The organism is Pseudomonas sp. GW822-FHT02G04, from assembly GCF_058802085.1.
Genome location: NZ_JBXANU010000009.1, coordinates 112,409 through 206,270, shown reverse-complemented (window position 1 = coordinate 206,270; position 93,862 = coordinate 112,409). Strand labels below are relative to the sequence as shown.

Below are 93,862 nucleotides of genomic sequence, written 5' to 3'. Positions count from 1 at the left end.
GGTGGGTGATGACGGGATCGAACCGCCGACATTCTGCTTGTAAGGCAGACGCTCTCCCAGCTGAGCTAATCACCCTTTGCATCTCTGAGGCCGCGAAATTTACGCAGGTACCGAAGCTAAGTCAATACCCCACTTGAAGTTTTTCTGAAAAAGACAAAATCGTGTCATACGCAGCCGGACCGCTTTCGTCGGATCGCCGCCCGGAGCAAGCCCGTTCCCACGCTGGGTTACTCGCTGTAAATCATCTTCTTGGTCATGCCACCATCGACCACAAACTCCTGGCCCGTGACGAAACCAGCGTTCTTCGACAGCAACCAGGCCACCATCGCCGCCACGTCTTCGACCGTCCCTACCCTGCCCGCCGGATGCTGCGCATGATCGGCGTCGGTCAGCGGATCGGCGCGCCGTGCCGCTGGATCCCGCGCATCGATCCAGCCGGGGCTGACCGCGTTGACGCGAATCTCTGGCCCAAGACTGATAGCCAGGGCGTGAGTCAGGGCCAACAGACCGCCCTTGCTCGCCGCATAAGCCTCTGTGTCGGGCTCCGACTGCGCAGCACGGGTCGAGGCCAGGTTGACGATGGCGCCGCTGTGAGCACGCAGGTACGGCGCACAGTGCTTGGCCAACAGCATCGGCCCACTGAGGTTCACCGCCAGCACTCGGTTCCAGTAGGCCAGGTCGAGACTTTCCAGCGTAATGTTGTGCGGATCGGCCACTGCCGCATTGCACACCAGCGCATCCAGACGCCCGAACTGCCCCAGCACCTCGGCCACACCCAGCGCCACCTGTGCTTCATTCGCGACGTCCATGGCGATGAACCAGGCGTTTTCGCCGAGCACCTTCGCCACTTTCGAACCACGCTCTCGATCCAGATCGGTCAGCACCACCTGCCAGCCTTCGCTGATCAGCCAGGCCGCAATACCCAGGCCAATGCCGCGCGCGGCACCGGTGACCAGCGCGACGCGGCCATGGGTGCCCGTGGTCGGCGTCGACAACTCGATCACAAGGCAGCCAACCCGCGCGCCAGATCGGCTTGCAGGTCTGCCACGTCTTCCAGACCGACCGCAATGCGGATCAGGCTGTCACGGATCCCCGCGGCTTCACGCTCTTGCGGCGCCAGACGGCCGTGAGAGGTAGTGCTCGGGTGCGTGATGGTGGTTTTGCTGTCGCCCAGGTTGGCGGTGATGGAAATCAGGCGAGTCGCATCGATAAAGCGCCAGGCGCCCTCTTTGCCGCCCTTGACCTCGAAACTCACGACCGCACCGAAGCCCTTCTGCTGACGCTGGGCCAGTTCGTGCTGCGGGTGGCTCTTGAGACCGGCGTAATGGACTTTCTCAATGCCGTCCTGCTGCTCCAGCCACTCGGCCAGTTGCTGGGCATTGGCGCAATGCGCCTTCATGCGCAGGCTCAGCGTTTCCAGACCCTTGAGGAAGATCCAGGCGTTGAACGGGCTCAGGGTCGGCCCGGCAGTGCGAAGGAAACCGACGACTTCTTTCATCTGCTCGCTGCGACCCGCCACGACACCACCCATGCAGCGACCCTGGCCGTCGATGAACTTGGTCGCCGAGTGCACGACAATGTCCGCGCCCAGCTTCAGTGGCTGCTGCAGCGCAGGCGTGCAGAAGCAGTTGTCGACCACCAGCATCGCGCCCTTGGCGTGAGCAATTTCCGACAGCGCGGTGATATCCACCAATTCAGCCAGTGGGTTGGACGGCGATTCTACGAAGAGCAATTTGGTGTTGGCCTTGATCGCTGCATCCCAGCCGGACAAGTCTGCCAGCGGTATGTAATCGACTTCGATGCCGAAGCGCTTGAAGTATTTCTCGAACAGGCTGATGGTCGAGCCGAACACGCTGCGCGAGACCAGCACGTGATCGCCGGCGCTGCACAGGCTCATCACCACCGCCATGATCGCGGCCATGCCAGTCGCCGTGGCCACCGCTTGCTCGGCGCTTTCCAGGGCGGCAATGCGCTCTTCGAACGCGCGCACGGTCGGATTGGTGTAGCGCGAGTAAACGTTGCCCGGCACTTCACCGGCAAAACGTGCGGCCGCGTCGGCGGCGGTACGGAATACGTAGCTGGAAGTGAAGAACATCGGATCACCGTGTTCGCCTTCCGGCGTGCGGTGCTGACCGGCGCGTACGGCCAGGGTATCGAACGCTACGCCTTCGAGGTCGCTGTCCAGCCGACCGGCATCCCAATCCTGACTCATGCTGTCACTCCTTTCCCTATTCTCGTAAATTAAAAGCCAGATACAAAACCGGCCCCTCAGGGCCGGTAGTTACTCAGTTGTTGTACAGATCAATGATCGCACTGACTGCCTGGGTCTTGACCTTGGAGGCATCGTTACGTGCCTGCTCGATCTTGTTCAGGTAAGCCTCGTCGACGTCGCCGGTGACGTACTGGCCGTCGAACACCGCGCAATCGAACTTGTCGATCTTGATCTTGCCGCCACCGACCGCTTCGATCAAGTCAGGCAGGTCCTGATAGATCAACCAGTCAGCGCCGATCAGGTCAGCCACGTCCTGAGTCGAACGGTTGTGGGCGATCAGCTCGTGAGCGCTCGGCATGTCGATGCCGTAGACGTTCGGGTAACGCACGGCCGGTGCCGCCGAGCAGAAATAGACGTTCTTGGCGCCGGCTTCGCGAGCCATCTGGATGATCTGCTTGCAGGTGGTGCCGCGAACGATCGAGTCGTCCACCAGCATCACGTTCTTGCCGCGGAACTCCAGTTCGATGGCGTTGAGCTTCTGGCGTACGGATTTTTTCCGCGCAGCCTGACCCGGCATGATGAAGGTCCGACCGATGTAGCGGTTCTTCACGAAGCCTTCGCGGAACTTGACGCCCAGGTGATTCGCCAGCTCCAGGGCCGCGGTGCGGCTGGTGTCCGGAATCGGGATGACCACGTCGATGTCGTGGTCCGGACGCTCGCGCAGGATCTTCTCGGCGAGCTTCTCACCCATGCGCAGACGGGCCTTGTAAACCGAAACGCCGTCGATGATCGAGTCCGGACGTGCCAGGTAGACGTGTTCGAAGATGCACGGGGTCAGCGACGGGTTGGTCGCGCACTGACGGGTGTGCAGCTTGCCGTCTTCAGTGATGTAGACCGCTTCGCCCGGTGCCAGGTCGCGAATCAGGGTGAAACCGAGCACGTCCAGCGAAACGCTTTCGGAGGCGATCATGTACTCGACGCCTTCGTCGGTGTGACGCTGACCGAAGACGATCGGGCGGATGCCGTGTGGATCGCGGAAACCGACGATGCCGTAACCGGTCACCATCGCCACGACCGCGTAACCACCGACGCAACGGTTGTGCACGTCGGTGACGGCCGCGAACACGTCTTCTTCAGTCGGCTGCAACTTGCCACGCTGGGCCAGCTCGTGTGCGAACACGTTGAGCAGTACTTCCGAATCGGAGTTGGTGTTGACGTGGCGCAGGTCAGATTCGTAAATCTCCTTGGCCAGTTGTTCAACGTTGGTCAGGTTACCGTTGTGCGCCAGGGTGATGCCGTACGGCGAGTTGACGTAAAACGGTTGAGCTTCGGCCGAGGTCGAGCTGCCCGCGGTCGGATAACGCACATGGCCAATGCCCATGTGGCCAACCAGGCGCTGCATGTGACGCTGATGGAACACGTCACGCACCAGGCCATTGTCCTTGCGCAGGAATAACCGGCCATCGTGGCTGGTCACAATACCGGCAGCGTCCTGGCCGCGGTGCTGGAGGACGGTTAGCGCGTCATACAGCGCCTGATTGACGTTCGACTTACCGACGATACCGACGATGCCACACATGCGACGCAACCCCTACTTAATGGATCTGAACTGAACACAACTCACTGAGGCGTTTTGGCCGTCGGCAAGAGGTGCTCCTTGAACGGAATATCAGCGGGTACGCTGATTCCGCTGGCAAGCCACTGACTGCTCCACCTGAGAATCAGGTTTTTGGACCAGTCTGCGACCAATAGAAATTTTGGCACGAGCTGTGACTCTTGCCACCACCCGTCCTGCTGTACCGGCCCCAGGCTCAACAGCCCGACCGCCACGACCACCAGCAACACGCCACGCGCCCCGCCGAAAGCCATGCCGAGGAATCGATCGGTCCCGGATAGCCCGGTGACGCGAACCAACTCGCCGATAAGATAATTGATCATTGCGCCTACGATTAAAGTGGCGACAAACATGATGGCACAGCCCGTGATCACACGAGCCGACGGTGTTGCAATGTAACCGCCCAGGTACTCGGACAATGAACCACCGAACATCCAGGCAACGACTCCTGCGATGATCCAGGTCAGCAGCGAGAGTGCTTCCTTGACGAAGCCGCGGCTCAGACTGATCAAAGCGGAGATGGCGATGATTGCAACGATCGCCCAGTCAACCCAGGTAAATGGCACAGTGCAGCCTACAGACAGATGAGGCGGCGCATTTTAGCAGAGCCCATGGCTGTCGGTAAGCTGAGATTGTCAGTGCTTTTCAAATCAGGGCGATAGATTTAGCCGCGCTCAGGCTGGAAACGCACCACAAAACCCTTGAGGTTCTGCTGGCGACTCAACAAGTCACGCAGACGATCGGCTTCCGCACGCTCGATCAGCGGCCCGACGAACACCCGATTCTTGCCATCGGAGGAACGGATATAGGCGTTATAGCCTTGGCTGCGCAGGGTTTTCTGCAGGCTTTCAGCGCTCTCGCGGCTCGACAGGCTGGCCAGTTGCACCGACCAGCTGACCGACAGGCCATTGGCATCGACGCGACTTGGGGTAGCGACCGGTTTGGCCGGTGCGACCGCGATTGGCTGGGCAGGTGCCGGCACAGGCTTGGCGACTGGCGCTGCTGGCGGCGTGACCGGTTTGGCAGCTGGCGGCGCTGGCGCCACGGGAGCCGTTGGCGCAATCGCCGTCGACGGCGCTTGCTGCTCGGCAATTTCGTCGTCGCTTGGCACAGGCTCTTGCGGCAATGCCTGCGGTTCAGGCACCGCCACCGGCTCGATCTGCACTTGCGGCACTGCGGGGGCATGCGGCGCAGCAGGCGCGTCGACCCTTACCTGGCGCTGTTCGTCCTGACGGGAAAACAGCATCGGCAGGAAAATCACCGCCAGCGCCACCAGCACCAGGGCGCCGACCATGCGCTGCTTGTACGCCTTATCCAGCAAAGCCATTTGCCGCTTCCTCCGTGGAGTGCCGGGCCAGCCATTCAAGGGCCTCGGCGACACAATAAAATGATCCGAACAACAGAATCTCGTCGTCACTCGTCGCCTGCGCGCACTGCCCTTCCAGGGCCGCGGCCACGCTGTCATAGGACGTAACCGAGGCGCCAAGGTTCTGCAACGCCGCGTGCAACTGAGCAACCGGCCGTGCCCGTGGCGAATCCAGCGGCGCGACGGCCCAATGCTGGACACTAGCATTCAATTCACCGACAACACCATCCAGGTCCTTGTCCGCCAACAACCCGAACACCGCCAGACGCTTGCCGGCCGGCGGTCGACTGGCCAGACGCCGAGCCAGATATTCTGCCGCGTGAGGGTTATGCCCCACGTCCAGCAGCAAATTCAGACGCTTGCCCTGCCAGTCGATCTGACGACGATCAAGACGACCGACGACCCGCGTCGCCTTCAGCGCTTCAATAATCTGCGCATCCGCCCAAGGCAAACCGAGCAGCAGGTAAGCCTGCAACGCCAGCGCGGCGTTTTCCATCGGCAGATCGAGCAATGGCAGATCGTGCAATTCGACCGCACGCCCTTGGGCATCAACGCCGCGCCATTGCCAGTTGTGATCGGTGATACCGAGGTCGAAATCGCGCCCACGCAGGAAAAACGGGCAATTGAGCTCGCGCGCCTTATCCAGCAGAGGTTGAGGAGGATTCAGATCGCCGCACAGTGCAGGCGCGCCCTGGCGGAAGATCCCGGCCTTTTCGAAGGCCACGGACTCGCGGGTATCACCCAGGTAATCCGCATGGTCGACACCAATGCTGGTGACCAGCGCGACATCGGCATTCACCACGTTGACCGTGTCCAGACGCCCGCCCAGGCCGACTTCCAGCACCACCGCATCGAGACCGGCCTGTTGAAACAGCCAGAACGCCGCCAAGGTGCCCATTTCGAAGTAAGTCAGGGATGTTTCGCCGCGACCCGCCTCGACCGCGGCAAAGGCTTCGCACAGCTGCGCGTCAGTGGCTTCGACGCCATTGACCTGCACCCGCTCGTTGTAACGCAGCAGGTGCGGAGAATTGTAGACACCCACGTTCAGGCCCTGCGCCCGCAGCAATGAAGCCACGAACGCGCAGGTAGACCCTTTGCCGTTGGTGCCGGTGACCGTGATCACCCGAGGCGCCGGCTTGCCCAGTCCCATGCGGGACGCTACCTGTTGCGAACGCTCCAGCCCCATGTCGATGGCCGAAGGATGCAACTGTTCAAGGTAGGCGAGCCACTCGCCAAGGGTGCGCTCGATCATAGGTTCGCAGGTACCGGTGGGACCACGATTGGCTCGACAGGCGCGGCGACGAATTTAGGCGTCGGCAGGCCCATCATTTGTGCCAGCAGGTTGCCCAGGCGTGGACGCAGTTCCTGACGAGGGATGATCATGTCGATCGCGCCGTGCTCCAGCAGGAACTCGCTGCGCTGGAAGCCTTCCGGCAGTTTTTCGCGAACGGTTTGCTCGATCACGCGCGGACCGGCGAAACCGATCAGGGCTTTCGGCTCACCGACGATCACGTCGCCGAGCATCGCCAGACTGGCGGAAACACCACCGTAGACCGGGTCGGTCAGTACCGAGATGAACGGAATGCCTTCTTCGCGCAGACGTGCCAGCACCGCGGAGGTCTTGGCCATTTGCATCAGGGAGATCAGCGCTTCCTGCATCCGTGCACCACCGGATGCGGAGAAGCAGATCATCGGGCAACGGTTTTCCAGGGCGTAGTTGGCGGCGCGCACAAAGCGCTCACCGACGATGGCGCCCATCGAGCCACCCATGAAGGAGAATTCGAAGGCCGACACCACGACCGGCATGCCCAGCAAGGTGCCGCTCATGGAGATCAGTGCATCTTTTTCGCCGGTCTGCTTTTGCGCAGCGGTCAGGCGATCCTTGTACTTCTTGCCGTCGCGGAATTTCAGACGGTCAACCGGCTCCAGGTCCGCGCCCAGTTCGGCACGACCTTCAGCGTCGAGGAAGATATCGATACGGGCGCGGGCGCCGATACGCATGTGGTGGTTGCACTTGGGGCAAACGTCCAGGGTCTTTTCCAGCTCCGGACGATACAGCACCGCCTCGCAAGACGGGCATTTGTGCCACAGACCTTCAGGCACCGAGCTCTTCTTGACCTCGGAACGCATGATCGAAGGGATCAGTTTGTCTACTAACCAGTTGCTCATGCTTTCTTTCTCCAGTACCGGCGGCCCGAACGCTCTGGTTCGCAGCCCCGCGTATGCCCTTGAGCTAAATTCATATGTGTAGCGATGATCGATGGATTGCCGGGTCAGCGAGACGCTGACCTGCGTACAACCCAAAAATTCTCAGCCATGCCTGCTTTGTGCAGGTGCACCTCTTTTGTACAGAGCAGTGGACGGCGGCAGTCTGCCAGCCGTCACATCAACGACGTGCTACCGCGTACCGCTTTGATGAATGCCTGAATCTTTGCGTGATCCTTGATGCCCTTGCTCGCCTCTACCCCTCCGCTGACGTCCACCGCGTAAGGCCGAACCCGGGTAATCGCCTCGGCGACGTTGTCTGGCGTCAAGCCACCCGCCAGGATGATCGGCTTGCTCAAGCCTTGCGGTATCAGTGACCAGTCAAAGGCTTCACCGGTTCCACCGGGAACACCTTCGACATAAGCGTCGAGCAAAATACCGCTGGCGCTTGGGTATGCATCACAAGCTGCCGCGATGTCATCACCGGCCTTGACCCGCAATGCCTTGATGTACGGCCGGTGCCAGCCTTCGCAATCAGCGGCGGTTTCGTCGCCATGGAACTGCAACAGGTCCAGCGGCACTGCGTCGAGGATTTCCCCCAACTCGCAACGGCTGGCGTTGACGAACAAACCCACGGTGGTCACGAACGGCGGCAAGGCCTCGATGATCGCCCTCGCCTGCTGGAACGTCACGGCCCGCGGGCTTTTGGCGTAGAACACAAATCCGATGGCATCGGCCCCGGCCTCAACCGCCGCCAACGCATCCTCTATGCGGGTAATCCCACAAATTTTGCTGCGAACGGCCGACATGTCGATAGAACCTCAGGGCAATTCCGGGAAAGTCCCGGATGGTATCAAAAGCGTTCGAAGGCGTCAGCCGTCAAGTTCCGAGAAGCCGGTGAGGAAGTGTGGGCCGATGTAACGCTCGGGCAATTCGAATTCATCGCGATACTCGACTTGCACCAAATACAGGCCAAACGGATGGGCCGTCACCCCGCCGGAACGACGAACGCGACTCTCCAGCACCTCTTTCATCCACTCCACGGGACGCTCGCCAGCACCGATGGTCATCAAGACGCCTGCGATGTTGCGCACCATGTGGTGCAGGAACGCGCTGGCACGGATATCCAGCACGATCATTTTGCCATGGCGGGTAACGCGCAGGTGATGCAGCTCCTTGATCGGCGACTTGGCCTGGCACTGGCCAGCGCGGAAAGCGCTGAAGTCGTGGGTGCCGACCAGGTACTGAGCGGCCTCGGACATACGCTCGACGTCCAGCGGGCGATGGTTCCAGGTGATTTCTTCGTTCAGGTGCGCCGGGCGGATCTGATCGTTGTAGATCACGTAGCGATAGCGCCGGGCGATGGCTTTGAACCGCGCATGGAAATGCGCCGGCATGACCTTGGCCCAGCTGACGCTGATGTCGTGCGGCAAGTTGATGTTGGCACCCATGACCCAGGCCTTCATCGAGCGCTCTACCTGAGTGTCGAAATGCACCACTTGGCCGCAAGCATGCACACCGGCGTCGGTGCGCCCGGCGCAATGCAGCGACACGGGTGAGTCGGCGACTCTGGACAAGGCCTTTTCAAGAAGCTCCTGCACCGTGTCCACACCGGAGGCCTGACGTTGCCAGCCGCGATAACGCGAACCTTTGTACTCAACGCCCAACGCGATCCGGAAAAAGCCGTCGGCCGCCATTTCGGCGGCCGGATTATCTATATTTGCCAAGGGGTGACAGCCTGCTGATCTACGCAAAGGCAGGCATTATAAGGCCGCTGGACCGGGATGCCAGTGTAACTGTGACACAGCGTTGAATGTACTACCCCCATCGCATCCCCCAAACAAAAACGGCAGCCTCGATGGGCCGCCGTTCTGTTTACGCCTTACCGACAACTCACGCCAGACGCGAGAGCATTTCCTTGGCTTCGCTCTTCTGACCGGCATCGCCCTCGGTCACCACCTCATTGAGGATGTCCCGAGCGCCGTCGTTGTCGCCCATGTCGATATAGGCCTGGGCCAGATCGAGTTTAGTGGCGACTTCATCGGTACCAGAGAGGAAATCGAGCTCATCGTCCGCAGAGGCAAAAGCGTCTTCTTCGGTGAAGCTCGGCTCGCCGAGGCTCTGAGACAGACGATCCAGCTCAGCGTTGACGTCGTTGAGTTCATTTTCAAAAGCGTCAGGCTGATCCGGGGTAGCGTCCATTTCATCGGCCAGCGACAGATCGAAGTCAGCCGGCAACTCCAGGTCGTCGAGCGGCGCCTCAGTCGCGACCGGCGCTTCAGTGACAGTCGGCACTTCAGCGGCAGGCAAGTCCTTGAGGTCGTCATCCAGACTCAGCAGGAAGTCGTCTTCAGCCAGGGTTTCTGGCGAAGCATCGCCACCCAGGTCCATGTCCAGGTCGAAGTCCGACAGATCGTCGAGGCTTTCCTTGATTTCAGTCTGTTGTTGCAACACCGACTCAAAGCTCAGATCGTCGTCCAGCGGAAACTCGTCCAGCTCAGCCAGAGACTCTGGTTCTGGCTCAGGCTGTGGTTGCGGTGCTGGCTCGACTGCAACCGCAGGCGTGATCGGAGTAGCCGCTTCCAGATCGTCGAGACTCAGATCGAAAGCGCTGTCAAAGTCAGCCAATGCCGGTTCCGGGGCTTGCGGCTCGTCCAGCAGCAGGTCCTTGACGTACTGTGCATCCAGCTCGGCGGCGACAGCCGCGGCGGCCAGACCACCCACCGCCGCGACCACCATGGCCGGAAAGCGGCTTTTCAGCTGTTCGACCCGGGCGAAGTTGTCGCCGTTGGCCACCAGTTGACGCTCCTGAGCGACGAACGCATCGCGATCGCCCTGCTGACCGTAGACTTCCATCAGCTTCAGGCGCAGATCACTGCGTTGCGGCTCTTGCTTGATAGCATCTTCCAGCAACGCGGCAGCCTGATTCAGGCGACCGGCCGCGACGTGCGACTGTGCCTGGGCCAAGACGTCGTCAGAGCGTTCGGCGGCAGGCGCAACCAACGGTGCAGCGATCGGCGGCGTCACTACAACCGGGGCAATTACCGGGGCAGGTGCAGGTGCAGGCGTTGGTGCGGTCGCGAGCTTCACGCTTGGCGGCGGAACTTCCAGACCTTCGAAGCTGCTTTCCGGCAGGTCGAGGTCGGTGGAGAACTCTTGCTCCTCAGCCAAGGCACGGGCCATGCGCAGATGTTTTTCTGCTTCTTGCTGAGCTTTGCGGCGACGGGCCAGCAACAACAGCAAGAGCAGCAGAACCACCGCACCGCCACCCACCAGACCCAGCAGGATCGGGTTGGTCAGCAGCTCGTTGAATTTCTGCTCGTCGGACGCCACTGGCGTCGGCTCGACGACAGGCGCCGGAACGGCTTCCGGTGCAGCAGCCTCTGGTGCAGGAGCCGTCGGAACCACTTCCGCAGGCGTTGCCGCAGGATTGGCCGCAAGTTCCGCCGACATCGCCGGAGCGGTCGTAGCCGCCGGTGCGCCCGCGCCGCCTTCGGCTTGCAGCTTGGCCAACTGATTATTCTTCAGTTCGATCAGGCGCTGCAGCTTGTCCAGCTGACTTTGCAGGTCGTTCATGCGGCTTTTCAGTTCAGCGTTGTCACGGCGAGTCGTGTCGAGGCTTTCCTGAGTCACGGCCAGCTTGTTGCTCAAGGCTTTCGCATCACCGGCGACACCTTTGCCACGTCCCTTGCCGGTGTCGGCAGACACCAGGCTCAGCTTGTCCGTGGCGGCTTGCGACGAAGCGCCTTCACCGCGAGCACGCTTGGTGGCATCGAGTTGCTGCTGCCCGCTTCCGGGTTTCGCTACATAGCGACGGCCGTGGCGCCATGCACTGTTCTGCGCGGCGACTTCGGCGATGGCCTTGGGTTGCGGCAGACTGGCGCTCTGCACTTGATCGGGCAGACGTAGCACCTGACCGGCTTTCAGTCGGTTGATGTTGCCGTCGATGAACGCATCCGGGTTCAACGCCTGGATGGCCAGCATGGTTTGCTGGATCGATCCACCGTTACGCGCCTTCGCGGCGATTTCCCATAGGGTATCGCGCGGCGTGGTGGTGTATTGCGTCGATTTGGTCGCGCCGGTAACTGGCGCGGTCACCGCTTGGGCTGGCGCCGGTTGCGCGGCGGCCTCGGCGGTTTGCGGCGAGAATTTGGACGGATCGAGCAGCACGCTGTAATCGCGCAGCAGACGACCGTTTGGCCACATCACCTGAACCAGGAATTTCACCATCGGTTCGGACAGCGGTTTGCTGGAAGTGATGCGCAGGATGCTTTTGCCGCTGGCGTTAAGCACCGGCGTGAAAGTCAGGTCGTTGAGGAACGCCTGACGGTCGACACCGGCCTTGGCGAAATCTTCGGGCGAAGCCAGGCTCGGCACCACTTCGGCCGCCGTGAGATCCTTGACGTCGAGCAACTCGATTTCTGCTACCAGAGGCTGGTTCAGCGTCGACTTCAGGGTCAATTCCCCAAGCCCGAGAGCATGCGCCATACCGGAGGACAGCGCCGAGGCGGCCGCTATTGCTAACACCAGTTTGCGAACTTGAACCATAGCCTCATCCTTTGTTTGAACATTCCTCGGCCAGCGAGAAGGTGTTGATTGCCGCTGCCGTAAGGCGTTGCGCGCGACGGCGAAGGGTCGTCGCGCGCGATCGTTTCATTCATGCGACGAAAGCCCTGCGGGATGGCTCGCCTCAAGCATTCCGGCCAAACATAGCGCTCGGCTGGAACCACTAGAAAAAATTGTTGCCAAGTATCTTTTACAGCAGGTCTTTTATCAACAATTCAGCCACCTGCACAGCATTGAGCGCGGCACCTTTGCGTACGTTATCTGACGTCAGCCACACGTTAAGTTCCGCCGGGTCGTCGATCCCGCTGCGAACCCGACCAACGTAAACCACGTCCTGCCCTACCGCATCGCCTACCGGCGTCGGGTAATCGCCCGCCTCAACCAGCTCGATACCGGGCGCCGCTTCCAGTGCCGCGTTGACTTTCGCCAGGTCGACAGCGCTCGATGACTGCAAGGTCACGCTATAGCTATCGCCAAAAAACACCGGGGCTTGAATGCAAGTGACGGAAATCTTTAATAAAGGCAGCGACAAGACCTGACGCAGCTCGCGCACCAGACGCTTTTCCAGCAACGTGTGGCCCTGAGCATCGGGCGCACCGACTTGCGCCAACAGGTTAAAAGCCATCTGCCGATCGAAGAAAGCCGGCTCCAGCGGACGCACGTTGAGCAGCTCGGCGGTTTGCCGGGCCAACTCGCTGACGGCTTCGCGGCCCTGGGCCGATACTGCCAGGCACGCCGTCAGGCTGATGCGTTGCAGGTCGAGCAAGTCAAGCAGCGGCGCCAGCACCACCGCCAGCGCTGTCGCCGAAGGGCTTGGGCTACTGACCTGGAAGGGCTTTTTCAAGCCAGCAAGAATTGCAGCATTGGCCTCGGGCACCACTTGCGGCGCCTGATCGGCCGGCAATGCGCCGGACAAGTCGATCAGCGAGCAGCCGGCAGCCGTGGCGCGCGGGGCAAAACTGAGGGTCACCGCCGGACCGGCGGCGAAGAACACCAACTGGACTTTGCTGAAGTCGAACTCATCAACTTCCCGCACCCGCACGTTCTTACCGCGAAACGGCACCGAGTGTCCGGCCGATTCACTGCTCGCCAGCAGGTGCAGATTGCCGACAGGAAAGTCGCGCTCTTCGAGAATCTGGACGAGTGTTTCGCCGACAGTACCGGTGGCGCCGATCACGGCAATATCGAAGGACTGGCTCATGGTTCTACCTCTGGCGAAACGGGGGGAGCGGCACTTTACCGGGTGGTTGGCGTGCAGGCAATTCACGCCCACCCTGATCATTCCCACGCTCTGCGTGGGAATGCCGCCATGGACGCTCTGCGTCCGCTGTTAAGGCAGTGACGCGGAGCGTCACAGGATGCATTCCCACGCAGAGCGTGGGAATGATCGGACGATCTGCGGGAATAAAAAAACCCGCACCTCTTTCAAGGCGCGGGTTCTTTCATTGCATCAATCGATCAACGCTCAAGCAGGATCCGCAGCATGCGACGCAGCGGCTCGGCCGCGCCCCACAGCAGTTGGTCGCCGACGGTGAAGGCTCCGACGAATTGCGAACCCATGTTCAGCTTGCGCAGACGACCGACCGGCACGTTCAGGGTGCCGGTGACTTTCGTCGGGCTCAGCTCCTGCATGCTGATCTCACGGTTGTTCGGCACCAGCTTGACCCAAGGGTTGTGCTGGCTGATCAGCCCTTCGATGTCGGCGATCGGCACGTCTTTGTTCAGCTTGATGGTCAGCGCCTGGCTGTGGCAACGCATGGCGCCGATGCGCACGCAGATGCCGTCCACCGGGATCGGGCTCTTGAAGCGACCGAGGATCTTGTTGGTCTCGGCCTGGGCCTTCCACTCCTCACGGCTCTGACCGTTCGGCAGTTCCTTGTCGATCCACGGGATCAGGCTGCCGGCCAGCGGTACGCCGAAGTTTTCGGTCGGGTACGCGTCGCTGCGCATGGCTTCGGCGACACGGCGGTCGATGTCGAGGATCGCGCTGGCCGGATCGGCCAGTTGATCGGCGACAGCGCCGTGGGTCACACCCATTTGCTTGATCAGTTCACGCATGTGCTGCGCGCCGCCACCGGAGGCCGCCTGATAGGTCATGGCGCTCATCCACTCCACCAGACCGGCTTCGAACAGACCGCCCAGGCCCATCAGCATCAGGCTGACGGTGCAGTTGCCGCCGATGTAGTTCTTGGTGCCCGCGTCGAGCTGCTGGTCGATGACCTTGCGGTTGACCGGGTCCAGCACGATCACCGCGTCATCCTGCATGCGCAGGCTGGAAGCGGCGTCGATCCAGTAACCCTGCCAGCCGGCTTCGCGCAGCTTCGGGAACACTTCGCTGGTGTAGTCGCCACCCTGGCAGGTCAGAATCACGTCGAGGGTTTTCAGCTCTTCAATGCTGTAAGCGTCCTTGAGCGGAGCAATGTCCTTGCCCACGGACGGGCCTTGGCCACCGACATTGGAAGTGGTGAAAAACACCGGCTCGATAAGATCGAAATCCTGCTCTTCCAGCATCCGCTGCATGAGCACGGAACCGACCATGCCGCGCCAACCGATCAGACCTACACGTTTCATCGCAACTACACCTTCTTGAAAAAGTGGGCCGCTGCTTTCAAGGTTGAAAATTGCAGCGGGCCAGAGAGATTACAGATTCCGCAGCGCGGCGACTACTGCGTCACCCATTTCCTGCGTACCGACCTTGGTGCAACCAGCCGACCAGATGTCGCCCGTGCGCAGCCCCTGATCCAAAACCAGGCTCACGGCCTTCTCGATGGCATCGGCCACATCCTGCAGATTAAAGCTGTAACGCAGCATCATCGACACCGACAAAATGGTCGCCAACGGGTTGGCAATGCCCTTGCCAGCGATGTCCGGCGCCGAACCGTGGCACGGCTCGTACATGCCTTTGTTGTTGGCATCCAGCGACGCCGACGGCAGCATGCCGATGGAACCGGTGAGCATCGACGCTTCGTCGGAAAGAATGTCGCCGAACAGGTTGTCGGTGACGATCACGTCGAACTGCTTCGGTGCACGCACCAGTTGCATGGCGGCGTTGTCGACGTACATGTGGCTCAGTTCGACATCCGGGTAGTCCTTGGCCACTTGCTCGACGATTTCACGCCACAGTTGGCTGGAGGCCAGCACGTTGGCCTTGTCCACCGAGCACAGCTTCTTGCCGCGCACGCGCGCCATGTCGAAACCGACACGGGCGATACGGCGGATTTCAGTTTCGCTGTACGGCAGCGTGTCGTAGGCCTGGCGCTCGCCGTTTTCCAGCTCGCGTACGCCACGTGGCGCGCCGAAATAGATACCGCCGGTCAGTTCACGGACGATCAGGATGTCCAGGCCGGCAACGATTTCTGCCTTCAGGCTGGAAGCCTCGGCCAGTTGCGGGTACAGGATCGCCGGACGCAGGTTGCCGAACAGGCCCAATTGCGCACGGATTTTCAGCAGACCACGCTCAGGGCGAATGTCACGCTCGATGGTGTCCCATTTCGGGCCGCCCACGGCGCCCAGCAGCACAGCATCGGCTGCGCGTGCACGGGCCAGGGTTTCGTCGGCCAGCGGCACGCCGTGCTTGTCGATGGCGGCGCCACCGATCACGTCATGGCTCAGCTCGAAGCCCAGGCTGTACTTGTCGTTCGCCAGCTCCAGCACCTTGACCGCTTCGGCCATGATTTCCGGGCCAATACCGTCGCCTGGGAGAATCAGAATCTGCTTGCTCATGCTTTCCTCATGTCATCAGTCGGCGCGCCCTGGGGCGCGCCCGGAAAAATTCTATCGTTCAGCCATCAGCACCAACACATCGGTACTGAACGAACCATCGGCCTCAATCTCAAAATATTCGCGCACTTCGTTGCCCATCGATTGCTGCAACTCGAGGATCGCCGCGCGCATCACCTGCGGCGTGCGCATGCGCTCGACCCAGGAGGTGTACTCCAGGCGCAACCGTTGGCGCGTGGTGCTGCGGGTATGCAACCCCGCTTCGCTGACCTGACGCAACCACTCGCCCGCAGAATAATCGCGCACGTGGCTGGTGTCGCGCAGCACTTCGACGCTTTGCAGGTAAGTGTCGAACAACGGGCTGCCCGGCGACAACACATCGATGAACGCCGCCACCCCGCCCGGCTTCAGCACCCGGCGAACTTCGCGCAGGGCCACACCGAGGTCGCTCCAATGGTGCGCCGAATAGCGGCTGAAGACGAAATCGAACTCGCCATCGGCGAACGGCAGACGCTCGGCGGCGCCGTTGACCGTGGTCACATTGCTCAAACCCCGGTCGATCGCGGCGGCGGCGACCACATCGAGCATCTGCTGGGACAGGTCGTAAGCGACTACTTCCTTGACCAGCGAGGCCACGTGAAAACTCACATGACCGGCGCCGCAGCCCAGGTCCAGCACCCGGGCATCGCCCTGCCCCGCCAGTTCAGCCTGTAGCAGTGCGAACTCGGTGCCTTGAGCGTGTACGGCGCTGCTCAGGTAAGCAGAGGCCTGCTCACCGAATTGCTTTTGGACTACCTGACTGTGTTGGGCGGTGCTGGTCATCGGGACTTCCTTTTGGGTTGCTGGTTTTCAAGATCAAAAGATCGCAGCCTTCGGCAGCCCCTACATGGAATGGCCTGCACCTGTAGGAGCTGCCGAAGGCTGCGATCTTTTCAACGGTCACCTCAAAACATCACGCGTCGCGAAACAACCACGGCTGGCTCGCGCGGTGTTTGGCTTCAAACGCGGCAATCGCCTCGCCGTCCTGCAAGGTCAGGCCGATATCGTCCAGACCATTCAACAGGCAGTGTTTGCGGAAGGCATCGATCTCGAAGCTCAGCACTTTGCCGTCCGGACGGGTCACGGTCTGGGCCTGCAGATCGATCTGCAACTGGTAGCCCGGGTTCGCCTCAACCTGCTTGAACAGCTCATCGACTTCAGCGTCGCTCAAGATGATCGGCAGCAAGCCGTTCTTGAAGCTGTTGTTGAAGAAGATGTCGGCGTAGCTCGGCGCGATGATGCTGCGGAAACCGTACTCTTCCAGTGCCCACGGCGCGTGCTCGCGGCTGGAACCGCAACCGAAGTTCTCGCGAGCCAGCAACACGCTGGCGCCTTGATAACGCTCGGCGTTGAGGACGAAGTCCTTGTTCAACGGGCGCTTGGAGTTGTCCTGATACGGCTGGCCAACGTCCAGATAACGCCATTCATCGAACAGGTTCGGACCGAAACCGGTGCGTTTGATCGACTTCAAGAACTGCTTCGGGATGATCTGGTCGGTGTCGACGTTGGCACGATCCAAAGGCGCGACAAGACCAGTGTGCTGGGTAAAAGCTTTCATGCTGCGCTCCTTTAGATCAATTCACGGACGTCGACGAAACGACCGTTCACAGCGGCGGCGGCGGCCATGGCCGGGCTGACGAGGTGCGTACGGCCACCGGCGCCCTGACGGCCTTCGAAGTTACGGTTAGAGGTCGACGCGCAATGCTCGCCCGACTCCAAGCGGTCCGGATTCATCGCCAGGCACATCGAGCAGCCTGGCTCACGCCATTCAAAACCGGCCTCGATAAAAATCTTGTCCAGGCCTTCGGATTCGGCCTGAGCCTTCACCAGCCCCGAACCCGGCACCACGATGGCCTGCTTGATGGTCGAAGCCACTTTGCGGCCTTTGGCGATCACGGCGGCGGCGCGCAGGTCTTCGATCCGCGAGTTGGTGCAGGAACCGATGAATACGCGGTCCAGCTGAATGTCGGTGATCGCCTGATTGGCGGTCAAACCCATGTATTTCAAGGCGCGTTCGATGGAGTCGCGCTTGACCAAGTCCATTTCCTTGGCCGGATCCGGTACGTTCTGATCCACGGCCAACACCATCTCAGGCGAGGTGCCCCAGCTGACTTGCGGCTTGATCTGAGCGGCATCGAGCTCGACGATGGTGTCGAACTTGGCGTCTTTATCGGAGACCAGGTCTTTCCAGGCCTCGACGGCCAAATCCCATTCCGCGCCCTTCGGAGCAAATGGACGGCCCTTGACGTAAGCCACGGTTTTTTCGTCGGCGGCCACCAGGCCAACGCGAGCGCCGGCTTCGATGGACATGTTGCAAATGGTCATGCGGCCTTCAACGGACAAGTCGCGAATCGCGCTACCGGCGAATTCGATGGCGTGGCCATTACCACCAGCGGTGCCGATCTTGCCGATCACGGCGAGGACGATGTCCTTGGCAGTCACGCCGAACGGCAATTTGCCCTCGACCGACACCAGCATGTTCTTCATTTTCTTGGCGACCAGGCACTGAGTGGCGAGCACGTGCTCGACTTCGGAAGTGCCAATACCGTGAGCCAGGGCACCGAATGCGCCGTGGGTCGAGGTGTGGGAATCGCCGCAGACCACGGTCATCCCCGGCAAGGTGGCGCCCTGCTCCGGGCCGATGACGTGGACGATGCCTTGGCGGACGTCATTCATCTTGAATTCGACGATGCCGTATTCGTCACAGTTATCGTCAAGGGTCTGAACCTGCAAACGCGAGACCTGGTCAACGATCGCTTCGATGCCGCCCTTGCGCTCCGGGGTGGTCGGTACGTTGTGGTCCGGGGTCGCGATGTTGGCATCGATGCGCCAAGGCTTGCGCCCGGCCAGACGCAGGCCTTCGAAGGCTTGCGGCGAGGTCACTTCGTGGATGATGTGACGATCGATGTAGATCAGCGCAGAGCCATCGTCGCGCTGCTTGACCAAATGCGAATCCCAGAGCTTGTCGTAGAGCGTTTTGCCGGCCATCAGACGGTTTCCTCATCAGCTTGTTTCTATGCCCTGGGTCTTGAGTGATTTCAATAACCCCTTGGCTTGTGAGGTCGATCCTAGGGGGTTACATTAAATAACTCAAATTCATATTTTTTATGCTTTGCATAACCAACTGGAATGCCACTGAGACCTCATCATGGACCTCGCCAACCTCAATGCTTTTATCGCGATTGCAGAGACCGGAAGCTTCTCCGGCGCAGGTGAACGGCTGCACCTGACGCAACCCGCCATCAGCAAGCGCATCGCCGGGCTGGAGCAGCAATTGAAGGTGCGGCTGTTCGATCGATTGGGCCGGGAAGTTGGCCTGACCGAAGCCGGCCGCGCCCTGCTGCCACGGGCTTATCAGATCCTCAATGTACTGGATGACACCCGCCGCGCCCTGACCAACCTGACCGGTGAAGTCACCGGCCGTCTGACATTGGCCACCAGCCATCACATCGGCCTGCACCGTTTGCCACCCTTATTAAGAGAGTTCACCCGACGTTACCCGCAGGTGGCACTGGACATTCAGTTCCTCGATTCGGAAGTGGCTTACGAAGAAATCCTCCATGGCCGCGCTGAACTGGCGGTCATCACCCTTGCACCGGAACCTCACACATTGGTCAAGGCCACGCCCGTGTGGGACGACCCGCTGGATTTCGTGGCCGCCCCGGAGCATCCGCTGATCAGCAACGGCGCGGTCAGCCTGGCGGATATTGCCCTGCACCCCGCGGTTTTCCCCGGTGGCAACACCTTTACCCACCATATCGTGCAGCGCCTGTTCGAGGCCCAGGGCCTGACGCCGAATATCGCCATGAGCACGAATTATCTGGAAACCATCAAGATGATGGTTTCGATCGGCCTGGCCTGGAGCGTTTTGCCGCGCACCATGCTGGATGATCAAGTGGCGCGCATACCTTTGCCGGGCATACAACTCACTCGCCAGCTAGGCTATATCCTGCACACCGAACGGACGCTGTCGAACGCGGCAAAGGCCTTCATGGCTTTGCTGGATGCACAAATCGATCAGCCAGGGACTCGCGGCTAAGCTGTGCTTCTTCTTTTGTGCTACGCCTATAGAGCCCCAAAACCCTGTGCCTAACGCCCAACTCAGCCCAAGGCCTGTTATCCATGCCCAAATCTGTTGAACGTATGCCGCCAATGCCGCGAATTCAGGCAATTGACCCAAAACGGTCCGAGCAGAGCTGGGAAAGCGCCCCACAGTTGCTCGCGGCCCTCAATGGTGCCCGGCTGGGCGCCTGGTATTGGGACATCGAGCGCGGGCAGATCAGCTGGTCACGGGGCACTCAGGCGTTGTTCGGCTTCGATCCCCGGCAACCGCTGCCCGAGGATCTGGAATACCTCGACCTGCTGCCCCAGGAGGATCGGGCGAAAGCCATCCGCGCCTTCAATGCAGTGATCGCCGGTGCTCCGCTGGAGCAAGCCATGCACCACCGCATCCGTTGGCCTGACGGCAGCCTGCACTGGCTGGAAATCAACGGCAGCCTGCTACCGGACAAAAACGGCCGGCCACGAATGATCGGGGTCATCCGTGAAATCACTCACCAGCGCCAGCGTGAACAGGCGCTGAGCAGCTCGGAAAAACGCTTCGCCACGCTGTTTCACCTGTGCCCGAACATGGTGCTGCTGACCCGTCAGGAAGACGGCCTGATCAGCGAAGCGAACCAGTATTTCGAAAGTCTGTTCGGCTGGCCGGTGCAGGACGCTATAGGCCGAACCACGCTGGAACTGGGCCTTTGGGTCAACCCGGAGCAACGGGCGGAACTGGTCAAGGCTACCAAGGCCAAAGGTGAGCTGATCAACATGGAGGTGCAATTTCGCGCCAGCAACGGGCAGGTTCACGACGGCATTCTCAGCGCGCAAAAGGTCGAGCTCGAAGGCCAGCCTTACCTGCTGAGCACGTTCCTTGACACCACCGAACGCAAAATTGCCGAGCACGCCCTCAAAGATAGCCAGGAACGCCTCGACCTGGCCCTGGATTCGGCGCAACTCGGCACCTGGGACTGGCACATCCCCAGCGGCATGCTGTACGGCTCGGCGCGAGCCGCCCAGCTGCATGGGCTGGAGCCCAAACCCTTCCATGAATCATTCGATGCGTTTTTTGAAGGCGTGCCTGACGAAGAGCGCGACACCATGCGCGACGCCTACCGCAGCTTGCGCGAAGGCCCGGCCGGCAATTATCAGGTGACGTACCGCGTGCAGCTGTCGGACGGCAGTTCGCGCTACCTGGAAAGCCGCGCCAGACTCTACCGCGATGATAGCGGCAACCCGCTGCGCATGGCTGGCACACTGCTGGACATCACCGATCAGGTGGAGCGCGAACAGCAACTGGTGGCGTCGGAAGAAAAATTCGCCACCTTGTTCCAGGTCAGCCCGGACCCGATCTGCGTCACACGCCAGGACACCGGCCATTTCATCGAGATCAACTCCAGCTTCACCCAGACGTTCGGCTGGAGCACCGCCGACGTCATCGGCCGCAGCGCTGACGAAATCGGCCTGTGGGACGCTTCGGCGAAAAGCCTGCAACGGATCGAACGGGTTATCCGTGAACAGGGCCTGAACAATGTGGCGATCATCGTTCAGCACAAGGACGGACAGTCCCTGACCTGCGTGATCTCCAGCCGTCAGATCAGCGTCGGCGACCAGCCGTGCATCGTCACCACCCTGCGCGACATCACCCAACAGCAACGCTCGGAAGCAGCGCTCAAGGCCAGCGAGGAGAAGTTTGCCAAGGCCTTTCACTCAAGCCCCGACGCCATCACCATCACCGAGCGCGACACCGGACGCTACCTGGAGGTTAACGACGGTTTCTGTCGCCTGACCGGTTACCGTGCCGATGAAGTGATCGGCCGCACGGTGTATCAGGTCGGCATCTGGGCCGAGGAGAAACAACGCTCGGCGTTGCTGGCGGAGCTACAGATCAAGGGCCGGGTTCATCACCTGGAAATGCTCGGGCGCAACAAACGCGGCGAGTTGCTGACCGTCGAAGTCTCGGTGGAGCCGATCACCCTCAACGAAACCGCCTGCCTGCTGCTGACCGCCCGGGACGTCAGCCTGCTGAAAAATGCTGAAGCGCAGATCCGTCACCTGGCCTACCACGACCCGCTGACCAACCTGCCGAACCGCGCGCTGTTGATGGACCGCCTGAGCCAGCAGATCGCCCTGCTCAAGCGCCACAACCTGCGCGGCGCCCTGATGTTCCTCGATCTGGACCACTTCAAGCACATCAACGACTCCCTCGGCCACCCGGTGGGCGATACGGTGCTGAAAATCATCACCGCGCGCCTCGAAGCCAGCGTGCGCATGGAAGACACCGTCGCACGCCTGGGCGGCGATGAGTTCGTGGTGCTGCTCAGCGGCCTGGAAGGTTCGCGCAGCGAAGTCAGTGCTCAGGTCCGGGAACTGGCGGACACCTTGCGTGAATTGCTGTCCGAACCGATGTTCCTCGATGGTCAGCGCCTGCAAGTGACGCCGAGCATCGGCATCGCGCTGATCCCCGACCACGGCTCGACCCCGACCGACCTGCTAAAACGCGCAGATATCGCCCTCTATCGCGCCAAGGACTCAGGCCGCAACACCACGCAGATGTATCACAACACCATGCAGAAGGCCGCCAGCGAACGCCTGCGCATGGAAACCGACCTGCGCCTGGCCCTTTCCCGAGGTGAATTCAGCGTGCAATACCAGCCTCAGGTGGACGCCCGCAACAACCGCATTACCGGCGCCGAAGCCCTGGTGCGCTGGCACCATCCGCAACTGGGCGCGCAATCGCCGACCGAGTTCATCAAGGTGCTGGAAGACAGCGGGCTGATTCTGGAAGTCGGCACGTGGATCCTCGACGAAGCCTGCGCGGCCTTCAAACGCCTGATCGCCAAAGGTCTGATCGACCCGCTCAATTTCAGCCTGTGCGTGAACATCAGCCCACGGCAATTCCGTCAGAACGATTTCGTCGAACGCATCGAGCACAGCCTCGGCAGCCACGGCCTGCCCTTCTCGTTGCTGAAACTGGAAATCACCGAAGGCATCGTCATCCAGAACCTGGACGACACCATCAGCAAAATGCGACGCCTGAAAAAACTCGGCGTGAGCTTTGCCATGGACGATTTCGGTACCGGTTATTCCTCGCTGACCTACCTCAAGCGCCTGCCGGTAGACACCCTGAAAATCGACCAGTCGTTCATCCGCGACGCCACCACCGACCCCAACGACGCCGAAATCATTCGCGCCATCGTCGCCATGGCCCGCAGCCTGGAGCTGGAAGTGATTGCCGAAGGGGTCGAAACCCTGGAGCAGCTGGAGTTCTTGCAGGGGCTGGGCTGCCATTTGTATCAGGGGTATCTGCACAGCCGGCCGTTGCCGGTGGAGGACTTCCAGAAGCTCCTCAAATAATCCCGTCAGCTCTGCATCCGGCTGTAGCAGCTGTCGAGCTTGCGAGGCTGCGTTCGGCTGCGAAGCAGTCGCAAAAACCTGCTTGCAAGGTCTGATTGAAGTACCGCGCCACCTGGATTCACGACTGCTTCGCAGCCGAACGCAGCCTCGCAAGCTCGGCAGCTGCTACAAATAGGTGTAAACCTTATTCAGGACGGGACAACGGACAAAAAAAGGGCGCCAGTGGATGGCGCCCTTCTCATTTGCTCTGACCGATTAGTGTTGCAGAGCCGGTTTTTCCGTCCCGTTGATCGGGATGCGTTTGGCTTTCGCTTCTCCCGGGATCACACGCAGCAGGTCGATACTCAACAAACCGCTGCGCTTTCCAAGAGATTATTTTCAGATTTTTTCAGGCGGCTTCAGACACCTGTAACCCCAGTAAACGCGAGACTTGATCCAGCTCGGTTTCACGACGCAGGACAGTGAACAACTCGACCGCTTCTGGATAATTGCGGGTCAGCATCGCCAGCCATTGTTTCAGGCGACCCGGCGATTGGCGTGGCGTCATCTGGGCCTTGGCTTGCAGCCAGAAGTCCTGAATCAGCGGCAGCAGCTCGGCCCAGGTCATCTCGACGACCTCCTCGCCGGCCCGCGCCGCGGCGATTTGCCGGGCCAGGTCCGGACGCGACACCAGGCCACGACCGAGCATGATGTCTTCGACGCCGCTGATCTCGCGGCAACGGCGCCAGTCCTCGACGCTCCAGATGTCACCGTTGGCGAACACTGGCACCTTGACTACGTCCTGCACCCGCGGGATCCATTCCCAGTGGGCTGGAGGCTTGTAGCCGTCCGTTTTGGTCCGTGCGTGAACCACGATGTGCGCCGCGCCGCCTTCGGCCAGGGCTGTGGCGCAAACCAGCGAGCCATCGGGGCTGTCGAAGCCCAGGCGCATTTTGGCGGTGACTGGAATGTGTGCTGGCACCGCGCGACGGACATGTTCGACGATTTCGTTGAGCAGCTCGGGTTCTTTGAGCAGGACAGCGCCACCGCGCGACTTATTGACGGTCTTGGCCGGACAGCCGAAGTTCAGGTCAATGACTTCGGAACCCAACTCGCAGGCCAGTGCGGCGTTTTCCGCCAGGCACACCGGATCGGAGCCGAGCAACTGCACCCGCAGCGGTACTCCGGAAGCGGTACGGGCGCCGGTCAGCAGTTCCGGGCCGAACTTATGGTAGTAGGCAGGCGTTAGCAACTGATCGTTGATCCGAATGAACTCGGTTACACACCAATCGATACCACCCACACGGGTCAGCACGTCCCGCAGGATATTGTCGACCAACCCCTCCATGGGCGCCAAAGCAATTTGCATGAAAAACACACTCAACGAAAAACGTGCGGCAGTTTACTGGTTTCGGCGTGCAGAAGGTATTTCGTCAGACCGGGCGGTGGCGAATGTGCGGACCGTGTCAGCCTGGAACTTGCAACGCCGGGCCGTAGCCCTCGATGAACTCCGCCGGCATGCGCTTGGGCTTGCCGGTCGACAGTTCGATACACACGAACGTGGTCTGCGCCCGCAGCAACGTCGAGTTGTCACTGGGGCGGATCAGCTGGAAGTGTCGGGTCATTTTCAAGCGCTGGTCCCAATCGACGATCCAGGTCGCCAGTTGCAGCTCATCGCCTTCGTAGGCCGCCGCCAGGTAATCGATCTCGTGCCGCACCACCGCCATTGCCCGGTCCAGACGCCGATACTCGACCAGGTCCAGGCCCAACCGTTGCGAATGGCGCCAGGCACAGCGCTCGAGCCAGGTTACATACACCGCGTTGTTCGCGTGGCCCAGCCCGTCGATGTCTTCGGCGCCCACTTCCAGATCAATGATAAACGGTGTTGCCCGATCCCAGCCCATGCCCCACTCCCGGTCAGATTATTTCAACCGGGGCAGTGTAACGGATGCTCAGGCCGATTGGCGCGATTGCAGGCTGCGACCGGCCAGCAGCGAGAGCACACCGTCGATCACTCGAGGATCGGCCAGCACTCGCTGATGACCGCCCTCTTCCAGGCGCAACAAGCGACTGTCGAACCAGGCTTCGTGGATCAATTGGGACTCCTTGACCGAGACAAAGTTGTCGTCTTCGGCATGGACAATCAGGCCGGGCATGTCGAGCTGATAGTGCGCGACATCCAGCGCAGCGGCGCGCATGCCAACGTCTTTTTCGACCTGACGAATGAACGCCGAACGGGCCTTGGGCGGCAGGCGCACATAACGCGCAAAACCGCGCAGCACCCCAAGGATTCGCGCTGGAGCGGCGATCGAGACCAGGGTTTCGGTGCGCAGACCCAACTGCACCGCGAGCATGGCGCTGGCGCCTCCCATGGAGTGACCGATTACTGCTTGCAGCGGCGGTAACTCAGCGGCCGCTTCAAGCATCGCCCGGGCGAACAGCACCACATTGGCTTCACGTCCAGGTGAGCGACCGTGAGCCGGGCCGTCCAGGGCGACCACGGTGTAACCGGCATCGACCAGCGCCGTGATCAGCGCGGCAAACTGCGTTGGCCGGCCTTCCCAGCCGTGCATCAACAACACCGCCGGGCCCTGCCCCCAACGCAGCGCCGAGAGGCCGAAGCGCAAGGTGATCCGCTCGGACTTCGCCAGCAACGGCAATTCCCAATCACGCGGCGGCAATTCCCGCGGGGTCATGAATGCCAGACGCATCTTGCTCGCCACCAGCTTCGGTGCGAACCAGCCCAAGGTGCCATTAACGCCACGAACCCAGCTCAACGTGTTCATCGCTCATCTCCTCAGGCTGGATGCCTTTAGGTCACAGCACCGCCGATTTGGCGGCGCGCAGCAATCGATCGGACAACTCTCCTGGCCCCAGCGCCCGCGCCAGCGCCAAACCACCCACCATCAAGGCGATGTCGGCCAAGACCTTGTCGGTGTCTTCCGGACTGGCCGCCAACTGCGCGACCATCAATTCAACATGTTCATTCAATGCCACGCGGAATTCGTCCGGCAGACGACCCAACTCACCGATCGACGCTGGAATCGGGCATGCCTGCTCGGTGGAATCACGATGTTTGCGCGACAGGTAGAACGCTGCGACCAACGCGCGACGCTCTTCGCCGGTCAACTCGGCATCCATGTCGGCGATCAAGTCACGACGATGGCTGAGCAGCTGCTTGAACGCCTCCAACATCAACGCGTCCTTGCTTTCGAAGTGCGCGTAGAAGCCGCCGACCGTCAGGCCGGCCGCGCCCATCACTTCGCCCACGCTCGGCTCGGCCGGGCCGCGCTGGATCAGCGCTGCGCTGGCAGCCTTGAGGATGCGCTCGCGGGTTTGAGCTTTTTTATCGTTCATCGTTGCCTCCGAATATTACGACTAGAATATTATTCTCATAATAATTTTCCGCAAGTCGTGGATGTGACCGCTGGTCTGAAGAACAGTTTTGAGGGAAAAGGAGATTTGGCCAAACGCCAGACAAACAAAAGGGCCATTCAATAATTGAATGACCCTTAAAAATCCCGCAAAGCGGGTAATCGTGGCGTCCCCTAGGGGACTCGAACCCCTGTTACCGCCGTGAAAGGGCGGTGTCCTAGGCCACTAGACGAAGGGGACACAAACCCTTCTATACAACTGATCAGTGCTGAGAGCTGATCGATTCAAGGCCGGTGTGGCCAGACCTTGAACTGTAAAATATTGGTGGAGCTAGACGGGATCGAACCGTCGACCTCTTGCATGCCATGCAAGCGCTCTCCCAGCTGAGCTATAGCCCCGGATTTTTCGCCTCGCGGCGGAGCGACATCTTGCAACATCGCCTCTGTAAAACTGGCGTCCCCTAGGGGACTCGAACCCCTGTTACCGCCGTGAAAGGGCGGTGTCCTAGGCCACTAGACGAAGGGGACGCAAACCCTTCTATACAACTGATCAACGCTGAGTGTTGATCGCTTCAAGGCCGGTGTGGCCAGACCTTGAAGTGTAAATTGGTGGAGCTAGACGGGATCGAACCGTCGACCTCTTGCATGCCATGCAAGCGCTCTCCCAGCTGAGCTATAGCCCCTCATCGCTGAGGACGGGGCGAATCTTAATGGCGCATCGGAAAGCTGTCAAACTTATTTTTCAAAAAATTTAAAATTTTTTGCCGACATAACAATCACTTACCGCCCTCCCCCCGTAAATTCGGGGGAAGCGCCGAAGGGCAAGATCAAAAGATCGCAGCCTTCGGCAGCTCCTACACAAGGTTAAACACCCTTACGCGATAGCGCCCAAGAGTTTTTCCCACTCCTTGTTTTCTTTCTTCGACACGCCGCCCAGCAGGTCAATGGCCTGGCGCAGACGGAAACGGGTCAGGTCCGGACCGAGGATTTCCATCGCATCGAGCACCGATACCGAACTGGCCTGCCCGGTGATCGCGGCAAACATCAGCGGCATGGCGTCACGCAGCTTCAGCTCCAGGGATTCAACCACCGCCTGAATCGTTGCGGTGATGCTGTCCTTCTCCCACTGACGCAGGCTTTCCAGCTTCCACAGGATCAATTGCATCAACTGACGAACCTGATCGCCCGAGAGCTTCTTGGATTCGAACAGTTTAGCGTCCGGATTCACGCCACCAGCGAAGAAGAAGCCAGCCAGCGGTGCGACCTGGCTGAAGGTTTCAACCCGGCCCTGCACGTGTGGCGCGATCTTCATCATGTATTCAGGGTTCAACGCCCACTTCTGCACGCGAGCGGCGAACTCTTCCACTGGCAGGTCACGCAACCACTGGCCGTTGAGCCACGACAGTTTCTCGATGTCGAAGATCGGCCCGCCAAGCGAGACGCGGCTCAGGTCGAAATTGTCGACCATTTCCTGCAGCGAAAACTTCTCGCGCTCGTCCGGCATCGACCAGCCCATGCGGCCCAGGTAGTTGAGCATCGCTTCCGGCATGAAGCCCATGCGCTCGTAGAACGTCACCGAGGTCGGGTTCTTGCGCTTGGACAGCTTGCTCTTGTCCGGGTTACGCAGCAGCGGCATGTAGCACAGCTGCGGCTGTTCCCAGCCGAAGTATTCGTACAGCAGGATCAGTTTCGGTGCCGACGGCAGCCATTCTTCACCCCGCAGTACGTGAGTGATGCCCATCAAGTGGTCATCGACCACGTTGGCCAGGAAGTACGTCGGCAGGCCGTCGGTCTTCATCAGCACTTGCATGTCCATGCGATCCCACGGGATCTCGACGTCGCCACGCAGCATGTCCGGCACCACGCACACGCCTTCGCTCGGCACTTTCATGCGGATCACGTGCGGCTCACCAGCGGCCAGGCGGCGCGCGACTTCTTCCTTGGACAGCAACAGCGCACGGCCGTCGTAACGCGGGGTCTCACCGCGGGCCATTTGCTCGGCGCGCATCTGGTCCAGTTCTTCGGCAGTGCAGAAGCACGGGAAGGCATGGCCCATGTCGACCAGTTGCTGGCAGTACTTCTGGTAGATATCGCCGCGCTCACTCTGACGGTAAGGACCGTGCGGGCCGCCGACATCCGGGCCTTCGCTCCAGTCGATACCCAACCAGCGCAGGGCGTCGAAAATCTGCTGTTCGGACTCGCGGGTCGAACGCAATTGGTCGGTGTCTTCGATCCGCAGGATGAACTCACCGCCATGCTGCTTGGCAAAGCAGTAGTTGAACAAAGCGATATAGGCGGTACCTACGTGGGGGTCCCCGGTAGGCGATGGCGCGATGCGAGTGCGGACGGTGGTCATGGCATGTCTCGAAATGAATAAAAAGCGAAAATCAAACAAGAGGCGAATGGTAACAGGCGATAGCGACCCGGCTCCAGTGAGTGGGGTATTTAAGAGGATGCAGATCAGGACCGTGGTGCGCCTTTCGCGGGCAAGCCTCGCTCCTACGGATCTATGTCGTGCGACTGGCACAGATCCGTAGGAGCGAGGCTTGCCCGCGAAGAGGCCGGAACAGACAGCACAAAACTCAAACAGTTATCAACCGCTCCCGCAGTTTGCCGATTTCGTCGCGCAGTTGCGCCGCGGCTTCGAATTCCAGGTCGCGGGCGAGCTGGTACATCTTCTCTTCCAGCTGACGAATGCGCTTGGTGATCTCGCTTGGCGAGCGCAATTCGGCTTCGTATTTGGCGCTTTCCTCGGCGGCCTTGGCCATGCCTTTGCGCTTCTTGCTGCGCGAACCCGGCACAGTCGCGCCTTCCATGATGTCGGCGACGTCCTTGAACACACCTTTGGGCGTAATGCCGTTGGCCAGGTTGAAAGCGATCTGCTTGTCGCGACGACGCTCGGTTTCGCCGATCGCCCGCTCCATGGAACCGGTAATCCGATCCGCATACAGAATTGCCCGCCCATTGAGGTTCCGCGCCGCCCGGCCAATGGTCTGGATCAGCGAGCGCTCGGAGCGCAGGAAACCCTCCTTGTCGGCGTCGAGAATCGCCACCAACGAGACTTCCGGCATGTCCAGACCTTCACGCAGCAGGTTGATCCCCACCAACACATCGAAGGTACCGAGGCGCAAATCACGGATGATCTCGACCCGCTCCACGGTATCGATGTCCGAGTGCAGATAACGCACACGCACGCCGTGATCGGCCAGGTAATCGGTCAAATCCTCGGACATGCGCTTGGTCAGCGTGGTCACCAGCACCCGCTCTTCCAGGGCCACACGCTTGGTGATTTCCGAGAGCAAGTCGTCGACCTGAGTCAGCGCCGGACGGATTTCGATTTGCGGGTCCACCAGGCCGGTCGGGCGCACCACTTGCTCGACCACACGCCCCGCATGTTCCGCCTCGTAATTGCCCGGCGTGGCCGAGACAAATATTGTCTGCGGGCTGATGCCTTCGAATTCGTCGAAACGCATTGGCCGGTTATCCAGCGCCGATGGCAGGCGGAAGCCGTATTCCACCAGCGTTTCCTTACGGGACCGGTCGCCCTTATACATGGCACCGACCTGCGGCACGCTGACGTGGGATTCGTCGATCACCAGCAAGGCGTCGGCCGGCAGGTAGTCAAACAAGGTAGGCGGCGCCTCGCCGGATGCCCGGCCCGACAGGTAGCGCGAATAGTTTTCGATGCCGTTGCAGTAACCCAGCTCGAGAATCATCTCCAGGTCGAAACGGGTGCGCTGCTCCAGGCGCTGGGCTTCCACCAGTTTGTTGTTGGAACGCAGGTATTCCAGGCGCTCCTGCAACTCGACCTTGATCCCCTCGACGGCGTCGAGCAGGGTTTCGCGCGGCGTCACGTAGTGGCTCTTCGGATAGAAGGTAAACCGCGGCAGCTTGCGGATGACTTCGCCCGTCAGCGGATCGAAAGCGGACAGGCTCTCTACTTCGTCATCGAACAGCTCGATGCGGATCGCCTCAAAATCGGATTCCGCCGGGTGAATATCAATCACATCGCCGCGCACCCGGAAAGTCGCCCGGGCGAAGTCCATGTCGTTGCGGGTGTATTGCAGGTCGGCCAGGCGACGCAGCAGCGCACGCTGGTCGAGCTTGTCGCCGCGATCCACGTGCAACACCATCTTCAAATAGGTTTCCGGGCTGCCCAGACCGTAGATGCACGACACCGTGGTGACGATGATCGCGTCTTTGCGCTCCAGCAGCGCTTTGGTCGCGGACAGGCGCATCTGCTCGATGTGGTCGTTAATCGAAGCGTCCTTCTCGATGAAGGTGTCGGACGACGGCACATAGGCTTCGGGTTGGTAGTAATCGTAATAGGAGACGAAGTATTCAACGGCATTGTTCGGGAAGAACGCCTTGAACTCGCCGTACAACTGCGCAGCCAGAGTCTTGTTCGGCGCCAGCACCAGCGTCGGGCGCTGCACCTGGGCGATCACGTTGGCGATGCTGAAGGTCTTGCCCGAGCCGGTCACACCGAGCAACGTCTGGTGCGCCAGCCCGGCCTCGATGCCTTCAACCATCAGACGGATGGCTTCCGGCTGATCGCCGGCGGGCTCGAAACGGGTGACTAGCTGGAATTCAGACATACATACCTCTGGTTCACTCTTGCCCGGTTACACCGGACAGGAACGAGAAAGACCGCAAACGACCGATGTCGCCCGAGGAAAAAACTGGATTGTGCTCAATGTGGAGCCGATTGCCAGCCCTTTCAAGGCAAACGTCCTACATCGGGTAAAACCTTTGACGATGTCACTCGACCAACGATCGAAAAATAATTGGAAAAACTTACCGTAAAAGCCGAATCGCCTGTCGCCATCAATCGCTGATGGCCTCTATACTAGCTCCCCGTTTGTGCACCGCTCTAGTGCATTCGGCTGGAGCGCGACACGTCCCTCCACACTCCATTCAGAGCCGCCGTAATAATGAGCCTGTTCTCCGCTGTCGAAATGGCACCACGCGATCCAATCCTGGGCCTCAACGAAGCATTCAATGCCGATACCCGTACCAACAAGGTCAACCTGGGGGTCGGTGTTTACTGCGACGAGCAAGGACGAATTCCTCTCCTGCGCGCCGTTGTCGAAGCCGAGACGATTCGCGCCGCTCAACACGTTTCCCGTGGCTACTTGCCGATCGACGGCATCGCCGCCTACGACCAGGCCGTGCAGAAACTGCTGTTCGGCAATGATTCGCCGCTGATCGCTGCTGGCCGGGTCATCACCACCCAGGCCGTCGGCGGTACCGGCGCACTGAAAATCGGTGCCGACTTCCTCAAGCAACTGCTGCCGAACGCCGTCGTAGCGATCAGCGACCCTAGCTGGGAAAACCACCGCGCGCTGTTCGAAACCGCCGGCTTCCCGGTGCAGAACTATCGCTACTACGACGCCGCCACCCACGACGTTAACCGCGCTGGCCTGCTGGAAGACCTGAACGCCCTGCCGTCCGGCTCCATCGTTGTGCTACACGCTTGCTGCCACAACCCGACCGGCGTCGACCTGAGCCCGGCGGACTGGAAAAACGTGCTGGACGTGGTGAAAGCCAAAGGTCACGTACCGTTCCTCGACATGGCCTACCAGGGTTTTGGCGACGGTATCGATGAAGACGCTGCTGCCGTGCGTCTGTTCGCCGAATCGGACCTGACCTTCTTCGTCTCCAGCTCGTTCTCCAAATCCTTCTCGCTGTACGGCGAGCGCGTTGGCGCCCTGTCGATCGTCAGTGAATCGAAAGAAGAAAGCGCGCGCGTGCTGTCGCAAGTCAAACGCGTGATCCGCACCAACTACTCCAACCCGCCGACCCACGGTGCAAGCATCGTCGCCGCTGTGCTGAACAGCCCGGTATTGCGCGCCCAGTGGGAAGAAGAACTGGCAGAAATGCGCCTGCGGATTCGCGGCATGCGCACTCAGATGGTCGACCTGCTGGCGAAAAACGCTCCACAGCGCGATTTCAGCTTCGTCGGTCGCCAGCGCGGCATGTTCTCCTACTCCGGCCTGACGGTTGAGCAAGTGACCCGTCTGCGCACCGAGTTCGGCATCTACGCCCTGGACACCGGCCGCATCTGCGTTGCCGCGCTGAACCAGAGCAACATCGACGCTGTGACCAAGGCCATCGTTCAGGTGATCTGAATCGTCGCGCGACATGAAAACGGGAAGCCGAAATGGCTTCCCGTTTTTTATTGGCCTCAGATAAATCTCAAAGCAGCCGCCGCGCCCTTTAAACTCCCACAAGGTTTTGTGTACACCCGAGAATTCTTGCGAGAACCCACATGAAAAACGATGACCTACGCGCCGACCGCGACGAGCTGGACCACTTCGTGCCCCGCTCCTCGGCTAAACGCGGTAAAAACCTGGTGCTGCAAGTGGCCGCGGGTGTGTTCCTTGGCGGCCTGGCGTTGTGGCTGGTGCAACTGGCCGCCACGATGCTGTATGCCAAGCTGATGCTCGGCACCATCACTTTTGGCGGTTAGGCCAATTCGCTCGCACGCTGGCTGGCCGCGTCGTCATAGGCGACATAAAGCGACTCGGCCACCTGGCTTTTGATCGCCTTGGTGCTTTCCAGGCCCAGGACAAAACCTTCGGCCTTGCCGCCTGCGCGGTTCAGCTCGTCAGCGGTGCCGGCCTGAGTGATTGCGTCGAACAGTTTCTCGGCGTGCGGGCCGACCCCTTTGGGCAGGCTGATCTGAGCGATGCTCATGCGAACACCTCGCTATTGTGAGGTGTGAAGGCTGGGTGATTCATGGCGCGTACCTATTCGGCTGAGGGCCGGCAGCGCGCGTCACCACTTCCGGGCGGCCATGGTAGACCTCTGCCGCGCTTCTGGTAACCGCCGATGGCCGATAAACCTCCCTCTGATCCGATGAAAACATCAAATTGCCAACAGAGGCTTGACTTCTCTTTTTGAATCAGTAACATAGACGCCATTCCGCGATAGCTCAGTTGGTAGAGCAAGTGACTGTTAATCACTGGGTCCCTGGTTCGAGTCCAGGTCGTGGAGCCAGACAAGGTTCCAGAGAAGGCTTTCAAAATCTCTGAAACCCCCGAAAAAACCCGCCTTCTGGCGGGTTTTTTCGTTTTGGCGTTCTGTCGGATTCCGGTGGGTACCAGCCATTTTAAGGGTAGAGTTTGGGATAAAGGTCAGTTCGATAAAAGGGAGTACCCTTATGTCGCGCACTACTGCTCCACTCTCCGACGCCACTTGCCGTTCGGCCAAGCCCACCGACCGCGCCTACAAGCTTTTCGACGGCGACGGCCTTTACCTTTTGGTCCAACCCAATGGCCGCAAAGGCTGGCGTCTCAGATACGTCAAACCTGATGGCCGGGAAGGACTGACCTCATTCGGCAACTACCCCATCGTTGGCCTCGCGGATGCGCGCCGCAAGCGCTTGGAGGTCAAGCGAATGCTGGCGGATGGCATTGACCCTATAGGAGCCAAGAACCAGGCCAAGACGGACGCTCTGATCAAAGGCCGCACCTTTGAAAGCGTTGCCCTCGGCTGGCACACGGAAATGTCAGCCAAGTGGGCACCGGACTATTCCAAGACAGTGATGAGTCGCCTCAAAACTCACCTCTTCCCGCTGATCGGCGCCCGCGCCATTGTCGACCTTGATACCCACGACCTTATGCGGCCCCTGGACGCGATCAAGAAGCGCGGAACGATAGACATTGCTTTAAGGGTACAAAACTACCTGCAGAGCATCATGCGCGAGGCAAAGCGCCTCCGGCTTATCACCGTAAACCCTGCTTACGACCTCGTAGGTTCGATCAAAGCCTCGCGGGTCGTCCACCGCCCCGCCTTATCCTTATCGCGCTTGCCTGAATTGCAGGAACGGATCGACACCTATAGAGGCCGCGCACTTACCCGGCTGACGGTCTTGCTGTCGCTGCACGTGTTTGTACGCTCCAGCGAGCTGCGCTTCGCCCGCTGGAGCGAGTTCGACCTCAAACATGGCGTCTGGGAAATACCCGACACGCGACCAGCGTTGGAAGGCGTACCCTTTTCCACAAGGGGTACGAAGATGGCAGGCGATATCCATCTTGTACCCTTATCGCCGCAAGCGATCGCCCTGCTCGAGCAGATCCACGCAATCACAGGCAAATTTGACTTGGTGTTCGCAGGCGATACCAAATCTTGGAAACCAATGTCCGAAAACACTGTGAACAGCGCGCTTCGGAAGATGGGGTACGACACCAAATCAGAGATCTGTGGGCATGGGTTTCGTTCGATGGCCTGCAGCGCACTGATCGAGTCCGGTTTGTGGACGGACACAGCCATCGAGCGGCAGATGAGCCACAAGGAACGCAACAACGTCCGAGCGGCCTACATCCACAAGGCCGAGTTCATCGAGGAGCGGAGGCTGATCATGAACTGGTGGAGTCGCTACCTCGAGGCTAATCAGCAGGAGCATGTCAGCCCACGCGAATTCGCCAATCAGACCGGTGCGAACGTCTCTCGCCTAAAAGCAAAACGTGGCGCAACTGAGTAAGCGCTCGATCCTCATATCTCAGTGATCCGCTTGTCCACGCGGGTCCATCCAAGCAGGGCTGCAAAGCCGCCCTGTTTGGATGGACCTTACTTAAAAAATCTAAGGCCCCCGCAATTATCGGTGGAAAACCACTGATTTCCATTAGTGGATAATTTCATCCACAGCCGCAGAACTTCCGAAAAACCGAGCCTTGACCCGAATTCTCCACAGGCGTAGAAAAGGTCGGGCAAAGCGCTGTCGTTGACAGCAGCCCAGGTAGCCAGAACCTTTAAGGCTACGCCACACCGTGGTGGTTTACCCAAAGTGCGATTAGCGTCCGGCGGCTCGCACGGTCACTCACCGAGTGATGGATGCCCACTTCAGATCATTGCCATTGCGGCAAATACATCCCCCTACCTAGCTGCCCTGCAGCAACCTATCTGCTTGGCCATTTCACTGCGCCAACCTGCGCCCGTCTCTTTCTTCTGGAAAGAGACGGGCGCTCCTACCGCTGCTGCGGTCCAACTCATACAAGGCTTTGCGGCATTCCCCCTCGTGACAATCGGCGTGACAAACACCGAAAAGTCACCAGCAACAGCGATGCAGATGATGGTGCCGCAGCCTACGGAATGGACTGCACCTGACTGACAGTCAGGCGTGCCCCGATCATCGCATCACTGCCTTCACCCGACTCAGGATCTCGCGGCGTTGGTCTCGTCAGCCAGTGCAGCCTCCACCCGCCCACCGGTATCGGTGTTCAGGAGGCTAGATCATGAGATACCCAGGCTCCCGGTTGTAAAGAGCCGCCAGTCCCGCGTTAGAGGACAACCCTCACAGGTCGCAGGGGCCTTGATCCCTGATAACACTCAACATTCGTGGCGGGATGACGTGGGGGAAGGCTTCCAGGCTATGCTTGCTGTATCGATACCGCTTGATCCACACGGCTGTCAGGCACGACTCGGTCGTAGTCAATGATGAGGAAACGGATTCGACGGGTTCAACCAGGCAGCTTGAATTAGAGGAGAAAACCTGCAGTCAGAACTGCAGGGCGAGCAGGTTTTTAGCCTCGACTTGGGACCGGCTAATGGGAGTCCCCTTTTTTGCTCCAAAATACGAGGCGCCGGTCGGCATCAATAGTGAACATGGGGTTTACCGATATACAGGATGACAACGGCACAGCGCCACCACCTGTTCGCGCACATGATGCGCAACCTGCTCGCTGCCGCCGGATTCCAGTGCGTCCAGCACGTCACAGAGCCAGCCTGCCAGTTGCTCGCACTCCGGCACTCCGAACCCGCGGGTGGTCACGGCCGGGGTGCCGATGCGCAGTCCTGAGGTCACGAACGGCGAACGTGGATCGTTTGGCACCGAGTTTTTGTTGGCAGTGATGTAGGCATTACTCAGAGCTGCATCGGCGTCCTTGCCGGTGTAAGGCTTGTCGGACAGGTCGATCAGCATCATATGGTTGTCAGTCCCCCCGGAGACAATCTTGTAACCACGCTGCTGCAGCACGGCGGCCATGGCCCGAGCGTTGATCACAATCTGCTTCTGATAGGTCTTGAACCCGGGCGCCAGAGCTTCCTTGAAGGCAACGGCCTTGGCGGCGATCAGGTGCATCAGCGGACCGCCCTGGATACCAGGGAACACCGCCGAGTCGAGCTTCTTGTAAAACGTATCGTCCTGTCCCTTGGACAGGATCAAACCGCCCCGTGGGCCGCGCAGGGTCTTGTGGGTGGTACTGGTTACCACATGGGCGTGCGGCAACGGATTCGGATACTCACCAGCAGCCACCAGACCGGCTACGTGGGCCATGTCGACCCAGAAAATCGCCCCGACCTTGTCGGCGATGGCCCGCATGCGCGCCCAGTCCTTGTACCGGGAGTAGGCGGAAAAACCACCAATCAGCATCTTAGGTCGGGTTTCCAGGGCGATGCGCTCCATCTCGTCGTAGTTGATCAACCCTGTCTGCGGGTCGAGACCGTAGGGAACGATCCTGTAATGGCGGCCGGAGAAATTGGAGGGGTTGCCGTGGGTCAGATGACCACCCTGGGCCAGGTTCATACCCATCACGGTGTCGCCAGGGCTGATCAGCGCCAGGAACACCGCGGCGTTAGCCTGGGCACCGGCATGAGGCTGGACGTTGGCGTAATCGCAATCGAACAGCGTCTTGACCCGTTCGATGGCCAGACGTTCAGCCACATCGACATACTCGCAGCCGCTGTAGTAGCGCCTGCCCGGGTAACCTTCGGCGTACTTGTTAGTGAACACCGAGTTCTGAATCGCCATCACCAATGGGCTGGCATAGTTCTCGGAAGCTATCAGCTCGACGTGGTCTTCCTGGCGGCGTTCTTCGTTATGAATAGCCTCACACAGATCGGCGTCGAACTCTGCAAGGGTCAGGGATGAGTCGTACATGAAGACAGGATCCTGTGGGTTGGGAAAATGAGCCGGTTGCAGTGCCTGCTACGACAAAAGCCGAGCGACACGGTCTGCAATGTCGTCGATCTGCGCTTCATCGCAGATCAGCGGCGGCAGCAGTCGGATGGTGGTGCCGCGGGTAACTGTGATGATCAGGTGCTGTTCGTCCCGTGCCCGACCAACTAGCTCGGCGCAGTTACGATCCAGCTCGATTCCGACCATCAGACCCAAGCCGCGGATGGAAACGACATAGGGGTGGTTGTTCAGCGCCTCACGCAGGGCTGCCAGCAGCCGGTGGCCCAAGGTGGCGGCTCGCTGAGGGATGTGCTCGCGCTCCATGATGTCGAGCACAGTGCAACCCACACGACAGGCCAGTGGGTTACCACCGAAGGTGGAGGCATGATGGCCGGGAGAAAACAGCTCGGCTGCGGCGTCCCGCGCCAGGCAGGCCCCGATCGGAAAGCCATTGCCTAGCGCCTTGGCCAGCGTGATAACGTCAGGCACTATCCCCGCGTGCTGGAAGCCGAACCAGCTACCGGTGCGGCCCATACCGGTTTGCACTTCATCGACCATCATCAGCCAGTCGTGTTCGTCGCACAGCTGCCGCAGGGCCTGCAGATAGCCGGCGGATGCCGCATGCACACCGCCCTCCCCCTGCACCGGCTCGACCAGCACCGCGACGATGTCGGGTGATTGCGCCGCTTCCTGACGGACCGCCTCGATGTTGTTGTAAGGCACCCGTAAAAAGCCCGGCATCAATGGCCCGAAGCCGAGCTGCACGGCAGGGTTCCCAGTCGCCGCCAGGGTTGCCAGAGTACGGCCGTGGAAACTGTTCTCCATGACCAGCACCTGCGGCTGTGCCACCTGCCTGGCGTTGGCGTGCAGCCGGGCCAGCTTGAGCGCCGCTTCGTTGGCTTCGGCCCCCGAGTTGCAGAAGAACGCGCGCTGCATGCCCGACAAGGCGCACAAGCGCTCACCGAGTTGCTCCTGCCATTCAATGCGGAACATGTTGGTGGTGTGCAGCAGTTGGCCGGCCTGCTCGGCGATAACAGCGGCAATTTCGGGGTTGGCATGACCGAGGCTGGTAACGGCCACACCGGCAATCGCATCCAGGTACTCGACCCCTTGCGTGTCCCACAGGCGCGCACCCAGGCCTCGGCTGAACGAGACAGGCTGGCGTGCGTATGTCTGCATGAGGTACGAGGGTGAAGAGGTCATGGCATTTCTTCCAGTAGGTCGCGGGTCAAAAGGGGGTCGGGGGTTGAGGGTTCGCGCTAGTCATTACCGCCGGGCCTGGCATCCGCCGCAGGCCAGTAATAGGCGTCCGGCATCGCGCGTGCACCGAAGATGGCCTGACCGACACGCACCACGGTCGCACCTTCTTCGATGGCGATTTCGAAATCACCGGACATGCCCATGGACAGCTCCTCCAGCCCGACACCGGCCGGTGCGCCCTGGCGCAGGCGCTCGCGCAGTTCGCGCAGCAGTACGAAACAAGGGCGGACACGGGCGACGTCGGCAGAGAACAGTGCCAGCGTCATCAGGCCTCGCACGCGTAACGCAGAGAACGCAGGTAGCGCACGCAAAAAGTCGGCGACCTCTTCGGGCGTCAGGCCGTACTTGCTGACCTCACTGGAGGTATTGACCTGGACGAACACATCCAGCTGCCGACCTTCGATTTGCAGGCGACGGTCCAGTGCCTCCGCCACACGCAGGCTGTCCAGCGCCTGGAACTCGCAGGCAAAACGAGCCACCTGATTGACTTTATTGGTCTGCAGGTGGCCGATGACCGACCATTGCAGGTCGGTCAGGTCATCCATGGCTTTCCATTTACGTTGCGCTTCTTGCACCTTGTTCTCGCCCAGTAGCCGGCAACCTGCGGCGTAGACCAGGCGCAGGTGTGCTTCGTCAAAGGTTTTGCTCACCGGCAGCAGACGCACGCTCGCCGAGTCACGACCGACACGCTGGCAGGCGCTGGCGATGCGCTGCTGCACTGCAGCCAGATTGCGGCGAAAGTCCTCAACGCTGCTGGCCTGCGGGTAGCGGCCGTGGTACTCGTGCAGGGTCAGGGTGTCGACTGCGGCGACCTCTTCAATACGGGCTTGCATCAGTTGGCGGCTCCTTTACGGGTGACAGGCTCGGCAGCAGGATTGACGACCGGCTCGCGACGCGGCAAACGGCCGTTGAGTACGGCGTACGCCACCAGACCAATCAGCAGCCCCCAGAACGCCCCGCCGACCCCGAACAACGTGATGTTGGCGGCGGCTGCCAGGAAGGTAATCAGCGAGGCTTCGCGGGATTTGGCATCGGTCATGGCACTGGCCAGGCTGCCGCCGATAGTGCCCAGCAGGGCGAGCCCGGCCAGAGTAGTGATGAAGGCTGCCGGAAAGGCCATGAACAGCGCAGCGAGGGTCACGCCGAAGACCCCGACGAGGATGTAGAAGACGCCCGCAGCAATGCCGGCGATCCAGCGCTTGGAGGGCTCTTCGTGGGCTTCCTTGCCGGTGCAGATGGCTGCTGTAATCGCCGCGATGTTGAACGCGTGGGAACCAAAGGGCGCCATGAGCAAGGAACCTAGCCCGGTGATGGTCACGATCGGATTGGCACTAGTGCTGAACCCATCGTTGCGCAGCACCAGCATGCCAGGCATGTACTGACCGGTCAGGGTGATCAGAAACAGCGGCAGCGCGACACTGAGCAAGGCATTGAGCGAGAACTCAGGCAGGGTGAACACTGGTGCCGCGAGTTGCAGCTCCAGCCCCGACAAATCGACACGCCCCTGAATCAGCAGGAAGGCCAGCCCCAGTGCCAGAATGCCCACCACCGCGTAGCGTGCGGTAAGGCGTTTGAGCACGATGTAGGCAACAATCAGCAACCCGACCAGCATCGGGTCAAGGCTCATGCCGCCAAAAGCACCGATGCCGAACTGCAGCAGGATACCGGCCAGCAACCCTGCGGCCACACCCGGCGGGATCAGTCGGATGACTTTTTCGAAATAGCCGGATAAGCCCAGCAGCACGAAGGCAGCGGCCGAGATCATGTAGGCACCCACCGCCTCGGCATAGGGTGTGGTGGCCAGGGCGACGACCAGGAATGCCGCGGCAGGTGTCGACCAGGCGGTGATGATCGGTTCGCGGGAAACCCAGCTGAGGAACAGCCCGGTAACGCCCACGCCAATCGACACGGACCACACCCACGAAGCCGTCAACTCAGGGCTCAGCCCAGCTACCTTGGCTGCCTGGAAGACCAGAATGAAGGTGCCGCCATAGTTGACAATGACCGAGATCAGACCGGCGACAATCGGAGGGATGAGATCGCTGAGGCGAACAGGTGACCTGGATGCTGATGAAGGCATGGTTTTACTTTGCTCCTTGCAAAGCGAGGTGCTTGGCCTCGACTGGAAAGTGATTTATAGCGCTGAAATGGCCTGTTTAGCCCTGCGGCGGTCCTTGCCTTAGCCATGCACCCGGGCGAAGTCCTTCATGAAATCGGTCAATGCCTCGACAGCCAGCAGCGTGACCGCGTTATAGATACTGGCCCTGACGCCGCCGACCGAGGCATGGCCCTTGAGGCCTTTGAATCCGGACTGATCGGCCAGGCGCAGGAAGTCCTTTTCAAACGCGGTTTCGGCGAGCATGAACGGCACGTTGTTGATCGAACGAAACGGCGTTTGCACACTGTTGCGATAGAACCCGCCGCTGTCGTCAATCGTGCGATACAGCAGCTCGGCCTTGGCCTGGTTGGTCTGGTGGATCTTCTCGATACCACCGCAGCGTTGAATCCATTTGAGTGTCAAACCGGTGAGGTACCAGGGAAAGGTCGCCGGCGTATTGAGCATCGAATCCGCGTTGGCGATGTGCGCGTAATTTAGAATGTCGGGAGTTACCTCCAGCGCGGCATCGAGTAGCGCGGCGTCAATGATCACGATGGTAAGCCCCGCCGGCCCCATGTTCTTTTGCGCCGCGGCATAGATAAGGCCGTGTTTGGCCACATCAATGGGTTTGGAGAGCAGGCTTGAGCAGGCGTCACAGACCAGAGGAACCGACACGCATGGCGCGCCGGCGAATTGCACGCCGTGTACCGTTTCGTTCTCTGTGTAGTGCAGATAAGCGGCGTTCGGGTTGAGGTTCCAGTCCGTCACGGCGGGGATGCGATCAAAGTCAGAAGCCTTACTGCTGGCGGCGATACGAACGTCGCAGTAGCGCTGAGCAGCCTGGATGGCCTTGCCCGACCAGAGCCCGGTATGCAGATAGTCCGCAGTCCCTTTGTCGCCCAACAGGTTCATCGGCACCTGGGCAAACTGCAGCGAGGCGCCGCCCTGTACGAACAGCACTTTGTACAGGCTGGGCACCTGCAGAATCGCCCGCAAGTCCTGTTCGGCCTGATAGGCGAGTTCCATGAACACCTCTGAGCGATGGCTGATTTCCATCACCGACATACCAGTACCAGCGAAGTCGAAAAACTCTTCGTGCGCTTGCCGAAGCACTTCAAGCGGCAGCGCGGTTGGCCCTGCGCTGAAGTTGTGTGACCTTGCCATACCTTAATCCAGCCCTGTTCAAAGTTGCCCACCCAGCGATAGGTCGCCGAGCACAAAGGCAATAGCGACGGACAGAGTCTACGGATAAACTGGCCTGCCTTTGCAGGCCAATTTATTCATATGAGGCAGACCGCATGGCGAAAACCTTCGAACTCGAAACGCTGAAGATACGACTCAACGATGCCGAGTTTCAGATGCTGGACCTGCATCAGCGGATTCAGCGAGCCCTGCGTGCACTGATCCTCGATGGTGCCCTTGACTCTGGCCTGAAGCTGCCGGCGACCAGGGTCCTGGCCAAGACGCTCGGCGTTGCCCGCGACACGGTCGAGAACGCCTATATGCAATTGCACCGTGATGGCTTCATCGTGCGGCGCGAGGGCTCGGGCAGCTATGTATCCGAGACGATTGGCACCGAATTACGCGGGGCTGCGCGCCGGCGCATGAAATTGCAAGACACCAAACGCAGCGAGGCGACGCCAGGATCGGGCTTGAGCCGGCGCGGCCGGATGATTTTCGACAGTGGTGGAGTTACCGATCAACAGGTGATCAAGGCCTTTGCCACAGGGCTGCCGGAAACCCGTACCTTTCCCACCGATATATGGGAACGCCTGCAACGCCAGGTCATGAAGGACTACCGGGGTAACGTCCTGCTGCATGGCGACCCGCAAGGCGCCGAGCCTCTGCGCAAGGCGATCGCCACCTACTTGAACCTCGAACGCGGGGCCAAATGCTCCCCCAACCAGATACTGGTGTTGAGCAGTACTCGCCAAGCCCTGTTCCTGTGTGCCCAGTTGCTAGTGGACGCTGGCAAACCGATCCTGCTGGAAAACCCGGGCTACTACGGTGCCAAGAAGGCCTTTGAAACAGCCGAGACCAAGGTCGTGCCCATTGACGTCGATGCTCTGGGCATACGAACGGACCTGCTGCAGGCAGACCGCAGCGGTGCCAATTGCGTCTATGTTACGCCTTCGCATCAATACCCCACCGGGGCAACCTTACCGCTGGAACGCCGACTCGAGCTGATCAACTGGGCGACCGAGCATGGCAAGTGGATCATTGAGGACGACTATGACAGCGAGTTCCACTACGACGGACTGCCGATCGCGTGCGTGCAGGGCCTGGACAAATACCAACGCACGATCTACCTCGGTACCTTCAGCAAAACGCTCTATCCGGGGTTGCGAATGGGCTACATGGTGCTACCTTTCGAGCTGGTCAAAGCCTTCACCTACGCGCGAAGCATCATGGACGGCCACACGCCACAGATCCTTCAGCTGACCCTGGCGCGCTTCATGGAAGACGGCCACTACAACTCCCATGTCCGGGCCATGCGCAAACTCTACGCCGGACGCCGTGCAATCATGCTCAATGCCATCGGCAAGCACCTGGACGGTATTGTCACGGCCTTATGCCCCCAAGGCGGGCTGCAGATTCCCTGCCTACTGGCCGATGGCTGGTCGGAGGAAAAGACCATCCGCCAAGCTGCCAGCGCGGGCGTGCAACTGCCAGGCCTCAGTCGGCTATACGCCGGCGAGGAGAAGAAACAAGGTTGGCTATTGGGGTATTCGTCCTTGACCGCCTATGAAATCGAAGCAGCCATGCTGCGCCTGGCCAATGCGCTGAGCAATAAATAGGACAACAAATGGCTGGCCGAGCTGCAGAGCACCGTGTCCATTTTCTGCGCAACGCTCCGGAACAAACACGTTTCAGGCGCTGTCACGTGCCTACGATAAATGCCACGGGGTAACGCTTGAATAGGCATATGGGTGAGCAGCGTTTCACGTTCGTGGTAATTGTTCATGGTTTCTTCATTCATGCTCTGCGGCAACATCGTGCGTCCATTCATGGCGGTGTTCCTCTGACCGCGGAAAAAGCTCGACGCTCAAACGCATCCCCTTTTGCAGTAGAACTCATGCAGGGTGAGCTTGCCCGCTCGGACTTTTTCAACAGCCTGGGCTAAAAGCAGTCACTCGGATGTGCTTCCTGATCCAGCACAGAATGGCCTGCGTACGCCACCTTCGGCAGCTTGCTGCTGCCGTGCTCATGAGGTATCAAAAAATTCGCATAAAATACGGGTTTGATTAGGATAATCGTAGGGATAGAAATTTTAGAAATTAGCCTACTTTCATTTTAAAACAGATACTTATCTCTCTATTTGAGTCCAGGTCGTGGAGCCAGACAGCAAAATCGAAAAGCCCCTGAATCGAAAGGTTCAGGGGCTTTTTTGTGCTTGACGAAAAGACACGATCCTATGAATTCCCTACCCCGACAGAGTAGGAAGCTTCCTGATTTTCTGTAGCCGTGTTTTCGGCTTTCGCCTGAGCCCCCGTAAACCCTGGACTAGAGCATCAATAGCCACTTTCATAGTGGCCGGATGCTGACTGTAAAGCAGCGAACTTGTGCGTTATGAATAGCGCCTCTCGCCTGCCAACATCCCCGGATCGTTCACGTGTCAGAGTTACTCAAACTCAAGGAGAACGTCCTTGTCCCTCACCCTTGCGGCTCATTGAGCTTTGGCACCCTTCCTGAAATACCCAGGTTCAATTTACGGGGTGGCGAAATATTCCTGCGGGTCGGAATTCACAAAGGCATCAACAAAGGATTTGGCGTTCGACATGTCTGGGAAGCCCACAAGACCGACTTGGCAATATTTGGCTGCCACACCATTGATGATGTGGTAGCCCACATCGCCAAAATGATCGTACCCGGCGCCCCCATCTACTGTGAGTTCAAGGAAATGAGAGGTGATCACAGAGTCGCCGTACTTAAAAATCCTACCGGCTCGCTCATTCTGGAGCCTCGAAATGAGCGTCGCGGCTTCGGATACTACGTCGTAACCTGGTATCCCAAGAGACATGCAGAAGGCACCCTGGTCGGCACAATCGCCAAACCAGATCCCAAGCAATAAAAAAGGCGTCCTGATGGACGCCTTTTGAATATTTCGAGGAGTAGTCGCAGCGATTCTTTAGCTCCTGGCCACGAATGACCTTGGGTTCAGAATCCGACCGGTATTGCCAGTCGTCACTACTTCAGAGGGAGCCAGCTTCTCTGCTGCCAACAAGATGGGGGGCCAATGCTGGAGGCCAAGCCCAAGGATGCGCAATTGCAGACCTCGAATTCGATTCTTAACCATGCGTGGAGCGAGTGTCAACCTGACCGACAATTGAATCGGTCGCCCCACACCCGATCGACGTCAAACATGCTCACTGCTTTTCGCATGCACCGCCCGCAACTCGGCATGCCCATGGTCCGTCTCCACCACCGGAATCTCATTCCCGTCGCAGTCGCGCAGTTTACCTTCGCTGAAGTAATCCCCTTCCCGCAGCGCCGCCAGGTCCTGATAACGCAGGACTCGTTCAGTACCGGCGGCAAACACCGATTGCTGGTCCGAGTTGCCGGCCGTGAGGTGATTGAAGGTCAGGTTCAGCACGATGGCCATGATCGCCGAGGAGCTGATGCCCGAGTGGAAGATCGTCGAGAACCAGCTTGGGAAGTGGTCGTAGAAGTTCGGGGCAGCGATGGGGATCATGCCGAAACCGATGGAAGTGGCGACGATGATCAGGTTGACGTTGTTGCGGTAGTCGACCTTGGACAGCGTCCGAATGCCGCTGGCGGCGACAGTGCCAAACAGCACGATGCCGGCGCCGCCAAGTACAGAGGTCGGCACGGCGGCGATGACCCGGCCCATGAACGGCAGCAATCCAAGCACTACCAGGAATAAACCGCCGGTGGCCACCACGAAGCGGCTCTTGATCCCGGTCACCGCCACCAGCCCGACGTTCTGGGCGAAGGCGCTTTGAGTGAAGGAGCCGAAGATTGGCGCGATCATGCTCGACAGCATGTCGGCGCGCAGGCCATTACCCAGGCGTTTGGAGTCGACTTTGGTGCCGATGATTTCACCCACAGCGAGGATGTCGGCCGAGGTTTCCACCAGGGTCACCATGACCACGATGCACATCGACAGGATCGCGGCAAAGTGGAAGGTCGGCATGCCGAAATGGAACGGTGCCGGGAAGCCGAACATCGGGCCCTGGGTGACGGATGAGAAATCCGCCATGCCGAGGAACACGGCGATGACCGTGCCGATGACCATCGCCAGGAGGATCGACAAACGGGAGATGGTCGCGCTGCCGATCTTGCTCAGAAGCAGCACCAGCACCAGCGTCACCGCCGCCAGGCCGATGTTCGCCATGCTGCCGAAATCCGGCGCATGGCTGTTGCCACCCATGGCCCAGCGCGCGGCCACCGGCATCAGCGTCAGGCCGATGGTGGTGATCACAATGCCCGTCACCAGCGGCGGAAAGAACTTGGTAATCCGCGAGAACACCGGCGTGATCAGCAAGCCAATCAGCGACGCGGCAATCACCGCCCCGAGAATCGACTGAAAGCCGCCCTCCCCACCACTGCTGACAATCGCGACCATGGTCGCAACGCCGGAGAACGACACGCCCTGCACCAGCGGCAACTGACAGCCGAAAAACGGCAAACCGAGGGTTTGCAGCAATGTCGCCAGCCCCCCTGCAAACAATGAAGCAGCAATCAACAAACCGATGTCCGCCGGCGAGAGCCCGGCCGCCTGGCCGATGATCAAAGGCACCGCGACGATACCGCCGTACATGGTCAGAACATGTTGCAGGCCATAAGCCATATTCGCGCCGATCCCGAGGTTTTCGTCCTCAGGCCGTTGGTGTGAAACATGGGGCGTTTTCATGGTTGGGAGGTTCCCTGGTTTTTGTTGTGCGCACACTGTATTCAATACTCAGGACAAATGTCCATAGAGTTGTATACAACTAGTCAGTCAGATAATGGACACTTGTCCACGCCGCCCTTTAGCCGTAGCACTTCCAGCCCAAAAACTCTTGAAATACATCCTTCCTTCCCCACCCCGCTCCACCGCTAATCTTTAGCTTTCCAAGCGACCGCCGGCACGGCCGCCCTCTCGCTTATACATATAAAGTATGCATAATGAAGTCATTCGAAATTCAGTATCACAAGGCAAAAAACGCGGCCAACAAACTAAAACATCAAGGCATCAGCCTCGCAGAGACAGAACCGGTGTTTTATGACGAACGAGCCCTGACTTTTCAGGACGACCATCATGATGAGCAGCGGTGGATCATCATGGGGCTGGATGCCAAAGGTCGCTTGCTGGTCGTTGCGTACACCTGGCGCGACCCGAATTTCGTGCGAATCATTTCCGCACGCGTCGCCACCAAAGGCGAGCGTCGCCACTATTTGGAGGCTTGAACGATGAAAGACGAATACGACTTCAGCAACGCCAAGCGTGGAGCAATTGCCACAAGCAAAGGCAAGACCCGAATCACCATCATGCTCGACGATGTCGTCATAGAGGCCGCGCGCGCTCTGGCAGAAAACGAGGGGTATGGCTACCAGACAGTGATCAACAACACCTTGCGCCAGGTGTTGCTCAGCGATAAAGGCAAAGCGGCGAAGCCCGATCAGAACGCTGCTGTTGCAAATGCCGGGCATTTCAAAAAAGGCATAACCGCGTCGGAGCTGAAAAGCCTGGAGAAAAAATTGTCAGAGGCCCTCAGCGAAATCCATCACGTGATGGAGCTTGAAGTGCGCTCCTAGACACAAAACGCTTGACTCGGCCCAATGAAAAAGGGGCGGATCGATCAAATCCGCCCCTTCGCGTGGTGCTCAGTTTGCCTTCGGCACAGGCTCAATCAACCGCTCCAGCACCGGCTTCAACGCCTCCTTCGCCGGCACCCGAATTTCGAATTCACGCTCCAGCAACCCGATCAACTCATCCACATCCGTCACCTGCCGCCGCTCGCTGTCGCTGCCCATGTGGTGAATGGCAAAACTGCCGTTGTTCAGCGTGCGTCGCCATCCCTCCCCCGTCCGCGCCACCATCAGTTGTTTGACGAAGGACGATTCGGGATGAGTCGAGACGTACCAGTTGCCGAGGGTGTAATCGATGTCTTCCTGACGCTGCAGATCGAAGATGTACATCGCCCGCCATTCACCGCCAACGTTGGCACGCAGGGTGTAGCCGTCTGCATGCTGTTCGATGCGATAGGGTTCGTGGGGAGTCAGCTGTTCGGCCTCGGTGTCGAGCATCAACGGTGCGGTGGGCACCATGCCGCCGAAGCCGACGTCGGTGATGTAGCGCACGCCGTCGAGGGTCACCAGGCTCAGGCGGTGAGTGCGTGCGGTCCATGCGCCTTCGGGCTGGTTCATGACCACGCGACCGGTGATGCCGCGCGCCTCGAAACCCAGCGTTTGCAGCAAGGCCAGGAACAGGTTGTTGAGTTCATAGCAGTAACCGCCGCGGCCGTCGTGCAGGACTTTCTGCTCGATGGACGGCAGGTCGATGAGTACCGGTTGCCCTAACAGCGTGGTGAGGTTTTCGAACGGGAAGGCACCGGTGTGGCGCAACTGCAATTGACGCAGGGTTTGCAGGGTCGGCGCCGGGGGCGCGTCGAAACCCAGGCGTTGCAGGTACAGCGCAAGATTTGTCAGTCGTGGTTCGCTCATCGCTCAATCCTTATGCATGGAACCCGCGGATCGCTCCGCCGATGGCCGCCATGTATAAGGGAAAAAGCGCTCGGGCCGATAATTGATTTCGCCAATCGCCACACGTGCCAAATCTATCGCCGTTTGCGTGAACCCAATCGAGTCCACGTCGGCGCGTGATCGCTGGCATGAGGCTCGTTGCGAACCCAGGCGTCGACGCCGACATCGTGCAAACAAGGAACAAGCGACTAAAGGTGCGCGCCCTGCTGCGCAAAGTCTTCCTGCGAGGCCTTGAGCAACGGCAGCAGCGCATACCTGTCTACCGGGCGACTGAGGTAAAACCCCTGCACTTCATGGCACTGATCCAGGATCAGGAAGTCCAGTTGTTCCAGCGTCTCGACGCCTTCTGCAGTTACGGTCAGGCCCATCGCCTTACCCAGGTTGATGATCGCCTGCACCACGGCGCGATCGTTGCTGCCGCTGCCCATGGACGAAATGAAGCGCTTGTCGATCTTGATCCCGTCGAAGGGATACGTGCGCAGGTAACCCAACGAAGAATAACCGGTGCCGAAGTCGTCCATGTTCAACCGCACGCCCAATTCCTTGAGCGCGTTCATGGTCGCCAGTGCACCATCGACGTCGTTGAGCATCACATTTTCAGTGATCTCCAGCTCAAGTCGACTGGCGGGCAAGTGGGTCTGGATCAACACTTCGCGCACGTCTTCGATCACATCGCTGCGGGCAAATTGCACCGGGGACAGGTTGACCGAAACCATCAGCGCACCAGGCCAGGTCAGGGCCGTCTCGCACGCCTCGCGCAACACCCAGCGGCCCAGTGGCACGATCAGATCGGTCTGCTCGGCCAGCGGGATAAACGCATCGGGGCTCAACAAGCCTTGCACGGGATGCTGCCAACGCAGCAGCGCTTCGACCGAGACGATCTGCTTGCCATCGACGTGATAACGCGGCTGGTAATGCATCACGAATTCGTTGTTCTTGATCGCCCGACGCAGGTCGCTTTCCAGTTGCCGACGATGCTGGATCTGATCGTTCATGTGCGCGGCAAAATAGCACCAGGTTTTCTTGCCATCGGATTTGGCCTGATACAACGCGATATCGGCACAGCGAATCAGTTCCTGCGCAATATGCCCCTGGCGCCGACTCAAGGCGATACCGATGCTCGCGCCAATGTGTAGCGAGTGATGGTCGTAGTGAATCGGCTGATGCAGGCTGTCGAGCAAGCGCTCGCAAAACCGGTCGATTTCCGCGTGGCTGTCCATGCCATGGAGCACCAGCACGAACTCGTCGCCGCCCAATCGGGCGACCAGGTCAATGTCTCGTGTGCACTCGCGCAAACGGGTGGCGACTTCCAGCAATACCGCATCGCCGGCCGGGTGGCCGAGGGAGTCGTTGATCGGCTTGAAGTTATCCAGGTCGATCATCAACAACGTCAGCGCCGTCGACTGCTCTTTCAGTGCCAGCGCCTCATCGAGAAAACGCGCCAATTTGTTGCGGTTCGGCAGGCCAGTCAGGGCGTCGTGCAATGACAGATGCTGGATCTGCGCATGGGCGGCAACTTCGTCGGTGATGTCGCTGGCCGTTCCGCGATAGCCCAGCACCGCGCCCTTGCGCTGGATCGGCCGTGCCGATACCCGGCAGACCCGCTGTTGCCCCGATTGATCGCGGTAGGAACAGCGCAAATGACTGACGGCCTGCTCTTCATCGAGTTTGTTCAGCCACAGCGACAAGGATGTTGTATCGCAATTGAGCAATTGCCCGATGTTCTGCCCCAGCCACTGCTGATCGGAGAACCCGGTGACGGTGCTGAAGCGTCCCGACAGATAAGTGATGCGATGCTGGTCGTCGATTTCCCAGATCCAGTCGGACGCGGCCTCGGCCACCGCACGGAAACGCTCTTCACTGGCCTCCAGCGCCTGGTTCGACAAATCGAGGCTGGTGTAACTGGCATCCACATGCCCGGACGTGCGCAGAACATAGCGAAAGAAGTAAGCGGTCAACAACGCCAGAACCAACAGCGCCCCGCCCAGTGGCGGCAGCAGCGACCAGAGCAATTGATGACCCGGCCGCTCGAGCCGGGAGACCAGACTGTAACCGGTGCCAGCGAGGGCAATAGCGGGCTGACCGGGAGCGATGGAGTTGTCGGGCGTCAGACTCAGGTCGTGCAAACCGTAATCGGCGCTCAAGGCGCTGAGCTTTTCAGGGTTCAGTTGGTCGACGTATATAAGCACCGAAGTGCTTTTGGAATCGACCGCCGGGCGTTCGTCATTGGGCACAATCGCGGCGGCCGACAGCAGCGCGGGTTTGCCCTCGAACAAGGTGTAGCGGCTGACGGGTTTGATGAGGCTCTCCTGACTCTGAATCTCGTCAATGAGCGTCTCCATCGTTGTCGACAGGTAGGCCGCCGCCTCCTCCTGCACCTGAAGCCCGCGCACCACGGCGTATTTTGTTCGCTGAACATCGACCACGAAAACACCCTCGTAGTGGTCCATGGTGAACAGGGTTTTACCCATGTTCTGCTCGACGTAGGCCCACTGCACATCGACCTCGCCGTTCAGATGATCGTAGGCCGACGTCCAGTCGGCATAACTGGCGATGTAGTTTTTCGTGGCGGTGATGCGGTTTTCCAGCGCGCGCCGGGTATAAAACGTGGTCTTGGCCAGGTCCTCGGCATCGAGCCGCCCGGCAATACTGAACAGGGCGATCAGCGCGATCAGTACCCCAACCACAAACAACAGACCGACCACCAACATCAGGTTACGGGTAATCGGGGTATGGCGCGCAGGTGCAGCGGTGGTAACGGCAGACAAATCCATGCACTTGATCCTGTCAATCGATTGCCCGATCGGGATGAGACCGGCGGGCCTGGTCGGTCAGGTGTGACAGCCAGGCTCTCTGCACTGACCATAGCAGGCATGCCCGATCATCGCTCCTGGATAACGCAAGTCATTGCCGCACTTGAAGAACCGGTCACAAGAACCGTGCCCATCGATGGCCGCAAGCGTCATCGATCCGAGCGCATCAGCACCTCGACGCCCCCTTCCATCGACAACACCGCCGAGCGATTTCGCCCTGAGTGCTTGGCCTGATACAGCGCCGCATCTGCGCGCTTGATCAACATTTCGGTGCTGTCGTGCGCCGTCGGCACAAACGAATAACAGCCAAGACTGACCGTCACGTAGCCCGTGGGTGAACCGCTATGGGTGATGTTTTTGTCCATGACACTGCGGCGGATTTGCTCGGCGATCGTCAGCGCGCCATGGATGTCGGTGTCTGGCAGCAACACCGCGAACTCTTCACCGCCGTAGCGCACCGCCAGGTCGGCTTTGCGGTGACAGCAACTCTTCAGGGCCCGCGCCACTTCGGCCAGGCAATGGTCCCCGGCCACATGACCGTAAGTGTCGTTGTAGCGTTTGAAGTAATCGATATCGAGCATGATCAGGCCCAGCGAGCTCGACCGCCGGGCACCGCGCCCGAACTCGACGTCCAGCGCCTGTTCGAACAACCGGCGGTTGGCCAACCCGGTCAGGCTGTCGTGGGTGGCGATCAGCTCCAGGGTTTTCTGCGCCTCGCGCAAATCTGCCTCGATGCGCTCGCCCGCGCGCACCTGATGAATGAACACCCAACCGAACAACCCCACGCCGAGGACAACCAGAGCGACGATCACAGCGGATTGAATCGCCGTGTCGTACCAGTCCTTGAGGACCGCGTCTTTGGAGGATGCCGCCGCGACCACCACCGGATAGGCATCGAGCTGACGGTAGCCATACAACCGAGGGATGCCATCCACCACTGAGTCGATCATGGCGTTGCCCGACGTGGCGCTGGGCAAGAGTTTCTGAAAGATCTCGCCCTGAGCCAATGATGTGCCGATCTGCGACTCCACAAACGGCCGTCGCGCCAGCAGCGTTCCATCGGTCAATGCCAAAAACATCGCGCCGTTGTCGTCGAGGCTGAAGCTTTTGAAGAACTGATCGAAGTACGACATCTTGATCCCGGCCAGCAACACGCCCTGGAAATGACCGTTCTGATCGTTTATCCGTTTGGAAACCGGAATGATCCACTCGCCATTCTCCCGACTGCGAATCGCCGGGCCGATGTGCGCCAGGGTTGAGATGTTTTGCTGGTGAAACCTGAAATACTCGCGATCCGCCACACCAGCCCCGCGGGGTAGATCCTCGAACGACGTCACGGCCCATTGCCCCTGCCTGTCGAACAGAAATATCCCGTGCAACTGATGCAGCGCCTGCACCCGCCGGGCGAAGGTTTTCTGCAGGCGTGGCGTCTGGGCAGCGTCGAAACCTTCAGCCTGAATCCAGTCCACCAGACTGGTCAGTACCAGATCGGCCTTCATGAACGTGTCTTCGGCCTGCTGCGCCATGGCCCGGGTCAGGTTCGACGACGACACCTCGGCCAACGCCAGGTCGTGTCGACGCGACTGCTCCAGTTGCAGGTAAAGCAGCCCGCAAAGACAAAGGCACACCGCAGCAATAAACAACACCGCAGCCTTGAGCAAAGGCAGTCGTTTCAAGGCACCGCCGGGCGAGGGGTGCGGATCGTGAAGAGGGATAGGCAAAAGCGCGTCCTGAAAGGGTAAGGCATGGGCAACGGCCCAAAACCCTTATTTTTTGTGAGCTTAGTCTACGGGGTTGCGTGGGGTAAACAGAGGATTGGGGGATAAATGGTTGTATTTCAATCGCATGACGCAAGGCAAAACCACATTACCTTGAAGGAGCTACGATTAACTGAAATCACGACAGGAAATCGAAATGAGTAAGGTAGACGAGCTCGCCGCGAAGCTTAAACAATCCCGGCAAACCAGTGCCGACGCGACCATCGCCGATCAAGCCATCGACAGCTGGCCCGCCCAGGTCTACGAGCTGTATCACCAGATCGAGGCGTGGCTGCAACCACTGATCGAGGTGGGCCTGAAGCTGCGACGTAATTCCACTCATGTGTTCGAGAGTGCGCCGGACGGTGCGACTTACGATTACGCCATCGACCAACTGCTGATCGAAGGAAACCACCACAGCATCACCTTCGACCCCGTCGCGCGCTTCACCGCTGACGGCGCCGGACGGATCGAGATTCACTCGACAGGCAAGGAACTCACCCTGTTGCGCACCGTGAGCGAACACGGCGAGACGCAGTGGTGGCTTCAGGCGATTGAGCAAGCCGGACAACAACCGGATGCGATCGCGCTGACGGAACACAATTTGCTGCTGGCCGTGCAAGAAGGCTTGGGGCTTTAAGGCCTATAACTTGCTCTGCTGCTCCGCCACCGAGGGAGGCGCCTCTCGCCTCCCGTCCAGCGCTGGCCGCTCCGAAGGCCGATTCAACGCCCGCAATACCGGGGAGTCATAGCCATACACATCGGGCTTGAATGTCACGCGCCCATCAAGACTCAGGTCCACCGTCCAGTAGGCCAACAGCACCGGCACTTTCACCGGGAGCCTGATGTTCTCTGTCTTGCCATTGGCTAACTGCTTTTGAATCCCTTCGCTGTTCCAGTGAACCGGATCGTTGAACAACAGCTCCACCAATTGCAGCGGGTTTTCTACCCGAATACAGCCGGAGCTGGTCGCGCGATTGGATTTCGCGAACAACTCGCGATGCGGCGTGTCATGCAAGTAAATCGAATAGTCATTGGGAAAGCGAATCGCCACCTGTCCCAGCGAGTTATCCGGCCCCGCATCCTGACGCAGGGTAAGGCCGCGCGGGTTGTCCCAATCGACAGTGGACGGATCGAGCACATTGCCTTCTCGATCGATCACACGAATCCGGCTTGCCTCAAGGTAGCCAGGATTGTCGCGAATCTTCGGCAACATGTCCTGGAGCAGAATCGTTGGTGGCACGGTCCAGGTCGGATTGAACGTGACGTAGGTGATTGCGGATTGAAAAATCGGCGTGCTGCGAAACGGCTTGCCGACCTGCACCCGTGAGCGCCAGATCGGTTTGCCATCGCGATAGAACGCGACTTTATACCCGGCGATATCGACCACGACGAAGGTGCCCTGAAGTTTGTACAGCAGCCACCGCGCCCGCTCCATGTTCACCCGCACCTGATCGATTCGCGCCTCGACCGGTACATTCAGTTCCGCGAGTGTCGCCGGCCCCGCTACACCGTCCGCCCCAAGGTATTGCTCGGTCTGAAACTTCTTCACCGCCGCGGTGACGGCGTCGTCGTAGTTGGTGCGAGCAGTCACTGGCGCGGCGAGATAACCGCCCGCTGCCAGACGGGCTCGCAATAGAGCGACCGAGGCGTCATCCATGCCGGGCCTGAGCGTCTGCCCTTCCGGGATCTTTGGCCAGCCACCCCGATCACGAACCTTGCGCAGTTGCGCCAGGCCTTGGCGCAACGTGCCGTAAACCGCTTCTTGGGGCGATGCCTGAGCGAAGGCGCGCGCAATGTCATGGCTGTCGAGGGCAGTGAAGAATTTGTTGACGTCTTCCCGGGGATCGACGCCAGCGGAGTCGAAGTTCCAGTGGATGTCCAACCGCGAAGGGTCGACCTTGCCGCGCCGCAACTGCAGCAACGCCGTGATAAACGTCTGGGTGGCGGAGATATCAAAGGCTGCCCGTTGCCCGGGGGTTGGTGTGGTTGTCTGCATCAACGCGCGGGCCTCGGCCAACTCGGCGATCCGGAAATCCGTGGGGTTCAGGCCATCGCTCTGGGTATCGCCCAGGCTTTTCAACAACAGGGCGACATCGTCATCGTCCGTCCAGGCAGCGCGATAGCCACGATGGCTATAAAAATCCAGCACCACCCGGTTCACATCGACCCGTTGATGACGCGGCGAGGTGAGCAGAGGCGGAAACGCCGAACTCAATGGCGCCAATTCCGCCTGAATCGCCTGGCCTACGTAATCGCCAGGTGCTGCTTCAGCCACAGTACTTACGGGAGATACCGGCTCAATCGGCGAAGTTTGCGCGATCGCCGTGCCGCTTATCAGAAAGCCCATAAAAAACATGCGGCTTATGACGAATAACCTTGTTAACTGCCCCATGGATAATCCTTAATCTCCCGTTTTCAACCGGCTAGCGTCGTGCGCGCTGCTAGACTCGAAATATTCAGATGAGACTTGCATATGGCCCCAAACCGCTTTGGCTGCTTAATGACGGCCGTGCTGCTGACTGCTTTTTTTACATTACCGGCAGCCTACGCCGATTCGCTTGAAGCTGCCCTGGTCAAAGCGGCCCCCGATGCCAACGCCAAAGTCATTGCCCTGGCCGTTCGCGCCTCCCAATGCAGCCGGTCACAAGGCGCGGCCCCGGCTCAAAGGCTGGCAGTGATCGATTATTCCCTGCCCTCGACCGTACAACGTCTTTGGGTGTTCGACCTTAAACAACGCAAATTGTTGTTCCATGAACTGGTCGCCCACGGTCGCAACAGTGGCGAGAATATGGCCAACCAGTTCTCCAATCAGAATGCCAGCTACGCCACCAGCCTCGGCTTGTATCGCACCCAATCCAGCTATGTCGGACAGAACGGTTATTCCCTGCGCATGGAAGGTCTGGAACCGGGGTTTAACGACAACGCCTTCGAACGGGCGATCGTCATTCACGGCGCGCCTTACGTCAGCCCTGCCCTGGCGCGGGCCAATGGCCGGATCGGCAGAAGTCTCGGCTGCCCAGCGGTGAGGCCTGCGATTGCACATCGGCTGATCGACTCGATGAAAGATGGGCAGTTGTTATTTTCTTACTACCCGGATCAGCGTTGGTTGAAGTCTTCTTCGTATATCAATTGCGGTAACGCCACCGTGGCGGATTCGTCCAGATCCAACAGCAGCCCTTGAACACCGCGTGAAACTGTCAAAACTGTAATCTTGGCCTCAGCCTGCTGAAAGGCACCGCCCGTTAGCCTCCTCCCCATTGAGTTCTCTGCCCTCCGCTCAGGATGGACCTGAGGGCTCCATCAGGCTGACGGACGGGATAAAACGGCATGCATTCCAACACCTCAAGACGCACCTTCGTGAAGGGCCTGGCCGCTGGCGGGGTCCTCGCTGGCCTCGGGCTGTGGCGTACACCGGTCTGGGCGGTCACCAGCCCCGGCGAACCGAATGTGCTGGCCGGTACCGACTTCGACCTGTTCATCGGCGAATCCCCGGTCAACATCACCGGCAACCCTCGAACCGCGATGACCATCAACGGCGGCATTCCCGGCCCTCTTCTACGTTGGCGCGAAGGCGACACCGTCACGCTGCGGGTGAAAAACAAACTCAAGGACAGCACGTCCATTCACTGGCACGGCATTTTGCTGCCGGCCAACATGGATGGCGTGCCGGGCCTGAGTTTTCACGGGATCGAACCGGACGGCATGTACGTCTACCAGTTCAAGGTCCGGCAGAACGGCACTTACTGGTATCACAGCCATTCGGGCTTGCAGGAACAGTCCGGGGTTTACGGGCCGTTGGTGATCGACGCCAAGGAGCCGGAGCCGTTCCAGTACGACCGCGATTACGTGGTGATGCTCACCGACTGGACCGACGAAGACGCCGTCGGCCTGATGAAAAAACTCAAGAAACAATCGGACTACTACAACTACCACAAGCGCACCGTGGGCGATTTCATCCACGACGTCAGCGAGAAAGGCTGGGGCTCGACGGTGGCCGATCGCAAGATGTGGGCCGAGATGAAGATGAACCCCACCGACCTGGCCGACGTCAGCGGTGCCACTTACACCTACTTGATGAACGGCCAGGCGCCGAACATGAACTGGACCGGGCTGTTTCGCCCGGGTGAGAAGTTGCGGCTGCGGTTTATCAACGGCTCCGCCATGACCTACTTCGACGTGCGTATTCCGGGCTTGAAAATGACCGTGGTTGCGGCGGATGGCCTACACGTCAAACCGGTGAGCGTCGACGAATTTCGCATCGCGGTGGCGGAGACGTTCGACGTGATCGTCGAACCGACCCAGGACGCCTACACCCTGTTCGCCCAATCGATGGACCGAACGGGTTATGCGCGAGGCACCCTGGCGGTGAAGGCCGGGTTGTCGGCGCCGATTCCAGCGCAGGATCCGCGACCGCTGGTGACCATGGATGACATGGGCATGGGCGGCATGGATCACGGCAGCATGGGCGGTGACATGGCGGGGATGGACCACGGTGCCATGCAAGGCATGAACGGTGGTGACATGCAGGGCATGGACGGCGGAGACATGCAGGGCATGGACAGCATGGCCGGAATGGATCACAGCAGCATGGCCATGGGTGGCATGGCCGGGATGGCCGGGATGCAATCCCATCCCGACACGGAAAAAGACAACCCGCTGGTGGACATGCAAGCCATGAGCACCACGCCAAAACTCGACGACCCGGGCATCGGCCTGCGCAACAACGGCCGCCGTGTGCTGACCTACTCCGACCTGCGCAGCACCTTCGAAGACCCGGACGGCCGCGAGCCCGGCCGCACCATCGAACTGCACCTCACCGGCCATATGGAAAAGTTCGCCTGGTCGTTCAACGGCGTGAAGTTCTCCGACGCTGAACCGCTACGACTCAAGTACGGCGAGCGGGTTCGAGTGGTGCTGGTCAACGACACGATGATGACTCACCCCATTCATTTGCACGGCATGTGGAGCGACCTCGAAGACGAGAACGGCCAGTTCATGGTGCGCAAACACACCATTGATGTGCCGCCGGGATCGAAGCGCAGCTATCGGGTCACCGCCGATGCGCTCGGCCGCTGGGCCTACCACTGCCATCTCCTGTACCACATGGAAATGGGCATGTTCCGTGAAGTTCGCGTGGAAGAATAAGGCGCTACCCATGACCAGACTCACTCCGATCTCTTTGGCCCTCGTTACCGTGGGCCTGACGCTCTCTTCGGCCATGGCCGCCACCGACAGCATGCAGGGCATGGACCATAGCCAGATGCCGGGCATGGATCACAGCAAGATGCAGAGCGAGGATTACGGGCAAATGCAGCCCGCCGCGCCGACCCAAAGCCGCACGCCGATCCCGGCATTGACCGACGCCGACCGCGCCGCTGTTTTCGTCAGCCCCGCCGGCCACAACGTGCATGACACCGCGCTCAACTATTACTTCCTCGCCGACGAACTCGAATGGCAGGACGCCGACGACGGCAGCGCATTGGCGTGGGATCTGTCCGGCTGGATCGGCGGCGACGTTGATCGCCTGTGGCTGCGCTCCGAAGGCGAACGCATCAATGGCAAAACCGAAGACGCCGAAATCCAGGCACTGTGGGGTCATGCCATCTCCCCGTGGTGGGACGTGGTGACCGGCGTGCGCCAGGATTTCAAACCCGGCGCCCCGCAAACCTGGGCCGCGTTCGGCGTGCAAGGCATGGCCCTGTACAACTTCGAAACCGAGGCCACCGCGTTCATCGGCGAAGGTGGCCAGACCGCTGCGCGACTGGAAGGCGACTACGACATCCTGCTCACCAACCGGCTGATTCTGCAGCCGACCGCCGAGCTCAACGTCTACGGCAAAAACGACCCGCAACGGGGCATCGGCTCCGGGCTGTCCAGCACCGAAGCCGGCTTGCGCCTGCGCTATGAAATCCGCCGGGAATTCGCGCCCTACATCGGCGTGACCTGGAACCGCACCTACGGCAAAACCGCCGATTACGCCAGGGACGAAGGCGAGGACCGCAGCGAAGCGCGCCTGGTCGTCGGCGTTCGCCTGTGGTTCTAAACGCTTCAACTCAAAAACCTAAAAAACAACCGCTTAAAGCGGTAAGAGGCCTTGCATGCGCACCATCAAAACCACCGCTGTCGCCATCGCACTTTCCACCGGGCTACTGATGAGCGCACTGGCTCAAGCCCACCCGAAACTGCTCTCCTCCACCCCGGCCGAAGGCGCGGACGGCGCAGCACCGAGCAACATCGAACTGCACTTCTCCGAAAACCTCATGACCCAATTCTCCGGCGCCAAACTGGTCATGACCGAAATGCCCGGCATGGCCCATTCCCCCATGCCGATGAAAGCCAAAGTCTCCGGCGGCAGCGACCCGAAAACCATGGTCATCACCCCACTCTCGCCCCTGCCCATCGGCAGCTACAAAGTCGAATGGCGCGCCGTGTCTTCGGACACTCACCCGATCACCGGCAACGTTACGTTCAAAGTGAAGTGATTGATGAGCGACTCGGTCGGCATTGCCCTGCGGTTTGCGTTGTATGTGGATTTGATGCTGTTGTTCGGGGTGGCACTTTTTGGGCTGTACAGCCTTAAGGGGCAGGAACGGGTGTCGGGGGCGGTGCTGCCGTTTCGGTCGATGTTGGCGGGGACGGCGCTGCTGGGTGCGGTGTTGTCTGTCGCCAGCATGGTGATGATGACAAGTGCCATGAGCGGTGAAACGGACTTCGCCGAGCTGCGTCCGCACATCAAGATGATGCTGTTTGAGACGGACGTCGGCTTGGCTTGGGGGATTCGCATTGTTGCACTGGTCGTCGCGGGTTTAGCGGTGATGCTTCGTGCGCCTGGTTTCAGTTTATGGGTCGCGGCTTTTGCCGGTGCTGTTGCCCTCGCCAGCCTGGCCTGGAGCGGACATGGGGCGATGGATGAAGGCAATCGACGTTATTGGCATTTCACGGTAGACATTCTGCACCTGCTGGCAGCGGGGGCTTGGCTTGGCGCGTTGCTGGCGTTTGCGTTGATGGCGAAGATCAACGCTCTGCAAACCGAAGCGCGCCTCAGGTTACTGGCCCGCGCGGTTAATCGGTTTGAGGCGATTGGCGCGGCCATCGTCGTGGTGATTACGGTGACGGGGGTGGTGAATTATCTGTTCATCGTTGGACCGAAACTGGACGAGGTATTTCTCAGTACTTACGGGATTCTGCTGTTCATCAAAGTGGTGCTGTTTGCCGGCATGCTGGTGCTCGCCGCGTTGAACCGGTTTCACCTTGGGCCGTTTCTGGAGCGGTCGTTGCGGGACGGGCAATACACGGTCGCCGCCAATGCGTTGCGGCGTAGCGTGGTGGTGGAATTGGCGGCGGCGGTGTTGATTGTGGGGTTGGTGGCGTGGCTCGGAACGCTGAGTCCGGAAATGGGTGCCCAGTAGGGAAATGAAAGCATCCGATGACCGGCCAGAGCAGTCAGTGGACAGGGTGAGGGTCCTTTACTAGCGTCTAACCACACTGGATTTCAAGCCAAAGGGTTCAACACCCAAGCGCCAAGGTGAAAAAGCGGCGCAATTATCGAAAGGAGTTCGAAAATGGCTGACGTAATGAAAGTAGTGGATGTCGACTTAAAAATACTTAAATCAAACCCACCGCAGCTACATATATCGGCAATTGGCCTGGTTAACTCTGGTGGATGGACAAACCCCAGACTGGAGCCGCGGATTTACCTTCAGTTCCCACCAGACGGCATTCAAGACTTCGATTTTGTTGCTGATCCGCCCCAAGGGGCTGCTATACAGGTCATCCTTCCCATCGACGCATCAAAACTTTGGAAAGAGCCGCCACTCGATAAACTCAAGGGAGTAAGAGTCCACTCTGCTAGCAACTCGATTGAAGCGCATCTTAAGAGTTCGAAGTCCGTGGCTTGTGGATAAACAACTCATGTAGAGGGATACGTGTCGGGCCTTGCCTGACACGTATCACGCATTGGAACGATCGGGATATTGGACCACTGGATGACAGTCGAGAAGTGCTTTCACTACACTGACTCCCGCTTGAACCCCACTCCGTCACAAAAGCCCGAGAACAATGAAAACCATAAAAAGCACAATGCTGCTCTGTGGCCTGCTGGCTCTATCCTGCGGCGCTCAGGCAGAGCAAAGCCCTTCGCACCTGGACACCGTCCTGCAACAAGGCCAACTTCGCGTTTGCACCACAGGCGACTACAAACCCTATACCTTCAAAGGTGAAGACGGCGAATACTCGGGCATCGACATCGCCATGGCCCGCTCGCTGGCCGACAGCCTGGGCGCGAAGGTCGAGTGGGTCCAGACCACCTGGAAAACCCTGATGCCCGACATGCTCGCGGGCAAATGCGACATCGGCGTCGGCGGCATCTCCGTCACCCTGGAACGCCAGAAAAAAGCCTTCTTCAGCACCACACTGGATGTCGACGGCAAAATCCCGCTGGTGCGCTGCGAAGATCAGGCGCAATACCAGACCCTCGAACAAATCAACCAACCTTCCGTTCGCCTGGTCGAACCGGCCGGCGGCACCAACGAAGCCTTCGTCCACGCCTTCCTGCCCAAAGCGCAATTGCAGCTGCACGACAACGTGACCATCTTCCAGCAGCTGCTGGATAAGAAAGCTGACGTGATGATTACCGATGCATCGGAAGCGCTGTATCAGCAGAAACTCAAACCAGGTTTGTGCGCGGTCAACCCGACGCAATACATGCAGTACGGCGAGAAGGCTTATCTGCTGCCGCGCGATGACATCAGCTGGAAGTTGTATGTCGATCAGTGGCTGCATCTGGCCAAGGTGACGGGGAATTACCAGAAAATTCTGGGTCAGTGGATAGCTACACCAGAAGCCAAATAGCCCATACATAGCAGCTGGCGAAGCCTGCATTCGACCGTAGCAGCTGTCGAGCCTGCGAGGCTGCGTTCGGCTGCGCAGCAGTCGTAAAATCAGAACACGCGGTTCATCAGGCAAATCACGCAACGGCGAAAACACCCAAGCCGTTGCGTCATTCCTTAATCGTGCAGCAAGCCCGAGCTGTACTCATTAAAGCTGTTGCCGATCGCGCTCCCTCCAAAGTTCACCTTGTTGGGGCTATGGCCATCGAACGATTGGCACGCTTCTGAAAAACACGTGCTGGTGCTCACACCCGAACAGGCGCTCAAGAGCAAAGCACCGGTGATCAGCATGGCTTTGAAGAGGTTCGAGATCATCTTTTTGTTTCCTGTGGGCTGGAGGCGTGGCTACACCAAGCTTAGGTGGTCATCCTATGCCACGTGGCTGCCAAACTTGATGAAACATTGCTGAGCGACAGCGTTGGTTCAGCATCCTTGTTTTCTCTGAAGCGACCCACCTGTTTAGATGAGCGTTTAAAGACACTCGCAGTTACTTCACCAAGCCTACAACGCCTTGCGTCGTTGCCTACGACTGCGCCAGAATCCGCCGGCTATGCGTCTAGGGCTCCCCCCGGTAACTTGATTCCCGTCACTGTTCATCAGTGATCGGGTCTGCAAGCCCGCCGGAATACCAGTCGCATAGCCCTGCCGCAGGACGCTCGTTTGTGTCTGCTCAATGGCGGCTTTGTGCGGGAGACCTTCGGGTCTGCCGGGTTCCTGGTTTCCCGGTCTTGCAGACCCGCGCACAGCTGCCACCCATCATCTGCAAGTGATGTTGGTAGCTCCTAATGAATAATCAGGAGTTTCACCATGTTCAAGGCCACACCCAACCCGCCGGTCACAGACCCGACATCCCCCTACGAATCACTCGACTCAAAAAAGCTCCACGAAGCCGCCGAACGCGCCCTCGACCACTACCTCAAACCGGCCGCTCAGATCATGGCCACGGCCAACGAGCCCGAGCGCATGTTCCTCGCCAACCCGAAGTACAACACCGAATCCTTGCTGGCCAACGCCTGCGAGTCACTGGGCTCGGCCACGGTTATGCTTAGTGATTTTGCAGCGCTGCTGGAAGGGACACACCGTAAAACGCTGCTGGGGATCGCGCAGGTGGTCATGTTGGGGGAACTGGCGGTGAATCAGGCGTTGGATAACGTGGAGCCGTCTGAGTAATCAATGGTGCACATTGGCGTGAGGGGCGTGAGCTCCTCGCGCCACCAACATCGCTCGAAACGCAGACGACGATAGGAGAAATGGGGGCAGATACTCGCCACGCACTTCTGTCGCGTTTCCGTCGCTCCCATAATGGATTGGATGCAGCAGTCCCTCAACGCCCCAGCCAACCTAGCTAAGCCACTGTAAACCCTTCGTTTTGTAGCAATTTTTAAGCGACATGTGATGGCTGATTATCACGGGCACTGCAGATATTTTGTTGAATTGCTCCCCTTGGTGACAGGCAGCAATCGGCCGATTCTGTTGAAAAAGTCGGCTTCGATTTCCACCGCAGAAAAGTACGCGTCTGAGATTTAAATCTGCGCGTTGCGCACGAGATTCATGGCGCCAATTTTACGTAGCAGCCTGCAAAATTGGCGTTTTCAGCAATCAATGCATGGGCAGTCAGCCCAGGTCGGACTTTTTCAACAGAATCGGCCAAAAGCAGACTGTCAGCGCGGTTCTGATTTCGCCCGATAGCGAACGCTCACAGCATGCGGCTGAATACATCAACACAAGCGCTACATCGTTCTCAAGGGCTTTCTATTGAGGTATATTTACTGCCCTACAGGTATCGACAAGTCCCTGTTCCGTAGCCTCCAGCATTGAGCGCCTGGTTTCGTGATATATCACAAACTGCTGCTGGCCGAATTGAGGCATATCCTCGAATGTCAGGTTTAGGCCGACTGCCGGCAGTACCTAGTACTTGAGCATCTCTTTATTCAGTAAGCATTTCCCGCTCTTTGTGAACCACACGTCCGTCATATCGGTCACCTCACTGAAAGCCATGCAATTTTACCCAAGGGCAGCCATGAAGCGCTCCTCATTAAAATAATCCACCATCCGAAATTCATCTTTCAACTCAACCGTAAGCTCCTTGCGCATCAATGGATGCGCATTGGCGCACTGGCTCAGTTTCGCTCCGATCACATCAAACACCGTAAGCTTTAAATCTGCAACCTCGGAACAAAAATTAGACCGTAGCGAATGCTCGATGGCTTCATTTGCAAATATCGCCACAGCAAGCAATGTTGAATGATAATTTTTATAAATATGTATATCCTGTGCATCAACGCGAAGCTCACCAGATAAATCTGGACCAGGCAGATAACCTTTTTCACTCACATGAGATGCAATCGTTGTTATAGCCAGTAAAGCGATAGGTCCGACGCATTTATTTATAATCAAAAGACTCCAAATCAACTCAGCAACAATATCGAAATTTCGCTCATGCAAAAAGCGAAGAATCCCAAGCTCTAGAGCCGAAAAAAGCGCATCAGTTTTGTTAAAAAATAAATTCTTCGGAAGTGGCTGCCCGCCAGAATCAGCTAAAAAAAACAGAGTATGCGTCAAAGCATAAAAGTCACTGACAGTGCTTCTATGGGGTGAAATCCCATTTGCAACATTTGTAAGAGAGAGAGACGTGTTCACTACATCAAGCCTAGAGCATTGGCCGGAAAACACTTCTACATCTAGACCGAGGACTTCCGAACAATATGCAACATCCAATGTTCTGTGAGGCAATCTCTCGGTAGCTAAAATATCCATCTCGGGAATGCATAAAACAAGCAAATCTCTTATATTGGCCCGCTCACTACTCAACCACTGAAGTGCTGCTGGCATTGAAAGTAATTGGAAGTGGGCAATATTCTCAATAAATACGGAAGAAACTGGAAGCGGTCTAATAATCGCCAGGCAATGTTCAACTATAGAATCAGTTAGATATGTAGCGGAATGCCTCTTCTGCAACACCCCTAACAGACACAACTCATCATAAGCTTTAAGGTACGACAATTGATGAGCCGGCGGCCGATCACGCGGATCAAAAAAGCCAAGATTCAACTCAAGCCATTTCCAAATAACTTCTAACGCATCTTGGCTTTTCATAGAGGCAACTCCTATTGCTTAATTGCGTTCAGCAGTTCGGCCACTGTATTTTCCGGGCCAATTTTCACCCCTTTAATATCTAAAGAGCCAGTGCCATCAAGCGCTGGCGCAGTATACGCATCACCTGCCAGAATGTAATGTGACCAAGCGGCAGCCCAACTGCCGTTAATCACCGGATCATGTCCCAGTCCATTATGCTTTAAGTCTTTCAACTTTGTGTTCGGCCCAAGAAGTAGTTCGGCCGCATTTGTGATTTTCGGATCCATAACTTTTCTCCTGTACGTATTTTGATGTTGACGGCACCCACAAGACAAAGGTTTGGCACACGAATGAATAAAATGCAAGGCGGAAGCTCTCCTAATCAATGCTCCGCACTACTTACTCCGCCATCTTCCAGGAAAGGATATAGTAAAAGCGCAGACGTCGACCACGCACCTATAACAAAACGCAATGTAAAACAATAATCGAACGGGATATACCTTATATCGATTTGTTTAATAGTGTCTCTTTTGGCCACAAATTCCCTGAGATACACGTGACCTTTCGCGAATGGGTCTCGCAGTATGATGACCCGGTCTTTTCCGGACGCAATGGAGCGCGGCACGAGGCGTGAATTTCTGAGCAGAAGGATCCAGTTTTGCGAATTGACGGGGAGAGCACCGTGAAAAAAATGGCTGCGGATGCCATCCACGCCGCGTCGCAAATACTGAGACAGTTTGAAGCTGGGACAGCAAAAGGCGCGGCGATTCAGCGAAACTCGATGATGTCCCAAATGGGTCGATGGGTCGATTGCTGCCGGTCAGACCCAGGAATATAAGCTTTTCGGTGATGGATTGGGTCTAACAGTCCTCCAACGCCCCAGCCAGTCTGACTAATCCGCTGCAACCTCTTCGCTTTGTACAATTTTTAAGCACGCTGAAATTACTGCCTGACATGGGCACTACCGGTTCTATGCTGTGTTTTTCTTTAAAGGAGTCGACGTCATGCCTGGTGATTATTCACTGCCGGATGTACTGGAAAGGCTGTACGAAAACCAGCAGGCCCTAGAGGCGGCCATTATGGAGTTGACACTGCTGGTTGAGGAGAAAGGAGCACGGGAAGGGGGAGGAAATTCCGTGGAGCACTGTGGACCATTAGTGAAAACACCGGCCATATCAAACAAGGCCTGGCTCGACTAAGAAGACTGGATATCGGTTAATGGATTGCGCACCACAGGCCTATCGACGGTCATAGCGAGGCAAACTCAGACGATGATTCTAGACGGCAATCAGAACTTAAGGCCGAAGCCAACGCTTTTCGTCCGAGCAAACGTGAAGTTTGGTGCCTCTCGGCCAACGCTGTATGCTAGGTCAAAGCTCAGCATGTCTGTGAGCCCAAAGCTCATTCCCGCCTTGCCAAGTCGGTAGTTACGCACGTCATCTTCCAGTGGAAGATTCCAATAAGAGCCCTCAAGATACGGTGTAACGTTTCGCGTGCCTAGGGCGTATGACAAGGCGTTCAGCTGAGCGTCGAGTCTTACTGTTGTGCGCAGGCGCACGATCGTATCTTTCTTCTCGGATGAGCCACCTACATCGAATGTTTTGCCAGTTTCCGCTCCGAACGAAATGATGGGAGCCACTTGTAGCCACGGTAGTCGAACGTAATTGCCAGCGGCATTAGCTTTATCCTTATCGGGGGGACCAGGCCAATATCGGCCAAGCCATCCGTATATTGGCGTCACCCCTACCTCAATTAGGCCTTTTTTCGTTCCAGTCTTACGTTCGGTTTCGTACTTTAGATTGGTGACCAGCTCTGTGCCTTCACCAAGCTTATTACCAGCAATAATGCGATATCCGCCAGCCCGGAACCTGAGTTGGTCGCCGTCCTTCTGGTCACCAGTCGAAGTGAGCTTGCCCTCCAGCGAGACGCGTGGCCAAAATCCGCCCCAGCTTTCAGATCCGTCGTAGATCAGTGCAAACTCTCCCTGATACGCATCGGTTCCAGAGCCCTCCCCCGTAGACTCGTTTGACAGGAAGGACAACGTTGCTGGCAGCGGGGCTGTAGCTTTTGACAATGTGTCGGAGCGTTGGAGCTTCAAACCTGACTTACTGACCCTTTGTACCCAACTATTTTCCATCTGAATATGTGCCTCTGCGCTCTTAGCCAGGACGATATCGTCCACATCCAGAGCAGTGATCTGCCACTTAACCTCAGAGCCTGTTTTAAGCTCAATTGCCGATGTGGCGAGGTTTTCTCGGGCGCAAACACTTGCAAAGCATGAACTCTCAATTTTGCTCCACGGCGGATCGTCGTCCGGAGTAACCTTAGTGCGAGCTTGGCCTGAAATGACGTAACGTTTGGCACTCGGCACTGGCTTCCAAACCAACGAGAAGCGCCCATCGACCAGATCCATGGCTCCGAGTTGAAGGACTTGGGGAGTTTTCAGTTCAAGACTTGAAACGTCGCGACCAGGTACTCTGTATTTCCACTTCCAGTCACCTGTTGGAAGAGCAGTCTTACTCACACGCAAACCCGTACTGCCTTCAGGTAAAGTGAGCTGGACAGGTTCCCTACCGTCATTGGGTTCGATGATGATGAGATAGAATTCTTTAGGGTTTTCCAAATCAGGTAACAGGAACATCCCGTCGCTGTACTGGCTTGTTGAGTCATTGGACGCGGGAATCGCTGCTAGACAAGGATATGACAACACAGCAACGATGGCAGCGTACCTGGCGGTGTGCTTCATACGAGGTCCTTCCCAACGAGAGTGGCAATATCACCGATTGACTTGAGCTTACTGTCGGCGAAGTCGTTGGGTCTGAGGGTCTTCATTGAGCACCCCTTTGCGCTTAACTTGCTACTAATACCTCCGTGGTATGTCTTGCGCTTGACCATCGAGTGGCCTAGACCGTGCGGTCCCAGCGATGTATCAAGAGTGACCCCTACATCGAGACCCTCCATTTGCTGGAAGAAATCTAGTACCAGATTCTGGACATACTCCATCCGATCCCTTGGTTGGACATTGCATCCCATCGCGTTTCTCCATTGGCCGCGGTGCCTGAAGCTAGAGTTAAGTCTGACTCAACCACAAAAGCAAAAAGATAGTCGCGCTATTGTTTGGTCCCCCCTCAAACGAGGTAAGTCAACAGACCAGCCTCCAAACCTCGGCAGGTTGCAGCGCGGAGTACGAATGGACACTTTGGGTCGAGGTGTTGAAAAAGTCGACCCGGCCTAGCTACCCATGCATTGAGCGGTAAAAATGCCTTTTTTTCACGCTGGCACGTCAAATCTGAGCCCTTGAACCTTCTGCGCAAAACACAGATGCGATTACCAAACGGGTTCGCCGGATGGATACTGCCTCAGAGCGTGAGGCGGTCATCAGCCAATACATCGTTTGTTAGACCGTTACCAGCGATGGAGCTTCTTGCTGATATCCGCCTGCGCCTCCGCCCAAGCCTTCTGCTCCGCCGTGAACTCTGGCTGAACATCGATTTGCTCAGACTCCAATACATGCAGATCGAGTGGACGGATGCCTCGCTGCGCGTGAAGGGACTTATAGTCGTCGAATACACGATCAATGTACCAGTGGACGCCAAAATAGAAGATCGGATCGGCAATGGCGGTCCAAGTGCTACTCATCGCCCCGCCAATAGCCCCGTGCCACTGGTTGTGGGGGTAAACGAGACAACATCCCAACTGGTTCGTGTTTTTAAAATCGGCGAGCTTTCTGGCGCCAGTAATAGGCTCACCTAGCTCCCCGGAGCCAACCCCTTCAATTGAGAAATAGCGCGGCAGCACGAACGCGGGATTGTCAGTTCGCCTAGTTAGGAGCTTCTCGGCGGTCACTCCACTTTCTTGTGCCGCCTGCAGGACGGCTTGCCGGATTTCCTCTGGGTAAACACTAGGGTCAGGCGTGTATCCGAGCTCCACAGGGATTGGCTTTTGTGAGTCCCACAGTTGTGGCAGGGTTAAATTCTGCGATTGATACCATGCGACAATGCTCTCGTGCATCATGTTCTGATGGGGCTCCGTCGCTGTAGCCTTGACCATCTCGTGATGCATCTGAAGAAAGTTCGACCCAAAGACGAGGTTTATCCCCCAGTTCCTGTCGGGCCGGGCTGGAGGGGGAGGCTCTCGGTTCTGCTGGTGCCAATCCCGGTGAACAATGTACATGTCGTGCCCGCCATGGTGGGAATGCTCCGACATGGCCGTGTGATATTGAGCAACGTGCTGCTGATGTACCGATGCCATTATGATCTCCTTTTACCGCGAACTTTGAGCTACGGTGCCTAGACAAACTTAGCTTGCGGATGTCCGAGTGCATGAAGGCGAAAACGGGGAAAGATCTATTTCTCCACGCGGACGCGTCCGTCAAAAAATATATCTGTCCCCATTTCCGCTAAAACAAGTAGTTTTTATTGATGCGATTAAAAGTGCGCATCAAAAATCGCTGTCTAACTCTTAACAAACTCGGATAACGCAACACCAGTCTTTAGAGAAAAAGCGATATCAGTACGCCGTTCGATTTCGTCAACATCATCGGTTTCGCCATCATGCAGCACTTGATCGGCACTAGCACAAAAATCTCTCGCCATATTCTCATCCCCAGTGCTCCTTACCAACACAGGTCGAAAATCCGTATTAGTTGACTCCCACGCAGACACCACACTTTTGACCGATCCAACCCGCACGCCGACATACAAAATAATTGCATCTCGAATCGAGCAACCACCATCTCGACATGCATGATAGAACATTCGATCAGCTGCGCGACGACTACCGATACCATTGCTAACGTCTACGCAGGCCTGATCATGGACAAGAGCGGCTCTTCGATAATCGCCAGTGAACGGAGATCCCACCAATGTCCATAGCGCGCGGGGAATGGATGCTCCGTCAGTTTTCATATTAATAGGCGCAGCCCAGCGTTTACCTTTTGGGTCGTCATACCAAAACTCACGAGTAAGCCTCATGTATCGGTCCGAAGCTTTAGGATCACTAATCCATACAAGTTGCGGATCTGCAGAAAATTTATCATCCATAACATACTCCATAAACTAAAGATCACCACACCCCCCACACTTTCCAATCTAGATCACACCTTTACAATAAGTTTGCAAATAAATATACTTTTTCAAAGTAGGAAACCTTCACTTTTAATCTAAGCACTTCCACCCAAACCCTCCCTCCCATCCATACAGAAAGTGCAAAATTTTCAGCCTTACCTTTGATCCCAATTAAAAAATAGCGCCTTGTCTTGAGGCCGATCCAATAGAGGTGGAGCTATGGATCGTCTCGACCAATAGCGGACTCTGGGACGAAAAAAAATGGGGGACAGAATTATTTTCTCGTCCTATCTCGCTGCCCCCCCTTCCATCACCCTTGAACTACCGCAGCAAGACTCGCCCGAGCCCCACAAGCCCAATCCTGATAAACTCCCCACCTCCCAGCCTCACCCATTCCAGAAACGCCAATGCCTCCAATCACCGCCACACCCGCCCCGCTCTCCCGTCGCTTCTCCGTCGCCCCGATGATGGATTGGACCGATCGTCACTGCCGCTTCTTCCTGCGCCTGCTCTCCAAGCACGCCCTCCTCTACACTGAAATGGTCACCACCGGCGCCCTCCTCAACGGCGACCACGACCGTTTCCTGCGTCACAACGAAGCCGAGCACCCGCTCGCCCTGCAGCTCGGCGGCAGTGTCCCGCTGGACTTGGCCGCCTGCGCCCGCATGGCCCAGGACCACGGCTACGACGAGGTAAACCTGAATGTCGGCTGCCCGAGTGATCGGGTGCAGAACAATATGATCGGTGCGTGCCTGATGGGGCATCCGCAGTTGGTGGCTGATTGTGTGAAGGCGATGCGTGATGCGGTGTCGATTCCGGTGACGGTGAAGCATCGGATCGGGATTAATGGGCGGGACAGTTACGAGGAGTTGTGTGATTTCGTCGGCACGGTTCGGGATGCCGGGTGCACGAGTTTTACGGTGCATGCACGGATTGCGATTCTGGAGGGGTTGTCGCCGAAGGAGAACCGCGACATTCCGCCTCTGCGCTATGACGTGGCGGCGCGGTTGAAGGCGGATTTTCCGGAGCTGGAGATTATTCTCAACGGCGGGATCAAGACGCTTGAGGCCTGTCACGAGCATTTGCAGACGTTCGACGGCGTGATGCTGGGCCGTGAGGCGTATCACAATCCTTATGTGATGGCTGAGGTGGATCAGCAGCTGTTCGGCAGCACGGCGCCGGTGATCAGCCGGGCCGAGGCGCTGGCGCAGTTGCGGCCTTATATTGCCGAGCATTTGCTGGCCGGCGGGGCGATGCATCACATCACTCGGCATGTGCTGGGCTTGGGCACCGGGTTTCCGGGGGCACGCAAGTTTCGGCAGTTGTTGTCGGTGGATATTCACAAGGCTAAAGAGCCTTTGGCGTTACTGGATCAGGCGGCAGAATTGTTGGAGGGACGTTGATCCTTCATTGCTCGTTCGTAGGCTTCGCGCACCGGTGATCGCGTTTTGTCTCGTTAGAAAATGGTAGCTTTGAAATCGTGGCCGTCGCTTGTTCGGCCCGAGTGCTCAAAGGTCTAATACGCAAACCGGCCAGGCCAAATCGGTAAGCATTGAGGACATGGCTCAGGCCTGCTCAGCACGCTAACCGTCACCTCCATTGAACCTGCCCCCCATTTCAGCATCGTATTTACCGAGACCGCGCCCCGCCTTTCAAACATCCGTTTTCAGGATGTTGCCGCTGGGGCCTTCGATACGCACATGCACCCTTGAGTGGCTGTCAGCGCTCGGGTAATGTCATTAGACCCATAGGACAGAGCACGCCCATGACTTCCAAGCTGGAACAACTCAAACAAATGACCACCGTGGTTGCCGACACTGGCGACTTCGAAGCAATCGCTCGCGTTAAACCCGTGGACGCCACCACCAACCCTTCCCTGCTGCTCAAAGCAGCGGCCATTCCCGGTTATGCCGAGTTGCTGAACGCTTGCGTCAGCGACTGCAAGGGCGATGTGGGCCTGGCCAGTGACCGTTTTGGTGTGGCGGTGGGGCAAGAGATTCTGAAGGTGATTCCTGGCCGTATTTCCACTGAAGTGGATGCGCGCCTGTCGTTCGACACTGACGCCGTATTGAAGCGTGCGCACCGTCTGATCGACCTGTACGAAAAGGCCGGTATTGGCCGTGACCGTGTACTGATCAAGATCGCTTCGACCTGGGAAGGCATCCGCGCTGCCGAGAAGCTGGAAAAGGAAGGCATCCAGACCAACCTGACCTTGCTGTTCTCTTTCGCTCAGGCGGCGGCGTGTGCTGACGCTGGGGTTTTCCTGATTTCGCCGTTCGTGGGCCGTATCTACGACTGGTACAAGAAGGCCACCGGCAACGACTACACCGGCGCGGATGATCCGGGCGTGCAGTCGGTGACGCGCATCTACAACTACTACAAGGCCAATGACTACAAAACCGTAGTGATGGGTGCGAGCTTCCGTAATCTGAATCAGATCGAGCAGTTGGCCGGTTGTGATCGGTTGACCATCAGCCCGGATCTGCTGGAGAAACTGGCGGCGGATACCGGCAAGCTGGAGCGCAAATTGGCGCCGGGGCATGCCGGTGAAGCGCGTCTGAGCTTGAATGAAGCGCAGTTCCGTTGGTTGTCCAACGAAGATGCGATGGCGACCGAGAAGCTGGCTGAGGGCATTCGTCAGTTTGCTCGGGACCAGGAGAAGCTTGAGGCGTTGTTGCAGGCCAAGCTGTGATTTGAGTTAGCTGGATGCAAAAAGGGCGAACCCATCAAGGTTCGCCCTTTTTTTGTGTTGAATTTGGGTGATGGAGCCTCTTCAGGGAATCAATGACGCTCCAGCGCGTTCACCAGGTCATGAAACGCCTCACGGTTGGAGTCGTTCAGGCCCATGAGGATTTTGTGTGCTTCGAGGACTTTGATCCGCACCACTTCTTCGGACTGGTCCTGGTCTGGCAGATCGGTCAGGCATTCAGGGCATGGGATCGGGCGGTCAACGATGTTGAACACTTGCTCGAAGCCCATGGACTGCAGCAGACGGGTGATGTCTTCGTGGGTGGTGACGACGGTCGGCAGCAAGCCGACTTTTTGCCGCGACAGGATCGACAGCTTGGCCAGCAGGCCAAGGGTGGTGCTGTCGATGCTGCGGGTTTCGGTCAGGTCGATCACGATGGCGTTGAAATTCAACGCAGTGAAGATCCGCTCAATAGTCGCATCCAACGCCGAACACAGGGTCAGGCGAACTTCACCGACGAACTTCAGGACGAAGGTGCCGTCCTGCTCGGCGAACTGGATTCTACCGGTACTCATTAAAGATTCCTGCTCAACACCAACAGGGCGATATCATCCGGCATCTCCCCTAGCGTGGCCAATCCAAAAACCTGGCGCAGACCATCCAGGCTGCCGCCCGCCGCTTTCACCCGTTGAGGCAAAGCAGCTTCTTTATCTTTGAGTGTGGGTTCTGGCAAAAGGTCCAGAATGCCATCAGACATCAGCGTCAGGCTGAATACCGGTGGCAGCTCCAGTACGTGGTCTTCGTAGGTGGCTTCGTTGAAGAGGCCCACCGGCAGACCGCGCCCTTCCAGGTAACGAACACTGTCTGGCGTGTACAACACAGGCAACGGCAGATGACCGCCGATGCTATAGGTCAACAAACCTGTCTCCTCGTCGATGACTCCACCGACCATTGTGACGTGTTTACCCAGCTTACAACTGATCAGGCCCCGGTTGATATGACCAAGGACTTCTGAAGGTTTGAATTCCGGCAATGTGCCGTTGCGCTTGGATTCGAACAACAAGCGCGTGGTCATGAACTTCAGCAGCACGGTAACGAAGGCTGAAGAGGCGCCATGACCGGAAACGTCTGCCAGGTAGAAGGCTACCCGACGGTCGTCGACCCGAAAGTAGTCGACGAAATCGCCCGACAGGTACAGCGACGGGATGATCTGGTGCGCAAACTGGAACTCGTCGATGGTCCAGGGGCTGACCGGCAGCATGTTCATCTGCACCTGGCGACCGGCGTTCTGGTCTTCCTGGAGCAAGTTCAGGCTGGCTTCGAGCTCGCGGTTGGCCTTTTCCAGCTTCTCGCGGTAGCGCTGGTTTTCCAGCAGCAGGCGCGCACGATCCAGGGCACGACGCACGGAGTGCTCGAGCACGGCGAGATCTTCGAGAGGCTTGATCAGGTAGTCCGCTGCGCCCAGGCGCAGGGCCTCGACGGCGTCGTTCATCACACCGGCGCCCGAAACCACGATTACCGGGGTTTGCGGCGACAGTTCGGTGACCTGGCGAATGAGTTCGAGTCCGCCCATCTGCGGCATGCGCAGATCGCAGATGACCAAGTCGGGCTTGTCTTGCTCGAATACCTGTAGACCCTGCTGGCCGTTACTGGCCTGCAGGACACTGAAACCACTGTCTTCCAAGTAGGCCGCGAGGCTCGCACGCACTACTTCGTCATCATCGATTATCAGCAGCGTGGCACTGGTTTTTGGCATGTGGGCAAACGGCGCCAGAATTAGGTTGGCGTAGCAGGCTGGGCATTTGGCCCTGCACACACTACTGGATTCGCTTTCTAGCCTCTCTGCTGCACCGTTTTCGAGCGTTTGCCCTACTCACTGTTCCACCAGAGGTGCCCTTCTAAGGCGCAGACGGTACTCCCATCCGCGAGGCGTTTCAAGCTCACGCCGATGGTCGCTTGACGTCTTTACTTGTCAAATCACCGAGAGTTATAAGAACAGGCAAAACCGTAACCCAAAGGAAGGATCGAGCCCATGAGCCAAACCGATCGGGACTACAGCGAAAAGCGCGATTTCATCCGCATGCGGGTTGATGCCGATGTGTCGCTGATTCATGAAGGCGATGAGGTGCAAGCCGTCTGCATCGACCTTTCCAGCAGTGGCATGCAGCTGGAGGCGCCCCGCTCATTCAAGGTAGGTGACCGGCTCAGCGTGCGGATCGATTCCGATCACGCAGCGCTCAAAGGCCTTGAGGCCGACACCGAGGTGGTGTGGGTGAAAGCACAGGACGGTGGCGGCCAGAAACTCGGGCTTACAATCCTGAAGATGAAATAGCCCTGATTTGACCCGCAAGCCAAATGAAAGAAGGCGGCCAATGGGCCGCCCTCTTCGCTTTACCGGTCGAGATTAAAAATCGTCTTCGACCTTACCGTCCTTGACTTTGAATTCGCGGTTTTGCAGGTATGCATTGCGAATAAAGGTGTATTTGTCGCCAGTGACCAGTTTCTCGGCCGACAACAGGCTGGCGCGAGTGTCGACGATGTTCAGGCCAAAGATCGAGTTACGCACTGGTACGTCGTTGATGTAGCGGTACGGACCGGTATAGCCGTCGACATACTTGGAAGGCGCATCACGCAAGGTGCTTGGGCCCAACAGCGGCAGCATCACGTACGGGCCGCTGCCCACGCCCCAGTAACCGAGGGTCTGGCCGAAGTCTTCGTCGTTGCGGTGCAGGCCCATTTTGGTGCCCACGTCGAAGAAGCCCAGCAGGCCGAAGGTGGTGTTGAAAATCAAACGCGCGGTGTCAACGCCAGCCGCTGCGGGCTTGGCCTGCAACACGTCGTTGGCGAGGTTGGTCACATCGCCAACGTTGCGGAACATATTGTGGATGCCGTCTTCCAGAAACTGCGGCGTGACGAACTGGTAGCCCTGAGCCAACGGCTTCAGTGCGTAGGTGTCGACAAAATCGTTGAATTTGTAGATCGGGCGGTTGATGCTTTCCCAAGGGTCTTCTTCCGTGGCAGCCTGAGCTGCGAACGGAACCAGCAACACGCTGGCACACATACAAAGCTGAGCGAGTCGATTGCTCCAGCGCATAGAGAAACTCCTTGGATTGTACTGACGCGGGCGCTCGGCCCAGCCGCAAAGGCCGCTAGTATATGACGGAAAACCCGGTTTAGGCAGCATCGTGCACGATGGTCTACGAACGACGCCTCCTGACGGCGAGCGATTCATATCCCTGTCACTCAATTGTCACCGCCCGTGAATAGCCTTGTCGCTATTTCAGGGACGTTTCCATGCCGCACGCCGAAGTCTTGCCCCTTGCTGCTCCGAATCTGACCGCCGTGCTGTTCGGCCTCAGTGGTTGCCTGGTGGATTTCGGTGCGCGCACGCGCCAGCACGGCGCCGTTTCTGCCGAGCACGCCGAGGTCACGCCCGGCGCCCTGGAGAGCCTGTCCAGCTTGCAGCGACAACGGATTCCCTGCGCCTGGCTTGATGAACTGCCCCCCGCCCTCAGCCATTCTCTGGCCGCGGCACTTCCGGCCTGGATCAAATCTTCGCAACACTCTGAAACAATCAATTCGTGGCCGGCGCCGAATGCCTGCTGGCAAGCCTTGATGGCGCTGAATGTCGAACGCCTGGACGGTTGCGTGCTGGTCAGCGGCGAGCCGCGACTGCTGCAATCGGGCCTGAACGCCGGGCTGTGGACCATTGGCCTGGCGTCCTGCGGCTCGCTCTGCGGGCTCGCGCCGAACGAATGGCAAGCCTTGAGCCAGAAGGAACGGGAACACTTGCGCGGCAAGGCGACGGTGCAGTTGTTCGGCCTGGGCGTGCATTCGGTGATCGATCATCTGGGCGAACTCGACACCTGCCTGGCCGATATCAGCCTGCGTCGGCTCAAAGGCGAAAAGCCCTGACTGAGATCATGCAGGTTGCGCGCGAGTGGATTAATCTAAAGGTCAGCCATAGACCTTTGGCGTGCTGCTGCGGTCTATGCCAGTGCCTATCGATAAAAGGAAGAACGCCATGCCCGCCCGCGAACTGCAAGAACAGCTCAATAAACTGCGCGAGCAATTGGAACAGAATCCGCCACTGACCGAAGCCGAGCGCGAAGACCTGCACGCGCTGATGCAACAGATCCAGCTGGAGATTGAGCTGGAAACCAAAACCCAAGACTCCAGCCTCTCAGACAACGTAAACCTGGCCGTCGAGCGCTTCGAACTCGAACATCCCACGCTGGCCGGCACCTTGCGCAACATTGTGCAGGCTTTGGGCAACATGGGGATCTGAACCCTTCAGATGCAAAAAAGCCCCGTTATCGATAGCGGGGCTTTTTCATATCCGGGATTTGCAAATGCAATCCCGCACTGGTTCTTTATTGTCGGACCAGCCGATGGTTCGGCAGTTGCACCTCTTCGGTACTGCGATACGGGTTGATATCCAGCCCACCACGACGCACATACCGCGCGTACACCGTCAATTTCTCCGGCTTCAGCAGCCGCTGCAGGTCGAGGAAAATCCGCTCCACGCACTGCTCATGGAAGTCCGAGTGCTGGCGGAAGCTCACGATGTATTCCAGCAAACTCGCGTGATCCAGCGCCGCGCCGCGATACTCCACCACCACGCTGCCCCAGTCCGGCTGACTGGTGACCGGGCAGTTGGATTTGAGCAAATGGCTGTGCACGCTCTCTTCAACAATGCGCGACTCATCGCAACGCAGCAGTTCTGGACGCGGATGCTCATAGTTGCTGACGCTGATGTCCAGGTCATCGATGCACACGCCCGGCAACGCCACAACGCCTTCCGCCTCTACCTCTTTCAGGCTGCGAACCCGCACGCCCACCGGTTTGCCGGCCGCGGCCGAGAGGTCTTTCACCAGCGTCGCTTCAAGGCTCGCGGTGTCGGCAAATGGCGTCTGGTTCAGCGAGTTGAGGTACAGCTTGAACGACTTCGACTCGATGATGTTCGGCGAGTCCGCCGGGATGCTGAATTCGCCGATCGCCACCACAGGCTTGCCAGACGGCAACAGCCACGACAGCTCGAAGCAGTTCCAGAAATCCACGCCCTTGTACGGCAGGGTTTGCGCGGTCAGGCCCAGCTCGGCCCATTTCGCGGTGCGCGGGATCGGGAACAGCAAGGACGGCGTGTAGGTGGCGATGTATTCGCTGGATTTGCCCAGCGGCGAATGTTCGGCTGCGGGATGCATGGCGGAAACCTGACTGAAGAATCAGCAGATTCTACCAGTCTTTGCTCCCGCCTTTGAGTGCTTACTGACTGACTGTCAGTTTGCCGACCATGCCAGCCTGATAATGGCCGGGGATGTTGCAGGCAAATTCCAGGTTAGTGGCCTTGGTGAAGGTCCAGGTCAGCTCGGCGGTTTTACCCGGTTCAACCAACACACTATTGGGGTCATCATGCTTCATGCCGTGATCCATGGCGCCATGATCCATTCCGGCCATGGAACTGTGGTCCATGGCCTTCATGCCTGTAGGCATCAGCATGCCGCTTTGCTGCATCTGGAGCATTTCCTGCTGATGCCTGGCATGCATCTGTGCATCGCCGAGGTTGAATTCATGCAGCAACTGGCCTTTATTCACCAGTACGAGACGCACGGTTTCCCCGGCCTTGATATCGATGGTCTTGGGGCTGAAGGTCATATCGCCCATTACCACTTCGACGCTGCGGGTAGCCTGGGCGGCCGAGGCCGGCTGACCGAAATCGTAGGTCTGCGCCGGTGAGGCTTCCAGCCCCAGGCTCAGGGTCAGCAAACAAGCGGCCAGTACCAGACGCTTTTGCAAAAACATAGTCGCACTCCAATAAGATGAGGTTCAGCTTGTGGGAAACTCTACCCCGCCGGCTCTGCCAGCCACCTGACAGGCAGATTACAACTTTGTCAGGTTGGCCTGTTTCCTCGCCGCCCACGGTATAACGCACCTGTTCAAACTGCCCGAGTCGCCCATGAAACTGCTGATCGTCGAAGACCAACCGAAAACCGGCCATTACCTGCGCCAGGGCCTGACCGAGGCCGGCTTCAACACCGAACTGGTGGCCGATGGCAGCACTGGCCAGCAACTGGCCTTGAGCGGCGATTACGCCTTGTTGATTCTCGATGTGATGCTGCCTGGACGCGATGGCTGGCAGATTCTGCAAGCGGTGCGCAGTGCAGGCCTGGACACGCCGGTACTGTTTCTGACCGCCCGAGACGCAGTGGAGGACCGAGTCCACGGTCTGGAATTGGGCGCCGACGACTACCTGGTCAAACCTTTCGCCTTCTCCGAACTGCTGGCCCGGGTTCGCAGCCTGCTGCGTCGCGGCAGCGCCACACCACAGGAAACCTGCCTGCAACTGGCCGACTTGCGCCTGGACTTGATCCGCCGCCGGGTCGAGCGCAACGGTCAGCGCATCGACCTGACCGCCAAGGAATTCGCCCTGCTGGAAATGCTCCTGCGGCGCCAGGGCGAAGTGCTGCCCAAGTCGCTGATCGCGTCCCAGGTATGGGACATGAATTTCGACAGCGACACCAACGTCATCGAAGTGGCGATCCGCCGGTTACGCCTGAAGATCGACGACGATTTCCCGAACAAGTTGATCCACACCGTGCGCGGCATGGGTTACGTCCTTGAAGAGCGCCCCGCCTGATGCGCCGACTTTCATTAAGCAGCCGTCTGGCCCTGCTGTTTGCCGCCTGCACTGCGGTGGTGTCGTTGTTCGCCGGGGTGTTGTTCAGCCGCGCCAGCGAGGCGCACTTTGTTGAGCTGGACCAGCAGTTGCTGGACGGTAAACTGATTGGTTTACGCCGGGCGCTGGATGACATTAAGTCCAGCGAAACCGAAGCCAGGCTGGCTGATGAATTGAGCCGACAAGCCGATCTTTCGCTGCGCATCATTAGCAGTGACGGCCAACGCATATACGACAGCTCGGCCCGTTTACCCAAAGATTTACCGCGCAAACCGGGCCTGTCGACGGTAAGTGATGACGGCACCGACTACCGCGTCCTGAATGCGCCGTTATTCCTCGACAAACCCGACTCACCGCAACTGACCTTGCTGCTGGACATCACCCATCACCAGCACTTTCTGCAGCGCATGCAACACCTGATCTGGCTGACGGTCGGCCTCTCGGCCCTGGCCACTGCCCTGCTCGGTGCCTGGGCGGCGCGCAGTGGTTTGCGTCCGTTGCTGCGCATGAGTGCGGTCGCCAGCGGTGTGTCGGCGCAATCGCTCAACGCCCGCCTGCCGGAAGCAGACATGCCGCCGGAACTCGCGGAAATGGCCCACAGCTTCAACGCCATGCTCGGACGCCTCGATGACTCTTTTCAGCGGCTCTCGGCCTTCTCCGCCGACATCGCCCATGAACTGCGCACACCGCTGTCGAACCTGCTGACCCACACCCAAGTCACCCTCACCCGCCCTCGCCCCATTGAGGATTACCGCGAGGCGCTGCACAGCAACCTCGAAGAACTGCAATGGATGGCGCAACTGGTCAACGACATGCTGTACCTGGCCAAGGCTGACCACGGCTTGCTGATGCCCAAGCGCGAACCGCTGGACCTGGCGGAAGAAGCGGATGTGCTGCTGGAGTTTTTCGCGCCGCTGGCCGAAGACGCCCGGGTGAAGCTGAGTCGTGACGGCCGCGCGAGCCTGCAGGGCGATCGCAGCATGCTGCGCAGGGCACTGTCCAACCTACTGGACAATGCGTTGCGGTTTACCCCGGCCGGTGGTGAGGTGCGGGTAAAGATTGTCGAGCAACCGGCAGGCTTGAGCCTGACCGTTGAAAACAGTGGTGAAGGGATTTCTGAGGACCTGTTGCCGCGTTTGTTTGACCGTTTCTACCGGGCAGACCCCGCGCGCCGTGAAGGCAGCAGTGAGCATGCGGGATTGGGATTGGCGATCACCCAGTCGATCATCCGCGCCCATGGCGGGCAGATTCGTTGCGAATCGGCTCAGGGGTGGACGCGGTTTGTGATTGAGATGCCACGAACCTGATCGTTCCCACGCTCTGCGTGGGAATGCAGCCAGTGACGCTCTGCGTCACATCAGGAGTCAAACGCAGAGCGTCCGTTGAGGCATTCCCACGCGGAGCGTGGGAACGATCATTGGGGACTCACGAATACCGCAACGCGGTAGCCGGCTCGACTTTCGCCGCCCGCCACGCCGGATATACCGTCGCCAGAAAGCTCATGATGAAACCGGCGGAGCAGATCAACAGCACATCCGCGCCCTGCAATTCGGACGGCAAGTTGCTGACGAAGTACACATCGGAACTGAAGATGTGCTGCCCGCTGACCCGCTCCATCCAGCCCACCAGTTCACTGACGTTCAACGCCGCGATCACGCCCAGCACACCGCCGATCAAGGTGCCGACAATCCCGATCACCGTGCCCTGCACCATGAAGATCGCCATGATCTGTCGAGGTGTGGCGCCGATGGTACGCAGGATCGCGATGTCCGCGCCCTTGTCGTTCACCACCATGATCAGCGTGGCGATGATGTTGAACGCCGCCACCGCGACGATCATCAGCAACAGCAGGCCGATCATGGTTTTTTCCATTTTCATCGCGCTGAACAGACTGCCCTGGGTGTGGGTCCAGTCGTCAGCCTTGTAGGCGGCGCCCAGGCCGGTCGCGATGTCGCTCGATACTTGCGGCGCGGCGTACAGATCCTTCACCGCCAGGCGCACGCTCTGCACCTGATTCGGCTGCCAGTGCTGCATTTGCGCGGCATCGGCCATGTGGATCAGCGCCATCGAACCGTCCAGCTCGGCGCCGACCTTGAACACGCCCACCACGTTCAGCCGCTGCATGCGCGGGGTGATGCCGCCCGGTGCAGTGCTGATTTCCGGCACGATCAGGGTGATCTTGTCGCCGACGTTCAAGCGAAAGCGCCGCGCAGTGATCTCGCCGATCACCACGCCGAACTCGCCCGGTTTCAAGGCATCAAGACGCCCCTGAACAATGTGTTTGGCAACGATCGACACCTTGCTTTCCAGCGCCGGGTCGACCCCGCTGATCTGGATCGGCTGCATGGTGCCCTTGTAGGACAGCATGCCTTCCATCTCGGTGAACGGCACGGCGGCGGTGACTTCAGGATTCTTCATCGCCGCGGCGGCCACCGGCTGCCAATCGTCGATAGGGTTCACGCCGACGATGGTCGCGTGGGGCACCATGCCGAGGATGCGCGAACTCATTTCGCGCTGGAAGCCGTTCATCACCGACAGCACCACGATCATCGCCAGCACGCCCAGGGCGAGGCCGATCATCGAGGTCATCGAGATGAAGGAAACAAAGCGATTGCGGCGCTTGGCGCGGGTATAGCGCGTGCCGATAAAGATCGATAACGGTCTGAACATTCGCTGGGGCACCATATAAAAATAAAAGACCCGACGCACTGTTCAGTGCGCCGGGTTTCAGCCAATCAGATGGTGGTCAGGTAACCTTCCTGCAAATGCAGGACGCGATCCATCTGGCGAGCCAGGTTCATGTCGTGTGTCACCACCAGGAACGCCGTGCGCATCGAGGTGCTGAGTTCCAGCATCAAATCCTGAATGCCCTGGGCGGTGTGGGAGTCGAGGTTGCCGGTCGGTTCGTCGAGCATCACCAGGCCTGGCTTGTTCACCAGGGCGCGGGCGATGGCCACACGCTGGCGTTCGCCACCGGACAATTCCGCCGGCTTGTGCTCCAGGCGATGCCCAAGCCCTACCCGCTCCAGCAACGCCGTCGCGCGCTGACGTGCCTCCGGGATCGCGGTTTTGCCGATCAGCAGCGGCATGCAGACGTTTTCCAGCGCGGTGAACTCAGGCAGCAAGTGGTGGAACTGGTAAACGAAACCCAGCGACCGGTTGCGCAACAGGCCACGGGCCTTTTCGTTCAGTGCCGAGAGTTCTTCACCGGCCAGCCAGACGCTGCCCTTGGTCGGCGTATCGAGGCCGCCCAGCAGGTTGAGCAAAGTACTTTTGCCCGAACCCGATGTACCGACGATCGCCACGCGCTCACCCGGATGCAGTTCCAGCTGCAGACCGGCCAGAACCTCTACCGATTCCGGGCCTTCCACGTAGGATTTGCCCAGGTTGCGGCAGCTCAAGATTGCTTTATCACTCATGCCCGACTCACTCATAACGTAGCGCCTCCGCAGGCTGGGTGCGCGCGGCACGCCAGGCTGGATACAGGGTGGCGAGGAAACTCAGGACCAACGCGGCGGCGCAGACCATCAACACGTCCTGGCTCTGCACTTGCGACGGCAGGTAATCGATGAAATACACGTCGGCGTTCAAGAACTTGTGGCCGATCAGGCCTTCGAGGGCCGAGATCGCCGCGCTGACGTTCAGTGCGGCGAAGATCCCGACCACGGCACCGATCAGCGTACCGACCACACCAATGACCGTGCCCTGGACCATGAACGTCGCCATGATCGAGCCCGGCGTGGCGCCCAGGGTGCGCAGAATCGCGATGTCGCCCTTCTTGTCGTTCACCACCATCACCAGCGTGGAAATGATGTTGAACGCAGCAACGGCGACGATCAGCAGCAACAGCAGGCCGATCATGGCTTTTTCCATGCGGATCGCCTGATACAGATTGCCGTGGGTCCGGGTCCAGTCGCGGGCGTAGTAACGGTCTTCGCCGAGCTGCTGGGCGATGGTCCACGCGGTGCGCGGCGCCTGGAACAGGTCGTCGAACTTCAGTCGCAGACCCTGGACCTGATCCGGTTGCCAGCGATGCAGCCTGGCCAAGTCCTGCAGATTGGTCAGGCCCAGATAGCCGTCCAGCTCACCGGCGCCGACATGGAAGATGCCGACTACGGTAAAGCGTTTCATGCGCGGGAACATCCCGGCCGGGGTCACGGTGACTTCCGGCGCGACAAACGTCAGCTTGTCGCCAACCGCCGCGCCGAGCTTGGCTGCCGCCTTGTCGCCAATGACGATGCCGAAACTGCCGGGCGCCAGGTCGTCGAGTTTGCCCTGCTGCATGAAGTTATCAATGATCGACACCTGCCGTTCCTGCACAGGGTCGATGGCATTGAGCAGCACTTTGGAGACCTTGCCGTTGTTGGTCAGCAGGCCCTGCATCTGGACGAAGGGCGCAACCGCCGCCACCTGCGGGTTCTGCTTGACCTTGGCGGCCAGGCTTTGCCAGTCGCTGATCGGCTCGCCGGACTCGATGGTCGCGTGGGGCACCATGCCCAGCACACGGGTGCGCATCTCATGATCGAAGCCGTTCATGACCGATAACACAACGATCATCACGACCACGCCGAGGGCGAGTCCGATCATCGAGGTCAGGGAAATGAATGACACAAAATGATTGCGACGTTTTGCACGGGTATAACGCGTGCCGATAAATACGAAGAGAGGTCTGAACATGTCGGGGCTTGTTCGGAGGGAAAAGGAACGTCCTTGTGGCGGGGGTCGATAACCAGCTTTACACTCAGACCACCGCCGCTACCATGGGTTCGCCATGTCGACATTAGATGAAGAAGATCGCCGCGAATACTACCGTATCGAGGACACGATCGCACTGGAAATTCGGCCCCTGTCTGCTCCCGAAGCAGCAGGCCAGGAAGTGTTGCAGGATGCTTCCCCGCTATTCAACCTGCTCAGCGAACTGCACCTGAGCGAATTCGAGTCGCAACACCTGTTGCGCCAGATCAGCGAACGCGACCGGACCATCGCCGCGTTCCTGAAATCACAGAACAAACGCATCGATCTGCTGAGCCAGGTGGTCGCCCTGACCGTACTCGGACAGATCGGCGAGCCGCAGCCGGTGATCATCTCCGAAGGCGGCATCGACTTTCAGCATCCGACGCCCATTGCCGTCAGCGCGCACCTGTCGGTCAAGCTAGTGCTGATGCCACAAGCCCTCGGCCTGTTGCTGCGGGCCCGCGTCACCCATTGCGACCGCAAGGGCGACGGCTACGACGTCGGCACCGAGTTCGAATACCTGTCCGATGCCCAGCGACAACTGCTGGCCCGCTACATCTTGCAGCGACAGGCACAAGAACGACGCCTGGCGCGCGAACAAAACGAAATCGGCCATTAATTAAGGAAGAACCGTGACTCTCATCTACGGCCATCGCGGCGCCAAAGGCGAAGCACCGGAAAACACCCTGACCAGCTTTCAGCAATGCCTCAAGCACGGCGTGCGCCGCTGCGAACTGGACCTGCACCTGTCCATGGACGGCGAGTTGATGGTGATCCACGACCCGACCCTCAAACGCACCACCGACCGCCGCGGCAAAGTGGTCGAACACACGGCTGCGGAGCTGGTGACCTACGACGCGCGCAAGGGCGGTCCGGGCTGGATCAAACCCTGCCCGATCCCGACGCTGGAACAATTGTTCGAGCAATGCGATTTCGAGCACTGGCAGCTGGAAGTCAAAAGTGCTTCACGCACCCGTGCCGCAACCACCGTGCTGGCGATTCGCGAAATGGCCCAGCGTTTCGGCATGCGGGACAAGGTCACGATTACGTCGAGTTCACGCGAAGTATTGAAAGCCGCGCTGGACCTGGTGCCGGACGTGTCTCGCGGACTGGTGGCCGAGTACGCCTGGCTCGACCCGTTGAAGGTCGCGCAAAACTATGGCTGTGAGATGCTGGCGCTGAACTGGACCCTGTGTACGCCGGAACGCCTGCAGAAGGCGCAGCGTCAGGGGCTGCATGTGTCGGTGTGGACAGTCAACGAGCCCGCGCTGATGCGCAGGCTCGCCGACTTCGGCGTTGACAGCCTGATTACAGACTTTCCCGGTTTGGCCACCGCCACGCTCGAGAATTGCTGAAATCGGTCTCCCCGGCCGGCTCAGGCCACCGGCCGGAGCCGCTCAAAAAAGCCGGTTGAGGCCATCGTACGCCGCTACCCGATAGGCTTCGGCCATGGTCGGGTAGTTGAACGTCGTGTTGACGAAGTACTTCAGGGTGTTCAGTTCACCCGGCTGGTTCATGATCGCCTGACCGATGTGCACGATCTCCGACGCCTGATAACCGAAACAGTGAACGCCCAACACTTCCAGCGTCTCGCGGTGGAACAGGATCTTCAGCATGCCCTGAGGCTCGCCGGCGATCTGCGCACGCGCCATGCTCTTGAAGAATGCCTTGCCCACTTCGTACGGCACCTTGGCCTGAGTCAGCTCCTGCTCGTTCTTGCCGATCGAGCTGATCTCCGGAATGGTGTAGATGCCGGTCGGCACGTCGTTGACGAAGCGCCAGCTGTTGTTATCGACGATGCTGCCAGCGGCCGAACGACCCTGGTCGTGGGCGGCACTGGCCAGGCTCGGCCAGCCGATCACGTCGCCGGCGCCATAGATGTTCGGCACGCAGGTGCGATATGCCTCGTCCACTTCGATCTGGCCACGGCTGTTGACCTTCACGCCGATGTTTTCCAGACCCAGCTGATCGGTGTTACCGGTACGGCCGTTGCACCAGAGCAAGGCGTCGGCCTTGATCTTCTTGCCGGACTTGAGGTGCAGGATCACGCCGTTGTCCACGCCTTCGACGCGGTCGTAGTCTTCGTTGTGGCGAACCGTGATGTTGTTGTTGCTGAAGTGGTAGCTCAGCGCCTGGGAAATTTCCGAGTCGAGGAAGCTCAGCAACTGACCACGGTTGTCCACCAGTTCAACCAATACACCCAGACCACTGAAGATCGACGCGTATTCGCAACCGATCACGCCGGCGCCGTAAACAATGAGTTTGCGCGGGGTGTGGCCGAGGCTGAGGATGGTGTCGCTATCGTAGATACGCGGGTGATGGAAATCGATGTCCGCCGGGCGATAAGGACGCGAGCCGGTGGCGATGATGATGTGCTTGGCCACCAGTTTTTCAACTACGCCGTTGGCGCAGACGACTTCGATGGTTTGCTCGTCGGCGAAGCTGCCGGTGCCGAAGAACACGTCGACGCGGTTACGAGCGTAGTAGCCGGTGCGCGAGGCGACTTGTTTGGAGATGACTTTTTCAGCGCTTTTCAACACGTCCGGGAACGAGAACCAGCGCGGCTCACCAATGGCCCGGAACATCGGGTTGGTGTTGAACTGCATGATCTGCCGGACCGAGTGACGCAAGGCCTTGGACGGGATGGTGCCCAGGTGGGTGCAGTTGCCGCCGACCTGGCGACGGCTATCGACCATCGCCACCTTGCGCCCTGCCTTGGCGGCGTTCATTGCCGCGCCTTCTCCTGCTGGGCCGGAACCCAACACCACCACATCGTAGTTGTAGACAGCCATGCGTACTCCTCAGAACAGGCCGCGGCACCCTCGGCGCCTGCGGCTAAATCACGCCGATCGGCGGCGTGAAGGAACAATTTGGGGCCAGTGCAGAACCCGGACACAGTCTATAGAAGCGTCAACGCCGCGCACATTAACCCTTGGTCGCGTCGTAGGCTAGTTTTGCCTGCACTACATCGCCATCGAAAAATGCTTTTGCTGCCGCAATCACTCGGTTTTCTCACCCGCGAGGCGCTCAAAAGCCTGATTGGTGCGTGTGACGAAACCTGTATCGGCACGAATCACAAAGAATGCAGCAATGTCATGCGTCTGGGCATAGTCCCAACCCCGTTCAGGGCCAAGAATCAGCAACAGCGTCGATAAGCCATCAGCCATCAACGCTGAAGGATGAATTACCGTGACTGACGCCAGAGTGTGTAGGACCGGTGTTCCGGTGCGGGCATCGAAGGTGTGGGAATAGCGCCGCCCACCCTGTTCGAAATAGTTACGGTAGTCACCGGAGGTGGACACGCCGTAGCCGTCGACGGCGATGATGCGCTCGGCCACTTGCTGATCATCACGGGGTTCTTCCAGGGCGATGCGCCACGGTGAGCCGTCGAGTTTTTTGCCGACGGCCTTGAGTTCACCGGTGGCTTCAGCGAGGTAGTCGTGGATGCCCAGCGCTTCGAGTCTGGCGGCAATCGTGTCGACCGCGTAACCGGCAGCGATGCTGTTGAAGTCGACTTCGACCGCGGCATCCTTGCACAACTGGTCGCCGTCGATGCGCAAGTGGCCATGACCGACGCGCTGCCGCACCTCGGCCAACGCTTCGGCACTCGGAACTTTTTCCTCACGCGCCTGCGGGCCAAATCCCCAGAGGTTGAGCAGCGGCTCCACCGTCAGGTCGTAGGAGCCTTCGCTTTGGGATGACAACTGTTCGCCCACACGGATCAATTCAAGGATCGGCGTGGGCATTTTCTGACAGTGATTGGCGGGCAAATTATTGAAGCGCTCGATGTCCGAGTCGCTGCGATAGGTCGAGAACTGTCGATCCACTTCGGCGAGGATATTTTCCACTTCGGCCTGCACCGCTTTCGGCCCGGGCGTGGAGGCATGTCTTACGTATTGAATGGAATAACGACTGCCCATGGTCGGGCCGTCGAAGCGTTCCAGGCTGTCGCCGTTGCCACAACCGGATAAAACGCCGGCCAGCACCACAAGTCCGCCCCACCGTCCAGTTAACAAATCTTCATCTCCCCTCAAAACCGCGCCCGCCATTATGGGCTTCAGCGCGCATTGGGGCGAGCCTGCTCGCGATAGCGGTGACCGGTTTTACGATTGCTGCGCAATCGAACGGGAGCAAGCTCCCTCGCCACAAAGGCTCGCTCCACAGGTGCAGCGCTTTCAACAAGATTGACCAGAGTGAGTATCTACAAATGTCTTCCAGCACGAGCAAAGGCAAAGCGATTTTTCGCGTTGTCAGCGGTAACTTTCTCGAAATGTTCGACTTCATGGTCTACGGCTTTTACGCCACGGCCATTGCCAAAACCTTCTTTCCCGCCGATAGCGCGTTTGCTTCCCTGATGCTGTCTCTGGCCACTTTCGGGGCCGGTTTCCTGATGCGTCCGCTGGGGGCGATTTTCCTCGGCGCCTACATCGACCGCCACGGCCGCCGCAAAGGCCTGATCATCACACTGGCGTTGATGGCCGCCGGCACGGTGTTGATTGCCTGCGTGCCGGGTTACGCCACGCTGGGCGTCGCGGCGCCGCTGATCGTATTGTTCGGTCGTCTGTTGCAAGGCTTCTCGGCGGGCGTGGAACTGGGCGGTGTGTCGGTGTACCTCGCCGAAATCTCCACACCGGGCCGCAAAGGCTTCTTCGTCAGTTGGCAGTCCGCCAGCCAGCAAGCCGCGGTGGTATTCGCCGGCCTGCTTGGCGTGGGTTTGAACCACTGGCTGAGTCCCGAAGAAATGGGTGATTGGGGCTGGCGCGTGCCATTCCTGATCGGCTGCATGATCGTGCCGGTGATCTTCGTGATTCGCCGTTCGCTGGAGGAAACCCCGGAATTCCAGGCGCGTAAACATCGCCCTACCCTGCGAGACATCGTCCGCTCGATCGGTCAGAACTTTGGCATCGTCCTCGCTGGCATGGCGCTGGTGGTGATGACCACGGTGTCGTTCTACCTGATCACCGCCTACACCCCGACCTTCGGCAAAGCCGAGCTGCATCTGTCGGATCTGGATGCGTTGCTGGTGACGGTGTGCATCGGCCTGTCGAACTTCTTCTGGCTGCCGGTGATGGGCGCGCTTTCCGACAAGATCGGACGCAAACCCCTGCTGCTGGGCGCGACGATTCTGGCAATCCTCACGGCTTATCCGGCGCTGTCGTGGCTGGTGGCGAACCCCAGCTTCAGCCACTTGCTGATTGTCGAGTTGTGGCTGTCGTTCCTGTATGGCTCGTACAACGGCGCCATGGTGGTGGCCCTGACCGAGATCATGCCGGTGGAAGTGCGTACGACCGGTTTCTCCCTGGCCTACAGCCTGGCGACCGCAACGTTCGGTGGTTTCACCCCGGCGGCCTGTACGTACCTGATCCATGTGCTAGACAACAAGGCAGCACCGGGAATCTGGCTCAGTGGTGCGGCGGTGTTGGGGTTGATCGCGACACTGGTGTTGTTCCGTGGCAATCGGCACGCGTTGCGCACGGCGCAAGCAGCGGTCGTCAGCGGCGCTCAGTAACAGGAACGCAGAGAGGCCGTCACACGGCACGCAGCCAAGGCGGCCCCTCTGCGAATCTGGTCTCCAGCCATGTCTTGAATGCCATGAGCGTTGCCGGCGTGAAGGCGGCGGATGCTCGCACCAGATAAATCCCGCCCTGGGCATCCAGATCCCACTCCGGCAGAACGCGCACCAACTGACCGTTGGCGATCTCCCGGCTCATCAGCCACTCGCCGGCGCCCAGGATACCGACGCCGGCCTTGGCCGCGGCGAGCAACGCTTCGCCGTCGTTCGAGGTCAAGGTTCCCCGTGTGATGACCTTCTCGTGCCGATCGCCCTTCGACAAGCGCCACTCAGGGAACGCCGCCAGACCGGTAAAGCCCAGGCAGTTGTGATCAGTCAGTTGTTTCGGGCTGGTCGGTAAACCGTGCTGTTCTATATAAGCAGGTGAAGCGCAGAGGATGCGGCGATGATCGCTTAGCTTCTTCGCCACCAGGCGGTTGTCATTCAATTCGCCGATACGAATCGCCGCGTCGAAACCTTCAGCAATGATGTCGACGACCCGATCGCTGTAATCCACCTCGACGGAAACCAGCGGATGAGCTGCCAGAAATTCCGGCAACATCGGCGCCAGCCACAGGCGCCCCATCGCCGCGGGAAAAGCCAGGCGCAAAACGCCGCGCACCTGCGCGGCGCCCAGTGAGGCTTCCTGTTCGGCCTCGATGATCAACCCCGTGGCATTGCGCAAGCGTTCGACGAGGCGGTTGCCGGCATCGGTCAACCGCACCTGTCGTGTCGTGCGCTCCATCAGCCGCACGCCCAAGCGTTTTTCCATGGCCGCCAGCCGCTTTGAAATCACTGTCGGATGACGTTGCAACAGGCGCCCGGCGGCCACGAATGAATGTGCCGAGGCAACCGCAAGCAGCGCGGCAATTTCATCGATGTGGCGGCTGTCCAGTGGGTTCACGAAACACTCTTCTTTCAGATAGCAGCGATCAGGGTTTGAGGACAATCGCTCCGCGAGATTGGCCACCTTGCAGATCGGCATGGGCCTTGGCCACATCGGCCAATGCATAACGGCCCCAGATGCCGGGCTTGATTATGCCCGCCTCGACCGCGGCCAGTACATCATTGGCCCGTTGCCGGTATTCAGTGATATCCGCGGTGTGCGCACCCAGTGAAGGACGGGTCAGGAACAACGAACCCTTGGCATTGAGCGTGGCCAGTTCGACCGCCGTCGGCGCCCCGGAGGATGCGCCGAAAGACACCATCAGCCCACGCGGTCGCAGGCAGTCGAGCGACGCTTCGAACGACACGCGCCCGATGGGATCGTAGACCACATCGGCTTTCTTGCCGTCGGTGATCTTCGCGACATCCGCAGCCAGTGTCCGGGCGTTGAACACCAGCACCGCATCGCAGCCCAGCGCCTTGGCCGTCTCGACACTCTCGGCCCGGGACACAATGCCGATGACAAAAGCCCCCAGGTGTTTGGCCCACCTCGCCATGATCTGCCCGAGGCCGCCCGCTACGCCATACAGAACCACGATGGTGCCGGGGCCGACCGGATAAGTCGTCTTGAGCAGGTACTGCGCGGTAATGCCTTTGAACAACACAGCGGCGACCTCTTCAGCGGTCAACGCGTCGGGAATCGGCACCAACCGCTCAGCCGGATACAGCCGCGCGCTGGCGTAAGCGCCAACAGGCCCCGTGGCGTACGCCACCCGGTCACCCACCTTGACGTTGCTCACCCCCGCGCCGATGGCGGCAATCCGGCCCGCCCCTTCAAGGCCCAGCCCCGACGGCAATGACAGCGGTACGGCGCCGTTGCGCTGGGTCACATCAAGAAAGTTGACGCCAATCGCCTCTTGCTCCAGCCAGACTTCACCCGGCCCCGGTTCACGCGCCGTCACTTGCTCGATGTTCATCACCTCTGGTGCGCCGGTGCGTGCGATACGAACGACAGAAACCATTGCCTGACTCCTTCACTTCAGCGCAGCCCGTCTGCGCGATGTGCAGGGAGTATCGGCATTCGATTTATAGCGAACAATATAGCCTTATTGCAGTTCATTACTGCACACAGTGCAGCATTCCGAAACCCTCGGCAACAGGGCCACAGCAAGGGCCAGGATGATCAGTGCCACGGCGACGGCAAACGTTATCCGCATGCCGCTGGCAACGGCTGCGGGAGACGCGCAGGTGATGCCTGTCGTCGCCGAGGCAAGCGCAAACACAGCGCCCATCACCGAGGCCCCGGTAATCAAGCCGAGATTGCGCGACAGGCTGAGCATGCCGGAAATCACGCCGCGCTGGTCCGGGCGGATGTCGGTCATGATCGCGGTGTTATTGGCCGCCTGAAACAATGCGTAGCTGGCCGTGATCACCGCGATGGGCGCGAGGTAACCGAGGAGGCCGAACTCCGCAGGCATCATCGATAAAGCAGCCGCGCCGAGCGCCATTGCCGCGAGCCCGACAAGGGTCATGCGCCGAGTGCCAAAACGGTCCACCAGGCGACCGGCCGGCACGCCGGTCAAAGCAGCCACCAACGGGCCGACCGACAAGGCGAAACCGACAAGTGCGGTGCCTAGGCCAAGCGCACCCGAGAGATAAAACGGCCCGACCACCAGCGTCGCCATCATCACCGTTGAAACGAGCGCGCTCATGGCCAGGCTGGCGCTCAATCCCGGTTGGCGGAACAGCGCTAATTTGATCAATGGCGATGCAACCGTGGCCTCAACGAAGATGAAAAGCCCGGCGCCGAAAACAGCCGTCAGCAGCAGCGCGATATTGAGCGAGCCAAAATCACCGTGCCCGATCGTCATGGCCAGCGCATACGCCGCGAGCGTCAGCGCCAGCAGCAACGTGCCGGCCTTGTCGAACCCCACCCGATCCGCTTTCGCCCGCTGAGCATCCGCCGGCAAATAGCGATACGCGAGCCAGATATTCAGCACACCCAGCGGTATGTTGATCAGAAAAATCGCCTGCCAGCCAACGCCGGCAATCAACATCCCACCGAGCGACGGCCCCAGCGTGGTGCCGATCGCCGACATCGTTCCGAGCAATCCCATGGCGCTGCCGGTCTGCGCTTTCGGCACCGTCTCACCGACAAACGCCACGGTCAGCGCCAGCATGATCGCCGCCCCAAGCCCCTGCATTGCCCGGGCGCCGACCAGCCACCCAAGCGACGGCGCGACACCGCAAGCCAGCGATGACAGGGTAAAAATGCCGATGCCCGCCAGCAGCAAGCGCTGACGGCCGACCATGTCGCCGAGCCGTCCGACGCTGACGATCAGCGTGGTGATCGCCAGCAGGTACGCCAGAACGATCCACTGCACGTGTTGGAAAGAAGCATCGAACGCCTCGGCCAATGTCGGCAAGCCGGCATTGGCGATGCTGGTGTCGAGTGAAGGCATCAACATCGACAGCGAAAGGCTGGCAAGCGCCCAGCGCACCGAACCTGATTGAGTGATGGATTTCATTGTCTGGCCACGTCTGAAAGGTAGATCAGCAGCGTATGCCCGCGCGTGACAAGGCGGAAGGCGCAGCATTTGCACTTAATAGATGCGTTTGACGCCATGTCAGCCCCACGCCGTGCTAACGTTGCGGCATGACCACTCCCGACCTCAATCTGCTGATTACCCTGGACGTGCTGCTCGCCGAAGGCAGCGTCGCCCGCGCCGCCCAACGACTGCGGCTGAGCCCGTCGGCCATGAGCCGTGCGCTGGCGCGGTTGCGCGAAACGACGGGCGACCCACTGCTGGTCCGGGCCGGACGCGGTCTGGTGCCGACGCCCCGAGCGCTCGAATTGCGCGAACACGTCAGTCGATTGGTGCAAGACGCCGAAGCGGTTTTGCGCCCCGCCGAACAACTCGACCTCAAGCACTTGGTGCGCACGTTCACGCTGCGCACCAGCGACGGTTTCGTCGAAAACTTCGGCCCGGCACTGATTACCCGCGTCAGCGAGGAAGCACCCGGTGTGCGTTTGCACTTTGTGCAGAAGCTGAACAAGGACAGCGCCGCACTTCGCGACGGCTCCGTCGATCTGGAAACCGGTGTGGTCGGCGGCACGACCAGCCCGGAAGTGCGCACCCGCGCGCTGTTCGAGGACCGTTTCATCGGCGTCGTGCGCACGGGGCATCCGCTGAGCCAAGGCGAGGTCAGCGCCTCCCGTTATGCCGCTGGCCGGCACATCCTGGTTTCACGGCGCGGTCTCGATAAGGGGCCGATGGATGAA

Annotated in this window: 82 protein-coding genes, 6 tRNA genes and 3 pseudogenes (1 of these 91 only partly in view); 32 read left to right on the top strand and 59 right to left on the bottom strand. The window is 59.1% G+C overall.

Annotated features, from left to right (window positions below; genetic code table 11):
- Positions 1–2 precede the first annotated feature (2 nt).
- The 17 genes from AC1RO5_RS14765 to leuC all read right to left on the bottom strand — a co-directional run bounded on the left by AC1RO5_RS14765 (position 3) and on the right by leuC (position 18,711).
- Positions 3–75 (bottom strand) — tRNA-Val (locus tag AC1RO5_RS14765).
- Positions 76–227: 152 nt separating this feature from the next.
- Entirely contained in the window at positions 228–1,004 is a 777-nt protein-coding gene (locus tag AC1RO5_RS14760) for an SDR family oxidoreductase (RefSeq protein WP_493175825.1), read from the bottom strand.
- On the bottom strand, positions 1,001–2,212 hold the full coding sequence (locus AC1RO5_RS14755) for an O-succinylhomoserine sulfhydrylase (RefSeq protein ID WP_493175823.1): 1,212 nt from the start codon (positions 2,210–2,212) through the stop codon (positions 1,001–1,003). Before AC1RO5_RS14755 ends, AC1RO5_RS14760 begins: the two co-directional genes overlap by 4 nt.
- A 73-nt stretch (positions 2,213–2,285) precedes the next feature.
- Positions 2,286–3,791, bottom strand: a complete 1,506-nt coding sequence (gene purF, locus AC1RO5_RS14750; RefSeq protein ID WP_007935163.1) for an amidophosphoribosyltransferase — start codon at positions 3,789–3,791, stop codon at positions 2,286–2,288.
- A 41-nt stretch (positions 3,792–3,832) separates the two neighbouring features.
- A complete protein-coding gene (locus AC1RO5_RS14745; protein WP_493175821.1) occupies positions 3,833–4,393 on the bottom strand; it encodes a CvpA family protein in 561 nt (186 codons plus the stop codon).
- Between the two features lie 98 nt (positions 4,394–4,491).
- Positions 4,492–5,154 (bottom strand): SPOR domain-containing protein, encoded by a 663-nt coding sequence (locus AC1RO5_RS14740; RefSeq protein ID WP_493175819.1) that lies wholly within the window; start codon positions 5,152–5,154, stop codon positions 4,492–4,494.
- A complete protein-coding gene (gene folC, locus AC1RO5_RS14735) occupies positions 5,138–6,445 on the bottom strand; it encodes a bifunctional tetrahydrofolate synthase/dihydrofolate synthase (RefSeq protein WP_493175817.1) in 1,308 nt (435 codons plus the stop codon). The genes AC1RO5_RS14740 and folC overlap by 17 nt, the downstream gene beginning before the upstream one ends.
- A complete protein-coding gene (gene accD, locus AC1RO5_RS14730; protein ID WP_493175815.1) occupies positions 6,442–7,362 on the bottom strand; it encodes an acetyl-CoA carboxylase, carboxyltransferase subunit beta in 921 nt (306 codons plus the stop codon). The genes folC and accD overlap by 4 nt, the downstream gene beginning before the upstream one ends.
- Before the next feature lie 212 nt (positions 7,363–7,574).
- Positions 7,575–8,207 carry a phosphoribosylanthranilate isomerase gene (locus tag AC1RO5_RS14725; protein ID WP_493175814.1) on the bottom strand — a complete coding sequence of 211 codons (633 nt, stop codon included), beginning with the start codon at positions 8,205–8,207 and terminating at the stop codon, positions 7,575–7,577.
- Positions 8,208–8,270: 63 nt separating this feature from the next.
- On the bottom strand, positions 8,271–9,095 hold the full coding sequence (gene truA / locus AC1RO5_RS14720; protein ID WP_493175838.1) for a tRNA pseudouridine(38-40) synthase TruA: 825 nt from the start codon (positions 9,093–9,095) through the stop codon (positions 8,271–8,273).
- A gap of 196 nt (positions 9,096–9,291) precedes the next feature.
- Positions 9,292–11,946: a FimV/HubP family polar landmark protein gene (locus tag AC1RO5_RS14715; protein ID WP_493175812.1), complete on the bottom strand. Its 2,655-nt coding sequence runs from the start codon at positions 11,944–11,946 to the stop codon at positions 9,292–9,294.
- 208 nt (positions 11,947–12,154) lie between these two features.
- Positions 12,155–13,165: an aspartate-semialdehyde dehydrogenase gene (locus tag AC1RO5_RS14710; RefSeq protein WP_019582121.1), complete on the bottom strand. Its 1,011-nt coding sequence runs from the start codon at positions 13,163–13,165 to the stop codon at positions 12,155–12,157.
- A 257-nt stretch (positions 13,166–13,422) separates the two neighbouring features.
- Positions 13,423–14,535 carry an aspartate-semialdehyde dehydrogenase gene (gene asd, locus AC1RO5_RS14705; RefSeq protein ID WP_007935182.1) on the bottom strand — a complete coding sequence of 371 codons (1,113 nt, stop codon included), beginning with the start codon at positions 14,533–14,535 and terminating at the stop codon, positions 13,423–13,425.
- 69 nt (positions 14,536–14,604) lie between these two features.
- Entirely contained in the window at positions 14,605–15,687 is a 1,083-nt protein-coding gene (leuB, locus tag AC1RO5_RS14700) for a 3-isopropylmalate dehydrogenase (RefSeq protein ID WP_493175810.1), read from the bottom strand.
- A gap of 51 nt (positions 15,688–15,738) precedes the next feature.
- Positions 15,739–16,506 carry a class I SAM-dependent methyltransferase gene (locus AC1RO5_RS14695; RefSeq protein ID WP_493175808.1) on the bottom strand — a complete coding sequence of 256 codons (768 nt, stop codon included), beginning with the start codon at positions 16,504–16,506 and terminating at the stop codon, positions 15,739–15,741.
- 130 nt (positions 16,507–16,636) lie between these two features.
- Entirely contained in the window at positions 16,637–17,281 is a 645-nt protein-coding gene (gene leuD, locus AC1RO5_RS14690) for a 3-isopropylmalate dehydratase small subunit (RefSeq protein WP_105346662.1), read from the bottom strand.
- 11 nt (positions 17,282–17,292) lie between these two features.
- Positions 17,293–18,711: a 3-isopropylmalate dehydratase large subunit gene (gene leuC, locus AC1RO5_RS14685; RefSeq protein ID WP_493175806.1), complete on the bottom strand. Its 1,419-nt coding sequence runs from the start codon at positions 18,709–18,711 to the stop codon at positions 17,293–17,295.
- Between the two features lie 160 nt (positions 18,712–18,871).
- Here leuC and AC1RO5_RS14680 point away from each other — a divergent pair, with 160 nt between their 5' ends.
- Together AC1RO5_RS14680 and AC1RO5_RS14675 are read left to right on the top strand one after the other, a co-directional pair.
- Positions 18,872–19,762, top strand: a complete 891-nt coding sequence (locus tag AC1RO5_RS14680) for a LysR family transcriptional regulator (RefSeq protein WP_019649335.1) — start codon at positions 18,872–18,874, stop codon at positions 19,760–19,762.
- Between the two features lie 83 nt (positions 19,763–19,845).
- On the top strand, positions 19,846–23,124 hold the full coding sequence (locus AC1RO5_RS14675; protein WP_493175801.1) for a sensor domain-containing protein: 3,279 nt from the start codon (positions 19,846–19,848) through the stop codon (positions 23,122–23,124).
- 255 nt (positions 23,125–23,379) lie between these two features.
- Here the strand turns inward: AC1RO5_RS14675 and AC1RO5_RS14670 are convergent.
- The 11 genes and pseudogenes from AC1RO5_RS14670 to uvrB form a co-directional block, all read right to left on the bottom strand.
- Positions 23,380–23,484, bottom strand: a pseudogene (locus AC1RO5_RS14670) (heat-shock protein); the annotation flags it as partial.
- Between the two features lie 28 nt (positions 23,485–23,512).
- Positions 23,513–24,472 (bottom strand): tRNA dihydrouridine synthase, encoded by a 960-nt coding sequence (locus AC1RO5_RS14665; RefSeq protein ID WP_493175800.1) that lies wholly within the window; start codon positions 24,470–24,472, stop codon positions 23,513–23,515.
- A 97-nt stretch (positions 24,473–24,569) separates the two neighbouring features.
- Entirely contained in the window at positions 24,570–25,007 is a 438-nt protein-coding gene (locus tag AC1RO5_RS14660) for an acyl-CoA thioesterase (protein WP_253425606.1), read from the bottom strand.
- Between the two features lie 48 nt (positions 25,008–25,055).
- Entirely contained in the window at positions 25,056–25,889 is an 834-nt protein-coding gene (locus tag AC1RO5_RS14655) for an alpha/beta fold hydrolase (RefSeq protein ID WP_019649340.1), read from the bottom strand.
- Between the two features lie 31 nt (positions 25,890–25,920).
- Positions 25,921–26,460 (bottom strand): TetR/AcrR family transcriptional regulator, encoded by a 540-nt coding sequence (locus AC1RO5_RS14650; RefSeq protein ID WP_493175797.1) that lies wholly within the window; start codon positions 26,458–26,460, stop codon positions 25,921–25,923.
- Between the two features lie 182 nt (positions 26,461–26,642).
- A tRNA-Glu gene (locus tag AC1RO5_RS14645) sits at positions 26,643–26,718 on the bottom strand.
- 82 nt (positions 26,719–26,800) lie between these two features.
- Positions 26,801–26,876: transfer RNA gene (locus AC1RO5_RS14640), tRNA-Ala, on the bottom strand.
- Positions 26,877–26,929: 53 nt separating this feature from the next.
- Positions 26,930–27,005: transfer RNA gene (locus AC1RO5_RS14635), tRNA-Glu, on the bottom strand.
- A 79-nt stretch (positions 27,006–27,084) separates the two neighbouring features.
- Positions 27,085–27,160 (bottom strand) — tRNA-Ala (locus tag AC1RO5_RS14630).
- Between the two features lie 191 nt (positions 27,161–27,351).
- Positions 27,352–28,833: a glutamate--tRNA ligase gene (gltX, locus tag AC1RO5_RS14625; RefSeq protein ID WP_493175795.1), complete on the bottom strand. Its 1,482-nt coding sequence runs from the start codon at positions 28,831–28,833 to the stop codon at positions 27,352–27,354.
- A 226-nt stretch (positions 28,834–29,059) separates the two neighbouring features.
- Positions 29,060–31,075 carry an excinuclease ABC subunit UvrB gene (gene uvrB / locus AC1RO5_RS14620; RefSeq protein ID WP_493175794.1) on the bottom strand — a complete coding sequence of 672 codons (2,016 nt, stop codon included), beginning with the start codon at positions 31,073–31,075 and terminating at the stop codon, positions 29,060–29,062.
- A 336-nt stretch (positions 31,076–31,411) separates the two neighbouring features.
- Between uvrB and AC1RO5_RS14615 the strand changes: the two genes are divergently transcribed.
- Entirely contained in the window at positions 31,412–32,608 is a 1,197-nt protein-coding gene (locus tag AC1RO5_RS14615; protein ID WP_493175792.1) for an amino acid aminotransferase, read from the top strand.
- A 140-nt stretch (positions 32,609–32,748) separates the two neighbouring features.
- Complete coding sequence (locus AC1RO5_RS14610) at positions 32,749–32,949, top strand: hypothetical protein (protein WP_258673267.1); 201 nt, start codon at positions 32,749–32,751, stop codon at positions 32,947–32,949.
- Here AC1RO5_RS14610 and AC1RO5_RS14605 read toward each other — a convergent pair.
- Entirely contained in the window at positions 32,946–33,176 is a 231-nt protein-coding gene (locus AC1RO5_RS14605) for a hypothetical protein (protein ID WP_007935216.1), read from the bottom strand. The two genes, AC1RO5_RS14610 and AC1RO5_RS14605, sit on opposite strands and share 4 nt — an antisense overlap.
- A 227-nt stretch (positions 33,177–33,403) precedes the next feature.
- Here AC1RO5_RS14605 and AC1RO5_RS14600 point away from each other — a divergent pair.
- Positions 33,404–33,479 (top strand) — tRNA-Asn (locus AC1RO5_RS14600).
- Positions 33,480–33,642: 163 nt separating this feature from the next.
- Positions 33,643–34,965, top strand: coding sequence for a tyrosine-type recombinase/integrase (locus AC1RO5_RS14595; RefSeq protein ID WP_493175788.1), 1,323 nt, complete (start codon positions 33,643–33,645; stop codon positions 34,963–34,965).
- Between the two features lie 1,128 nt (positions 34,966–36,093).
- On the opposite strand, the gene glyA is transcribed toward AC1RO5_RS14595, so the two are convergent.
- The 5 genes from glyA to serC all read right to left on the bottom strand — a co-directional run bounded on the left by glyA (position 36,094) and on the right by serC (position 41,899).
- Positions 36,094–37,359 carry a serine hydroxymethyltransferase gene (glyA, locus tag AC1RO5_RS14590; protein ID WP_493175784.1) on the bottom strand — a complete coding sequence of 422 codons (1,266 nt, stop codon included), beginning with the start codon at positions 37,357–37,359 and terminating at the stop codon, positions 36,094–36,096.
- A gap of 48 nt (positions 37,360–37,407) precedes the next feature.
- Positions 37,408–38,580 carry an aspartate aminotransferase family protein gene (locus tag AC1RO5_RS14585; RefSeq protein ID WP_493175780.1) on the bottom strand — a complete coding sequence of 391 codons (1,173 nt, stop codon included), beginning with the start codon at positions 38,578–38,580 and terminating at the stop codon, positions 37,408–37,410.
- Positions 38,581–38,636: 56 nt separating this feature from the next.
- Positions 38,637–39,470, bottom strand: a complete 834-nt coding sequence (locus AC1RO5_RS14580) for a YggS family pyridoxal phosphate-dependent enzyme (protein ID WP_493175777.1) — start codon at positions 39,468–39,470, stop codon at positions 38,637–38,639.
- A complete protein-coding gene (locus tag AC1RO5_RS14575) occupies positions 39,470–40,717 on the bottom strand; it encodes a benzoate/H(+) symporter BenE family transporter (RefSeq protein ID WP_493175775.1) in 1,248 nt (415 codons plus the stop codon). Before AC1RO5_RS14575 ends, AC1RO5_RS14580 begins: the two co-directional genes overlap by 1 nt.
- A 99-nt stretch (positions 40,718–40,816) precedes the next feature.
- Positions 40,817–41,899, bottom strand: a complete 1,083-nt coding sequence (gene serC / locus AC1RO5_RS14570; RefSeq protein WP_493175773.1) for a 3-phosphoserine/phosphohydroxythreonine transaminase — start codon at positions 41,897–41,899, stop codon at positions 40,817–40,819.
- A 134-nt stretch (positions 41,900–42,033) separates the two neighbouring features.
- Here serC and pdxR point away from each other — a divergent pair, with 134 nt between their 5' ends.
- From pdxR to AC1RO5_RS14555, 3 genes are all read left to right on the top strand, one after another.
- Positions 42,034–43,533: a MocR-like pyridoxine biosynthesis transcription factor PdxR gene (gene pdxR, locus AC1RO5_RS14565; RefSeq protein ID WP_493175771.1), complete on the top strand. Its 1,500-nt coding sequence runs from the start codon at positions 42,034–42,036 to the stop codon at positions 43,531–43,533.
- 128 nt (positions 43,534–43,661) lie between these two features.
- On the top strand, positions 43,662–43,859 hold the full coding sequence (locus tag AC1RO5_RS14560) for a hypothetical protein (protein WP_493175770.1): 198 nt from the start codon (positions 43,662–43,664) through the stop codon (positions 43,857–43,859).
- Between the two features lie 489 nt (positions 43,860–44,348).
- Positions 44,349–44,807, top strand: coding sequence for a hypothetical protein (locus AC1RO5_RS14555; RefSeq protein ID WP_493175768.1), 459 nt, complete (start codon positions 44,349–44,351; stop codon positions 44,805–44,807).
- Between the two features lie 285 nt (positions 44,808–45,092).
- Here AC1RO5_RS14555 and AC1RO5_RS14550 read toward each other — a convergent pair whose 3' ends face one another.
- On the bottom strand, positions 45,093–46,610 hold the full coding sequence (locus tag AC1RO5_RS14550) for a nucleobase:cation symporter-2 family protein (protein ID WP_493175766.1): 1,518 nt from the start codon (positions 46,608–46,610) through the stop codon (positions 45,093–45,095).
- Positions 46,611–46,864: 254 nt separating this feature from the next.
- On the opposite strand from AC1RO5_RS14550, the gene AC1RO5_RS14545 reads away from it, so the two are divergent.
- Entirely contained in the window at positions 46,865–47,146 is a 282-nt protein-coding gene (locus tag AC1RO5_RS14545; RefSeq protein WP_493175764.1) for a BrnT family toxin, read from the top strand.
- Between the two features lie 3 nt (positions 47,147–47,149).
- Entirely contained in the window at positions 47,150–47,494 is a 345-nt protein-coding gene (locus AC1RO5_RS14540; RefSeq protein ID WP_493175762.1) for a BrnA antitoxin family protein, read from the top strand.
- A gap of 69 nt (positions 47,495–47,563) precedes the next feature.
- Here the strand turns inward: AC1RO5_RS14540 and AC1RO5_RS14535 are convergent, their stop codons facing one another.
- The 4 genes and pseudogenes from AC1RO5_RS14535 to AC1RO5_RS14520 all read right to left on the bottom strand — a co-directional run bounded on the left by AC1RO5_RS14535 (position 47,564) and on the right by AC1RO5_RS14520 (position 52,976).
- Complete coding sequence (locus AC1RO5_RS14535; RefSeq protein WP_493175760.1) at positions 47,564–48,403, bottom strand: arylamine N-acetyltransferase family protein; 840 nt, start codon at positions 48,401–48,403, stop codon at positions 47,564–47,566.
- 113 nt (positions 48,404–48,516) lie between these two features.
- Positions 48,517–48,621, bottom strand: a pseudogene (locus AC1RO5_RS14530) (exodeoxyribonuclease III); the annotation flags it as partial.
- Between the two features lie 9 nt (positions 48,622–48,630).
- On the bottom strand, positions 48,631–51,216 hold the full coding sequence (locus tag AC1RO5_RS14525) for a bifunctional diguanylate cyclase/phosphodiesterase (RefSeq protein ID WP_493175758.1): 2,586 nt from the start codon (positions 51,214–51,216) through the stop codon (positions 48,631–48,633).
- A gap of 188 nt (positions 51,217–51,404) precedes the next feature.
- Positions 51,405–52,976 (bottom strand): sensor domain-containing diguanylate cyclase, encoded by a 1,572-nt coding sequence (locus AC1RO5_RS14520; protein WP_493175756.1) that lies wholly within the window; start codon positions 52,974–52,976, stop codon positions 51,405–51,407.
- A gap of 193 nt (positions 52,977–53,169) precedes the next feature.
- On the opposite strand from AC1RO5_RS14520, the gene AC1RO5_RS14515 reads away from it, so the two are divergent.
- Positions 53,170–53,652, top strand: a complete 483-nt coding sequence (locus tag AC1RO5_RS14515; RefSeq protein WP_493175754.1) for a hypothetical protein — start codon at positions 53,170–53,172, stop codon at positions 53,650–53,652.
- A 3-nt stretch (positions 53,653–53,655) separates the two neighbouring features.
- Here the strand turns inward: AC1RO5_RS14515 and AC1RO5_RS14510 are convergent, their stop codons facing one another.
- Complete coding sequence (locus tag AC1RO5_RS14510; RefSeq protein WP_493175752.1) at positions 53,656–55,407, bottom strand: L,D-transpeptidase family protein; 1,752 nt, start codon at positions 55,405–55,407, stop codon at positions 53,656–53,658.
- Positions 55,408–55,488: 81 nt separating this feature from the next.
- Between AC1RO5_RS14510 and AC1RO5_RS14505 the strand changes: the two genes are divergently transcribed.
- The 7 genes from AC1RO5_RS14505 to AC1RO5_RS14475 all read left to right on the top strand — a co-directional run bounded on the left by AC1RO5_RS14505 (position 55,489) and on the right by AC1RO5_RS14475 (position 61,865).
- Positions 55,489–56,196, top strand: a complete 708-nt coding sequence (locus AC1RO5_RS14505) for a murein L,D-transpeptidase catalytic domain family protein (RefSeq protein ID WP_493175750.1) — start codon at positions 55,489–55,491, stop codon at positions 56,194–56,196.
- Between the two features lie 146 nt (positions 56,197–56,342).
- Positions 56,343–58,160 (top strand): copper resistance system multicopper oxidase, encoded by a 1,818-nt coding sequence (locus AC1RO5_RS14500; RefSeq protein WP_493175748.1) that lies wholly within the window; start codon positions 56,343–56,345, stop codon positions 58,158–58,160.
- Between the two features lie 10 nt (positions 58,161–58,170).
- Positions 58,171–59,058 carry a copper resistance protein B gene (locus tag AC1RO5_RS14495; protein ID WP_493175746.1) on the top strand — a complete coding sequence of 296 codons (888 nt, stop codon included), beginning with the start codon at positions 58,171–58,173 and terminating at the stop codon, positions 59,056–59,058.
- Between the two features lie 55 nt (positions 59,059–59,113).
- Positions 59,114–59,497, top strand: coding sequence for a copper homeostasis periplasmic binding protein CopC (gene copC / locus AC1RO5_RS14490; protein WP_493175744.1), 384 nt, complete (start codon positions 59,114–59,116; stop codon positions 59,495–59,497).
- 3 nt (positions 59,498–59,500) lie between these two features.
- Complete coding sequence (gene copD, locus AC1RO5_RS14485; RefSeq protein WP_493175743.1) at positions 59,501–60,424, top strand: copper homeostasis membrane protein CopD; 924 nt, start codon at positions 59,501–59,503, stop codon at positions 60,422–60,424.
- A 153-nt stretch (positions 60,425–60,577) separates the two neighbouring features.
- Complete coding sequence (locus AC1RO5_RS14480; RefSeq protein WP_493175741.1) at positions 60,578–60,919, top strand: hypothetical protein; 342 nt, start codon at positions 60,578–60,580, stop codon at positions 60,917–60,919.
- Between the two features lie 154 nt (positions 60,920–61,073).
- Positions 61,074–61,865 carry a transporter substrate-binding domain-containing protein gene (locus AC1RO5_RS14475; RefSeq protein ID WP_493175739.1) on the top strand — a complete coding sequence of 264 codons (792 nt, stop codon included), beginning with the start codon at positions 61,074–61,076 and terminating at the stop codon, positions 61,863–61,865.
- A 155-nt stretch (positions 61,866–62,020) separates the two neighbouring features.
- Here AC1RO5_RS14475 and AC1RO5_RS14470 read toward each other — a convergent pair whose 3' ends face one another.
- Positions 62,021–62,218, bottom strand: a complete 198-nt coding sequence (locus tag AC1RO5_RS14470; RefSeq protein WP_493175737.1) for a hypothetical protein — start codon at positions 62,216–62,218, stop codon at positions 62,021–62,023.
- Between the two features lie 492 nt (positions 62,219–62,710).
- On the opposite strand from AC1RO5_RS14470, the gene AC1RO5_RS14465 reads away from it, so the two are divergent.
- Complete coding sequence (locus AC1RO5_RS14465) at positions 62,711–63,073, top strand: DUF6124 family protein (RefSeq protein ID WP_493175735.1); 363 nt, start codon at positions 62,711–62,713, stop codon at positions 63,071–63,073.
- 834 nt (positions 63,074–63,907) lie between these two features.
- Here the strand turns inward: AC1RO5_RS14465 and AC1RO5_RS14460 are convergent.
- Together AC1RO5_RS14460 and AC1RO5_RS14455 are read right to left on the bottom strand one after the other, a co-directional pair.
- Positions 63,908–64,999, bottom strand: coding sequence for a DUF6895 family protein (locus tag AC1RO5_RS14460; protein ID WP_493175733.1), 1,092 nt, complete (start codon positions 64,997–64,999; stop codon positions 63,908–63,910).
- 11 nt (positions 65,000–65,010) lie between these two features.
- A complete protein-coding gene (locus AC1RO5_RS14455) occupies positions 65,011–65,265 on the bottom strand; it encodes a hypothetical protein (RefSeq protein WP_493175731.1) in 255 nt (84 codons plus the stop codon).
- Positions 65,266–65,982: 717 nt separating this feature from the next.
- On the opposite strand from AC1RO5_RS14455, the pseudogene AC1RO5_RS14450 reads away from it, so the two are divergent.
- Positions 65,983–66,197 (top strand): annotated as a pseudogene (locus tag AC1RO5_RS14450) (hypothetical protein).
- Positions 66,198–66,266: 69 nt separating this feature from the next.
- On the opposite strand, the gene AC1RO5_RS14445 reads toward AC1RO5_RS14450, so the two are convergent.
- The 3 genes from AC1RO5_RS14445 to AC1RO5_RS14435 all read right to left on the bottom strand — a co-directional run bounded on the left by AC1RO5_RS14445 (position 66,267) and on the right by AC1RO5_RS14435 (position 70,020).
- Complete coding sequence (locus AC1RO5_RS14445) at positions 66,267–67,724, bottom strand: hypothetical protein (protein ID WP_493175729.1); 1,458 nt, start codon at positions 67,722–67,724, stop codon at positions 66,267–66,269.
- Between the two features lie 659 nt (positions 67,725–68,383).
- Positions 68,384–69,229: a tyrosinase family protein gene (locus AC1RO5_RS14440; protein WP_493175726.1), complete on the bottom strand. Its 846-nt coding sequence runs from the start codon at positions 69,227–69,229 to the stop codon at positions 68,384–68,386.
- 203 nt (positions 69,230–69,432) lie between these two features.
- Positions 69,433–70,020 (bottom strand): DUF1353 domain-containing protein, encoded by a 588-nt coding sequence (locus AC1RO5_RS14435; protein ID WP_493175723.1) that lies wholly within the window; start codon positions 70,018–70,020, stop codon positions 69,433–69,435.
- 431 nt (positions 70,021–70,451) lie between these two features.
- On the opposite strand from AC1RO5_RS14435, the gene dusA reads away from it, so the two are divergent.
- Together dusA and tal are read left to right on the top strand one after the other, a co-directional pair.
- Positions 70,452–71,447, top strand: a complete 996-nt coding sequence (dusA, locus tag AC1RO5_RS14430; protein ID WP_493175719.1) for a tRNA dihydrouridine(20/20a) synthase DusA — start codon at positions 70,452–70,454, stop codon at positions 71,445–71,447.
- A gap of 362 nt (positions 71,448–71,809) precedes the next feature.
- On the top strand, positions 71,810–72,736 hold the full coding sequence (gene tal, locus AC1RO5_RS14425; RefSeq protein WP_493175717.1) for a transaldolase: 927 nt from the start codon (positions 71,810–71,812) through the stop codon (positions 72,734–72,736).
- An 89-nt stretch (positions 72,737–72,825) separates the two neighbouring features.
- Here the strand turns inward: tal and rssC are convergent, their stop codons facing one another.
- Together rssC and rssB are read right to left on the bottom strand one after the other, a co-directional pair.
- Positions 72,826–73,308, bottom strand: a complete 483-nt coding sequence (gene rssC, locus AC1RO5_RS14420) for an anti-sigma factor antagonist RssC (protein ID WP_007935262.1) — start codon at positions 73,306–73,308, stop codon at positions 72,826–72,828.
- Entirely contained in the window at positions 73,308–74,489 is a 1,182-nt protein-coding gene (gene rssB, locus AC1RO5_RS14415; RefSeq protein ID WP_493175716.1) for a two-component system response regulator RssB, read from the bottom strand. The genes rssC and rssB overlap by 1 nt, the downstream gene beginning before the upstream one ends.
- A gap of 276 nt (positions 74,490–74,765) precedes the next feature.
- Between rssB and AC1RO5_RS14410 the strand changes: the two genes are divergently transcribed.
- The gene (locus tag AC1RO5_RS14410; protein WP_007935265.1) at positions 74,766–75,065 is read left to right on the top strand and encodes a PilZ domain-containing protein; all 300 of its coding nucleotides are present in this window, start codon (positions 74,766–74,768) and stop codon (positions 75,063–75,065) included.
- Positions 75,066–75,137: 72 nt separating this feature from the next.
- Here AC1RO5_RS14410 and AC1RO5_RS14405 read toward each other — a convergent pair whose 3' ends face one another.
- Positions 75,138–75,827: an MlaA family lipoprotein gene (locus AC1RO5_RS14405; RefSeq protein ID WP_493175714.1), complete on the bottom strand. Its 690-nt coding sequence runs from the start codon at positions 75,825–75,827 to the stop codon at positions 75,138–75,140.
- 200 nt (positions 75,828–76,027) lie between these two features.
- Here AC1RO5_RS14405 and pcrP point away from each other — a divergent pair, with 200 nt between their 5' ends.
- Both pcrP and AC1RO5_RS14395 read left to right on the top strand, forming a co-directional pair.
- Positions 76,028–76,648 carry an HAD superfamily inactivated hydrolase PcrP gene (gene pcrP, locus AC1RO5_RS14400; protein ID WP_493175712.1) on the top strand — a complete coding sequence of 207 codons (621 nt, stop codon included), beginning with the start codon at positions 76,028–76,030 and terminating at the stop codon, positions 76,646–76,648.
- A 109-nt stretch (positions 76,649–76,757) separates the two neighbouring features.
- The gene (locus AC1RO5_RS14395) at positions 76,758–77,021 is read left to right on the top strand and encodes a DUF4404 family protein (RefSeq protein WP_493175710.1); all 264 of its coding nucleotides are present in this window, start codon (positions 76,758–76,760) and stop codon (positions 77,019–77,021) included.
- Positions 77,022–77,106: 85 nt separating this feature from the next.
- On the opposite strand, the gene queF is transcribed toward AC1RO5_RS14395, so the two are convergent.
- Positions 77,107–77,937, bottom strand: a complete 831-nt coding sequence (gene queF / locus AC1RO5_RS14390) for an NADPH-dependent 7-cyano-7-deazaguanine reductase QueF (RefSeq protein ID WP_493175708.1) — start codon at positions 77,935–77,937, stop codon at positions 77,107–77,109.
- 61 nt (positions 77,938–77,998) lie between these two features.
- On the bottom strand, positions 77,999–78,535 hold the full coding sequence (gene copI / locus AC1RO5_RS14385; protein WP_019649411.1) for a copper-resistant cuproprotein CopI: 537 nt from the start codon (positions 78,533–78,535) through the stop codon (positions 77,999–78,001).
- A gap of 154 nt (positions 78,536–78,689) precedes the next feature.
- Here copI and AC1RO5_RS14380 point away from each other — a divergent pair, with 154 nt between their 5' ends.
- Complete coding sequence (locus AC1RO5_RS14380) at positions 78,690–79,370, top strand: heavy metal response regulator transcription factor (RefSeq protein WP_007935276.1); 681 nt, start codon at positions 78,690–78,692, stop codon at positions 79,368–79,370.
- A complete protein-coding gene (locus AC1RO5_RS14375) occupies positions 79,370–80,716 on the top strand; it encodes a heavy metal sensor histidine kinase (protein ID WP_493175706.1) in 1,347 nt (448 codons plus the stop codon). Before AC1RO5_RS14380 ends, AC1RO5_RS14375 begins: the two co-directional genes overlap by 1 nt.
- 118 nt (positions 80,717–80,834) lie before the next feature.
- Here AC1RO5_RS14375 and AC1RO5_RS14370 read toward each other — a convergent pair whose 3' ends face one another.
- The 3 genes from AC1RO5_RS14370 to AC1RO5_RS14360 all read right to left on the bottom strand — a co-directional run bounded on the left by AC1RO5_RS14370 (position 80,835) and on the right by AC1RO5_RS14360 (position 84,086).
- Positions 80,835–82,079: a lipoprotein-releasing ABC transporter permease subunit gene (locus AC1RO5_RS14370; protein ID WP_493175705.1), complete on the bottom strand. Its 1,245-nt coding sequence runs from the start codon at positions 82,077–82,079 to the stop codon at positions 80,835–80,837.
- Between the two features lie 65 nt (positions 82,080–82,144).
- Positions 82,145–82,828, bottom strand: coding sequence for a lipoprotein-releasing ABC transporter ATP-binding protein LolD (gene lolD, locus AC1RO5_RS14365; protein ID WP_177318275.1), 684 nt, complete (start codon positions 82,826–82,828; stop codon positions 82,145–82,147).
- 7 nt (positions 82,829–82,835) lie between these two features.
- The gene (locus AC1RO5_RS14360; protein ID WP_007935280.1) at positions 82,836–84,086 is read right to left on the bottom strand and encodes a lipoprotein-releasing ABC transporter permease subunit; all 1,251 of its coding nucleotides are present in this window, start codon (positions 84,084–84,086) and stop codon (positions 82,836–82,838) included.
- Positions 84,087–84,180: 94 nt separating this feature from the next.
- Here AC1RO5_RS14360 and AC1RO5_RS14355 point away from each other — a divergent pair, with 94 nt between their 5' ends.
- Positions 84,181–84,762 carry a PilZ domain-containing protein gene (locus AC1RO5_RS14355; RefSeq protein ID WP_493175702.1) on the top strand — a complete coding sequence of 194 codons (582 nt, stop codon included), beginning with the start codon at positions 84,181–84,183 and terminating at the stop codon, positions 84,760–84,762.
- A gap of 13 nt (positions 84,763–84,775) precedes the next feature.
- Positions 84,776–85,498, top strand: coding sequence for a glycerophosphodiester phosphodiesterase (locus tag AC1RO5_RS14350; protein WP_493175700.1), 723 nt, complete (start codon positions 84,776–84,778; stop codon positions 85,496–85,498).
- 42 nt (positions 85,499–85,540) lie between these two features.
- Here AC1RO5_RS14350 and sthA read toward each other — a convergent pair whose 3' ends face one another.
- Both sthA and AC1RO5_RS14340 read right to left on the bottom strand, forming a co-directional pair.
- Positions 85,541–86,935 carry a Si-specific NAD(P)(+) transhydrogenase gene (gene sthA, locus AC1RO5_RS14345; RefSeq protein ID WP_057400216.1) on the bottom strand — a complete coding sequence of 465 codons (1,395 nt, stop codon included), beginning with the start codon at positions 86,933–86,935 and terminating at the stop codon, positions 85,541–85,543.
- 207 nt (positions 86,936–87,142) lie between these two features.
- Positions 87,143–88,192 carry an FAD:protein FMN transferase gene (locus tag AC1RO5_RS14340; protein WP_493175698.1) on the bottom strand — a complete coding sequence of 350 codons (1,050 nt, stop codon included), beginning with the start codon at positions 88,190–88,192 and terminating at the stop codon, positions 87,143–87,145.
- 158 nt (positions 88,193–88,350) lie between these two features.
- Here AC1RO5_RS14340 and AC1RO5_RS14335 point away from each other — a divergent pair, with 158 nt between their 5' ends.
- Positions 88,351–89,652, top strand: a complete 1,302-nt coding sequence (locus tag AC1RO5_RS14335) for an MFS transporter (RefSeq protein ID WP_493175697.1) — start codon at positions 88,351–88,353, stop codon at positions 89,650–89,652.
- 19 nt (positions 89,653–89,671) lie between these two features.
- Here AC1RO5_RS14335 and AC1RO5_RS14330 read toward each other — a convergent pair whose 3' ends face one another.
- From AC1RO5_RS14330 to AC1RO5_RS14320, 3 genes are all read right to left on the bottom strand, one after another.
- The gene (locus AC1RO5_RS14330; protein WP_493175692.1) at positions 89,672–90,598 is read right to left on the bottom strand and encodes a LysR family transcriptional regulator; all 927 of its coding nucleotides are present in this window, start codon (positions 90,596–90,598) and stop codon (positions 89,672–89,674) included.
- A gap of 28 nt (positions 90,599–90,626) precedes the next feature.
- Positions 90,627–91,601 carry a quinone oxidoreductase family protein gene (locus tag AC1RO5_RS14325; RefSeq protein WP_493175690.1) on the bottom strand — a complete coding sequence of 325 codons (975 nt, stop codon included), beginning with the start codon at positions 91,599–91,601 and terminating at the stop codon, positions 90,627–90,629.
- Positions 91,602–91,685: 84 nt separating this feature from the next.
- Positions 91,686–93,107, bottom strand: coding sequence for an MFS transporter (locus tag AC1RO5_RS14320; RefSeq protein WP_493175836.1), 1,422 nt, complete (start codon positions 93,105–93,107; stop codon positions 91,686–91,688).
- 128 nt (positions 93,108–93,235) lie between these two features.
- Here AC1RO5_RS14320 and AC1RO5_RS14315 point away from each other — a divergent pair, with 128 nt between their 5' ends.
- On the top strand, positions 93,236–93,862 hold the 5' portion of the coding sequence (locus AC1RO5_RS14315) for a LysR family transcriptional regulator (RefSeq protein ID WP_493175689.1). It continues 267 nt past the right edge of the window; the window shows 627 of its 894 coding nt (coding positions 1–627); the start codon lies at positions 93,236–93,238; its stop codon lies beyond the right edge, outside the window.

What these genes read in the sequence shown, in the direction of transcription:
- AC1RO5_RS14755 (WP_493175823.1), bottom strand. Translation starts at nt 2,212, where the DNA reads ATGAGTCAGGATTGGGATGCCGGTCGGCTGGACAGCGACCTCGAAGGC.
- purF (WP_007935163.1), bottom strand. Translation starts at nt 3,791, where the DNA reads ATGTGTGGCATCGTCGGTATCGTCGGTAAGTCGAACGTCAATCAGGCG.
- AC1RO5_RS14740 (WP_493175819.1), bottom strand. Translation starts at nt 5,154, where the DNA reads ATGGCTTTGCTGGATAAGGCGTACAAGCAGCGCATGGTCGGCGCCCTG.
- folC (WP_493175817.1), bottom strand. Translation starts at nt 6,445, where the DNA reads ATGATCGAGCGCACCCTTGGCGAGTGGCTCGCCTACCTTGAACAGTTG.
- accD (WP_493175815.1), bottom strand. Translation starts at nt 7,362, where the DNA reads ATGAGCAACTGGTTAGTAGACAAACTGATCCCTTCGATCATGCGTTCC.
- AC1RO5_RS14725 (WP_493175814.1), bottom strand. Translation starts at nt 8,207, where the DNA reads ATGTCGGCCGTTCGCAGCAAAATTTGTGGGATTACCCGCATAGAGGAT.
- truA (WP_493175838.1), bottom strand. Translation starts at nt 9,095, where the DNA reads ATGGCGGCCGACGGCTTTTTCCGGATCGCGTTGGGCGTTGAGTACAAA.
- AC1RO5_RS14715 (WP_493175812.1), bottom strand. Translation starts at nt 11,946, where the DNA reads ATGGTTCAAGTTCGCAAACTGGTGTTAGCAATAGCGGCCGCCTCGGCG.
- AC1RO5_RS14710 (WP_019582121.1), bottom strand. Translation starts at nt 13,165, where the DNA reads ATGAGCCAGTCCTTCGATATTGCCGTGATCGGCGCCACCGGTACTGTC.
- asd (WP_007935182.1), bottom strand. Translation starts at nt 14,535, where the DNA reads ATGAAACGTGTAGGTCTGATCGGTTGGCGCGGCATGGTCGGTTCCGTG.
- leuB (WP_493175810.1), bottom strand. Translation starts at nt 15,687, where the DNA reads ATGAGCAAGCAGATTCTGATTCTCCCAGGCGACGGTATTGGCCCGGAA.
- AC1RO5_RS14695 (WP_493175808.1), bottom strand. Translation starts at nt 16,506, where the DNA reads ATGACCAGCACCGCCCAACACAGTCAGGTAGTCCAAAAGCAATTCGGT.
- leuD (WP_105346662.1), bottom strand. Translation starts at nt 17,281, where the DNA reads ATGAAAGCTTTTACCCAGCACACTGGTCTTGTCGCGCCTTTGGATCGT.
- leuC (WP_493175806.1), bottom strand. Translation starts at nt 18,711, where the DNA reads ATGGCCGGCAAAACGCTCTACGACAAGCTCTGGGATTCGCATTTGGTC.
- AC1RO5_RS14680 (WP_019649335.1), top strand. Translation starts at nt 18,872, where the DNA reads ATGGACCTCGCCAACCTCAATGCTTTTATCGCGATTGCAGAGACCGGA.
- AC1RO5_RS14675 (WP_493175801.1), top strand. Translation starts at nt 19,846, where the DNA reads ATGCCCAAATCTGTTGAACGTATGCCGCCAATGCCGCGAATTCAGGCA.
- AC1RO5_RS14665 (WP_493175800.1), bottom strand. Translation starts at nt 24,472, where the DNA reads ATGCAAATTGCTTTGGCGCCCATGGAGGGGTTGGTCGACAATATCCTG.
- AC1RO5_RS14660 (WP_253425606.1), bottom strand. Translation starts at nt 25,007, where the DNA reads ATGGGCTGGGATCGGGCAACACCGTTTATCATTGATCTGGAAGTGGGC.
- AC1RO5_RS14655 (WP_019649340.1), bottom strand. Translation starts at nt 25,889, where the DNA reads ATGAACACGTTGAGCTGGGTTCGTGGCGTTAATGGCACCTTGGGCTGG.
- AC1RO5_RS14650 (WP_493175797.1), bottom strand. Translation starts at nt 26,460, where the DNA reads ATGAACGATAAAAAAGCTCAAACCCGCGAGCGCATCCTCAAGGCTGCC.
- gltX (WP_493175795.1), bottom strand. Translation starts at nt 28,833, where the DNA reads ATGACCACCGTCCGCACTCGCATCGCGCCATCGCCTACCGGGGACCCC.
- uvrB (WP_493175794.1), bottom strand. Translation starts at nt 31,075, where the DNA reads ATGTCTGAATTCCAGCTAGTCACCCGTTTCGAGCCCGCCGGCGATCAG.
- AC1RO5_RS14615 (WP_493175792.1), top strand. Translation starts at nt 31,412, where the DNA reads ATGAGCCTGTTCTCCGCTGTCGAAATGGCACCACGCGATCCAATCCTG.
- AC1RO5_RS14610 (WP_258673267.1), top strand. Translation starts at nt 32,749, where the DNA reads ATGAAAAACGATGACCTACGCGCCGACCGCGACGAGCTGGACCACTTC.
- AC1RO5_RS14605 (WP_007935216.1), bottom strand. Translation starts at nt 33,176, where the DNA reads ATGAGCATCGCTCAGATCAGCCTGCCCAAAGGGGTCGGCCCGCACGCC.
- AC1RO5_RS14595 (WP_493175788.1), top strand. Translation starts at nt 33,643, where the DNA reads ATGTCGCGCACTACTGCTCCACTCTCCGACGCCACTTGCCGTTCGGCC.
- glyA (WP_493175784.1), bottom strand. Translation starts at nt 37,359, where the DNA reads ATGTACGACTCATCCCTGACCCTTGCAGAGTTCGACGCCGATCTGTGT.
- AC1RO5_RS14585 (WP_493175780.1), bottom strand. Translation starts at nt 38,580, where the DNA reads ATGACCTCTTCACCCTCGTACCTCATGCAGACATACGCACGCCAGCCT.
- AC1RO5_RS14580 (WP_493175777.1), bottom strand. Translation starts at nt 39,470, where the DNA reads ATGCAAGCCCGTATTGAAGAGGTCGCCGCAGTCGACACCCTGACCCTG.
- AC1RO5_RS14575 (WP_493175775.1), bottom strand. Translation starts at nt 40,717, where the DNA reads ATGCCTTCATCAGCATCCAGGTCACCTGTTCGCCTCAGCGATCTCATC.
- serC (WP_493175773.1), bottom strand. Translation starts at nt 41,899, where the DNA reads ATGGCAAGGTCACACAACTTCAGCGCAGGGCCAACCGCGCTGCCGCTT.
- pdxR (WP_493175771.1), top strand. Translation starts at nt 42,034, where the DNA reads ATGGCGAAAACCTTCGAACTCGAAACGCTGAAGATACGACTCAACGAT.
- AC1RO5_RS14560 (WP_493175770.1), top strand. Translation starts at nt 43,662, where the DNA reads ATGGGTGAGCAGCGTTTCACGTTCGTGGTAATTGTTCATGGTTTCTTC.
- AC1RO5_RS14550 (WP_493175766.1), bottom strand. Translation starts at nt 46,610, where the DNA reads ATGAAAACGCCCCATGTTTCACACCAACGGCCTGAGGACGAAAACCTC.
- AC1RO5_RS14545 (WP_493175764.1), top strand. Translation starts at nt 46,865, where the DNA reads ATGAAGTCATTCGAAATTCAGTATCACAAGGCAAAAAACGCGGCCAAC.
- AC1RO5_RS14540 (WP_493175762.1), top strand. Translation starts at nt 47,150, where the DNA reads ATGAAAGACGAATACGACTTCAGCAACGCCAAGCGTGGAGCAATTGCC.
- AC1RO5_RS14535 (WP_493175760.1), bottom strand. Translation starts at nt 48,403, where the DNA reads ATGAGCGAACCACGACTGACAAATCTTGCGCTGTACCTGCAACGCCTG.
- AC1RO5_RS14525 (WP_493175758.1), bottom strand. Translation starts at nt 51,216, where the DNA reads ATGGATTTGTCTGCCGTTACCACCGCTGCACCTGCGCGCCATACCCCG.
- AC1RO5_RS14515 (WP_493175754.1), top strand. Translation starts at nt 53,170, where the DNA reads ATGAGTAAGGTAGACGAGCTCGCCGCGAAGCTTAAACAATCCCGGCAA.
- AC1RO5_RS14510 (WP_493175752.1), bottom strand. Translation starts at nt 55,407, where the DNA reads ATGGGGCAGTTAACAAGGTTATTCGTCATAAGCCGCATGTTTTTTATG.
- AC1RO5_RS14505 (WP_493175750.1), top strand. Translation starts at nt 55,489, where the DNA reads ATGGCCCCAAACCGCTTTGGCTGCTTAATGACGGCCGTGCTGCTGACT.
- AC1RO5_RS14500 (WP_493175748.1), top strand. Translation starts at nt 56,343, where the DNA reads ATGCATTCCAACACCTCAAGACGCACCTTCGTGAAGGGCCTGGCCGCT.
- AC1RO5_RS14495 (WP_493175746.1), top strand. Translation starts at nt 58,171, where the DNA reads ATGACCAGACTCACTCCGATCTCTTTGGCCCTCGTTACCGTGGGCCTG.
- copC (WP_493175744.1), top strand. Translation starts at nt 59,114, where the DNA reads ATGCGCACCATCAAAACCACCGCTGTCGCCATCGCACTTTCCACCGGG.
- copD (WP_493175743.1), top strand. Translation starts at nt 59,501, where the DNA reads ATGAGCGACTCGGTCGGCATTGCCCTGCGGTTTGCGTTGTATGTGGAT.
- AC1RO5_RS14480 (WP_493175741.1), top strand. Translation starts at nt 60,578, where the DNA reads ATGGCTGACGTAATGAAAGTAGTGGATGTCGACTTAAAAATACTTAAA.
- AC1RO5_RS14475 (WP_493175739.1), top strand. Translation starts at nt 61,074, where the DNA reads ATGAAAACCATAAAAAGCACAATGCTGCTCTGTGGCCTGCTGGCTCTA.
- AC1RO5_RS14470 (WP_493175737.1), bottom strand. Translation starts at nt 62,218, where the DNA reads ATGATCTCGAACCTCTTCAAAGCCATGCTGATCACCGGTGCTTTGCTC.
- AC1RO5_RS14465 (WP_493175735.1), top strand. Translation starts at nt 62,711, where the DNA reads ATGTTCAAGGCCACACCCAACCCGCCGGTCACAGACCCGACATCCCCC.
- AC1RO5_RS14460 (WP_493175733.1), bottom strand. Translation starts at nt 64,999, where the DNA reads ATGAAAAGCCAAGATGCGTTAGAAGTTATTTGGAAATGGCTTGAGTTG.
- AC1RO5_RS14455 (WP_493175731.1), bottom strand. Translation starts at nt 65,265, where the DNA reads ATGGATCCGAAAATCACAAATGCGGCCGAACTACTTCTTGGGCCGAAC.
- AC1RO5_RS14445 (WP_493175729.1), bottom strand. Translation starts at nt 67,724, where the DNA reads ATGAAGCACACCGCCAGGTACGCTGCCATCGTTGCTGTGTTGTCATAT.
- AC1RO5_RS14440 (WP_493175726.1), bottom strand. Translation starts at nt 69,229, where the DNA reads ATGGCATCGGTACATCAGCAGCACGTTGCTCAATATCACACGGCCATG.
- AC1RO5_RS14435 (WP_493175723.1), bottom strand. Translation starts at nt 70,020, where the DNA reads ATGGATGATAAATTTTCTGCAGATCCGCAACTTGTATGGATTAGTGAT.
- dusA (WP_493175719.1), top strand. Translation starts at nt 70,452, where the DNA reads ATGCCTCCAATCACCGCCACACCCGCCCCGCTCTCCCGTCGCTTCTCC.
- tal (WP_493175717.1), top strand. Translation starts at nt 71,810, where the DNA reads ATGACTTCCAAGCTGGAACAACTCAAACAAATGACCACCGTGGTTGCC.
- rssC (WP_007935262.1), bottom strand. Translation starts at nt 73,308, where the DNA reads ATGAGTACCGGTAGAATCCAGTTCGCCGAGCAGGACGGCACCTTCGTC.
- rssB (WP_493175716.1), bottom strand. Translation starts at nt 74,489, where the DNA reads ATGCCAAAAACCAGTGCCACGCTGCTGATAATCGATGATGACGAAGTA.
- AC1RO5_RS14410 (WP_007935265.1), top strand. Translation starts at nt 74,766, where the DNA reads ATGAGCCAAACCGATCGGGACTACAGCGAAAAGCGCGATTTCATCCGC.
- AC1RO5_RS14405 (WP_493175714.1), bottom strand. Translation starts at nt 75,827, where the DNA reads ATGCGCTGGAGCAATCGACTCGCTCAGCTTTGTATGTGTGCCAGCGTG.
- pcrP (WP_493175712.1), top strand. Translation starts at nt 76,028, where the DNA reads ATGCCGCACGCCGAAGTCTTGCCCCTTGCTGCTCCGAATCTGACCGCC.
- AC1RO5_RS14395 (WP_493175710.1), top strand. Translation starts at nt 76,758, where the DNA reads ATGCCCGCCCGCGAACTGCAAGAACAGCTCAATAAACTGCGCGAGCAA.
- queF (WP_493175708.1), bottom strand. Translation starts at nt 77,937, where the DNA reads ATGCATCCCGCAGCCGAACATTCGCCGCTGGGCAAATCCAGCGAATAC.
- copI (WP_019649411.1), bottom strand. Translation starts at nt 78,535, where the DNA reads ATGTTTTTGCAAAAGCGTCTGGTACTGGCCGCTTGTTTGCTGACCCTG.
- AC1RO5_RS14380 (WP_007935276.1), top strand. Translation starts at nt 78,690, where the DNA reads ATGAAACTGCTGATCGTCGAAGACCAACCGAAAACCGGCCATTACCTG.
- AC1RO5_RS14375 (WP_493175706.1), top strand. Translation starts at nt 79,370, where the DNA reads ATGCGCCGACTTTCATTAAGCAGCCGTCTGGCCCTGCTGTTTGCCGCC.
- AC1RO5_RS14370 (WP_493175705.1), bottom strand. Translation starts at nt 82,079, where the DNA reads ATGTTCAGACCGTTATCGATCTTTATCGGCACGCGCTATACCCGCGCC.
- lolD (WP_177318275.1), bottom strand. Translation starts at nt 82,828, where the DNA reads ATGAGTGATAAAGCAATCTTGAGCTGCCGCAACCTGGGCAAATCCTAC.
- AC1RO5_RS14360 (WP_007935280.1), bottom strand. Translation starts at nt 84,086, where the DNA reads ATGTTCAGACCTCTCTTCGTATTTATCGGCACGCGTTATACCCGTGCA.
- AC1RO5_RS14355 (WP_493175702.1), top strand. Translation starts at nt 84,181, where the DNA reads ATGTCGACATTAGATGAAGAAGATCGCCGCGAATACTACCGTATCGAG.
- sthA (WP_057400216.1), bottom strand. Translation starts at nt 86,935, where the DNA reads ATGGCTGTCTACAACTACGATGTGGTGGTGTTGGGTTCCGGCCCAGCA.
- AC1RO5_RS14340 (WP_493175698.1), bottom strand. Translation starts at nt 88,192, where the DNA reads ATGGCGGGCGCGGTTTTGAGGGGAGATGAAGATTTGTTAACTGGACGG.
- AC1RO5_RS14335 (WP_493175697.1), top strand. Translation starts at nt 88,351, where the DNA reads ATGTCTTCCAGCACGAGCAAAGGCAAAGCGATTTTTCGCGTTGTCAGC.
- AC1RO5_RS14325 (WP_493175690.1), bottom strand. Translation starts at nt 91,601, where the DNA reads ATGGTTTCTGTCGTTCGTATCGCACGCACCGGCGCACCAGAGGTGATG.
- AC1RO5_RS14320 (WP_493175836.1), bottom strand. Translation starts at nt 93,107, where the DNA reads ATGAAATCCATCACTCAATCAGGTTCGGTGCGCTGGGCGCTTGCCAGC.